110 protein-coding genes and 2 pseudogenes (1 of these 112 cut by a window edge) are annotated in these 111,811 nt (G+C 62.3%); 48 read left to right on the top strand and 64 right to left on the bottom strand.

The features are described from left to right. The first annotated feature begins 30 nt into the window (after positions 1 to 30). Entirely contained in the window at positions 31 to 585 is a 555-nt protein-coding gene (locus tag AC097R_RS02110) for an adenine phosphoribosyltransferase (protein WP_479595945.1), read from the top strand. A gap of 20 nt (positions 586 to 605) precedes the next feature. Here the strand turns inward: AC097R_RS02110 and AC097R_RS02105 are convergent, their stop codons facing one another. The 6 genes from AC097R_RS02105 to rpmH form a co-directional block, all read right to left on the bottom strand. After that, entirely contained in the window at positions 606 to 1,322 is a 717-nt protein-coding gene (locus tag AC097R_RS02105; protein WP_479595944.1) for a hypothetical protein, read from the bottom strand. A gap of 43 nt (positions 1,323 to 1,365) precedes the next feature. Further along, a complete protein-coding gene (gene mnmE, locus AC097R_RS02100) occupies positions 1,366 to 2,769 on the bottom strand; it encodes a tRNA uridine-5-carboxymethylaminomethyl(34) synthesis GTPase MnmE (RefSeq protein WP_479595943.1) in 1,404 nt (467 codons plus the stop codon). Positions 2,770 to 2,788: 19 nt separating this feature from the next. Beyond that, complete coding sequence (gene yidC, locus AC097R_RS02095) at positions 2,789 to 4,480, bottom strand: membrane protein insertase YidC (RefSeq protein WP_479595942.1); 1,692 nt, start codon at positions 4,478 to 4,480, stop codon at positions 2,789 to 2,791. Further along, positions 4,477 to 4,749: a membrane protein insertion efficiency factor YidD gene (gene yidD / locus AC097R_RS02090; protein ID WP_479595941.1), complete on the bottom strand. Its 273-nt coding sequence runs from the start codon at positions 4,747 to 4,749 to the stop codon at positions 4,477 to 4,479. The genes yidC and yidD overlap by 4 nt, the downstream gene beginning before the upstream one ends. Beyond that, positions 4,746 to 5,183, bottom strand: coding sequence for a ribonuclease P protein component (locus tag AC097R_RS02085; protein WP_479598080.1), 438 nt, complete (start codon positions 5,181 to 5,183; stop codon positions 4,746 to 4,748). Before AC097R_RS02085 ends, yidD begins: the two co-directional genes overlap by 4 nt. 75 nt (positions 5,184 to 5,258) lie before the next feature. Next, positions 5,259 to 5,393: a 50S ribosomal protein L34 gene (gene rpmH / locus AC097R_RS02080; RefSeq protein ID WP_006299042.1), complete on the bottom strand. Its 135-nt coding sequence runs from the start codon at positions 5,391 to 5,393 to the stop codon at positions 5,259 to 5,261. 262 nt (positions 5,394 to 5,655) lie between these two features. On the opposite strand from rpmH, the gene dnaA reads away from it, so the two are divergent. From dnaA to AC097R_RS02050, 6 genes and pseudogenes are all read left to right on the top strand, one after another. Continuing rightward, a complete protein-coding gene (dnaA, locus tag AC097R_RS02075; RefSeq protein ID WP_479595940.1) occupies positions 5,656 to 7,068 on the top strand; it encodes a chromosomal replication initiator protein DnaA in 1,413 nt (470 codons plus the stop codon). 122 nt (positions 7,069 to 7,190) lie between these two features. Next, the gene (dnaN, locus tag AC097R_RS02070) at positions 7,191 to 8,297 is read left to right on the top strand and encodes a DNA polymerase III subunit beta (RefSeq protein ID WP_310343590.1); all 1,107 of its coding nucleotides are present in this window, start codon (positions 7,191 to 7,193) and stop codon (positions 8,295 to 8,297) included. Between the two features lie 84 nt (positions 8,298 to 8,381). Continuing rightward, positions 8,382 to 10,985 (top strand): DNA topoisomerase (ATP-hydrolyzing) subunit B, encoded by a 2,604-nt coding sequence (gene gyrB / locus AC097R_RS02065; RefSeq protein WP_479595939.1) that lies wholly within the window; start codon positions 8,382 to 8,384, stop codon positions 10,983 to 10,985. 196 nt (positions 10,986 to 11,181) lie between these two features. Continuing rightward, positions 11,182 to 11,418: pseudogene (locus AC097R_RS02060) on the top strand (IS21 family transposase); the annotation flags it as partial. A gap of 76 nt (positions 11,419 to 11,494) precedes the next feature. Then, a complete protein-coding gene (locus tag AC097R_RS02055; RefSeq protein WP_479595938.1) occupies positions 11,495 to 12,301 on the top strand; it encodes a metallophosphoesterase in 807 nt (268 codons plus the stop codon). A 736-nt stretch (positions 12,302 to 13,037) separates the two neighbouring features. Next, positions 13,038 to 13,176: pseudogene (locus tag AC097R_RS02050) on the top strand (IS30 family transposase); the annotation flags it as partial. Between the two features lie 246 nt (positions 13,177 to 13,422). Here AC097R_RS02050 and AC097R_RS02045 read toward each other — a convergent pair. Then, positions 13,423 to 14,439 (bottom strand): LacI family DNA-binding transcriptional regulator, encoded by a 1,017-nt coding sequence (locus tag AC097R_RS02045; RefSeq protein ID WP_479595937.1) that lies wholly within the window; start codon positions 14,437 to 14,439, stop codon positions 13,423 to 13,425. 351 nt (positions 14,440 to 14,790) lie between these two features. Between AC097R_RS02045 and AC097R_RS02040 the strand changes: the two genes are divergently transcribed. The 6 genes from AC097R_RS02040 to AC097R_RS02015 all read left to right on the top strand — a co-directional run bounded on the left by AC097R_RS02040 (position 14,791) and on the right by AC097R_RS02015 (position 23,392). Continuing rightward, on the top strand, positions 14,791 to 16,065 hold the full coding sequence (locus AC097R_RS02040; RefSeq protein WP_479595936.1) for an ABC transporter substrate-binding protein: 1,275 nt from the start codon (positions 14,791 to 14,793) through the stop codon (positions 16,063 to 16,065). Positions 16,066 to 16,131: 66 nt separating this feature from the next. Continuing rightward, the gene (locus AC097R_RS02035) at positions 16,132 to 17,022 is read left to right on the top strand and encodes a carbohydrate ABC transporter permease (protein ID WP_479595935.1); all 891 of its coding nucleotides are present in this window, start codon (positions 16,132 to 16,134) and stop codon (positions 17,020 to 17,022) included. Continuing rightward, positions 17,022 to 17,840 (top strand): carbohydrate ABC transporter permease, encoded by an 819-nt coding sequence (locus AC097R_RS02030; protein WP_479595934.1) that lies wholly within the window; start codon positions 17,022 to 17,024, stop codon positions 17,838 to 17,840. Before AC097R_RS02035 ends, AC097R_RS02030 begins: the two co-directional genes overlap by 1 nt. Positions 17,841 to 17,851: 11 nt before the next feature. Beyond that, the gene (locus AC097R_RS02025) at positions 17,852 to 20,098 is read left to right on the top strand and encodes a glycoside hydrolase family 2 protein (RefSeq protein WP_479595933.1); all 2,247 of its coding nucleotides are present in this window, start codon (positions 17,852 to 17,854) and stop codon (positions 20,096 to 20,098) included. 16 nt (positions 20,099 to 20,114) lie between these two features. After that, complete coding sequence (locus AC097R_RS02020) at positions 20,115 to 21,215, top strand: ABC transporter ATP-binding protein (RefSeq protein ID WP_479595932.1); 1,101 nt, start codon at positions 20,115 to 20,117, stop codon at positions 21,213 to 21,215. A 2-nt stretch (positions 21,216 to 21,217) separates the two neighbouring features. After that, positions 21,218 to 23,392 (top strand): alpha-galactosidase, encoded by a 2,175-nt coding sequence (locus AC097R_RS02015; protein ID WP_479595931.1) that lies wholly within the window; start codon positions 21,218 to 21,220, stop codon positions 23,390 to 23,392. A 6-nt stretch (positions 23,393 to 23,398) separates the two neighbouring features. On the opposite strand, the gene AC097R_RS02010 is transcribed toward AC097R_RS02015, so the two are convergent. Next, complete coding sequence (locus tag AC097R_RS02010; RefSeq protein ID WP_479595930.1) at positions 23,399 to 23,980, bottom strand: TMEM175 family protein; 582 nt, start codon at positions 23,978 to 23,980, stop codon at positions 23,399 to 23,401. 82 nt (positions 23,981 to 24,062) lie between these two features. Here AC097R_RS02010 and AC097R_RS02005 point away from each other — a divergent pair, with 82 nt between their 5' ends. Then, positions 24,063 to 24,377 (top strand): rhodanese-like domain-containing protein, encoded by a 315-nt coding sequence (locus AC097R_RS02005; RefSeq protein WP_479595929.1) that lies wholly within the window; start codon positions 24,063 to 24,065, stop codon positions 24,375 to 24,377. Between the two features lie 6 nt (positions 24,378 to 24,383). After that, on the top strand, positions 24,384 to 24,890 hold the full coding sequence (locus AC097R_RS02000; RefSeq protein ID WP_479595928.1) for a DNA-deoxyinosine glycosylase: 507 nt from the start codon (positions 24,384 to 24,386) through the stop codon (positions 24,888 to 24,890). On the opposite strand, the gene AC097R_RS01995 is transcribed toward AC097R_RS02000, so the two are convergent. Beyond that, positions 24,887 to 25,729: an SDR family oxidoreductase gene (locus tag AC097R_RS01995; RefSeq protein WP_479595927.1), complete on the bottom strand. Its 843-nt coding sequence runs from the start codon at positions 25,727 to 25,729 to the stop codon at positions 24,887 to 24,889. The genes AC097R_RS02000 and AC097R_RS01995 overlap by 4 nt on opposite strands. A 126-nt stretch (positions 25,730 to 25,855) precedes the next feature. Here AC097R_RS01995 and AC097R_RS01990 point away from each other — a divergent pair, with 126 nt between their 5' ends. Then, the gene (locus tag AC097R_RS01990; RefSeq protein WP_479595926.1) at positions 25,856 to 26,314 is read left to right on the top strand and encodes a winged helix-turn-helix transcriptional regulator; all 459 of its coding nucleotides are present in this window, start codon (positions 25,856 to 25,858) and stop codon (positions 26,312 to 26,314) included. A gap of 15 nt (positions 26,315 to 26,329) precedes the next feature. Here AC097R_RS01990 and AC097R_RS01985 read toward each other — a convergent pair whose 3' ends face one another. From AC097R_RS01985 to hsdR, 6 genes are all read right to left on the bottom strand, one after another. Beyond that, positions 26,330 to 26,854, bottom strand: coding sequence for a retropepsin-like aspartic protease family protein (locus tag AC097R_RS01985; RefSeq protein WP_479595925.1), 525 nt, complete (start codon positions 26,852 to 26,854; stop codon positions 26,330 to 26,332). Between the two features lie 4 nt (positions 26,855 to 26,858). Then, positions 26,859 to 28,571: a restriction endonuclease subunit S gene (locus tag AC097R_RS01980; protein WP_479595924.1), complete on the bottom strand. Its 1,713-nt coding sequence runs from the start codon at positions 28,569 to 28,571 to the stop codon at positions 26,859 to 26,861. 18 nt (positions 28,572 to 28,589) lie between these two features. Beyond that, positions 28,590 to 29,042 carry a hypothetical protein gene (locus tag AC097R_RS01975; RefSeq protein WP_479595923.1) on the bottom strand — a complete coding sequence of 151 codons (453 nt, stop codon included), beginning with the start codon at positions 29,040 to 29,042 and terminating at the stop codon, positions 28,590 to 28,592. Then, positions 29,035 to 29,622, bottom strand: coding sequence for a nucleotidyltransferase domain-containing protein (locus tag AC097R_RS01970; RefSeq protein ID WP_479595922.1), 588 nt, complete (start codon positions 29,620 to 29,622; stop codon positions 29,035 to 29,037). The genes AC097R_RS01975 and AC097R_RS01970 overlap by 8 nt, the downstream gene beginning before the upstream one ends. Positions 29,623 to 29,705: 83 nt before the next feature. Then, entirely contained in the window at positions 29,706 to 31,175 is a 1,470-nt protein-coding gene (locus AC097R_RS01965) for a type I restriction-modification system subunit M (RefSeq protein WP_479595921.1), read from the bottom strand. Between the two features lie 80 nt (positions 31,176 to 31,255). Continuing rightward, a complete protein-coding gene (hsdR, locus tag AC097R_RS01960; protein ID WP_479595920.1) occupies positions 31,256 to 33,718 on the bottom strand; it encodes an EcoAI/FtnUII family type I restriction enzme subunit R in 2,463 nt (820 codons plus the stop codon). A 175-nt stretch (positions 33,719 to 33,893) separates the two neighbouring features. On the opposite strand from hsdR, the gene AC097R_RS01955 reads away from it, so the two are divergent. After that, entirely contained in the window at positions 33,894 to 34,988 is a 1,095-nt protein-coding gene (locus tag AC097R_RS01955; RefSeq protein WP_479595919.1) for a 3-deoxy-7-phosphoheptulonate synthase, read from the top strand. Positions 34,989 to 35,068: 80 nt separating this feature from the next. Here the strand turns inward: AC097R_RS01955 and AC097R_RS01950 are convergent, their stop codons facing one another. The 5 genes from AC097R_RS01950 to AC097R_RS01930 all read right to left on the bottom strand — a co-directional run bounded on the left by AC097R_RS01950 (position 35,069) and on the right by AC097R_RS01930 (position 41,401). Next, complete coding sequence (locus tag AC097R_RS01950) at positions 35,069 to 36,547, bottom strand: amino acid permease (RefSeq protein ID WP_479595918.1); 1,479 nt, start codon at positions 36,545 to 36,547, stop codon at positions 35,069 to 35,071. A gap of 102 nt (positions 36,548 to 36,649) precedes the next feature. Then, positions 36,650 to 38,023, bottom strand: coding sequence for an aldehyde dehydrogenase family protein (locus AC097R_RS01945; protein WP_479595917.1), 1,374 nt, complete (start codon positions 38,021 to 38,023; stop codon positions 36,650 to 36,652). 8 nt (positions 38,024 to 38,031) lie between these two features. Then, a complete protein-coding gene (locus AC097R_RS01940) occupies positions 38,032 to 38,844 on the bottom strand; it encodes a gamma-glutamyl-gamma-aminobutyrate hydrolase family protein (protein ID WP_479595916.1) in 813 nt (270 codons plus the stop codon). After that, complete coding sequence (locus AC097R_RS01935) at positions 38,844 to 39,977, bottom strand: iron-containing alcohol dehydrogenase (RefSeq protein ID WP_479595915.1); 1,134 nt, start codon at positions 39,975 to 39,977, stop codon at positions 38,844 to 38,846. Before AC097R_RS01935 ends, AC097R_RS01940 begins: the two co-directional genes overlap by 1 nt. An 8-nt stretch (positions 39,978 to 39,985) precedes the next feature. Beyond that, entirely contained in the window at positions 39,986 to 41,401 is a 1,416-nt protein-coding gene (locus AC097R_RS01930; RefSeq protein ID WP_479595914.1) for a glutamine synthetase family protein, read from the bottom strand. Positions 41,402 to 41,569: 168 nt separating this feature from the next. Here AC097R_RS01930 and AC097R_RS01925 point away from each other — a divergent pair, with 168 nt between their 5' ends. Continuing rightward, positions 41,570 to 42,559: a helix-turn-helix domain-containing protein gene (locus AC097R_RS01925; protein WP_479595913.1), complete on the top strand. Its 990-nt coding sequence runs from the start codon at positions 41,570 to 41,572 to the stop codon at positions 42,557 to 42,559. A 9-nt stretch (positions 42,560 to 42,568) separates the two neighbouring features. On the opposite strand, the gene chvE (AC097R_RS01920) is transcribed toward AC097R_RS01925, so the two are convergent. The 7 genes from chvE (AC097R_RS01920) to chvE (AC097R_RS01890) form a co-directional block, all read right to left on the bottom strand. Then, the gene (gene chvE / locus AC097R_RS01920) at positions 42,569 to 43,636 is read right to left on the bottom strand and encodes a multiple monosaccharide ABC transporter substrate-binding protein (protein WP_479595912.1); all 1,068 of its coding nucleotides are present in this window, start codon (positions 43,634 to 43,636) and stop codon (positions 42,569 to 42,571) included. A gap of 18 nt (positions 43,637 to 43,654) precedes the next feature. After that, positions 43,655 to 45,097 (bottom strand): aldehyde dehydrogenase family protein, encoded by a 1,443-nt coding sequence (locus AC097R_RS01915; protein WP_479595911.1) that lies wholly within the window; start codon positions 45,095 to 45,097, stop codon positions 43,655 to 43,657. A gap of 15 nt (positions 45,098 to 45,112) precedes the next feature. Continuing rightward, complete coding sequence (locus AC097R_RS01910) at positions 45,113 to 46,273, bottom strand: Gfo/Idh/MocA family protein (protein WP_479595910.1); 1,161 nt, start codon at positions 46,271 to 46,273, stop codon at positions 45,113 to 45,115. Between the two features lie 15 nt (positions 46,274 to 46,288). Then, positions 46,289 to 47,218 carry a dihydrodipicolinate synthase family protein gene (locus tag AC097R_RS01905; RefSeq protein ID WP_479595909.1) on the bottom strand — a complete coding sequence of 310 codons (930 nt, stop codon included), beginning with the start codon at positions 47,216 to 47,218 and terminating at the stop codon, positions 46,289 to 46,291. A gap of 10 nt (positions 47,219 to 47,228) precedes the next feature. Continuing rightward, positions 47,229 to 48,422, bottom strand: a complete 1,194-nt coding sequence (gene mmsB / locus AC097R_RS01900; protein WP_479595908.1) for a multiple monosaccharide ABC transporter permease — start codon at positions 48,420 to 48,422, stop codon at positions 47,229 to 47,231. Between the two features lies 1 nt (position 48,423). Continuing rightward, positions 48,424 to 49,956 carry a multiple monosaccharide ABC transporter ATP-binding protein gene (gene mmsA / locus AC097R_RS01895; RefSeq protein WP_479595907.1) on the bottom strand — a complete coding sequence of 511 codons (1,533 nt, stop codon included), beginning with the start codon at positions 49,954 to 49,956 and terminating at the stop codon, positions 48,424 to 48,426. Between the two features lie 90 nt (positions 49,957 to 50,046). Beyond that, positions 50,047 to 51,123, bottom strand: a complete 1,077-nt coding sequence (gene chvE, locus AC097R_RS01890; protein ID WP_479595906.1) for a multiple monosaccharide ABC transporter substrate-binding protein — start codon at positions 51,121 to 51,123, stop codon at positions 50,047 to 50,049. A gap of 149 nt (positions 51,124 to 51,272) precedes the next feature. Here chvE (AC097R_RS01890) and AC097R_RS01885 point away from each other — a divergent pair, with 149 nt between their 5' ends. Next, the gene (locus tag AC097R_RS01885; protein ID WP_479595905.1) at positions 51,273 to 52,241 is read left to right on the top strand and encodes a LysR substrate-binding domain-containing protein; all 969 of its coding nucleotides are present in this window, start codon (positions 51,273 to 51,275) and stop codon (positions 52,239 to 52,241) included. On the opposite strand, the gene AC097R_RS01880 is transcribed toward AC097R_RS01885, so the two are convergent. Then, positions 52,238 to 53,011: an SDR family NAD(P)-dependent oxidoreductase gene (locus AC097R_RS01880; protein ID WP_479595904.1), complete on the bottom strand. Its 774-nt coding sequence runs from the start codon at positions 53,009 to 53,011 to the stop codon at positions 52,238 to 52,240. The genes AC097R_RS01885 and AC097R_RS01880 overlap by 4 nt on opposite strands. 136 nt (positions 53,012 to 53,147) lie before the next feature. Between AC097R_RS01880 and AC097R_RS01875 the strand changes: the two genes are divergently transcribed. The 3 genes from AC097R_RS01875 to AC097R_RS01865 are packed head-to-tail and all read left to right on the top strand — an operon-like array spanning position 53,148 to position 57,475. Continuing rightward, positions 53,148 to 54,872 carry an IlvD/Edd family dehydratase gene (locus AC097R_RS01875; protein ID WP_479595903.1) on the top strand — a complete coding sequence of 575 codons (1,725 nt, stop codon included), beginning with the start codon at positions 53,148 to 53,150 and terminating at the stop codon, positions 54,870 to 54,872. Beyond that, positions 54,872 to 55,801, top strand: coding sequence for an SMP-30/gluconolactonase/LRE family protein (locus tag AC097R_RS01870; protein WP_479595902.1), 930 nt, complete (start codon positions 54,872 to 54,874; stop codon positions 55,799 to 55,801). Before AC097R_RS01875 ends, AC097R_RS01870 begins: the two co-directional genes overlap by 1 nt. Before the next feature lie 39 nt (positions 55,802 to 55,840). Continuing rightward, positions 55,841 to 57,475: a methyl-accepting chemotaxis protein gene (locus AC097R_RS01865; RefSeq protein WP_479595901.1), complete on the top strand. Its 1,635-nt coding sequence runs from the start codon at positions 55,841 to 55,843 to the stop codon at positions 57,473 to 57,475. 125 nt (positions 57,476 to 57,600) lie between these two features. Here AC097R_RS01865 and infA read toward each other — a convergent pair whose 3' ends face one another. Together infA and AC097R_RS01855 are read right to left on the bottom strand one after the other, a co-directional pair. Then, positions 57,601 to 57,849 carry a translation initiation factor IF-1 gene (gene infA / locus AC097R_RS01860; protein WP_087495722.1) on the bottom strand — a complete coding sequence of 83 codons (249 nt, stop codon included), beginning with the start codon at positions 57,847 to 57,849 and terminating at the stop codon, positions 57,601 to 57,603. A gap of 25 nt (positions 57,850 to 57,874) precedes the next feature. Then, positions 57,875 to 58,171 (bottom strand): hypothetical protein, encoded by a 297-nt coding sequence (locus AC097R_RS01855; RefSeq protein ID WP_479595900.1) that lies wholly within the window; start codon positions 58,169 to 58,171, stop codon positions 57,875 to 57,877. A 229-nt stretch (positions 58,172 to 58,400) separates the two neighbouring features. Here AC097R_RS01855 and AC097R_RS01850 point away from each other — a divergent pair, with 229 nt between their 5' ends. Then, a complete protein-coding gene (locus AC097R_RS01850; protein ID WP_479595899.1) occupies positions 58,401 to 59,123 on the top strand; it encodes a glutamine amidotransferase-related protein in 723 nt (240 codons plus the stop codon). Here the strand turns inward: AC097R_RS01850 and AC097R_RS01845 are convergent. Further along, entirely contained in the window at positions 59,120 to 59,620 is a 501-nt protein-coding gene (locus AC097R_RS01845) for a HugZ family pyridoxamine 5'-phosphate oxidase (RefSeq protein ID WP_479595898.1), read from the bottom strand. The two genes, AC097R_RS01850 and AC097R_RS01845, sit on opposite strands and share 4 nt — an antisense overlap. Before the next feature lie 315 nt (positions 59,621 to 59,935). On the opposite strand from AC097R_RS01845, the gene AC097R_RS01840 reads away from it, so the two are divergent. The 3 genes from AC097R_RS01840 to AC097R_RS01830 all read left to right on the top strand — a co-directional run bounded on the left by AC097R_RS01840 (position 59,936) and on the right by AC097R_RS01830 (position 62,417). Continuing rightward, entirely contained in the window at positions 59,936 to 60,409 is a 474-nt protein-coding gene (locus AC097R_RS01840) for an Lrp/AsnC family transcriptional regulator (RefSeq protein ID WP_310343925.1), read from the top strand. Positions 60,410 to 60,419: 10 nt separating this feature from the next. Continuing rightward, the gene (locus AC097R_RS01835) at positions 60,420 to 61,175 is read left to right on the top strand and encodes an NRDE family protein (RefSeq protein ID WP_479595897.1); all 756 of its coding nucleotides are present in this window, start codon (positions 60,420 to 60,422) and stop codon (positions 61,173 to 61,175) included. Positions 61,176 to 61,247: 72 nt separating this feature from the next. Further along, positions 61,248 to 62,417, top strand: a complete 1,170-nt coding sequence (locus AC097R_RS01830; RefSeq protein WP_479595896.1) for a metallophosphoesterase — start codon at positions 61,248 to 61,250, stop codon at positions 62,415 to 62,417. A 64-nt stretch (positions 62,418 to 62,481) separates the two neighbouring features. On the opposite strand, the gene minE is transcribed toward AC097R_RS01830, so the two are convergent. Genes minE through minC form a run of 3 tightly spaced genes read right to left on the bottom strand, consistent with a single transcriptional unit; the run spans position 62,482 to position 64,388 of the window. Further along, positions 62,482 to 62,745 carry a cell division topological specificity factor MinE gene (minE, locus tag AC097R_RS01825; protein ID WP_479595895.1) on the bottom strand — a complete coding sequence of 88 codons (264 nt, stop codon included), beginning with the start codon at positions 62,743 to 62,745 and terminating at the stop codon, positions 62,482 to 62,484. Between the two features lie 3 nt (positions 62,746 to 62,748). Then, a complete protein-coding gene (gene minD / locus AC097R_RS01820; protein WP_479595894.1) occupies positions 62,749 to 63,564 on the bottom strand; it encodes a septum site-determining protein MinD in 816 nt (271 codons plus the stop codon). Positions 63,565 to 63,602: 38 nt separating this feature from the next. Further along, positions 63,603 to 64,388, bottom strand: a complete 786-nt coding sequence (minC, locus tag AC097R_RS01815) for a septum site-determining protein MinC (RefSeq protein ID WP_479595893.1) — start codon at positions 64,386 to 64,388, stop codon at positions 63,603 to 63,605. Positions 64,389 to 64,806: 418 nt separating this feature from the next. Here minC and AC097R_RS01810 point away from each other — a divergent pair, with 418 nt between their 5' ends. The 3 genes from AC097R_RS01810 to AC097R_RS01800 are packed head-to-tail and all read left to right on the top strand — an operon-like array spanning position 64,807 to position 67,922. Continuing rightward, positions 64,807 to 65,754 (top strand): alpha/beta fold hydrolase, encoded by a 948-nt coding sequence (locus AC097R_RS01810; RefSeq protein ID WP_479595892.1) that lies wholly within the window; start codon positions 64,807 to 64,809, stop codon positions 65,752 to 65,754. 10 nt (positions 65,755 to 65,764) lie between these two features. Then, positions 65,765 to 67,315: a GGDEF domain-containing protein gene (locus AC097R_RS01805; RefSeq protein WP_479595891.1), complete on the top strand. Its 1,551-nt coding sequence runs from the start codon at positions 65,765 to 65,767 to the stop codon at positions 67,313 to 67,315. A gap of 28 nt (positions 67,316 to 67,343) precedes the next feature. Beyond that, positions 67,344 to 67,922, top strand: a complete 579-nt coding sequence (locus tag AC097R_RS01800) for an NnrU family protein (RefSeq protein WP_479595890.1) — start codon at positions 67,344 to 67,346, stop codon at positions 67,920 to 67,922. A 14-nt stretch (positions 67,923 to 67,936) separates the two neighbouring features. Here AC097R_RS01800 and AC097R_RS01795 read toward each other — a convergent pair whose 3' ends face one another. Together AC097R_RS01795 and AC097R_RS01790 are read right to left on the bottom strand one after the other, a co-directional pair. Continuing rightward, on the bottom strand, positions 67,937 to 68,146 hold the full coding sequence (locus AC097R_RS01795; protein WP_479595889.1) for a DUF2788 domain-containing protein: 210 nt from the start codon (positions 68,144 to 68,146) through the stop codon (positions 67,937 to 67,939). Next, positions 68,146 to 68,988 (bottom strand): DUF2189 domain-containing protein, encoded by an 843-nt coding sequence (locus AC097R_RS01790; RefSeq protein WP_479595888.1) that lies wholly within the window; start codon positions 68,986 to 68,988, stop codon positions 68,146 to 68,148. Before AC097R_RS01790 ends, AC097R_RS01795 begins: the two co-directional genes overlap by 1 nt. Positions 68,989 to 69,094: 106 nt before the next feature. On the opposite strand from AC097R_RS01790, the gene AC097R_RS01785 reads away from it, so the two are divergent. After that, the gene (locus AC097R_RS01785) at positions 69,095 to 69,460 is read left to right on the top strand and encodes a glutaredoxin (protein ID WP_477886454.1); all 366 of its coding nucleotides are present in this window, start codon (positions 69,095 to 69,097) and stop codon (positions 69,458 to 69,460) included. A 2-nt stretch (positions 69,461 to 69,462) separates the two neighbouring features. Here the strand turns inward: AC097R_RS01785 and AC097R_RS01780 are convergent, their stop codons facing one another. Next, positions 69,463 to 69,951 (bottom strand): Spy/CpxP family protein refolding chaperone, encoded by a 489-nt coding sequence (locus AC097R_RS01780; protein ID WP_479595887.1) that lies wholly within the window; start codon positions 69,949 to 69,951, stop codon positions 69,463 to 69,465. A gap of 146 nt (positions 69,952 to 70,097) precedes the next feature. Here AC097R_RS01780 and AC097R_RS01775 point away from each other — a divergent pair, with 146 nt between their 5' ends. Further along, positions 70,098 to 71,039: a recombination-associated protein RdgC gene (locus AC097R_RS01775; protein ID WP_479595886.1), complete on the top strand. Its 942-nt coding sequence runs from the start codon at positions 70,098 to 70,100 to the stop codon at positions 71,037 to 71,039. A 43-nt stretch (positions 71,040 to 71,082) separates the two neighbouring features. Then, positions 71,083 to 71,973 carry a dienelactone hydrolase family protein gene (locus tag AC097R_RS01770; RefSeq protein ID WP_479595885.1) on the top strand — a complete coding sequence of 297 codons (891 nt, stop codon included), beginning with the start codon at positions 71,083 to 71,085 and terminating at the stop codon, positions 71,971 to 71,973. Positions 71,974 to 71,988: 15 nt separating this feature from the next. Here AC097R_RS01770 and AC097R_RS01765 read toward each other — a convergent pair whose 3' ends face one another. The 7 genes from AC097R_RS01765 to AC097R_RS01735 all read right to left on the bottom strand — a co-directional run bounded on the left by AC097R_RS01765 (position 71,989) and on the right by AC097R_RS01735 (position 78,341). Beyond that, the gene (locus AC097R_RS01765; protein WP_479595884.1) at positions 71,989 to 72,555 is read right to left on the bottom strand and encodes a glycine zipper domain-containing protein; all 567 of its coding nucleotides are present in this window, start codon (positions 72,553 to 72,555) and stop codon (positions 71,989 to 71,991) included. A gap of 95 nt (positions 72,556 to 72,650) precedes the next feature. After that, positions 72,651 to 73,400 (bottom strand): aspartate/glutamate racemase family protein, encoded by a 750-nt coding sequence (locus AC097R_RS01760; RefSeq protein ID WP_479595883.1) that lies wholly within the window; start codon positions 73,398 to 73,400, stop codon positions 72,651 to 72,653. Between the two features lie 7 nt (positions 73,401 to 73,407). Further along, positions 73,408 to 74,121, bottom strand: a complete 714-nt coding sequence (locus AC097R_RS01755; protein WP_479595882.1) for a GntR family transcriptional regulator — start codon at positions 74,119 to 74,121, stop codon at positions 73,408 to 73,410. Beyond that, the gene (locus tag AC097R_RS01750; protein WP_479595881.1) at positions 74,118 to 75,005 is read right to left on the bottom strand and encodes an ABC transporter permease; all 888 of its coding nucleotides are present in this window, start codon (positions 75,003 to 75,005) and stop codon (positions 74,118 to 74,120) included. The genes AC097R_RS01755 and AC097R_RS01750 overlap by 4 nt, the downstream gene beginning before the upstream one ends. A 1-nt stretch (position 75,006) precedes the next feature. Continuing rightward, a complete protein-coding gene (locus AC097R_RS01745; protein WP_479595880.1) occupies positions 75,007 to 75,927 on the bottom strand; it encodes an ABC transporter permease in 921 nt (306 codons plus the stop codon). Between the two features lie 30 nt (positions 75,928 to 75,957). Continuing rightward, entirely contained in the window at positions 75,958 to 77,238 is a 1,281-nt protein-coding gene (locus AC097R_RS01740; protein WP_479595879.1) for an ABC transporter substrate-binding protein, read from the bottom strand. Between the two features lie 62 nt (positions 77,239 to 77,300). Next, entirely contained in the window at positions 77,301 to 78,341 is a 1,041-nt protein-coding gene (locus AC097R_RS01735) for an ABC transporter ATP-binding protein (RefSeq protein WP_479595878.1), read from the bottom strand. A 234-nt stretch (positions 78,342 to 78,575) separates the two neighbouring features. On the opposite strand from AC097R_RS01735, the gene AC097R_RS01730 reads away from it, so the two are divergent. Further along, complete coding sequence (locus tag AC097R_RS01730) at positions 78,576 to 78,896, top strand: low molecular weight protein tyrosine phosphatase family protein (RefSeq protein WP_479595877.1); 321 nt, start codon at positions 78,576 to 78,578, stop codon at positions 78,894 to 78,896. A gap of 57 nt (positions 78,897 to 78,953) precedes the next feature. Here AC097R_RS01730 and AC097R_RS01725 read toward each other — a convergent pair whose 3' ends face one another. Together AC097R_RS01725 and AC097R_RS01720 are read right to left on the bottom strand one after the other, a co-directional pair. Further along, positions 78,954 to 79,466: a nuclear transport factor 2 family protein gene (locus tag AC097R_RS01725; protein ID WP_479595876.1), complete on the bottom strand. Its 513-nt coding sequence runs from the start codon at positions 79,464 to 79,466 to the stop codon at positions 78,954 to 78,956. Between the two features lie 15 nt (positions 79,467 to 79,481). Further along, positions 79,482 to 79,859, bottom strand: coding sequence for a nuclear transport factor 2 family protein (locus AC097R_RS01720; protein WP_479595875.1), 378 nt, complete (start codon positions 79,857 to 79,859; stop codon positions 79,482 to 79,484). Between the two features lie 168 nt (positions 79,860 to 80,027). Here AC097R_RS01720 and AC097R_RS01715 point away from each other — a divergent pair, with 168 nt between their 5' ends. Next, the gene (locus AC097R_RS01715; protein ID WP_479595874.1) at positions 80,028 to 80,903 is read left to right on the top strand and encodes an AraC family transcriptional regulator; all 876 of its coding nucleotides are present in this window, start codon (positions 80,028 to 80,030) and stop codon (positions 80,901 to 80,903) included. A 109-nt stretch (positions 80,904 to 81,012) separates the two neighbouring features. Here the strand turns inward: AC097R_RS01715 and AC097R_RS01710 are convergent, their stop codons facing one another. Next, positions 81,013 to 81,612, bottom strand: a complete 600-nt coding sequence (locus AC097R_RS01710; RefSeq protein WP_479595873.1) for an FMN-dependent NADH-azoreductase — start codon at positions 81,610 to 81,612, stop codon at positions 81,013 to 81,015. A gap of 109 nt (positions 81,613 to 81,721) precedes the next feature. Here AC097R_RS01710 and AC097R_RS01705 point away from each other — a divergent pair, with 109 nt between their 5' ends. After that, positions 81,722 to 82,690, top strand: coding sequence for a LysR family transcriptional regulator (locus AC097R_RS01705; RefSeq protein WP_479595872.1), 969 nt, complete (start codon positions 81,722 to 81,724; stop codon positions 82,688 to 82,690). On the opposite strand, the gene AC097R_RS01700 is transcribed toward AC097R_RS01705, so the two are convergent. The 12 genes from AC097R_RS01700 to AC097R_RS01645 form a co-directional block, all read right to left on the bottom strand. Next, complete coding sequence (locus tag AC097R_RS01700; protein WP_479595871.1) at positions 82,687 to 83,949, bottom strand: biosynthetic peptidoglycan transglycosylase; 1,263 nt, start codon at positions 83,947 to 83,949, stop codon at positions 82,687 to 82,689. The genes AC097R_RS01705 and AC097R_RS01700 overlap by 4 nt on opposite strands. Before the next feature lie 41 nt (positions 83,950 to 83,990). After that, entirely contained in the window at positions 83,991 to 84,548 is a 558-nt protein-coding gene (locus AC097R_RS01695; protein ID WP_479595870.1) for a hypothetical protein, read from the bottom strand. Beyond that, positions 84,545 to 85,396, bottom strand: a complete 852-nt coding sequence (gene xrtQ, locus AC097R_RS01690; RefSeq protein WP_479595869.1) for an exosortase Q — start codon at positions 85,394 to 85,396, stop codon at positions 84,545 to 84,547. Before xrtQ ends, AC097R_RS01695 begins: the two co-directional genes overlap by 4 nt. 15 nt (positions 85,397 to 85,411) lie before the next feature. Then, entirely contained in the window at positions 85,412 to 87,517 is a 2,106-nt protein-coding gene (locus AC097R_RS01685) for a VIT and vWA domain-containing protein (protein WP_479595868.1), read from the bottom strand. 157 nt (positions 87,518 to 87,674) lie between these two features. Beyond that, entirely contained in the window at positions 87,675 to 88,406 is a 732-nt protein-coding gene (locus AC097R_RS01680; protein ID WP_479595867.1) for a hypothetical protein, read from the bottom strand. A gap of 129 nt (positions 88,407 to 88,535) precedes the next feature. Then, complete coding sequence (gene creC / locus AC097R_RS01675) at positions 88,536 to 90,002, bottom strand: two-component system sensor histidine kinase CreC (protein WP_479595866.1); 1,467 nt, start codon at positions 90,000 to 90,002, stop codon at positions 88,536 to 88,538. Beyond that, the gene (gene creB / locus AC097R_RS01670; protein WP_479595865.1) at positions 89,999 to 90,724 is read right to left on the bottom strand and encodes a two-component system response regulator CreB; all 726 of its coding nucleotides are present in this window, start codon (positions 90,722 to 90,724) and stop codon (positions 89,999 to 90,001) included. The genes creC and creB overlap by 4 nt, the downstream gene beginning before the upstream one ends. Positions 90,725 to 90,787: 63 nt before the next feature. Next, entirely contained in the window at positions 90,788 to 91,234 is a 447-nt protein-coding gene (gene cueR, locus AC097R_RS01665; protein ID WP_479595864.1) for a Cu(I)-responsive transcriptional regulator, read from the bottom strand. After that, entirely contained in the window at positions 91,218 to 91,415 is a 198-nt protein-coding gene (locus AC097R_RS01660; protein WP_479595863.1) for a heavy-metal-associated domain-containing protein, read from the bottom strand. The genes cueR and AC097R_RS01660 overlap by 17 nt, the downstream gene beginning before the upstream one ends. Before the next feature lie 91 nt (positions 91,416 to 91,506). Then, entirely contained in the window at positions 91,507 to 92,136 is a 630-nt protein-coding gene (locus tag AC097R_RS01655; protein ID WP_479595862.1) for a YbhB/YbcL family Raf kinase inhibitor-like protein, read from the bottom strand. A 70-nt stretch (positions 92,137 to 92,206) separates the two neighbouring features. After that, positions 92,207 to 93,064, bottom strand: a complete 858-nt coding sequence (locus AC097R_RS01650) for a helix-turn-helix transcriptional regulator (protein ID WP_479595861.1) — start codon at positions 93,062 to 93,064, stop codon at positions 92,207 to 92,209. Continuing rightward, positions 93,057 to 93,944: a LysR family transcriptional regulator gene (locus AC097R_RS01645; protein ID WP_479595860.1), complete on the bottom strand. Its 888-nt coding sequence runs from the start codon at positions 93,942 to 93,944 to the stop codon at positions 93,057 to 93,059. The genes AC097R_RS01650 and AC097R_RS01645 overlap by 8 nt, the downstream gene beginning before the upstream one ends. A 103-nt stretch (positions 93,945 to 94,047) precedes the next feature. Between AC097R_RS01645 and AC097R_RS01640 the strand changes: the two genes are divergently transcribed. From AC097R_RS01640 to AC097R_RS01630, 3 genes are all read left to right on the top strand, one after another. After that, entirely contained in the window at positions 94,048 to 95,463 is a 1,416-nt protein-coding gene (locus AC097R_RS01640; RefSeq protein WP_479595859.1) for an MFS transporter, read from the top strand. A 38-nt stretch (positions 95,464 to 95,501) separates the two neighbouring features. Then, entirely contained in the window at positions 95,502 to 97,730 is a 2,229-nt protein-coding gene (locus AC097R_RS01635; protein WP_479595858.1) for a heavy metal translocating P-type ATPase, read from the top strand. 88 nt (positions 97,731 to 97,818) lie between these two features. Further along, complete coding sequence (locus AC097R_RS01630; RefSeq protein ID WP_479595857.1) at positions 97,819 to 98,223, top strand: MerR family transcriptional regulator; 405 nt, start codon at positions 97,819 to 97,821, stop codon at positions 98,221 to 98,223. A 9-nt stretch (positions 98,224 to 98,232) separates the two neighbouring features. On the opposite strand, the gene AC097R_RS01625 is transcribed toward AC097R_RS01630, so the two are convergent. Continuing rightward, positions 98,233 to 98,481 (bottom strand): hypothetical protein, encoded by a 249-nt coding sequence (locus tag AC097R_RS01625; RefSeq protein WP_479595856.1) that lies wholly within the window; start codon positions 98,479 to 98,481, stop codon positions 98,233 to 98,235. Between the two features lie 90 nt (positions 98,482 to 98,571). Here AC097R_RS01625 and AC097R_RS01620 point away from each other — a divergent pair, with 90 nt between their 5' ends. After that, a complete protein-coding gene (locus AC097R_RS01620) occupies positions 98,572 to 98,910 on the top strand; it encodes a YnfA family protein (protein ID WP_479595855.1) in 339 nt (112 codons plus the stop codon). Between the two features lie 16 nt (positions 98,911 to 98,926). Here AC097R_RS01620 and AC097R_RS01615 read toward each other — a convergent pair whose 3' ends face one another. Further along, positions 98,927 to 99,481, bottom strand: a complete 555-nt coding sequence (locus AC097R_RS01615) for a DUF4124 domain-containing protein (protein ID WP_479595854.1) — start codon at positions 99,479 to 99,481, stop codon at positions 98,927 to 98,929. A gap of 117 nt (positions 99,482 to 99,598) precedes the next feature. Here AC097R_RS01615 and AC097R_RS01610 point away from each other — a divergent pair, with 117 nt between their 5' ends. The 3 genes from AC097R_RS01610 (at position 99,599) to AC097R_RS01600 (ending at position 102,856) form a co-directional block, all read left to right on the top strand. After that, entirely contained in the window at positions 99,599 to 101,167 is a 1,569-nt protein-coding gene (locus tag AC097R_RS01610; RefSeq protein ID WP_479595853.1) for a methyl-accepting chemotaxis protein, read from the top strand. Between the two features lie 37 nt (positions 101,168 to 101,204). Beyond that, positions 101,205 to 102,338 (top strand): YbfB/YjiJ family MFS transporter, encoded by a 1,134-nt coding sequence (locus AC097R_RS01605; protein ID WP_479598079.1) that lies wholly within the window; start codon positions 101,205 to 101,207, stop codon positions 102,336 to 102,338. A gap of 92 nt (positions 102,339 to 102,430) precedes the next feature. After that, a complete protein-coding gene (locus AC097R_RS01600) occupies positions 102,431 to 102,856 on the top strand; it encodes a hypothetical protein (protein ID WP_479595852.1) in 426 nt (141 codons plus the stop codon). A gap of 263 nt (positions 102,857 to 103,119) precedes the next feature. On the opposite strand, the gene AC097R_RS01595 is transcribed toward AC097R_RS01600, so the two are convergent. Both AC097R_RS01595 and AC097R_RS01590 read right to left on the bottom strand, forming a co-directional pair. After that, positions 103,120 to 104,739 carry a GMC family oxidoreductase gene (locus AC097R_RS01595; RefSeq protein ID WP_479595851.1) on the bottom strand — a complete coding sequence of 540 codons (1,620 nt, stop codon included), beginning with the start codon at positions 104,737 to 104,739 and terminating at the stop codon, positions 103,120 to 103,122. A gap of 5 nt (positions 104,740 to 104,744) precedes the next feature. Beyond that, positions 104,745 to 105,500 carry a class II aldolase/adducin family protein gene (locus tag AC097R_RS01590; protein WP_479595850.1) on the bottom strand — a complete coding sequence of 252 codons (756 nt, stop codon included), beginning with the start codon at positions 105,498 to 105,500 and terminating at the stop codon, positions 104,745 to 104,747. Between the two features lie 105 nt (positions 105,501 to 105,605). Between AC097R_RS01590 and AC097R_RS01585 the strand changes: the two genes are divergently transcribed. Continuing rightward, positions 105,606 to 106,301 (top strand): Crp/Fnr family transcriptional regulator, encoded by a 696-nt coding sequence (locus AC097R_RS01585; RefSeq protein ID WP_479595849.1) that lies wholly within the window; start codon positions 105,606 to 105,608, stop codon positions 106,299 to 106,301. 96 nt (positions 106,302 to 106,397) lie between these two features. On the opposite strand, the gene AC097R_RS01580 is transcribed toward AC097R_RS01585, so the two are convergent. Continuing rightward, positions 106,398 to 106,982, bottom strand: coding sequence for an NADPH-dependent FMN reductase (locus AC097R_RS01580; RefSeq protein WP_479595848.1), 585 nt, complete (start codon positions 106,980 to 106,982; stop codon positions 106,398 to 106,400). A 402-nt stretch (positions 106,983 to 107,384) separates the two neighbouring features. Here AC097R_RS01580 and mnmG point away from each other — a divergent pair, with 402 nt between their 5' ends. From mnmG to AC097R_RS01555, 5 genes are all read left to right on the top strand, one after another. Continuing rightward, positions 107,385 to 109,433: a tRNA uridine-5-carboxymethylaminomethyl(34) synthesis enzyme MnmG gene (mnmG, locus tag AC097R_RS01575; RefSeq protein ID WP_479595847.1), complete on the top strand. Its 2,049-nt coding sequence runs from the start codon at positions 107,385 to 107,387 to the stop codon at positions 109,431 to 109,433. A gap of 38 nt (positions 109,434 to 109,471) precedes the next feature. Further along, positions 109,472 to 110,128: a hypothetical protein gene (locus AC097R_RS01570; RefSeq protein ID WP_479595846.1), complete on the top strand. Its 657-nt coding sequence runs from the start codon at positions 109,472 to 109,474 to the stop codon at positions 110,126 to 110,128. A 5-nt stretch (positions 110,129 to 110,133) separates the two neighbouring features. Then, on the top strand, positions 110,134 to 110,673 hold the full coding sequence (locus tag AC097R_RS01565) for a DUF4124 domain-containing protein (protein ID WP_479595845.1): 540 nt from the start codon (positions 110,134 to 110,136) through the stop codon (positions 110,671 to 110,673). Then, on the top strand, positions 110,660 to 111,340 hold the full coding sequence (gene rsmG / locus AC097R_RS01560; RefSeq protein ID WP_479595844.1) for a 16S rRNA (guanine(527)-N(7))-methyltransferase RsmG: 681 nt from the start codon (positions 110,660 to 110,662) through the stop codon (positions 111,338 to 111,340). Before AC097R_RS01565 ends, rsmG begins: the two co-directional genes overlap by 14 nt. Before the next feature lie 342 nt (positions 111,341 to 111,682). Continuing rightward, a protein-coding gene (locus AC097R_RS01555; protein WP_479595843.1) for a LysE family transporter crosses the window boundary here: on the top strand, positions 111,683 to 111,811 show its start. 489 nt of this gene lie beyond the right edge of the window; the window shows 129 of its 618 coding nt (coding positions 1–129); its start codon is at positions 111,683 to 111,685; its stop codon lies beyond the right edge, outside the window.

Below are 111,811 nucleotides of genomic sequence, written 5' to 3'. Positions count from 1 at the left end.
CACCCCCGTGTGCCCTACCGCCCCGCGTCCATGCAACATCTCAGCGTCAACCAATACCTCCGCGACCACATCCGCACCGTGCCCGATTGGCCGGCACCCGGTGTGCAGTTCCGCGACATCACTCCACTGCTGCAGGATGCCAAGGTGTTCCGCGTGCTGATCGATGCGTTTGTACACCGCTATATGGACCCCAGCATGCGCCCTGACGTGGTGGCTGGGCTGGATGCGCGCGGCTTTATTCTGGGTGCGGTGGTGGCCTACGAACTCAATATTGGTTTTGTGCCAATCCGCAAAAAGGGCAAGCTGCCCTTCACCACGGTGGAAGAAACCTACGAACTGGAATACGGCAGTGCCACCGTGGAGCTGCACACCGATGCGGTGAAAGCTGGCGACCGCGTGTTGCTGATTGACGATCTGATTGCCACCGGTGGCACGATGATGGCCGGCAAGAAGTTGCTGGAGCGCTTGGGCGCCCACGTCATGGAAGGCGCGGCGATTGTGGACCTGCCCGAACTGGGTGGCTCCGCCCGCCTGAGGGAGTCAGGCCTGGCACTGTTCACCCTGCTGGACTTCGCAGGCCACTGACCTGCGGCCCCACGCGGGGCTTAGTTCAGGTCGCCGTACTGGGTGCCGCTCAGGGGCGACTGGCGGTCGTCTAGCTCGGTGTCCTGAAAGCTGGGAGGTGCCGGATTGCGACGACCCGAACGCACAATTTCCCCTGGGGCCGACAAGGCGGCGGGCGCGGGAATCGATGCCAAGGCCTGCTTGAATGCAGCCACTTCGTCGGCCTGCAAGGGTTCAAAACGTGGCGCCATCGGCGCGGCCGGCGCTCCCACGGCGGCAACCCGAGGAACAGGCGCAGGTACAGGGGCACTGCGTGCCAGACCAGCCGTCACATGCTCATTCACGCGCCAGTAGACCGCGGTCACCAAAATGTCGTGGCGGGTCTTGGCAATTTTGGCGATGTGGCTTTCCATATCGGCCAAGCGGGAGGTGTCGCCCACATTCTGGCGCGCCATGTCCATCATGATCAGGTACTGGCGTCCGCGTGAATCCAGCGAGAGCACCTTGAATTTGTAGCTGGTAGATAGCAGTCCGGCGCGGGTCATGGACTCGCGCACCACGGTGTACAACAGCTCGCGGCGCTCCAGGCGCTCGCTCTTGCGGTTGGCCGCGTTCCCTGGCACAGACACGGGTGCCTTCATGCGGCCTTTGCTACCGGGCAGGTAGGGTACGGTTGCATCTACATGGCCGAGACCGGAGCTTTCGGCCGCGGGCGCTTGCTCATGCGGCTTTCTGGAGAACCAACCAAACAGGGACATTCTTATTGCTTTCGGATTCGACGACTTGCCGAGTGTAGTGCAGCTATTTGCCAATGCAAAACTTGGAAAAGATCACACCCAACAGGTCGTCAGAGCTGAATTCTCCGGTGATGGCATTCAGGGCGTTTTGGCCCAGGCGCAGCTCTTCGGCCAGCAAGTCCAGCGTGCCGGCGCCCGCGCTCAGGTGGGCAAACGCCTCCATCAAATGCTGGTCCACCTGCTGCAGGGCATGCAGGTGGCGCTGCCGCGCGATGAACATGCCACCAGAGGGAGGTTGCCAGCCGGCGGCCTCCAGCAGGCGGCGGCGCAGGGCCTCCAAGCCCTGCCCGGTTTTGGCGGACAGCACCACACCGCCATGCGCCCCCTCTGCGGTCACCGCGTCCGCCTTGTTCCAGACGTCGATCACCGGGATATCTTTGGCAAGTTTTTGGGCCAGAGCCCCCGCAATCTCTGCGTCAGCAGCTATATATTCGATAGCATCGCTGCGCGTGAGGTCGTGCAAAAACAACACCGCATCAGCCCCCTCGATGGCCTGCCAGGCGCGTTCAATGCCCATCTTCTCCACCGTGTCGTCGCTGGCACGCAGGCCCGCGGTGTCCACGATGTGAATGGGCACGCCTTCGATCTGGATGGTTTCTTGCACCTTGTCCCGGGTGGTCCCCGCAATCGGGGTGACGATGGCCAGCTCTGCCCCCGCCAGCGCATTGAGCAGGGACGACTTGCCCGCATTGGGCTGGCCGGCAATCACCACCTGGATACCCTCGCGCAGCAGCGCACCTTGCGAGGCCCGCTGCAGCACTTGCTGCAAGGCCACCTGCAGGCGCTGCAGTTGCCCCAAGGCATCGGCCTTTTGCAGGAAGTCGATCTCTTCTTCGGGAAAGTCCAGGGTTGCCTCGACCAGCATGCGCAGGTGGATCAGCGCATCGCGCAGCGTGGCCACTTCTTTGGAAAAAGCACCCGATAGCGACTGGGTGGCACTGCGCGCCGCGGCCTCGGTGCTGGCGTCGATCAGGTCGGCAATCGCCTCGGCCTGCGCCAAATCGATCTTGTCATTCAGAAATGCGCGTTGGGTGAATTCACCAGGCTCGGCAATGCGCAGGCCTGGCAGAGGCGCGGACGCTCCGGGTTGCACGGGGCTGGCCAGCTCCAGGCAACGGGCCAGCAGCAGCTGCAAGACCACGGGGCCGCCATGGGCCTGGAGTTCCAGCACGTCTTCACCGGTGAAGGAATGTGGCCCCGGGAAATACAACGCCAGGCCCTGGTCCAGCGGCTGGCCCTGGGCATCGGGGAACGGAAGGTAAGTGGCTTCGCGCGGACGCAGGTCGCGCCCCAGCAGGGCTTGCACAAAGGCCCTCAGGTGCTTGCCGCTGACCCGGACTATGCCCACGGCGCCCCGGCCGGGGGCCGTGGCGATCGCGACGATGGGGTCCGAGTGGCGCGGCAGCATGGGGCCTGCTGCTAGAGGCTCAAGAGAACTTGGGCAGGTTGAACTGGGGCGGCACACCCATGCGGGTGTTGATGATCCACTGCTGCGCGATGGACAGGATGTTGTTGGTGATCCAGTACAACACCAGGCCAGCCGGGAACGCAAAGAACATCACGCTGAAGGCCAGCGGCATGATCCACATCATCTTGGCTTGCATGGGGTCTGGTGGCGCGGGGTTCAGCGCGGTTTGCAGCAAGGTGGTCATGGTCATCAGGACGGGCAGGATGTACATCGGGTCTTTGGACGACAGGTCATGGATCCAGAAAATCCAGGGTGCGTCGCGCATTTCAATGGTGGACAGCAACACGGTGTAGAGCGCAATGAACACCGGGATCTGAACCACGATGGGGAAGCAACCACCCAGTGGATTGACCTTTTCTTCCCGGTAAATCTTCATCATTTCCTGCTGCATTTGCTGCGGGCTGTCTTTCAGGCGCTCGCGCATTTCCATGATCTTGGGGTTGATCGCCTTCATCTTGGCCATGCTGGAGTAGGCCTTGGCGTTGAGCCAGTAAAACGCGATCTTGAGCAACAGCACCAGCGCCACGATGGACCAGCCCCAGTTCTGGATAAAGCTGTGCAGCTTGTCCAGCAACCAGTACAGCGGCTTGGCCAAAATGGTCAGACGGCCATAGTCTTTCAGCAGCTCCATGCCGGGAGCCAGCGACTCCAGCATCTTTTCTTCCAGCGGACCCACGAACAACTTTGCGTCCACCGTCTTGCTGGCGCCGGGCGCAATTGACTCCACGGGCGAGACCATGACCACGCGGTAGCAGCAGTCGGCCACGGGGGAATCCAGGGTCACGGGCACCATGGACAGGTTGCGCTTCACGCCATCGGGCAACAGCCAGGCGCTGGCAAAGTAGTGCTGCACCATGGCGATGTAGCCATTGCTGCTGGTCTTCTCAAAGTCTGCTTTGTCTTTTTTGATGTCCGAGAAGTCCACCTTCTGGAATTTCTTGGCATCGGTGTACACCGCAGGGCCGGTGAAGGTGGAATAGAAGGACGAACCTCCGGGAGGGCTGGTGCCATCGCGCTCCAGCTGCAGGTAGAGCTGGGGCGAAATGGCCGCGCTGGAGGTGTTCACCAGTTCATGCTTCACGGCAATGTCGTAGGCACCACGGCGCAGGGTATAGGTCTTCACCAGCTTGATGCCGCCCACATCGGGGGACGTGAACTTGATGGAGATTTCGTTCTCGCCTTCGGCCAGCACGCGCGGGCCAGACACGGACATCACAGTCTTGTGTGTGGGGAACGCACCACCCGCCTCACTCGCCACCACGCCGGTTTGGGCGCGGTAGACACGCTCTTTGCTGTCGTCCAGCAACACGATGTTTTTAGACTTATCGCCCGTTTCTGCGTATTTCAACAACTCGGAACGCACCAAGGAACCGCCTTCGGTATCCAGCGTCAGCTTGAGCACGTCGGTGCTCACTTCAAAGCGTTCCTTCGGTGTTGCGGGTTCTGCCGCCGCCGCCGCTGCTGCGGTGCTGGCAGTGGCAGCTGCCACTGGCGCAGCAGGCTTGGTACCGTCCGTGGCCACCGCTTTTTGTTGCGTCGGGCTGGGGAAGAAGGTGGCCTTCTTGCCGTTATGCACTTGCCATTGGTCCCAGAGCAACACCATGGAAAAACCAAAGATCACCCACAAAATGGTGCGGCGAATATCGTTCATGAAGGTTTCTTTTCAGAAGAAGGAGGAATCAGGCGGCCAAACAGCCGGGGACGTTGCACAGGCACGGGGTCATGACCACCCTCGCACCAAGGGTGGCAGCGCGCCAGACGCGCTACCGTAAGGTAAGAGCCCGCAGCCGCACCGTGGGTCTGCAAAGACTCCAGGGCATAGGCCGAACAGGTCGGCTCGAACCGGCAGGCCGAACCGAGCCAGGGACTCAGTAGCAAGCGGTAGGCCTTGACGGCGCCCACCAAGAAGGCTTGCATCATGGGAGCACCTCGGCATTCATCACTGCGGATGGCGCCTGAGCCGGGATAGGGGGAGCAATACGTGCGAACAATTGCAGCAGTTCTTGGCGAACGGCTTTTTTCAACGCGGTCGACGTGGCACTGACGTACTCCGCACGGTCAAACCCAGCACGCAGACGCACCAGATGCGCGCGCGCCTGCAGCGCCGGAGCGAACTCGGCGCCAATACTGTAGATCTGACGTTTGATGGCGTTGCGGGTCACAGCACGTTTGGCCCAGCGTTTGGGCACCATTCCACCTAGCCACACCGAAGCAACCGGGAATACCGCGTCCGCAGACGTGGCTGGGGAAGGGGGCGTCACTGGGCAGCAATGGAGCGCGAAGTGGGCTGTTTTGGAAACAGTAGCCCCACCCAACGCTGCCTGGAACTGCGCGCGCGTCTGAAGACGTCGCACTGCGGCCTTGCCAGTACCTTGCGAATGTGCAATGTCCAAAAGCTGTTCAGCCCTGGATTGCAGAATTCGCGCAGATTAGACGGCCAGACGCTTGCGGCCTTTGGCGCGGCGTGCGTTGATGACGGCGCGGCCACCGCGGGTCTTCATGCGAACCAGAAAACCGTGGGTACGTGCGCGGCGGATTTTGGAGGGTTGGTACGTGCGTTTCATGTGAAATTCCTAACAGGCTCAGTGGGTATCCGTACCCACTCCACAAGGAGAGCAAGGCACAGATGTCGGTCTAATCGCCCCGAACACAATCAGGGGAACCCGCGATTATCGCAAATTTTCTGAATGCCGGCAACACCTTAGGCCACACACAGTGTGCAACGCTGGAACTTTTCACTTACCCACAAAAAATGTGGATAAAGGTTTGATAAATTACAATCCAGCCCGCAGCAAACAATAACTATCCACAGAAGCTGACCACCTAATGACCCAGGGACACCCCCACTCTTCTTCCGATTCCAGCGGCCTCGAACTCGGCCAAAGCCTGTGGCAAAGCTGCGTCGATCAGCTCGCGCAGGAATTGCCGGAACAGCAGTTCAATACCTGGATCAAGCCGCTTACGGCACAGGTGCAGGACGACATCTCCAAGGTCACCATTTTTGTGGCCAACCGCTTCAAACTGGACTGGGTACGGGCACAGTACAGCGGCCGCATCGCAGGTTTGCTGGAGAAACTGTACGGCCAGGCCGTTCAGGTTGAGTTAGCGATTACTCCGCGGGAAGCCCCCGCAAAATCAACCTTTACCCCGCGCGCGGCCGAGCCGGCTGCCGTGATTGAAGAAGCCTATGTCGGTGAAGACCGCATGGCTGGTGGGCCGAAGAACCGACTGAACAGCTTGCTGACCTTTGAGAGCCTGGTGGAAGGGACTGCCAACCGCATGGCGCGTGCCGCGGCCATGCATGTGGCCACCATGCCGGGGCATTTGTACAACCCCCTGTTCATCTACGGTGGCGTGGGTTTGGGCAAGACCCATTTGATGCACGCGGTGGGCAACCGCCTGCTGGCGGACAAGCAGGGCGCCAAAGTTCTCTACATCCATGCAGAGCAGTTTGTTTCGGATGTGGTTAAGGCCTACCAACGCAAAACTTTCGACGAATTCAAGGAGCGCTACCACTCCCTGGATTTATTGTTGATTGACGATGTGCAGTTCTTTGCCAACAAAGACCGCACCCAGGAAGAGTTTTTCAACGCCTTCGAGGCGCTGCTGGCCAAGAAGTCGCACATCGTGATGACCAGCGACACCTACCCCAAGGGTTTGACCGACATCCATGAGCGCTTGGTCTCGCGGTTTGACTCGGGCCTGACGGTGGCCATTGAGCCGCCCGAGCTGGAAATGCGGGTGGCGATTCTGATCAACAAGGCGCGCGCCGAGGGCTCGGAAATGCCTGAAGAGGTGGCGTTTTTTGTCGCCAAAAACGTGCGCTCCAACGTGCGCGAACTCGAAGGCGCCCTGCGCAAGATCCTGGCGTATTCGCGCTTCAACCAGAAAGAGATCTCCATCCAGCTGGCCCGTGAGGCGTTGCGCGATCTGCTGTCCATCCAGAACCGGCAGATTTCTGTGGAAAACATCCAGAAGACCGTGGCTGACTATTACAAGATCAAGGTCGCGGACATGTATTCCAAGAAGCGGCCCGCCAGCATTGCCCGGCCACGCCAGATTGCCATGTACCTAGCCAAGGAGCTGACCCAAAAGAGCCTGCCCGAGATTGGCGAGCTGTTTGGCGGGCGGGACCACACCACGGTGCTGCACGCCGTACGAAAAATCGGGGGAGAGCGCCAGCAGCTGACCGAGCTGAACCAGCAGCTCCATGTACTGGAGCAAACGCTCAAGGGTTGATACAAAAACAAGTGCCGCCCCCCGCAAGTCACTGTCAAAAAAGGTGAAAATGGTGGGATTGTTCGTAAATGCCGTGCTTTTTTGGCATGGCATCCATGACTGAGTTTCAAAAAGAGGTTGACATGATCGTACTGAAGGCAACGCAAGACAAGGTTCTATCGGTTCTGCAATCCGTAGCCGGTATTGTCGAGCGCCGCCATACGCTGCCTATCCTGGCCAATGTGTTGCTCCGCAAAACGGGCACATCCATTCAGCTAACGACCAGCGACCTGGAAATCCAGATCCGCACCACGGCTGAGTTGGGTGGTGACACCGGTAACTTCACCACCACCATCGGTGCGCGCAAGCTGATCGACATCCTGCGCACCATGCCCGGTGACCAGACCGTGTCGCTGGAGTCCAGCCAGAGCAAGATCATCCTCAAGGGCGGCAAGAGCAAGTTCACGCTGCAGACCATGCAGGCCGAAGACTTCCCGCTGGTGCAAGAGAGCGCCAGCTTTGGCCCCGTCTTCAGCGTGCCGCAAAAAACCCTGAAGGACCTGCTGAGCCAAGTGTCCTTCGCGATGGCGGTGCACGACATCCGCTATTACCTGAACGGCATTTTGTTCGTGGCCGAAGGCAAGCAGCTCAGCCTGGTGGCGACCGACGGCCACCGCCTGGCATTTGCCTCTGCCACCCTGGACGTGGAAGTGCCCAAGCAGGAAGTGATCTTGCCGCGCAAGACCGTGATCGAACTGCAGCGCCTGCTGAGCGATGCCGAAGGCGCGATCGAAATGCAGTTTGCCAACAACCAAGCCAAGTTCACTTTTGATGGCATGGAGTTCGTCACCAAGCTGGTAGAGGGCAAGTTCCCTGACTACAACCGCGTCATCCCCAAGAACCACAAGAACGGCATCACGCTGGGCCGCACTGCCCTATTGGCCACGCTGCAGCGCACCGCGATTTTGACCAGCGACAAGTTCAAGGGCGTACGCCTGAACATAGACCCCGGTAGCCTGCGTGTGGCGTCCAACAACGCCGAACAGGAAGAGGCGGTGGACGAGCTGGACATCGACTACGGTGGTGACAGCATCGAGATCGGCTTCAACGTCACCTACCTGATCGACGCCCTGAGCAATATGAGCCAGGACATGGTGAAAGTGGAGCTGTCGGACGGCAACAGCTCGGCGCTGATCACTATTCCCGACAACGCGACCTTCAAGTACGTCGTGATGCCCATGAGGATCTGACGCTACAAAAACAGTAGCTGCCCGCACAACCAAACCCCCGGCCTTCGGGGGTTTGGTCATTAAAGAATCGTGAGAAAGTTAGCCATGACCGAAGAAAACAAGTCTGTTCCCGCCCCTGAAAACAACGATGGCCTCGTCCATACGGGCGATGCCGGCTCAGACAGCTCCAACTTCCAGCCCACCATCGACACCAACCAGGCCGGCGCGACCGAGGCCTATGGCGAAGGCTCCATCCAGATCCTGGAAGGCCTGGAAGCGGTGCGCAAGCGCCCCGGCATGTACATCGGTGACACGTCGGATGGCACGGGCCTGCACCACCTAGTGTTCGAAGTGGTGGACAACTCCATCGACGAGTCGCTGGCTGGCCATTGCGATGACATCCTGGTCACCATCCACTCCGACAACTCCATCAGCGTGGTGGACAACGGCCGTGGTATTCCCACCGGTATCAAGCTCGACGACAAGCACGAGCCCAAGCGCTCGGCGGCCGAAATCGCGCTGACCGAATTGCATGCCGGCGGCAAGTTCAACCAGAACAGCTACAAGGTGTCTGGTGGACTGCACGGCGTGGGCGTGTCCTGCGTGAACGCACTGTCCAAGATGCTGCGCCTGACGATCCGCCGCGACGGCAAAGTGCATGTGATGGAGTTCAGCAAAGGCTTTGTGCAGAACCGCATCGTCGAGACGCAAAACGGCATTGAAGTCTCGCCCATGAAGGTGATTGGTGACACCGAAAAACGTGGCACCGAAGTGCACTTTTTGCCTGACACCGACATCTTCAAAGAAAACAACGACTTCCACTACGAAATCCTGAGCAAGCGCCTGCGCGAGCTGTCCTTCCTGAACAACGGCGTGAAAATCCGCCTGAAGGACGAACGCAGTGGCAAGGAAGACGACTTCTCCGGTGCGGGTGGCGTCCAGGGCTTTGTGAACTTCATCAACAAGGGCAAGACGGTGTTGAACCCCAACATCTTCCACGCCATGGGCGACCGCCAGAGCGACCAGGGCACCAACATCGGAGTCGAAGTGGCCATGCAGTGGAACAGCGGCTTCAACGAGCAGGTGCTGTGCTTCACCAACAACATTCCCCAGCGCGACGGTGGCACCCACCTGACCGGTCTGCGCGCCGCGATGACCCGCGTCATCAACAAGTACATCGACGACACCGAGCTGGCCAAAAAAGCCAAGGTGGAAGTGACCGGCGATGACATGCGCGAAGGCCTGTGCTGCGTGCTGTCGGTCAAGGTGCCCGAACCCAAGTTCTCCAGCCAGACCAAGGACAAACTCGTATCAAGCGAAGTACGTGGCCCGGTAGAAGATATCGTCAGCAAACTGCTGGCCGACTACCTGCAGGAACGCCCGAACGACGCCAAGATCATCGTCGGCAAGATCATCGAAGCCGCCCGTGCTCGTGAAGCGGCGCGCAAGGCCCGCGACATGACCCGCCGCAAAGGTGTGCTGGATGGCATGGGCCTGCCCGGCAAGCTGGCCGACTGCCAGGAAAAAGACCCGGCGATGTGCGAAATCTACATCGTCGAGGGTGACTCCGCCGGCGGCTCCGCCAAACAGGGCCGCGACCGCAAGTTCCAGGCGATCCTGCCGTTGCGCGGCAAGATTCTGAACGTGGAAAAAGCACGCTACGAAAAGCTGCTGACCAGCAATGAAATCCTGACGCTGATCACTGCACTGGGCACCGGCATCGGCAAGGCCGGTGGCTCCACCGGCAATGACGACTTCAACGTCGCCAAACTACGCTACCACCGCATCATCATCATGACCGATGCCGACGTGGACGGTGCCCACATCCGCACCCTGCTGCTAACCTTCTTCTACCGCCAGATGCCCGAACTGGTCGAGCGCGGCCACATCTACATTGCGCAACCACCGCTGTACAAGGTCAAGGCCGGCAAGGAAGAGCTGTACCTGCAAGGCGCGGGCGATCTGGACAACTTCCTGCTGCGCATTGCGCTGGTCAACGCGTCGGTGTTCACCGGTGGCCCCAACGGCACCACGATTTCCGGCGAGACCTTGTCTGAACTGGCGCGCAAGCACCAAGTCGCACAGGCCGTGATCGCGCGCCTGAAGAACTTCATGGACGCTGAAGCCCTGCGCTCGGTGGCCGATGGTGTGGCGCTTAACCTAGACACCGTGGCCGACGCCGAAGTCTCTGCGGCCGCATTGCAAGCGCGACTGCCCGACGCCGAAGTGGCGGGGGAATTTGATACACGCACTGACAAACCGATTCTGCGCATCAGCCGCCGCCACCACGGCAACGTGAAGAGCAGCGTGCTGACCCAAGACTTTGTGCACGGCGCGGATTACGCGGCGTTGGCCGAAGCCGCCAACACCTTCAAGGGTTTGTTGTCCGAAGGCGCCCGTGTGATGCGTGGCGAAGGCGAGCGCCAGAAGGAAGAAAAGGTCAACGACTTCCGCGAAGCGATGGCCTGGCTGATCACACAAGCCGAGAACGGCACCAGCCGCCAGCGCTACAAGGGTCTGGGTGAAATGAACCCAAGCCAGTTGTGGGAAACCACGATGGACCCGACCGTACGCCGCCTGCTCAAGGTGCAGATCGACGACGCCATCGAAGCCGACCGCGTGTTCACCATGCTGATGGGTGACGAAGTGGAACCGCGCCGTGAATTCATTGAGACCAACGCGCTGCGAGCGGGGAATATTGACGTTTAGCGTTGTTGGGTTGTTGGGTTGTTGGGTTGTTGGGTTGTTGGGTTGTTGGGTTGTTGGGTTGTTGGGTTGTTGGGTTGTTGGGTTGTTGGGTTGTTGATTTTCGTTGAAAACTGATCCAGTTCGGGCAGTTATTTCCAGCCAAAATTGATCCGCGTTAGCCCTACCCTGCTAGTTTTTAAAGCAGAGGAGCTTAGGATTGATAAACGTGGCGGCATTGAATCTCATCAGGCGTTGGGCATTGCGAGAAAACATGTCCATCCGCGAGATTTCCAGGCATACAGGCATGGCTCGCAACACCGTGAAGAAGTATTTGCGATCCGACGTGGCTGAGCCCACCTACGCAAAGCGGGTGCGCTCAAGCAAGCTCGATCCGTATGCTGAGAAGCTGGCCACTTGGCTGGGGGTGGAGGCAACAAAGTCGCGGCAGCGGCAGTGCAATTTGATTTGATGAAAAGATTGAGACAGGCTTCAACGCAATTCAACATCGTTTGCTCATATCTACCTTACCCATGAAAATCCAACTCGCCTCTGACCTCCATCTGGATCGCCTGCATTCGCGTTGGCCAAATGAGCGATTGATCTCCCCAGCGCAAGATGCCGACGTTCTGGTTCTCGCTGGAGATATCCACAAGGGAGCTCTGGGTATGGACACTTTCGCGCAATGGAGCGCGGACAGAAATGTCCCCATCGTCTACGTAGCCGGCAACCATGAGTTCTATGAGGGGTCGCTAAGCGTCGTGGACCACCGCCTTCGGGAATTGTCGACCATCACTGGTATCCATTATCTTGAGCGAGATGTCGTTGTCATAAGCGGTGTTCGTTTTCTTGGATGCACGCTATGGACGGACTACTGCTTGCGGTCCATGTATTCGCAGGCTTACGTGATGGAAGAAATCCAACGGCGCGAGATGGATCACCACCGCACTCACCCAGATTCAGGACTCTTTACGCCACAGGATGCCTTGCAACAGCATATGGTGTCACGTCAATGGTTGGCCGAAGAGTTAGGTAAGCCATTTGAAGGAAAGACTGTGGTTGTTTCCCACCATGGGCCTCATCCTTTGTCTCTCCATCCCCGGTATCTGGGGCACAAACTCAATGCGGCATACGTGAGCGATTTGTCTCAACTGATGCCCAGTGTTGACCTCTGGCTGCACGGCCATGTGCACGATTCCTTTGATTACCGGATAGGCAGATGCCGCGTTGTAGCAAATCCGGCGGGCTACGTCCGCAACCGAACATTGGTGACTTCCAAAGAGGACTTCGTGTTCGAGAACCCATCCTTCGACAAAGGACTGGTGATTTCCGTAAGCTGATGTAGAACAAAGTCGGCACTTCATACAGTTTGCTGGATGCAACGGAAGTGATATTGCCACGCACACAATTGATTTTCAGTTGGTACTGATTACTGTTGGTTTTCTGATTTGGATCCCGACTCGCCGGCCATCTTGGATGCGCGCAATCGAAAGATTGTGGGTCAAACGATCTCTAGTCGCGTTCATACCCCACGAGCGCTGGCGGCGCTACATTCGACTCAGAAGAGCCGACATCCACCACCGAGTTCAATTTGCCACACGGATCGCGGCAGCCAGTATGCAAGCGAGACCTATTGGCATGCCTTGCATCAGGCCGGACTATGGGGTTCTATGAATTCGTCTAGTATCCCGCATAGCAATGTGCAGGCTGAGCGGTTTGTGAGGATACTAAAGGTCCATGCGGTGGACTTAGCTAGCTGCGAGACATTCATCGAAAACGCCTACAACACCAAGTGCTGGCCTCGCTCGCATGGCTAAGACCCTCGCGGACAAATCGCGATCTTTTGATCGTTCTCTGGCAACCGCCCGAGATGGACGAGCGCCAGTTTCCGGAGCACTAAGAAGGCGACTCAATCAGAGGCGCGAGCGACTTTTTTGCGTCATGCCCCCTGGTGAAGCGCAGCGAAAGGCTTTTGATGTTGATCAAGCTACCTCAGCCAAACCCAGCCACTGCGGCCCACTTGCTGTAAGCGTTTACGGACAGCTAAATGGTATGGGCAAACCAATGCGTCAAATACTGACCTATGACCGGGGACGGGACGTGGCAAACGACCGCCAACATCTGGGTTATCGTTTACTTTTTTGATCCACGCAGTCCATGGCGATATTCAGGCACCTACGAAAATGCCGATGGCCTAGTGCGCCAGTTCCTGCCAAACCGAGAAGGCCTTGTTGGGCTACAGTCAGGAGCAGCTATACGGGATCGTTGGTTTGATGAATGTGAGGCCACCCAGGCATTGGGCTGATTGACTCCATTGGCGTTCTGCGGCCAATGGCTAGCCAAGCTTGACCTCTCTCCTGACACCATCCTGTAAGCTCTGCTTGTGTTTCACTTGGTCTTTTGAGTCCGCCCCGCGTGGATTATGCGCCAGAAGCTTCTATTTTGATAGCAAACTTCCCGGCTAAGCGCTCCTGACCGGGCCCGTCGAAGCCCGCGCCACCAGCAACGGATCCGGCACCTTCACGCTTCGTGGCTGGTGGTCCGGGTTTTCGATCAGGTCCAGCATCAGGTTGATGGCCATGGTGGCCATGATCTCTGTATGCAGCGCCACGGTTGTCAGGCCAGGGCGCATGTCGCGTGCCAGCTGAATGTCGGTGATACCAATCAGCGACATGGATTGCGGCACCGCAATGCCGCGCTCCACCAGCACCTGCGCGGCGCCGTAGGCCATCAAATCGTTGGTGGCGAAAATGGCAGTGATGTTCGGGTTGGCGTCCAGCAGCGATTCGGCGGCAGCGCGCCCACCGGCGATGGTGTCGGGCGTGTCACGCGTGTTCTCTTCCAGCAGCGTCAGCCCCGCGGCGTGCAGCGCACTCTCGAACCCGCCGAGCCGCACAATCTGCCGCCCGGCCAGGCCACAGCCCACGATGGCACCCATGCAGGTGTGGCCCAACTCCACCAGGTGTTGGCCAGCAATCTCGCCGGCGCGGTGTAAATCCAACACCACGTGGGGCACCTGGTCGCTGTAGTGAATGGCTTCGTTCGACGCCAGCACAATGGGCGCGCGCCGGTTGCTGATTTGCTCCACGTCTTCGGGCGTGATGCCGGTGTCCAGCACCAGCACGCCACCGGCCAGGGTGCCGGTGATCTGCTTGAGGTAGGCGCGGCCGATGTCGGGCCGCTCGGGCGTGTTGCACACCATGAGGAAGTAGTTGCGGTCGCGCGCCACGCGCTCGGCCACGGCCACAAACTCGGGGTAGAACGGGTTGGTGATGTCGGGCACCACCAGCGCCACCATGGACGACTTGCCCTCGGCCAGCGCGCGCGCCATCAGGTTGGGCCGGTAACCGGTTGCGGCAATGGCCTCCTGCACCTTCAATACGGTGGCAGGTTTCACCTTTTGGGTGTTGCGCAACACGTTGGACACCGTGGCGGTGGTCACCCCCGCCAGGCGTGCGACATCACTGAGCGTGGCCATGGGGGATGCTGGTTACCTGCGTTTGAGATAAGAAAAACGGCATTAAGGACTTACCCTTGGTCGTGGTCTTTTTCGGAACAGCTGTAGGTATACTACAAAAATTGCTGAATTTAACCGCTTAAATTTAATTTAGCGGCTATCCCACCAGGACCTGATAGAAACGCCAGGCCCTGGAAATGCAGCACATGGATGCCTGGGGTCGGGCTAAAAATTTAACCGCTTAAATTTACGAAAGGATGCCAGTCGAGACGGAGTCATCACACCAATCTTGGAGACAACAAGCCCACAACGCCAGTGATCCACTGCAAACGGCTTGACCACATTTACAGACGTAGACAGGAAAACCAAACCATGAATTTCACCAAACGCACCACGCTGACCGCCATGGCCGGCATTGTTCTCGGCAGCTCAGGCCTGATGGCCACCACCACGGCCTCCGCCAAGGAAGTCACCATCTGGGCCTGGGACCCCAACTTCAACATCGCCATCATGCAAGAGGCGGGCAAGCGCTACACCGCCAAGCACCCGGACACCACGTTCAAGATCGTGGACATGGCCAAGGCCGATCTGGAGCAAAAGCTGCAGACCACACTGGCCTCTGGCGTGACCAAGTCCCTGCCCGATATCGTGCTGGTGGAAGACTACAACGCACCCAAGTACCTGCGCGCCTTCCCCGGCGCTTTCGAATCCATGTCCGGGAAGGTGGACTACAAGGGCTTCGCCAAATACAAGGTCGACCTAATGACCCTGGACGGCAAGGTCTACGGCCTGCCCTTCGACTCGGGTGTCACCGGCATGTACTACCGCAAGGATTTGTTGGCCAAGGCCGGTTTTGCTGAAAAAGACATGCAAAACATCACCTGGGACCGATACATCGAAATCGGCAAAAAGGTCGAAGCCGCTACCGGCAAGAAGATGCTCGGCATTGACCCCAATGACAACGGCCTGGTCCGCGTGATGATGCAATCCGGCGGCCGCTGGTACTTCGACAAAGACGGCAAGCTCGACATCAAGGGCAACCCCGCCCTGAAAGCCGCGCTGGAAATCCAGGCCAAGCTGTTCAAGTCCGGCATCGTCAAGCCCACCACCGGCTGGGCTGAATACGTGGGCGCAGTGAACAGCGGCGACGTGGCCTCTATCACCACCGGCGTGTGGATCACCGGTTCGGTGAAGTCCGAGAAGAGCCAGTCCGGCCTGTGGGCTGTGGCCCCTACGCCGTCCCTGGGCATTCCCGGCGCGTCCAATGCGTCCAACCTGGGCGGCTCCAGCTGGTACGTGCTCTCCAGTGGCAAGGAAAAGGCTGCTGCGGTGGACTTCCTCAACGAGGTGTATGCCAAGGACGTGGACTTCTACCAAACCATCCTGCAATCCCGCGGTGCCGTGGGCACGCTGCTGGCTTCGCGCAACGGCAAGGAATACTCCGCGCCTGATGCCTTCTTTGGCGGCGCCAAGGTCTGGCAACAGTTCAGCGATTACCTGGGCAAGGTGCCTAGCGTGAACTACGGCATCTACACCTACGAAGGTGACGCCGCTGTGGCTGCCCAGTTGCCCGGTCTGATCTCCGGCACACCTGTGGACAAGATCCTGGACAACATCCAGCAGCAACTCGCCGCACAGATCAAGTAAGGTCTTGTTGGCAGGGGCGGGACGCGGTGCGTTCCGCCCTTTTTTGGATTGCCTGAGGAAATTTTCATGCGGCACCCCCCCGCGCCCAACTACCGGCGCTTTTACGACATCAATGGCTGGGCCTTCATCAGTGCAGCCTTGCTGCTGATGGCAGCCTTCACGGTTTACCCCATTCTCAGATCGCTGTGGATGTCCACGCATGCGGGGCAAGGCACCATGGTGCACTTTGTGGGCATTGACAACGTGGTGCGCCTGTGGAGCGACCCGATATTCCTGCGGGCACTTACGAACACCTTCATCTTCCTGGTCATTCAGGTGCCCATCATGATCGTGCTCGCGCTGGTCATGGCTTCGTGCCTGAACATGCCGAACCTGAAGTTTCGCGGCCTGTTGCGCACCGCCGTGTTTCTGCCCTGTGTAACCTCGCTGGTGGCGTACTCGGTACTGTTCAAAAGCATGTTTTCGTACGACGGCATTGTCAACGCGACGCTGCTGCACATTGGCCTGCTCGACACCCCCATTCCGTGGATGACCGACCCCTTCTGGTCGCGCACCGTCATCATCTCCGCGCTCACCTGGCGCTGGACCGGTTACAACATGGTGTTCTATCTCGCGGCCATGCAAAACATCGACAAGTCGATCTACGAGGCCGCCCGTATTGATGGCATTTCGGCGTTCCGCCGCTTTGTGTCCATCACCATCCCCATGCTCAAGCCGGTGATTTTGTTCACCACGGTGACGTCGACCATCGGCACCTTGCAGCTGTTCGATGAGGTGATGAACATCACCCAAGGCGGCCCCGCCGACAGCACGCTGTCGCTGTCGCTGTATATCTACAACCTGTCTTTCCGCTACGTGCCCAACTTTGGTTACGCGGCTACGGTGTCCTATGTCATTGTGGCTCTCGTAGCGGTCATGGCGGTGGCACAGTTTTACCTTGCCCGGGAGCGTGATTAATGAACACCGTGCTCGACAAACTCCGTGGGATGGTGGTCTACGTCTTCTTGGGCGTCATGGCCCTGATGTCGATCTTCCCCTTCATCTGGATGGCGATCAGCGCCACCAACGTTAGCCGCGATGTCACCAAAGGCAAGATCACCTTCGGCAGTGCCTTGTTCGACAACTACGCCAAGTTCGCCTCGCTGTATGACGTGCCCTTGGTGTTCTGGAATTCTGCCAAGATTGCCATTGTTGGCACGGTGCTGACACTGGCGGTCTCGTCGATTGCAGGTTACGGCTTTGAAGTGTTCCGCTCGGCATCGCGTGAGCGCATCTACAAAGTCGTGTTGCTGTCGATGATGGTGCCCTTTGCGGCGCTCATGATTCCGCTGTTCACCTTGATGGCCCAGTTCGACATGCTGGACACGCACATGGCGGTCATCTTGCCAGTGGTCGCTTCTGCGTACCTGATCTTCTACTTCCGCCAAAGCAGCAAAGCCTTCCCCTCGGAACTGCGCGAGGCCGCCCGTCTGGATGGCCTCAAGGAATGGCAGATCTTCCTGTTTGTCTATGTGCCGGTGATGCGTTCGACCTACGCAGCGGCTTTCATCATCGCCTTCATGGCGTCGTGGAATGCCTTCCTGTGGCCACTCATCGCCTTGCAATCCAACGAACTCAAAACCATCACCCTGGTGCTGTCCTCTCTCGGCTCGGCCTACACACCGGACTTCGGCGTCACCATGGTTGCCACGGTGCTGGCCACCATTCCCACTCTCCTCGTTTTCTTCGCAATGCAACGGCAGTTCGTACAGGGCATGCTGGGCTCCGTCAAATAAGGTTTTTTCACATGCGTTCTATTACCAAGCTCCACACGGGCTGGACTTTCCACACCTCGTTCTCTTCCAACCTCATCACCCAAGCCGCCCCCGGCGCCACCGTGCGCCTGCCGCACAACGCAGTGGACCTGGAGATGACCTACCTGGATGAGCGCAGCTACCAAAAGGAATTTGGCTACCAGCGCACGCTGGCCTGGCAGCCCGAATTTGCGGGCCGCGAAATCTCGCTCGAATTTGACGGCGCCATGGCCAACAGCGTGGTCTGGGTCAACGGCCAACAGGTCGCCGCCCACAAGGACGGCTATACGCCGTTTAGCGCGCGCCTCACCGGCCTGCTGAAGGAAGGTGACAACCTCATCACCGTCAAGATTGACGGCACCGAGAACCCCGAGATTCCGCCCTTTGGTGGCCAGATCGACTACCTGACCTACGCCGGCATTTACCGCGACGTGTGGCTGAAGCTGGCCGATGCCGTGTCCATCGCCAACCTCAAGGTGGAAACCTCGGGCGAGCTGACGGATGCCAAGGGCGTGCGCGTGACTGGCTTCATCGCCAACCCCACCCAAGCAGCATTCACCGGCACTGCGCTGGTGGAGCTGTGCCAGGTGGACGGCACGGTGCTGCAGCAGCAAAGCACCGACGTGTCGGGCAACACCTTCAGCGTGGCGTTTGACAAACTCGTCGGCCTGCAGCGGTGGGAGCTGGACGCCCCCCAGCTCTACCTGGTGCGCGTGACCACCACCACATCGGCCGGCAAAGACCAGCTCAGCACCCGCTTTGGCTTCCGCACCGCCACCTTCACCACCGAAGGTTTTTTCTTGAACGGCCAACCGCTCAAGATCCGTGGCCTGAACCGCCACCAGAGCTACCCCTACGTGGGCTACGCCATGGGCCAGCGCGCGCAGGAGAAAGATGCCGACATCCTGAAAAACGAGCTCAAGTGCAACCTGGCGCGCACCTCGCACTACCCGCAGTCCACCTACTTTCTGGACCGCTGTGACGAGATTGGCCTCCTGGTACTGGAAGAAATCCCCGGCTGGCAGCACATTGGCGGCCAGGCCTGGCAGGACGAGTCGGTGGAGAACACGCGCCGCATGATCGAGCGCGATTGGAACCACCCCTCCATCATTTGCTGGGGCGTGCGCATTAACGAGTCAGCCGACAACCACGACTTCTATGTGCGCACCAACGCCATGGCGCGCTCGCTGGACACCTCTCGCCCCATCGGCGGCATCCGCTGCATTGACAACAGCGAGCTGCTGGAAGACGTGTACACCATGAACGACTTCTTCAACGGCGCAGGCCCCGAGTGGCTGGCCGGGCGTGACCCCGTGCCGCTGCGTGCACCGCGCGCTGTGACCGGCCTGGACCACGAGGTGCCCTACCTGGTGACCGAGCACACCGGCCACATGTACCCCACCAAGCGCATCGACCCCGAAGACCGCCAGGCCCAACACGTCACCCGCCACCTGCAGGTGCTGGACGTGGCCTATGGCAACCCGGTCATCAGCGGCGCCATTGGTTGGTGCATGTTTGACTACAACACGCACAAAGACTTTGGCGCGGGCGACCGCATCTGCCACCACGGCGTGATGGACATCTTCCGCGAACCCAAGTTTGCCGCCAGTGTGTACGCCAGCCAGTGCAGCCCCGCCGAACAGATCGTGCTGGAGCCCGTAACCTACTGGGCCCGTGGCGAGAAGGACCGCTGCGAGGTGCTGCCCCTCATCGTGCTGACCAACTGCGACTATGTGGAACTGAAGGTGGGCGACTTCCCTGCCAAGCGCGCTGAACCCGACCGCGCGCTCTACCCGCACCTGCCGCATGCGCCCGTCATTTTTGACGGCCGCCATGTGAACATGAACGACCTGGGCGCCTGGGGCATGCTGTGGCGCGACGCCACGTTCACGGGCTACATCAACGGCAAGGCCGTGGCCACGGTGGCCGTGTCCGGCAACCCACTGCCCACCACGCTTCAGGTGCAGGTGGACGACACCACGCTGCGTGCGGGTGAGAAAGACGCCACCCGCGTGATCGTGCGCGCGCTGGACCAGACAGGCCGCGTGCTGCCCTTCCTGGACGACATTGCCACCGTGGAAGTGAGCGGTGCCGCCAAGCTGCTGGGCCCTGACAGCCTGCCCATCAAGGGCGGCGTGACCGGTTTCTGGATCGAGACCACCGGCGCCGTAGGCGACATTGCGGTGCGCATCCGCACCCGCCGCCTGGGCGAACAGCGCCTGGCGCTGCGCGCGGAATGAACGAGGAGAACACAGCATGGCAGACGTAAAACTCACCCAGGTCCGCAAGTCGTTTGGCAACATCGACGTCATCCGCGGCGTGGACCTGGACATCAAGCACGGCGAGTTCGTGGTCTTTGTCGGCCCCTCGGGCTGCGGCAAGTCCACCCTCCTGCGCGCCATCTCGGGCCTGGAAGACATCACCAGTGGCGAGCTGCGCATTGGCGACCAGGTGATGAACAACGTGGACCCGTCCAAGCGCGGGATCGCCATGGTGTTCCAGAGCTACGCGCTCTACCCGCACATGACGGTGCGCGAGAACATGGGCTTTGCGCTCAAACACGCCGGTGTGGCCAAAGCCGAGGTGGCCACCAAGGTGGACGCGGCCGCTAACATCCTGGGCCTGGGCCCGCTGATGGACCGCAAACCCAAGGCCCTGTCGGGCGGGCAGCGCCAGCGCGTGGCCATTGGCCGTGCCATCGTGCGCGACCCGCAGGTATTTTTGTTTGACGAACCGCTCTCCAACCTGGACGCCGAGCTGCGCGTGCACATGCGCATCGAGATTGCGCGCCTGCACCGCGAGCTGGGCAGCACGATCATCTACGTGACGCACGACCAGGTGGAAGCCATGACGCTGGCCGACAAAATCGTGGTGTTGCGCGCCGGTGTGGTGGAGCAGGTGGGCGCACCGCTGGAGCTGTATGACAACCCGGCCAACACCTTTGTGGCGGGCTTCATCGGCTCGCCCCGCATGAACTTTTTTGACGGCACGGTGACCGGCCACACGCGCAGCAACGGCACCAACGCCTGCCAGGTCGCCCTGGCGGGCTTTGACCATGCGGTGGTGACCCTGCCACTGGACGGCAACCTGCCCGCCGTCGGCACCGAGGTGTCGGTGGGCGTGCGGCCCGAGCATTTCCAGGAAGACGGCAGCGCCACGCTGCCCGTCACCATCGACATGCTGGAGCACCTGGGCGGCGAAACCTTTGCCTACGCCCGCTCCAGCAGTGGCGTAATGGTGGTCATCGAGACCAAGCACGGCCGCAGCCTGCGTTCGGGCCAGGTGCTGGAGGCGCGCTTTGACGCGGCCAAGGCCCTGCTGTTCGACAAGAGCGGCCAACGTATTTACTGCAACTGAACATGCCCACCCACGCGCCCGAGGCCTCCGCCGCATTCACCGTTTTGCACGGCACCCACAGCACCGTGGTGCTGGAAGTGCGCCCCCATGAGGCGCCGCTGTGGCGCTACTGGGGTCCGCGCCTGCCGGACCACTGCGTGCCCCTGGCGCCGTTGCGCGATGGCCGCCCGATACCGCCTAGCAGCATGGAGTTTGACCAGCCGCTGACCGTGGCGCCCACCTTTGGCGTGGGCTGGTACGGCCAGAGCGCGTTGCTGGCGCACCGCGGTGGGCAGCAGTTTGCGCAGCAGTTCACGGCCTGCCGCATCGAGACGCTGGTGGCTGGTCAAAGCATCGCCGTCCATCTGACAGACAGCGTGGCCCAGCTGCGCCTGGTACTGCACATGGCACTGGACGCGCACGATGTGCTGCAGCTGCGCAGTGAGTTGTTCAACGACGGCAGTGATGTGCTGGACGTGCACTGGCTGGCCGCGGGCACCGTGCCGCTGCCCGGCGACGCCCAGGCCGTGCGTTCGTACGCGGGCCAATGGGCCAATGAATTCCAGCTCCAGGTGGACACGCTCTCGCGCAGCGTGTGGCAGCGCGAGAACCGGCGTGGCCGCACCTCGCACGACAGCTTTCCGGGCGCCGTGGTCACCACGCTGGGCGCCACGCAACACACGGGCACCGTGTATGGCGCGCACCTGGCCTGGTCCGGCAACCACAAGCAGGCGATTGAGTGGCTGCATGACGGCCAGTACCTATGGCAGATGGGCGAATGGCTGGCGCCAAGCGAAGTGCGCCTGGCCGCGGGCGAATCTCTGCAGACGCCCACGCTGTTTGCCAGCTGCGCCGCCACGGGCCTGAACGGTCTGGCCGCCAACTTCCACGCCACCGTGCGCAACCGCCTGCCCTGGCCCGGTGGCCGCATGCGCCCGCGCCCCGTGCACCTGAACACCTGGGAGGCGGTCTACTTTGACCACCGCACCGAAGACATTCGCGCGCTGGCCACCGCCGCAGCCAGCGTGGGCGTAGAGCGTTTTGTACTGGACGACGGCTGGTTCCAGGGCCGCCACAACGACCAGGCCGCACTGGGCGACTGGTGGCCAGACGCTGGCAAGTACCCGCACGGCCTGCAGCCGCTGGCCAACTACGTGAACGAACTCGGCATGGAGTTTGGCCTGTGGGTGGAGCCCGAGATGGTGAACCCCGACAGCCAGCTCTTCCGCAGCCACCCCGACTGGGCGCTGCAGCTCGAAGGCCGGCCCCTGCTCACCATGCGCAACCAGTTGGTGCTGGACGTGGCCCGCCCCGAGGTGGCCGACTACCTGTTCACCAAGCTGGACACCCTGCTGCAGAACGTTCCCATTGCCTACCTGAAGTGGGACATGAACCGCGACCTGACCACCGCAGGCAACGCGCTGGGCCGCCCGGCCTACAGAGGCTTCGTGCATGCGCTGTACGCGCTGCTGGACCGCGTGCGCGCCGCCCACCCGCAGCTGGAGATTGAAAGCTGCGCCTCCGGCGGCGCCCGGCTGGACATGGGTGTGCTGGCCCACACCCACCGCGTGTGGACCAGCGACTGCAACGATGCACTGTCGCGCGTCGCCATCCAGCGCGGTGCGCTGCAGTTTTTGCCCCCCGAGATTCTGGGCGCCCACATTGGCCCCGCGCCCGCACACACCACGGGCCGCAGCCAGAGCCTGAACTTTCGCGCCGGCGTGGCGCTAAGCGGCCACCTGGGTATAGAGGCCGATGTGCGCCATATGCGCGACGACGAGCGCATGGCACTGGGCCGCTGGGTGGGCCTGTACAAGCAGCTGCGCAACCGCCTGCACACCGGCCAGGTGTGGCTGGGCGAGGCGGGCGACGGCGTGCTGTGGCAAGCCCATGGCGACGCCAATGCCAGCGAGGTGCTGCTGCTGGTCTACCGCACCACGCCCACCGGCCACCGCAACACACCGCCACTGCGCCTGCCCATGCTGCGCCCGGCCGCCCACTACACCATCGAACGGCTGGACCCCACGCCCCCCGAGTGGACCAGCAGCCCGCTCAACGACGCCGCCCTGGCCGCCGGTGCGCAGCAGGCCCTGCCGCCCACGGCGCACGGCGCCTGGCTGGCCGCGGTGGGCTTGCCGCTGCCGCGCATGAATGCGGAGAGTGCGCTGATCTACCGGTTGCGGTTTATTCCGCAGTAGCTCGGCTTACTCGCCCACCAGCTTCTTCTCAATCCGCCGGTCAGGAATGAACCAGATGCAGGCCACGGCGGCCAGCAGGATGCCGGACAACCAGGGGTAGCCCAGCAGCGCCAGCGGGATGGACAGCACGTAGCTGGCCACCGATATCTTTCCTTTGCGGTCGTTACCCACGGCCACATGTAGCAAGGAATCCGCGCCCTGCGACTTGATGATCTGCGCCTGCAGCAGCGTGTAGCTGATGGCGCACATCAGCAGGTCTACCGCATACACCGCCACGGGTGCGGCGCCAAAGTGGTTCTCGCCCATCCAGGCGGTGGCAAACGGCATCAGCGACATCCAGAACAGCAGGTTCAGGTTGGCCCAGAGGATGGCGCCGTTCACCTGCTTGACCGCGTGCAGCATGTGGTGGTGGTTGTTCCAGTAGATGCCCACGTTGGCGAAGCTCAGCACATAGCTCAGGAAGATGGGCCACAGCGGCAGCAGGTCAGCAAACTCCTGGCCATGCGGCACCTTGAACTCCAGCACCATGATGGTGATGATGATCGCGATCACGCCATCGCTAAAGGCTTCGAGTCGGGTTTTGTTCATCGAGGGGCTCCGGGCTGCAGGGGTTTTGGCAATTGTCCACAATGGCGGTTTGCCGTTGGCACATTTTGAAGAAAGACACCGTATGAAAACACTGCTTGCCGGTTGCATGCTGGCCCTGCTCAGCCTGGGCGCCCAGGCCAAAGACGTGGTGATCGACGTGCGCACGCCCCAGGAATACGCGGCGGGCCATGTGGATGGCGCCATCAACATCGAACACGGCAACATCGCCCAGGGTGTGGCCAAGGCCGGCATTGGCAAGGACGACACCATCAAGCTGTACTGCCAGTCGGGCGTGTTGAGTGGCCGGGCGCTGACCACGCTGAAGGACCTGGGCTACAGCAAGGCCGAGAACGCGGGCGGCATCGAGCAGGCGCGCAAGGCCTTGGCCAAGAAGTAAGGCGCCGTGGCCACTGCACTGCTGACCGGGTTGGCACCCGTGGTGTCATCCGCCACACGGGTGCTAATTTTGGGCAGTTTCCCGGGCGTGCGTTCGCTGGAAACCCAGCAGTACTACGCCCACCCGCAGAACCAGTTCTGGAAGATATTGCAAGCCATTTGGCCCTCTAGCCCCCATGTAACGGGCGCGAACAGCTATGAAAAACGTAGCGCATGGTTGCTGGAGCGCGGCCTGGGCGTGTGGGATGTGTACGCCAGCTGCCAGCGCGAAGGCAGCCTGGACACCGCCATCCGCGATGCCGTGGTCAACGACATTGCCGGCCTGCAACTACCGCAGCTGCAGGCCATTGCCCACAACGGCGGCGAGAGCTACAAGCACGCGCGCCACACCCAGACCCTGGGCGTGCCGGTCTACAAGCTGCCCAGCACCAGCCCGGCCAACGCCAGCTGGACGTTTGAGCGCAAGCTGGCCGCCTGGCGCGAGGTGATGGAGCGGCACGGGCTGGTGCGTTAAGGCGCCAGCAAAGCCGCCCGGTTGTCCTGCGCATAGGTGCGCAGGGAGCGCGGAGCACGGCCGGTGAGGGTTTGCACCGCATCGGTGGGCGCCGCCGTCCAGCCTTCACGCACAGGGTAGAAGATGGACGCCAGGAAGCTGGCATAGCCCCGCGGCACGCCCGCACCAGCGAGCATCTCCACAAAAGGCGCATCCTCCATCGGCGTGTAGGCCACGGGCTTGCCCAGCACCTCGGTCAGCAGCGTGGCGGCTTCGGCATAGCCCAGCGCTTCCGGCCCGGTCAGGTTGAAGGCGCGGTTGTCAAACTGGGAAGAAGTGAGGGCAGCGGCCGCGCTGTCGGCAATATCGCGCGCGTCAACAAAGCTGGACTTGCCTTGTGCGGCGGGCACGGCGATCTGGCCATGGGCCACGCCGGCTTTCCAGTAGGTGTGGAAGTTGTCCGAGAACCAGTTGGGCCGCAGGATGACGAAGGGCACGCCCGCGCGCTCCACGGCCAGCTCCACCTGGCGGTAGGGAATGGAGTCGTCCGCGTCCACCCCAATGGCGCTCTGGAACACGATCTTGATCTTGCGCGCGGCTAAAGCGTCCACCACAGGCAGCAGCAGCTGGGTCGCCTCCAGGTAGCCGGCGGGTAACAGTAGGTAGGCGCGGTCTACGCCTTCCAGCGCCGGGGCGACGGTGGCGAAGTTGGCAAAGTCAAACACCACGCCCTCGGCGCCCTCGACTGATGCGCCACTGCGGCTGGCCGCCCGCACCACTTCGCCGCGCGCCCGCAGGGCCTTGACCAAGGGGCGGCCCACATTGCCGCCCGCGCCGATTACCAAAATTTTTCCGCTCATGATGCAAACTCCTTAGGTATTTAAAAGAAACCAGGTATATTTTTGCCATGCGTTGGAATTTGCGAAAGAACGCACTTCAACGTAACCAGGTTTCCTTGTGGAAACCACCCCCAGCCAGGAGCCCCCATGTCCATGAACCCGAACAACATGTCTTTGGATGTGTACGAAGACCGCTGCCCCACCCGGCTGGTGCTGGAGCGCCTGGCGGACAAATGGGCCTTGCTCATCCTGGACCGGCTGAAGGGCGGCCCCTTGCGCTTCAATGCCCTCAAGCGCGACGTCAAGCGCATCACCCAAAAGGTGCTGACGCAAACGCTGCGCAAGCTGGAGCGCGACGGCCTGGTGGCGCGCCAGGTCTTCCAGACCAGCCCCGTGACCGTGGAGTACACGCTGACGCCGCTGGGCAGCACGCTGACCCAAACCGTGTCGGTGCTGGCCCATTGGGCCGAGAGCAATATGGATGCAGTGTGGGCCGCCCAGGCCGCCTATGACACTGCGGCGCAGAAGGACGCTGAGCCGCAAGCCGGCGTGTACCGGCTCAGCCAGCGGCCGGCGCCCAGCACGGCCAAGGCATCGCCCGCCTAGCCCACGCCAGCCGGGCTACTGCGCCTTGGGCTTGAGTGTCATCTGGCGGTCGGCCAGCGTGATCTCGAATTTGTTCAGAAAGCTTTGGCCCAGCAGCGCCTCATCCGGCTCACCGCCCACCAGCCCTACGCCAACGCGCACCCCGGACACTTGCGCGGGGCCGAGCGACACCGGCACATCGGCCAGCACCCGCCCCTGCAAATCGCCATTGGCTGTTTTGAACACCGTGGGCGTGCCACCCGCCAACCCCGCCTGCTGCGCAAACGCCTCGCTCACCGTCACCAGGGACGCGCCTGTGTCCACCAAAAACCGCGCCGGCTTGCCGCCCACCGTGCCCGTCGCATAGAAGTGTCCATCGGGCGCCATCGGAATTACCAACACCCCACCCGGCAACACCGCCACTGCCTTGGGCTTGAGGTACTGCGCTGAGAGCAGGTACAGCGCCCCCATGACGGCCAGCCACACGGCCACGATGGCCAGCGGGCCCCATTTGAGGTTGGTGGGGAGGTCGTTGGGATTTGGATGTTCGTTGGTGCTCATGGCGTCAGGCCACCTCCTGCACCAGCGCCTCGGCCAGGTGGGCTTGGGTGGATTGGCTGGCGGCCAGGCGCTGGCGCAGGTCGGCGCACAGGCGGCGCAGCAGGGCTACGCGGGTGACGATGCGGGATTGTTCGGCGAGGGGTGGGAGGGGAAACTTTGCATCGCCAAGTTTTGAAAGAGTGACCCGAGTAATTGCAACACCCGACATACCGTCTCGCATAGCTTGGTAGAAAAATGGCGACCGCAAAACTAGAGCTAAGTATTCGGAAGTCAATCCGCAGCTTGGCTTGATTACTCCAACGCTTGACAACAAGCTGAAGGGGCCGCGAATCGTGTTGATAGCAAGAACGCCTGTAGTCGCTCCATCTTTTATATAGAGAATGTCGCCAAACTCCGGGTCACACCGTGCATAGATTTCGTTGTGCACAGCCTTTGGAATGTACGTAGCACTGGAAAGATCAATGCCCCATGGCTTGATGTTTTTGGCAGACAAGTACATGAAGTCGCCAGTGGGGAAATTCGCTGGGGAATGATGTGTCCCATCCGTAATTTTCTTGGCTGCGGCCCCAAGCCGCACCCACCCCCACCCCTGCGGCAACGCAAACGGCTGTTCATCCTCAGCAATCGGTGGCAAGGGTTTGTCGCGTTTGATCTTGCCCTCAGCGATGAGCTTGTCTTTCTCGGCGCGGATTTTCTTCAGTAGTTCGCTTGCGGGTTCGTCTTGCGGGTCTTGGGGGACGAGCAGGCCGCGCACGGCGAGTTGGAGGATGGTTTGCTCCAGGGCATCAACGGCTTCGGGGCGGTCCAGCAGCAGGTCGAAGTGGGTGGCGATGCGGTGCCAGTTCTCCGTCAGTTGCGCGAGCGTATCGCTCTCAGTGAGCGTGCTCAGCAGGGTGCTGACGAGTTGGGCGTGTTGCGTGGCTTCGAGCTGGCCTTTGGCTTCGAGCGCGTCGCACAGGCGCATGAGTTCTTCGACGCGGGTGACGATGCGGGATTGCTCGGCCAATGGTGGGAGGGGCACAAGCATGCGTAGCACCACCTCCCGCGACACGTTCTTCATGGAACTGCTCGTGCCAGAAGCATTGACTGCGTAGTGCATCCTCGAATGGCTCGCGTTGTTGCAGAGGTTCAAAAACAAACGGCTCATGTGGCTGGAAACGTCCAGCCGAATGATCTTGTCACTCAACATCAGCTTTGGTTCAGCCTTGCCAACCACTACTGAGCGTGCCACCAATTCCTCGGTGTTGGCCCGTGACAATAGAAAGTCGCCGTCCTTCACTTCGTACTCGGGTCGAGGTGAAAGCTCCGACGGCAGTTCCTTATTTGCCGAGGCATCGAATCGCCCCCACGATACAGCGCTGACCTTGAGTACGCCCCAGTGGCCTTTGCGTCGTGGTGACCCAATGCAGGTCGGACTCCAGCCCGCCTCGCTGGCGTTGACCAAATCGCCCAAACGCACCCACTCCCATCCCTTCGGCAATCCAAACGGCTTTTCCTCCTCCGCAATCTCCGCCAGCAGCTTATCTCGCTTGATCTGGCCCTCGGCAATCAGCCGGTCCTTCTCCGCCCGAATCTTCTTCAGCAGCGCATTCGCCGGTTCATCCCCCGGGTCTTGCGGCACCAGCTTGCCTTGCACGGCCAGCGTCAAAATCAGCTCGCGCAGACGCGCTACGCCGCCGGAGGCGGTGGCCAATAGGTTCAAATTTGATAGCAGCATGCGCAGATTCCACGGGGGCTAGAGGGTGTTTTTATTCATAAGTGGCTGCAACTGCTGCTCGGCTAACTGGACCAGGGCTGCGGCTTGCTGCAGGCATTCGTGCAGGGCTTGGTCGGTGACGAGTTCGCCGTCGTAATCGCTCAGGTTGCGTTGTTTGCGCAGGGCGTCGAGCACGCGCACGGTGGCGGGGCTCACGCCCAGGGTGTGCACTAGGCAACCGATGGTGGTTTGGTGGTGGCCGGGCTTGCTGGTGGCGGTACGCCAACCCTGAGCGAGCAGTGCGGCATCGGCCACGGCGCGTATGGCGGTGTAGGCGCAGTCGAAGCGGGTCTCCAGGCTGTTGTCCGTGCGCTGTGCGTCTTGCAGTCGGGTGCGGGCAGTGGCCAGCATTTTGCGCAACAGGGCGGCAGAAAAAGGTACTTTGTCGAGCTGGCCGATGCGCGCGAGGTTGTTGAGTTCTTGTTCAGGCATTCAGCGTTCCGATCAGCAGTATTTGGGGTTTGGCCAGCAGCTCTTGCACAAAAGGGTTGCCCTCCAACTGTTTGGTGGCCCATTCGGCGGCGGTCATGACCTTGGGATTGATTTCGCGCCCCAGTTGGGTCTGGGCGGCGTAGGTGGCTTCCACCACCTGGGCGAAGCTGGCGCTGCCCACCACCAGCAAGTCCACATCGCTGCCCGCGTGGGCGCTGCCGCTGGCCATGGAGCCGAACACCAGGGCCAGTGTCACCTGGTCGCCCAGCGGCTGCAAGGCTTGCCGCAGCACATCGGCCAGCCCCGTGGTTTTGCGCACCAGCGCCTGCAGTTCGGCAAAGATGGGGTGGGCCTGGTTGGCCTGAAACTGCACTTGGTTACCCACCCGCTCGCTGGTGAGCAGGCCCACAAAGCACAACGCGTCCAGCTCTTTTTTCAAGGTGCCAGGAGCGGCATGCGTCTGGCGGGCCAGCTCGCGCAGGTGCATTTTCTGGTCCGGCTGCATGAGCAACAGGGCCAGCACCTTGCGCCGGTACTGGTTGGGAAACAGCAGTTCAGAAAGAGAGATATTTGTTTTCAAAATAGAAACGAACGTTTTGTATTTGAAAACGAATTATGCAGAAAAGCCCCGCTCTTGGCTACGGGATGAGGTGATGCGCAGATTCAACGGGGGCTAGACAGTGATTTGGCCAATATTTCTCGCAGCTCATTGCGCAGAGCCTGGGCTTCGCCTTGCAGGCGGGTGTAGTTGGCTAGCAGGTGATCCGGGTCGTGGTCCACCACGTCGTCCACGTGGGGGTTCTTCTGGTCCAGGTTGTAGCCCGCTGCCTTGATCTGGTCGATGCTCACCTTCCAGGCCCGCTCGTTCTCCACGCGCCCTGCAAAACCATCGGCCTCGCTGCCCCACCAGGCTTTCTCGGCATCGAACTCTTCGATGCGGATGGGCTTGGTTTTGTTGTAGTTCTTCACGCCCGCCGGATACGGGTGTTCGTAGTACCAGACGTGTTTGGTGGGCGTGCCCTTGGTGAAGAACAGCAGGTTGGTCTTGATGCCGGTGTAAGGCGCGAACACGCCGTTGGGCAGGCGCACGATGGTGTGCAGGTTGCACTCATTCAGCAGTTGCTCTTTGATGCGGGTTTTGACGCCTTCGCCAAACAGGGTGCCGTCTGGCAAAACAAGCGCAGCGCGGCCCTTGGTTTTGAGGATGTGTTTGATGAGCACCAGAAACAGGTCCGCCGTTTCCTTGGTGCGCACATCAGCGGGGTAGCCCTGTTCAATGCCTGGCTCTTCCACGCCGCCAAAAGGCGGGTTGGTGAGCACCACGTCCACCCGCTCGGCGGGGGTGTAGTCGCGCAGCGGGCGGGCCAGCGTGTTGCCGTGCACCACCTGGCTGGGCACCTCGATGCCGTGCAGCATCAGGTTGGTGACACACAGCATGTGGGGCAACTGCTTCTTTTCCACGCCGCCAATGCAGGTTTGCAGCACGGCCTCTTGCTCGGTGTTTTTGACCTGCTTGCGCATGTGCTCGATGGCGCACACCAAGAAGCCACCCGTGCCGGTGGCCGGGTCCAGCACCTTTTCGCCCAGCTGGGGGTTGACCATGTCCACCATGAACTGGGTGACGGCGCGGGGGGTGTAGAACTCGCCCGCGTTGCCGGCGCTTTGCAGGTCTTTGAGGATTTTTTCGTACAGGTCGTTGAACTGGTGGCGCTCGGCTTGGCGGTTGAAGTCGATGGCGTTGAGCTTGTTGATCACCTGGCGCAGCAGATGGCCGCTTTTCATGTAGTTGTAAGCGTCTTCAAACACGCCACGCACCACAAACCCGCGCGGGTTGCGCTGGGCATCGCCGCTGAGGTTTTTCAGCGCGGTGAAGAGTTCGTTGTTCACAAAGGCCAACAGGGTGTCGCCGGTGATGCCCTCCGCATCTGCGGCCCAGTTACGCCAGCGCAGGGGTTCGGGGATGGGGCTGGTGTAGCTGTCGCGGGTAAGTTCCAGCTCTTCCTCCAGCGCGTCAAATACTTTGAGGAACAAAAGCCAGGTGAGCTGGGAAATGCGTTGTGCGTCGCCATCGACGCCGCTGTCTTGGCGCATCACGTCCTGGATGGACTTGATGACGCTGGAGAGATTGGACATGCTGTTGTTGGTTTTATGAATGAAATAGGGCTCTAGCCCTCATGGACTGTGCGCAAGCAGCTACCAATTTAGTAGCGTTTTTACGCCTCTGGCCCGAAAGTGTATAGCTCGCGCTCCAGGGTTTGCAGGGCGGTTTTGTACTGGGGGCGGCCGCCGAAGCTCTTGATGATCTCGGCGGGGCGACCAATGTCGGTGAAGGGCTGGACGTTGAAGACGGTATCGGCCTCGATGGTGGCGATGCCTTCGTCGGCGTATTTGTCCAGCAGGGCGTCGATGACCTGACGCGCCACGGGGCCGTAATGGGTGAACACGTTGCGCTTTTTGACGCGGCGGGCGCGCTCGCGCCGGGTGAGGGGCGGCATGTTGTACGCCACGTGGAGCAGCAGGTCGAAGGGGTCGAGGTCTTTGCCTACCTCCTCACCCAGGGCCTCGATCATCACGCCGCGCGACTCTAGCTCTTCCAACAGGGCGGCTTTGCGGTCGGCGTCGTTCCAGGCTTGCAAAAACTTGTCCAGCGAGTCGTATTGCTTGGTGAGGTTGATGCGGGTGTAGTCGCGCAGGCTCTCGGTAATGAGTTTGCCCTGGGCGTTGAGGTATTGCACGCGCTCGCGGGCTACAGCGACAGTGACCTGGTTGCCCAGTACATATTTGATGACGGGCCCGCTTCCGCCACCAAAGGGGCCCAGCGGGCCTTGGGGCTGCCCGTCGATAGGCTCAGTGTGGGCGGTGGGGTTGGCAGGGTCGAACGATTCGGGCAGCACGTCGGGCGGGGCGATCGGGGCGTTGCACTTGGGCTCGTAGATCTGCACGGGTTCGCCGTCAAAGTCTTTGTCGGCAAACAGCTCGGTGGCGCGCTTGAAATCAAGGATGGTGAACCAGGTTTTGTCGAAGTACTCGTTTATGCGAGTACCGCGGCCAATGATCTGCTTGAACAGCGTCATGGACTTGATGTTTTGGTCCAACACGATGAGCTTGCAGGTTTGCGCGTCCACCCCGGTGCTCATCAGCTTGGAGGTGGTGGCGATGACGGGGTAGGACTTCTCGGGGTCGATGAAGTTGTCGAGCTCGCGTTTGCCTTCGGGGTTGTCACCGGTGATTTGCACCACGTAGTTGGGCTGGGTGGCGCAAATGTCGGCATTGGCATTGCTCAGGGCCTGGCGCATGCGGGCGGCGTGGTCGATGTCTTCACAAAACACAATGGTTTTGGCCATGCGGTCGGTGGCGCGCAGGTAGGCGGTGATGCGCTCAGCCACCACGGCGTCGCGCGGCTCCATGACCAGCTTGCGGTTCATGTCGCGGCCGGTGTAGACGCGGTCTTCGATGAGCTGGCCTTTGTTGTCAATCATGCCCGCCGTAGGGCGCCAACCAAAGGTGTCCTTGTCCAGGTCCACTCGGATGACTTTGTAGGGCGCCAAAAAGCCGTCTTCAATGCCTTGCTTCAGGCTGTAGGTGTAGATGGGCTCGCCAAAGTAGAAGGTGTTGGAGATGTCCTTGGTTTCTTTGGGCGTAGCGGTCAGGCCCACGTGGGTGGCGCTAGAGAAATAGGTGAGGATGTCGCGCCAGGCGGAGTCTTCATTGGCGCTGCCGCGATGGCACTCGTCCACCACGATCAGGTCGAAGAAGTCGGGGCTGAACTGTTTGTAGATATTGGCCTCGTCCTCCGCGCCGGTGACGGCCTGGTAGAGCGAGAGGTAGATTTCATAGCTCTTGTTAACGGCCTTGGTAGTCTTGTCCACCGCCAGGTCCACGTCGTCCATCTCCAATTGGCCCTGGGCATTGACGCGTTCCACGCCTTTGGCGTTGGGCGACAGTTTGGCCATGGCACCTTTGAAGGGACGGAAGTCATTGACCATGGTCTGGTCGACGAGGATGTTGCGGTCGGCCAGGAACAGGATGCGTTTTTTGGCACCGCTTTTCCACAGACGCCAAATGATCTGGAAGGCGGTGTAAGTCTTGCCGGTGCCAGTGGCCATGACCAGCAGCGCGCGGTTTTGCCCAGCGGCAATGGCTTCTACCGTGCGGTTGATGGCATTGAGCTGGTAGTAGCGCGGGGTTTTGCTGGGCGAGTAGTCAAAGGCGGCGACGCGTTGCACCTCGGGAGACCAGCCTTTCCAAGCGCAGTAGCGGGCCCACAGCTCTTGTGGGCTGGGGAATTGGTCAAGCGTGAGGTTTTGCTCGAGCTCGCCGGAGGAAAGGGTGGCGTCGCGGAAGACAAAGCCATCGCCGTTGCTGGAAAACACAAAAGGCACGTCCAGCAACTGGGCGTATTGAATGGCTTGCTGCATGCCGGCTTGGGGAGACAAGCTGGCCTTTTTGACCTCAACGACGGCCAACGGAATGTTGGGCTTGAGAAACAGGGCGAAGTCGGCTTTGAGGACGGTGTCTTTGTCGCGGTGGGATTTGTTGCCCCGCACGACAACGCGGCCTGCGCGCAAAGGGAACTGGGCATAGATCTGGTCCAGCGTGTGCCAACCAGCCTGCACCATGGCAGGGCGGACGTATTTGTCGCTGATGTCGCTTTCCGAAAGCTTGTGTTTGTCCATGCTCTTGCGCGCTCCCTGCCAATTCTTTTGGTTCGCGGCTGCTGGCTGTGGCAAGACCGCAAAGCATTCTGCCACTTGCGAGAGAGGACTCCCTAGTGCTCGACCACCTAAAATACGAGCCAAATCACCACCTAGCCCCCGTCCAATCTGCGCAAGCAGCTATTTATTTCATAGCATGACCAGTTCCACCGCCGCCCACCTCACCACCCACGACACGACCCGCATTGACGATGTGCGCATTGGAGCGGTGCGCCCGCTGATCACGCCGGCGCTGCTGGAAGAAAAGCTGCCCGTACCCGACGCGGCACAGGCGCTGGTGGAGAGCAGCCGGGCCGCCATCTCGCGCGTGCTGCATGGGCAGGACGACAGGCTCATCGTCGTCGTGGGGCCCTGCTCCATCCACGACCATGACCAGGCCATGGAGTACGCGCGACAACTCAAGGTGCAGGCCGACGCGCTGCAGGACGACCTACTGGTGGTGATGCGTGTGTACTTCGAGAAGCCACGCACCACCGTGGGCTGGAAGGGCTACATCAACGACCCACACCTGGACGACAGCTTTGCCATCAACGAAGGGCTGGAGATGGCGCGCCGCCTGCTGCTGGATGTGCTGGCGTTGGGCCTGCCCGCAGGCACCGAGTTTCTGGACCTGCTGTCGCCGCAGTTCATCAGCGAGCTGGTGAGCTGGGGTGCCATTGGCGCGCGCACCACCGAGAGCCAGAGCCACCGCCAGCTGGCCAGTGGCCTGAGCTGCCCCGTGGGTTTCAAGAACGGGACCGACGGCGGCATCAAGGTGGCGACCGATGCCATCCAGGCCGCGCAGGGCGCGCACGCCTTCATGGGCATGACCAAAATGGGCCAGGCCGCGATTTTTGAAACGCGTGGCAATGACGACTGCCATGTGATCCTGCGCGGCGGCAAGCAGCCCAACTACTCTGCAGCCGATGTGGATGCCGCCTGCGCGCTGCTCAAGGCCGCGGGCCTGCGTGAGCAGGTGATGGTGGACGTGAGCCATGCCAACAGCAGCAAGCAGCACGCGCGCCAGATCGTGGTGGCGGCCGATGTGGCGCAGCAGATTGCGGCAGGCGATGCGCGCATCACCGGCATCATGATCGAGAGCCATTTGAACGAAGGCCGCCAGGACATCGTGGTTGGCCAGACACTGAAGCACGGCGTGTCGGTGACGGACGCCTGCATCAGCATGGTGCAAACCGTGCCGGTGCTGCAGGAGTTGGCTGCGGCCGTGCGGGCACGGCGCGCTGCGGCCTGAGCGCAGCAGGGCTGAAACGAATGAAGCGCGCTAAGCCTTACGGCCTAGCGCGCTTCACCGGTGACAGCAAACGCGAATAGTTACTTCACAGCGGGCGGGCCCTTGAAGCGATTGCGCTCGCCAAAGCCCCACCAGAACACAGCCAAAAACACCACCAACGCGATGATCAGGTAGAGCACCTTTTCATTCGGTGGCTGGATGCCCACGAAGATCAGCACCAGGCCGCCCAACACGGCCAACACGGCGATGGGCTTGGACAGGCCACCGAGGTTGAACGGGCCTTTGCGGGTCCAGGTTTTGCCTTCGGCCAAGATGCCAGCGGCAGTGGGCATGACGTACGAGATGTACAGGAACACCGCGCAAGCGGTGGACAGCACAGCAAACGCATCGGCATACAGCGTGGCGATGACGGAGGCCACGCACGACACCCAGATCGCGACGCCAGGGGTCTTGTTCACGGGATCAATGGACTTCAGCGCGTTGGACAGGGGCAGGCCGCCGTCCCGTGCGAAGGCATACATCATGCGTGAGGTGGACATCAGGCAGGCCAGGGCACACAGGTAATTGGCCACAAAAATGCCGATGCCCAGAATCGCCTTCAGCGCGGGGGGCAGGCTGTCCAGCAGTGCGGAGAAAAAGCCCATGCCTTGCTTCACGGCTTCGGGGAGGCTGGGCATCACCAGCACGAAGGTGCAGATCATGGCGAAGCCAAACAGTGCGGACCACAGCACGCTGGAGACAATGCCCTTGGGCACGTTCTCGGCCGCGTTGTGGGTTTCTTCAGACGTGTGGGCCGAGGCGTCAAAACCGGTGATGGTGTAGACGGTGAGCAGCAGGCCGGCCAGGAACACCATCACGGAGCTGCCGGACTGGGGCCACATGCTGCCTTCTTGTCCGGTGAAGTTGGTGAAGGTGGTCAGGCGCGAGAAGTCGATGGGGGTCTTGTTGAAGATCCACAGCGACAAGGTCAGCACGGTGGCGATCACGAAGATCAGGTAGCCGGAGATGTCGAGCAGCTTGGTGGTCAGGCCCGCAGCCTTGTGGTTCAAGATGGCTTGGGTCACGGTGAACAAGGTGATGAAACCCACTTGCTCGGTCAGGCCCCAGTTGGTCGTGTCCAGCCCCAACAGCGGAGCGATCAGCGTCTTGAAGAAGGGGTCGTACACGCCGAAGTTCACGGATGCCACGACGAGCACCAGGCCCAACAGGTTGAACCAGGCGGTGACCCAGCCATAGCCCTTGTTGCCCAGGATGGAGCCCCAGTGGTACAGGCCACCCGCGGTGGGGTAGGCCGATGCGATTTGTGCCATGGCCAGGGCCACCACGGTGGCGAAGGCCGCGCCTACGATCCAGCCCAGGCTGATGGACAAGCCACCGCCTGCACCCAGTGCGCTGGGGAAGGCGGTGATGCCGCCGGCCAGGATACAAATGATGGAGAAAGAAACCGCGAAGTTCGAAAACTTGCTCATCCGTCGGTGCAGATCCTGCTTGTAGCCCATGCTTTCCAGCAGTATTGCATCCGCGTCGTGCGGCTCGCGCGTAACGCTTTGAGTGCTCATTGGTCTGTCCTTTACGTTGAAAACTGTCGTGAAAGTCCACTTGCATACCGCGGCATCGTGCGCAGCCCGAATTGGTGCTGCCGCGCGAATTCGCTGTATCGGTTACGCCTTACGCAAATGCCATGCCTTGGGCCGCGTGAAGGTTTGAATGCCGTAGGTTGAGAGGGTCAGGCCCACCCCCGAATCGCCATAGCCGCTCCAGGGCAGGCGCGGGCTCACACGGTCGCAGCAGTTCCAGTACACGGTGCCTGCGTGCACCTGCTCCAGCACCGCTTTGGCGCGTGCCTCGTTGGGGGTGAACACACCCGCGGTCAGGCCGTAGCGCGTGTCGTTCATCAGCTTCACGGCCTCCGCGTCGCTGCCCACTTTTTGAATGCCGATGATGGGACCGAAGCTTTCTTCGCGCATCAGCTCCATGCTGTGGTTCACGTTGGAGAACACTGTGGGCTGGAACCAGTTGCCTTCGCCCGCGCCACGTGCACCGCCGGTGAGCAGCGTGGCGCCCTTGGCTTGTGCATCGGCCACCTGGGCCTCCAGCACCTCCAGCTGCGGAGCGCGGGTCAGTGCACCGATATAGGTGTCTTCGGCCACAGGATCACCGGCCTTGAAGGTTTTGACCGTGTTGACGAAGGCTTGCACGAACTGGTCGTACACCTTCTCATGCACATACACACGCTCCACCGAGCAGCAGCTTTGGCCGGTGTTGTACATGGCGCCATCGGCCAGGCTCTCGGCGGCCACTTGCACATTGGCGTCGTCGCACACATAGGTGGGGTCTTTGCCACCCAGCTCCAGCTGCAGCTTCACCAGCTTGGTGCCCACGGCCTGCGCGATGCGTGCACCGGTGGCGTACGAACCGGTAAAGAACACACCGTCCACCTTTTGCTCCAGCAGCGCTGCGCCCACCGCGCCCGCACCCACCAGGCAAATCATCACGTTCTCGGGCACACCGGCCTTGTGCAGCAGGCGGGTGATTTCCAGGCCAGTCAGCGTGGCGTATTCCGACGGCTTGTAGACCACGGTATTGCCCGTAAGCAGCGCGGGCAGGATGACGTTGCAACCCACAAACCAGGGGTAGTTCCAGGCCGAGATATTGGCCACCACGCCCAGCGGCGTGTGCTGGATTTGCTCGGTCATGCCGCCTTCCGCAAACACGGTTTCGGTGGCCAGCGTGGCGTCGGCCTCGGCCAGAAAGAAGTCGATGCGGCCCAGCAGGCCATTGAGCTCGTTGCGCGACATCTTGATGGGCTTGCTCGTCTCGCGCGTCATGGTGAAGGCCAGCGATTCCAGGTCATGCACCACCCCGGCGCGGAACGCGCTGACGCAGGCCTTGCGCTCGGCCAGCGATGTGGCGGCCCATGCGGGCTGGGCGCGCCGGGCCAGTGCCACTTTGGCTTCGACCGAAGCCGCATCGTCCGAGGGCAGGGTGGTGATCAGGTGGCCGTTGGCCGGGTTGTGGATGGCGAGTTGGCTCATGGTCGTACTCAAAGTTCAGGAGAAAGGGTGTGGCTGGCCGCCGCACGCACCGCGTGCGCCTGGGCCAAAAAGTCGTGCAGCAGCGGCGTGTCGTCCAGCGTGCCGTGCTCGGGCTTGTGGAACTCGGGGTGCCACTGCACCGCGGCTATCCAGTCGGCGCCGGTGGCGCGTATGGCTTCGATGGTGCCGTCGTCCGGGCAGCGGGCTTCCACCGCAAAGCCGGGTGCCAGGTCTTTGATGCACTGGTGGTGAACGCTATTGATTTTGTAGCTGCTTGCGCCCTTTAATAGGGCGCTGAGCCGCGTTTGAGGCACCAACTCCAGTCTGTGGAAGTTCTGGTCGTAGCGCTCGGCGTCGCGGTGCTGCACGGCTTCGGGGCGCTGCGTGGGGATGTCTTGCACCAGCGTGCCGCCAAAGGCAGCGTTGATGAGCTGCAGGCCTCGGCAGATGCCGAACACTGGCTTGCCCGCGGCCACAAAAGCCTTCACCAGCGCGATCTCATACGCATCGCGCAGCTTGTCGCCCTGCCAGCGCGCGTCAATCGGCGCCTCGCCATAACTGCCGGGCCACAGGTCGGCACCACCATGCAGCACCAGGCCGTCCAGCCATGCAGCGTAGTCATCCAGCGTGATGCCGCCACGCGCAGTGTCACCGGTGACGGAAGGCACCATGACCGGCAGCGCGCCGCCCGACATGAGCCAGTGCGGCACCGACAGCTCCACGTAGTTCAGCGTCTTCTTGGCAAACGCAGCGCGCGCCGGGTCCGGGTGCATGAAGCATGCACTGACGGCGATCTTGAGGCGTTCCCCGGCGTTGTGCATCACATGGCGGCCTTGAAGAGGCGCTCAAAGTCGGCTGCCGTGCAGGGACGTGGGTTGGTCTGGTGGCAGATGTCGGCCGTGGCCACTTCGACCAAGCGCGCCAGGTGCTCGGGCTTCACGCCGTGGCTGGACAGCGTGCCCGTGATGCCCACCAGCGCCTTGATGCCCTGCAGCCAGGCCACAAAGCCCTTGCCACCGCCCTGCACACCGCACACATGGGCTAGCTCATCAAACTTGGCGGGCACAGCCTCCAGGTTCCAGGCCATCACGGTGTCAATCATCAACGCGTTGGCCAGGCCGTGGTGCAGGTCGCACACGGCACCCAGTGCGTGCGCACAGGAGTGCACGGCGCCCAGGTCTTTCTGGAACGCGATGGCACCCATCATGGACGACATCATCATGTCGGAACGTGCCTGCAGGTTGCCTGGGTCTTTGACCGCAGTCACCAGCGCGGCCGCGGCAATGCGCGTGCCCTCTAGCGCAATGCCGTCGCACAGCGGGTGGTAAGCGGGCGAGAGGTAGCTCTCCACGTTGTGCGTGAGCGCGTCCATGCCGGTGGCAGCCGTTACATGGGGCGGCAGGCCCAACGTGAGTTCGGGGTCGGCAAACACGGTCTTGGCCAAAATCTTGGGACTGAAGACCACGCGCTTCAGGTGCGTGTCGTTCTCACTCACCACACTGGAGCGGCCCACTTCCGAGCCGGTGCCTGAGGTGGTGGGCAGTGCAACGAAATACGGCAGTTCGTTGACGATAGGGCGCACTTGCGGGTGGTCCCACACGTATTCTAGGATGTCCCCCTCGTGCGTGGCGGCCAGGCCCACGACTTTGGCCACATCGAGTGCAGCACCGCCACCAAAGCCGATCACGCAGTCAGCGCGGTGCGCCTTGTAGGCCGCCGCGCCGTCCATCACCTGGCTGCAGGTGGGGTTGCCAAACACACCGGAGAACACAGCCACGTCCAGCCCCGCCAGATGGGTTTGGAACTCGGCCAGCACGGGCAGGGCACCCAAGGCCTTGTCGGTGACGACGAGGGGGCGCTTGAAGCCCAGCTCCAGCAGGTGCTGGGCCACGAGCTTGCGGGCGCCGGCGCCGAACTTGATGGGGGTGGGGAAGGAGAAGGAAGTAATGCTCATGGTGTGTGTCAGATGATTTCGAAGTAGCGTTTCATTTCCCAGTCGGTCACTGCGTCCAGCCACTGGCGCCATTCCCATTCGCGGGTGGCGGCAAAGTGGTCAACGAAGGTGTCACCCAGCCAGTCGCGCGCCACGGCGGACTGCTGGAAGTTGCGTGTGGTTTCGATCAGCGTGCGTGGGGCACGGGGAATGTGGTCGGCGCCCTGGTTGGTGCCGGTGATGGGCGGGGCGGTGAGCTTGAGGCCCTTCTCCACGCCGTCCAGGCCCGCCGCGATGACCGCGGCCATGGCCAGGTAGGGGTTCACATCGGCACCCGGGCAGCGCGTCTCCAGCCGCGTGGCCTTGGGGCTGCCGGCAATCACGCGGAAGCTGGCCGTGCGGTTGTCCATGCCCCAGGTGGGCTTGACCGGTGCCCAGAAGCCATCGACCAGGCGCTTGTAGCTGTTGATGGTGGGCCAAATCAGCGCGCCAAATTCCATCAGGCAATTGACCTGTCCGGCCAGGTAGCTCTCGAACACCTTGCTCATCTTGCGTGGCGATTTGGCATCGAAGAACAGGTTGTTCTTGCCATCGCTCAGGCTTTGGTGAATGTGGCCGCTGCAGCCCGGCAGTGGCTGGTGCGGCTTGGCCATGAAGCTGGGCATGATGCCAAAGCGCGCGCCGATCTCCTTGGCGCCGGTCTTGAACAGCACAGCGCGGTCGGCCTGCTCCAGCGCCTCCGAGAAGCCAATCGCGGCCTCGAACACACCGGGACCGGTCTCGGTATGCAGGCCCTCAATAGGCACCTTGAAGGCCAGCATGTCGTCCATGATGGCGTTGAAGAACTCGCGGTTCTGGTTGGCGCGCAAGAGCGAATAGCCAAACATCCCGGGCGTGAGTGGCGTAGCACCCACGCCTTTTTTGTCGGCCCAGCTTTGGGGGGTTTCCAGAAAGTTGTACCACTCGAACTCCATGCCCGTCATGACTTGGAAGCCCATCTTCTCGGCGCGCTTGAGCACGCGCTTGAGCGTCTGGCGCGGGCACAGGGCGTGGGGCGTGCCGTCGCCATTGACGAATTCACCGAGGAAGAAGGGGACGCCGTTGTCCCAGGGCACATGGCGCGCCGTGTTCAGGTCCAGCCGCGCCAGCGCGTCCGGAAAGCCATGCTGCCAGCCGGTGACCGTGGTGTTGTCGTAGCAGGTGTCCATCATGTCCCAGCCCAGCACCACGTCGCAGAAGCCAAAGCCCCCCGCGGGGTAGGGCTCGGCGGCTCCGAGGAACTTGTCACGGTGCAGGTACTTGCCACGCAGCACGCCGTCGATGTCGGTGACGGCGACCTTGACCTTGGGCGCACCAGACTGGCGCAGGGCTGCTACAGCGACATGCTCTTTCGGGTTTGCCGGGGGTTTGCGCACGGTTGTGGGCGCTTGCTTGCGTGATGCCATCGATGCCTCTCGGTATGTCTCGTTATGGGTTGACTGTCACTTCTGCATTCATTCTGCGGACGCATTCCCCTTGGGGCTATCCCATTTCGGCACCCCGGTGGCCTGCCTGGGGGCTCCGCGTAAACACCTAGCAAACCCATGGCATGTTTTTTGCAAAATCTTTGGCTTATGTCCCAACATCCCATTTCGGCAATTGCGGCGCTTGCCAGCCCCCTGGCGGCGGTGCCCCCTGGGTTTGCCAATGCGGTGTTTTCTGATGTGGATGAACAGGCTGCAGCGCTGACCGGGTGGAACCAGTCCTACCTGCAGCTATCGGGCGGTGGGTTTCATGGCGCCATCCAGCGTGTGGACCTGGGAGCCGCGCGCCTCTTCATGGAGGGCCTGGGGTCCACCGTGTACCAGACAGGCTACCTGCAGCCCGGCGTACTGGCACTGGGCGTGCCCCTGCGCTGCGATGGCAGCAGCGTGTTTTGCGGCACGGCGTCGCACCGCGATGCGCTGCACGTGTTCTCGGGCCGCTCAGGCTTTGAATTTCGCACCGGCAGCGACCACGTGATGATGGGTATCGAGCTGGAACCCGAACTGGCCAACACCCTCTACCCCTGGGGCAATGGGGCCTTGCTGGGTCAAGAGTCCGGTTTGTTGTCGACCGACCAGCAGGCGCTGGATAACCTGCGCCAGGTCATGCTGATGCTGTTTGAGACCGCGCACACCACACCCGCCCTGTTTGAGTTGCCCGCACTGCGCGCCGGCATGGTCGATACGCTGGTTGAAAAGGTGACGGCGCTGAACATTGCGGCCTCACCCTCCGAAGCGCCGCACGATGTGCACTGGCACCTGGTGCAGCAAACGCGCGGCTTGGTGCAAAGCCAGCTGCAGCAACCGCCCACCGTAGGGGAGCTCTGCACCCACCTGGGGGTGAGCCGGCGCACCTTGCAAAACGCGTTTCAGCGCATTCTGGGCATCAGCCCCTTGGCCTACCTGCGGGCCATCCGCCTGGGCGCGGTGCGCCAAGCCCTGAAGACCGCGCCATCGGTAACCGATGCGGCCACCGACCTGGGCTTCTGGCACTTTGGCCATTTCGCCAAGGACTACCAGGCCATGTTTGGCGAGCTGCCCTCGCAAACCCACAAGCGCTACGCGCCACCGTTGCAATAGCGGGCGCGCTCAGCGGAACTGGTCGGCCTTGTAGTAGCCCGAGGTGACCAGTGTGGCGCGCCAGTTGCTCACATCCACGATGACGGGCTTGAGCAGGAACGATGGCACCACTTTTTGCCCGTTGTTGTAGGTCTTCTCGTCGTTGATGACGGGCTTTTTACCCGACAGGATGGCGTCCACCATGGTGGTGACGACCTGGGCCAGTTCGCGGTTGTCCTTGAAGACCGTGGAGGTCTGTTCACCGCGAATGATGGAACGCACGGAGGGCATCTCTGCATCCTGCCCCGTGATCACGGGCAGGGGCTGGCCACCCTGGCCGTAGTTGGCCTTTTTCATGGCCGTGAGCAGTTCCATGCTGATGCCGTCGTAAGGCGACAGCAGGGCGTCCAACCGCTGCTTGCTGTAATGCTTGTCGAGAATCTGCGTCAGGCGCGCACGCGCCACCGACCCGCTCCAGCGCAAGGTGGACACCTTGTCCATGCCCATCTGGCCCGAACCCACGACGAGCTTGCCCTTGTCGATGTAGGGCTTGAGCACCGACATGGCGCCGTCGTAGAAGAAGAACGCGTTGTTGTCGTCGGCAGAGCCGCCAAACAACTCGATGTTGAAGGGGCCCTTGCCTTTGTCCAGCCCCAGGTGCTCGATGATGTAGGTACCCTGGAGCACGCCCACCTGGAAGTTGTCGAAGGTGGCGTAGTAGTCGACGTTGGGTGTATCGCGAATCAGGCGGTCATAGGCAATGACCTTGATCTTGCGCTCCGCCGCTTTCTGCAACACGGGGGCCAGCTTGCTGCCATCGATGGCACCAATGATCAGCACCTTCATGTCAGGGCTCTTGAGCATTTCCTCGGTCTGCGCAATCTGCGTCGCGATGTCGTCATTCGCGTACTTCAAATCGGGGCGGTAACCCAGCTTGTCCAGGGCACGCACCATGGCCAGCCCGTCCACCACCCAGCGCTGGGACGTGACCGTGGGCATGAGGACACCCACGCCACCCTTGCTGTCGTTTTGCGCGTGGGCCCACGGCAGGGACACCAACAACACAGTACTGAGAAAGATTCGTCGAATGGTGCGCATGGTGTGGGCCTTGAAGGTTTATGCCAGGGTGTAGGCCGTCTTCACCGTGGTGAAGAATTCGGCCGCGTATTTGCCTTGCTCGCGGGAGCCATAGCTGGAGCCCTTGCGGCCTCCGAACGGCACATGGTAGTCGACCCCTGCGGTGGGCAGGTTCACCATCACCATGCCAGCTTGCGAATGGCGTTTGAAGTGGGTAGCGTACTTGAGCGAGGTGGTGGCGATACCTGCTGACAAACCAAACGGCGTATCGTTGGCGACAGCCAAAGCCTCGTCGTAGTCCTTCACGCGGATCACGCTGGCCACGGGGCCAAAGATTTCTTCGCGGTTGATGCGCATGGCGGCCGTGCTGTCCACCAGCAGGGCCGGGGCCATGTAGAAACCGTCGGTCGCGCGCGACAGGCGCTCACCACCGGTGAGCAGCGTGGCGCCTTCGGCCTTGCCGATTTCCACATACGACAAATCTTGCTCCAGCTGCGCCTGCGAGGACACGGGGCCGATGTCGATGCCGGCTTCCAGCGCGTCGCCTACCTTGATGGCGGCCATGCGCTTTTGCATGGCTTCGATGAAGGCGGGGTAAATTTTGTCGGTCACGATGAGGCGGCTGGACGCGGTGCAACGCTGGCCGGTGGAGTAGAACGCGCTTTGCACGCTGAGTTCGACCGCCACATTGAGGTCCGCATCGTCCAGCACGACTTGCGGGTTCTTGCCACCCATTTCCAGCTGCACTTTCTTCATGTGGCCAGCACAGGCCGCCGCAATGCGCTGGCCCACGCCCACCGAACCGGTGAAGCTGATGGCGGTGATGCCAGGGTGGTTCACCAAAGCATCGCCAATCACGCGGCCCGAACCCATGACCAGGTTGAACACGCCCGCGGGAATGCCGCTGCGGTGGATAATGTCGGCCAGCGCCCAAGCGCAGCCGGGTACCAGGTCGGCGGGCTTGATCACCACGCAGTTGCCATAGGCCAAAGCGGGCGCAATCTTCCAGGCGGGAATGGCGATGGGGAAGTTCCAGGGCGTGATCAGGCCGATCACGCCGAGTGGCTCGCGCGTGACGTCCACACCGATGCCGGGGCGCACTGAGGGCAGGGTTTCACCAGCCAGGCGCAGGCACTCACCGGCAAAGAACTTGAAGATGTTGCCGGCACGGGCGGCTTCGCCAATGCCTTCAGCGCGGGTTTTGCCCTCTTCACGGGCCAGCAATGTGCCCAGCTCTTCCCTGCGTGCCAGGATTTCGTTGCCGATCTTGTCCAGGGCGTCGGCACGTGCCTGAATGCCACCGGTCGACCAGGCGGGAAAGGCTTTTTGCGCAGCGGCGACAGCGGTGTTGAGTTGGGCCAGGTCCGCTTGGGCGTACTCGCCAACCACGTCTGCCAGGTTAGAGGGGTTGAGGTTAGGGGCGTAGGTGGCCGCGGCCACCCATTCGCCGTTGATCAGGTTGTTGTGTTGAGAAGTAGTCATGGTGGTGTGCAAAAGTTAGAGGGACGTCCAGGCACCTTGCTGGTTGCTGGAGGCCACAGCGGCGGCCACAAAGCGGATGCCTTGCAGGCCATCGGTGGCGTTGGGAAAATGGAGCGACAGCGGATCTGCTGCCTGGCCGGAGCGGCGTGCGGCAATCGCATCGGCCGCGTCGGTGTAGAGGTTGGCAAAGGCTTCGTGGAACCCTTCGGGATGGCCAGCCACGATGCGCGAGGCACGCGCCGCAAGGGGCAGGGTGCCAGGGCCATTGGGTGTGCGCACCTGGGCTGGCGCGTCCAGCGGCTTGAACTGCAGCACCTGCGGGTGCTCCTGGTGCCATTCGATGCTGCCCAGCGAACCACTGACGCGAATGCGCAAACCGTTTTCGACGCCGGCGGCGGCCTGCGTAACCCAAAAGCTGCCACGCGCACCATTGCCCAGGCGCAGCATGGCACCGGCGTAGTCGTGGGTGATGCGGTCGGGCACGATGCTGCCCACCTCGGCGGCCACCTGGGCGACTTCCAGCCCGGTGATGAAGCGCAGCAGGTTGTGGGCATGGGTGCCAATGTCACCCAGCACCAACGAAGGGCCGCCACGCGCAGGGTCTTCTTTCCAAGCCTTGCGGCCGGGGCCGGACTTGGCGCGACCGCCCTGCACGTACTCCACCTGCACCAGGCGAATCTCGCCCAGCTGACCGCCCATCACCATGGCCTTGGCTTGGCGCACCATGGGGTAGCCGGTGTAGTTGTGGGTCAGGCAGAACACCAGCCCGGTAGCCTGTACGCGCGCGTGCAGCGCCTCGGCCTCGGGCAGGGTGTTGGTCATAGGTTTGTCGCAAATCACGTCCAGCCCTCGCTCCAGTGCCTGCATGGCGAACTGGTAGTGGCTGTCATTGGGCGTCATGATGGCGACCACCTCCGCCCCGTCCGGGCGCTGGGCTTCGGCATCAATGAGGGCCTGGCCGCTGGGGTAGCAACGGTCTTGCGCCACGCCAATGCCCTGGCCGGTGATGCGGGAACGCTCGGGGTCCGACGACAACGCCGCTGCTACCAGTTCATAGCGGTCGTCCAGGCGCGCGGCCTGGCGGTGCATGGCGCCAATAAAGGAGCCAGGACCACCACCAATGACGGCCAACCGCAGGCGGCGACCCAGGAGCTTGAATACGGTGTTGTCGGACATGCGTGCTTCCTTGGCTTACTTGCCCCAGCGCAGGACCAGGGGGTCCAGGCGTTTGGCGGTTTCGATGAGACCAGCCCGGGTATCGGGATGCATGGGCGGGAAAGGATGGCGACCTGCTTCGCAAGCAATGACGCCACCTTCTTTCATCAAGGCCTTGGCGGTCAAGATGCCGCCTTGGCGGTTTTCATAGTTGATGAGGGGTAACCATTGCTGGTACAACGCGACCGCTTCTTCACGGCGGCCTGCGGCATACGCGTCCACAATCTTGCGAATGCCATCGGGGAAGCCCCCTCCGGTCATGGCACCGGTGGCGCCGGCATCCAGATCTGGCAACAACGTAATGGCTTCTTCACCATCCCACGGGCCTTCGATTGCGGCACCGCCGACGCGGATCAGCTCACGCAACTTCGAAGCCGCACCGGCGGTCTCGATCTTGAAATAGGAGACCTGCTTGATTTCCTGCGCCATGCGCACGAGGAATGGCACGGACAGGGGGGTACCACTGACCGGCGCATCCTGGATCATGATGGGGATGTCGAGTGCGTCCGACAGGCGCACGAAGTACTCGTAAATCTGCGCTTCTGGCACGCGAAAGGTGGCGCCGTGGTAGGGCGGCATCACCATGACCATGGAGGCACCCCACTGCTGCGCTTGCAGGCTGCGCGCGATGGTGATCTGGGTGCTGAAGTGGGTGGTGGTCACGATCACGGGCACACGGCCCTTGACGTGCTCCAGAATGGTCTTGGTCAGGGTCTCGCGCTCGGCGTCCGACAGGACAAACTGCTCGGAGAAGTTGGCCAGGATGCACAGACCCGTGGAGCCCGCGTCGATCATGAAATCGATGCAGCGTTTTTGGCTCTCCAGATCCAGTGCACCGGTCTCGGTGAAGGCCGTAGGGACGACCGGAAACACGCCCTTGTAGCGGGCGGTAGCAACTGCGCTCATGAAATTTTCCTTACTTGTTTTTGTTGTAGACGTCGAAGCAGACGGCGGCCAACAGCACAAGGCCCTTGATGACCTGCTGGTAATCGATGCCGATGCCCATGATGGACATGCCGTTGTTCATCACGCCCATGATGAAAGCGCCAATCACAGCACCCAGAACCTTGCCCACACCACCGGAGGCCGAAGCGCCACCGATGAAACAGGCGGCAATCACGTCCAGCTCAAAACCCAGACCCGCTTTGGGGGTGGCAGTGTTCAAACGCGCAGCAAAGATCAACCCGGCCAGTGCGGCCAACACACCCATGTTGATGAAGGTGTAGAAGGTCAGACGTTCCGTGCGGATACCCGATAGGCGGGCGGCTTTCTCGTTGCCGCCCAGGGCATAGATACGACGGCCAATGGTGGTCTTGGAGGCCACAAAGTCATACACCAGCATCAGCAGCAGCATGACCACGAGCACGTTGGGCAAACCCTTGTACGACGACAACAGGTAGCTGAACGCGATGATCATGCCCACGAAAATCAGATTCGTCACCGCAAAGAAGGCCACGGGTTCGTTTTCCATGCCGTGCCTGGCGCGGTCTGCACGGCCACGAATTTTCGTGATCAGCATGACCAGCGCAATCAACAGGCCAATCACCAGCGATGCAACGCGCAGGGTTTCACCTGCAAATGGGTCCGGAATAAAGCCGGTGCTGAGCAACTGGAACTCGGGGGGGAAAGGACCCACAGAGGCGCCCGCCAACACCGCCAGCGCCAAGCCCTTGAAAACCAGCATGCCAGCCAGCGTCACGATGAAGGACGGGATCTTGTAGAACGCCACCCAGTAACCCTGGGCTGCACCGATGACGCCACCCAAAATCAGGCAGACGATGGCCGCAGGTACGTAGTGCCAGTGGTACTCCACCATCAGCACCGCAGCAACCGCACCGATAAAACCGCAAACCGAGCCCACCGAGAGGTCGATGTGGCCCGCCACAATGACCAACAGCATGCCCAGCGCCATCACAATGATGTAGCTGTTTTGCAGAATCAGGTTGGTCAGGTTCAGCGGCTGGAACAAGGTGCCATTGGTTTGCACCTGAAAGAACACCATGATGATGATCAGCGACATCAACAGGCCGTACTCGCGCAGATTGCTCTTCAAAAAAGCCAGGCCGCTACCGGTTTTGGGGGCTGTCACTTCCGGGGTTGGGGTTGCCATATCAATTCACTCCTGATGTCACGATAGAACGCATAATTTTTTCCTGGGTAGCCTCGGCAGCGGGAAACTCCGCCACAAACGCCCCCTCATTCAGCACACAGATTCGGTCGCACATGCCCAGCAACTCGGGCATCTCGCTCGAAATCATGAGCACGCACTTCCCCTCTGCGGCCAGCTGGGCAATGATGGTGTAAATCTCGTACTTGGCGCCCACGTCGATGCCGCGGGTGGGCTCATCGAGGATGAGCACCTCGGGTTCCGAGAACAGCCATTTGCTCAGCACCACTTTTTGCTGGTTGCCGCCGGACAGGTTCACGGTGCGGGCGAACACGTTGGGGCTGCGGATATTGAGTTTCTTGCGAAAGTCTTGCGCCACACCAAACTCACGGCCTTCATTCAACACCGCATGCTTTGACACGGCCGAGAGATTGGCCAAGGTGGTGTTCCAGGCAATGGTCTCTTCCAAAACCAGGCCGTAGCCCTTGCGGTCTTCGGTCACATAGGCAATGCCATGGTCGATGGCTTTTTGCACGGTGCTGGTGTCGACCTCTTTGCCATGCAAAAAGACCTTGCCGCTGATGTTCTGGCCATAAGTACGGCCAAAAATGCTCATTGCCAGCTCGGTGCGGCCCGCACCCATCAGCCCGGCAATACCCACGATTTCTCCGCGCTTGACATGCAGGTCGACACCCTTAACGACCTTGCGCTCGGGGTGGATGGCGTGGTGCACGGTCCAGTTTTTGACCTCAAACACCGTGTCCCCCACATTGGGAGTGCGCTTGGGATAACGGTCAGCCATCTCGCGGCCCACCATATGGCGAATGATCAGGTCTTCGCTCACAGCTTCTGCGCGGCAGTCCAGCGATGCCACGGTGGCGCCATCGCGCAGCACGGTGATGGCATCAGCCACCTTGGAAATCTCATTGAGCTTGTGCGAAATCAGAATGCAGGCAATGCCATGGTTCTTGAGTTCGAGCAGCAGTTCCAACAGCGCATCGCTGTCGGTTTCGTTCAGGCTGGCAGTGGGCTCGTCCAGAATCAGTAGCTTGACCTCTTTGGACAGCGCCTTGGCAATTTCAATCAACTGCTGTTTGCCCACGCCCAGGTTGGTGATCAAGGTATTCGGGGATTCCTTCAACCCGACCTTGGTCAGCAGCGCCTGTGTTTTGACGTAAGACGCGTTCCAGTCAATCACGCCGGCTTTGGCCTGCTCGTTGCCCAGAAAAATGTTTTCAGTGATGGACAGCAGCGGCACCAGGGCCAGCTCTTGGTGAATGATGATGATGCCCAAGGACTCACTGTCGTGGATGCCCTTGAACTTGCACTCTTGTCCCTGGTAGCGAATTTCGCCTTCGTAATCTCCGTGGGGGTACACACCACTGAGCACTTTCATCAGGGTGGACTTGCCCGCACCGTTCTCGCCGACGATGGCATGGATCTGACCCGGCAACACTGTCAGGTTGACGTTGCTGAGTGCGGTCACTCCGTGGAATGACTTTTTCATCCCACGCATTTCTAAAATTGGTTCGGCCATGGTGCCTCAACGATCGTTCTTGTGAACCCGAAAGAATGGAAAAAGCCCTGTGCTTTTGGGGCACAGGGCCTCTTCAGCGCATAGCGAAGATTACTTCAATTGCTCTTCTTTGATGTAGCCGCTGCCAATCAAGACTTGCTTGTAGTTGGACAGGTCCACAGCAACGGGCTTCAGCAGGTAAGAAGGAACGACCTTGACCTTGTTGTTGTAGGTCTTGGTGTCGTTGATTTCAGGTGCCTTGCCACCCATCACGGCGTCAACCATGCCAGCAGTCACTTTGGCCAGTTCGCGGGTGTCCTTGAAGATGGTGGAGTACTGTTCCTTGCGGATGATGGACTTGACGGAAGGAACTTCAGCGTCTTGACCAGTCACGAAAGGCATGGGTTGTTCAGCTGTACCGTAGCCCACACCCTTCAGTGCAGACAGGATACCGATGCTGATGCCATCGTACGGAGACAGGACAGCGTGAACCTTGGCCTTGCCGTAGTAAGCGCTCAACAAGTTTTCCATACGGGCTTGTGCCACTTGGCCATCCCAACGCAGGGTTTGGACCACTTTCATGCCGGTTTGCTTGCTTTGAACAACCAACTTGCCGCTCTTGATGTACGGATCCAGCACCGACATGGCGCCGTCATAGAAGAAGAACGCGTTGTTGTCGTCAGCAGAGCCGCCGAACAATTCGATGTTGAAAGGACCCTTGCCTTCTTTCAGACCGAGGGCTTTTTCCAGGGTTTGTGCTTGCAACACGCCCACTTGGAAGTTGTCGAACGTTGCGTAGTAGTCCACGTTCTTGGAGCCCACGATCAGGCGGTCATAGGAAATGACTTTGATGCCCTTGTCAGCGGCTTTTTGCAGCACGTTGGTCAGGGTGGTTCCGTCGATCGCGGCAATCACCAGGACCTTGGCACCCTTGGTGATCATGTTTTCGATCTGAGCCAACTGGTTAGGGATGTCGTCTTCTGCAAATTGCAGGTCGGCCTTGTAGCCCTTGGCAGCCAAAGCGGCCACCATGCTGTTGCCGTCGCTGATCCAACGGGTAGAGCTCTTGGTAGGCATAGCCACGCCAACCAGACCTTTGTCTTGGGCGTTGGCCACTGTGCTGCCAAATGCCAGGCCGAGGGCCAAGCTGGCGACCAGCGCCTTCAGAGTCGTTCTACGTGCATTCATGGGTTGTCTCCTGTTTAATGAACTTCAATCACACTAAGGTCTTTGCCGGGGTCGGCGCAGGCTTTGAATGATAAAGACGTGAGCGATTAATTTCTAATATAGTTTGTTGCGAATTTGATATTCAATTACGGATTGGTAATAACCCTAACATGACTAACTACACCCATTGGTTTCTCCGCGCAAGGCTGAAAACCCGACAACTTCTGTTGCTGGTCGCCTTGTCGGAGGAGGGCAACATCCACCGGGCGGCCCAAGTGCTCAACATGACGCAGCCCGCGGCCTCCAAGCTCCTGAAGGACCTGGAGGATGTGCTGGGGGTGTCGTTGTTTGAACGCCTGCCGCGTGGCATGCGGCCTACCTGGTACGGGGACACCATGATCCGCCACGCCCGCGCGGCCCTGGCCAGCCTGAACCAGGCGCATGAGGAGCTGCAGGCCGCCAAGAACGGGCAATTCGGCCAGGTCAACCTGGGCTCCATCACCGCGCCGGGCCTGGCGCTGCTGCCGCCCACGGTGGCCGCTGTGAAGCAGGCCCACCCCAATCTGCACATCACCATCCAGATCGAGCCCAGCAACGTGCTGATAGAACGCCTGAACCGCGGCACGCTGGACATTTTGGTCGGCCGCCTGTCCCCCGAGCACGACAAGGCCGCCCTGCGCTATGAAGAAGTGAGCGATGAACCCATATGCGCCGTGGCCCGCCCGGGTCATCCCCTGCTGACGGCCATCAAGCCCAGCCTCGAGGATGTGTTCCAGTACGGCTGGATCGTGCCCCCGAATGGCAGCATGCTGCGCCACCGCTTCGATTTGATGATCCAGGAATTGGGCCTGCAGCAGCCTTCGAACAGCGTGGAGACCAGCGCCATGCTGTTCATCAGCAAGATGATGCAGCAAAGCGACATGGTGAGCGTGATGGCTGTAGACGTAGCGCGTTACTACTCCAACCACGGGCTGATGTCCATCCTGCCCGTGGCGCTGCCCTGTGAGCTGGAGCCGTTTGGCTTCATCACTCGCCGCGACCGTCTGCTCTCGCCTGCTGGCGAGGTGGTGTTGCGCGCCCTCAAGGCCTCGGCCATGACGGTCTACGGCAAGGAATTTGCCTCAACCGAAGCGGCTTAAGCCCAGCCCGCGTCCACCTTGAACTCTTGCGCGGTGCACATGGCACCGTCGTCAGAGGCCAAAAACAGCACCATGCGGGCCACATCCGAGGGCTTGAGCTTGTCGGGCAGGCACTGGTTGCGCTGGATGTCGGCTTCGCCGGCGGCGTCCAGCCACATGGCGATCTGGCGCTCGGTCATCACCCAGCCCGGTGACACGGTGTTGATGCGGATGCGGTCGGCGCCCAGGCTGTCCGCCAAGCCCCGGGTCAGGCCGTTCACAGACGACTTGGCCACGGCGTAGCAGGGGTAGCCACTGCCCTTGGTCTGCCAGCCGGTGGAGCCCAGGTTGATCACCGCACCACCGCCCAGGCGGCGCATGCTGGGTGCGATCGCCTGGATGGCAAAGAACGCGGGGCGCTGGTTGACAGCCATGCGCTCGTCCCAGTACTCAGGGGTGACCGATTCCAGGGTGTGTCGGTCGTCGCGGGCCACGTTGTTGACCAGGGTGGAAAAGTCTCCCAGCTCGGTCTGCGCCTGGGCAATGGCGTGCTGCAGTGCGGCAACGTCCCGCACGTCGCAGGTTTGCCACCAGACAGTGCCACCCTGTGCTCTCAGTTGCTCCGCCAAGGCCGCGCTCTCTTGCGCCGCCACGTCGACAAACGCCACCCTGGCGCCTTGCTCAACAAATGCGCTGACCATGGCCGCGCCAATCCCGGTCCCTCCCCCCGTAATGAACACGTTTTTGTCACGCAAACTGAGGTACTGAGCCAACTGTGAAACGACCGACATGCTTTTTCCTTATAAACATTGCAAATTAGGTATATGAATCGCTACTAAATTCATTTTCTATTATCACTGTGCATTGTTACCATGCCTGTTGTCAAGAACCGGAGGCCCTCCTCCAACCAAAACGAGGCACACATTCATGGATTCCCCCAAACCCCCATTCCGCCGCAGCCAAGCCTGGTTCGGCCGCCAAGACCGTGATGGTTTTGTTCACCGCAGCTGGCTCAAAAACCAGGGTTACCCGCATGACCTGCTGGATGGGCGTCCCGTCATCGGCATCTGCAACACCTGGAGCGAACTGACACCCTGCAACGGCCACTTCCGTGAGCTGGCCGAATTCGTGAAGCGCGGTGTGTACGAAGCCGGTGGCTTCCCGCTCGAATTCCCCGTCATGTCACTGGGCGAAACCCAGCTGCGCCCCACCGCCATGCTGTTCCGCAATCTCGCATCGATGGATGTGGAAGAAAGCATCCGTGGCAACCCGATCGACGGCGTCGTGCTGCTCATGGGCTGCGACAAGACCACCCCCTCCTTGATGATGGGTGCGGCCAGCTGCGACTTGCCCACCATTGGCCTGTCCGGTGGCCCCATGCTCAACGGCAAGTTCCGCGGCAAAGACGTGGGTTCTGGCACTGGCGTGTGGCAAATGTCCGAAATGGTGCGCGCTGGCGAAATGACCATGCAAGAGTTTTCGTCCTGCGAAAGCGATATGCACCGCTCCACCGGCACGTGTATGACCATGGGCACCGCCTCCACCATGGCCAGCATGGTGGAAGCCTTGGGCATTTCCCTGCCCGAAAACGCGGCCATCCCCGCCGCTGACACACGCCGCAAGCGCCTGGCCCAGTTGACTGGCCGCCGCATTGTGGAAATGGTCAAGCAGGACATCAAGATGTCGCAGATCGTGACGCGCAAGGCGTTTGAGAACGCCATCCGTACCAACGCGGCCATTGGTGGCTCCACCAACGCGGTGATCCACCTCTTGGCCATTGCCGGTCGCTTGGGCGTGGAGCTGAAGCTCGAAGACTTCGACAAGTTGGGTTCGGAAGTGAACAACATCCTGAACCTGCAACCCTCGGGCAAGTACCTGATGGAAGACTTCTGCTACGCCGGTGGCCTGCCCGCGGTGATGCGTGAAATTCTGCCTTTGCTGCACAGCGACTGCCTGACGGTGAACGGCAAGACCATCCGCGAAAATGTGGAAAACGCCCCTTGCTACAACCGCGATGTGATCAAGACCGTGGCTGAGCCCTTCATGCCCGCCGCCGGTATTGCCGTGGTCCGTGGCAACTTGGCGCCCAATGGCGCGGTGATCAAGCCCTCTGCGGCCTCCAAGCACCTGCTGCACCACCGCGGCCCGGCGGTGGTGTTCGAGTCGATTGAAGACTTCCACGCCCGCATTGATGATCCGGATCTGGACATCGACGAAAACAGCGTCATGGTGCTGAAGAACTGCGGCCCGCGCGGCTACCCCGGCATGGCGGAAGTGGGCAATATGCCCCTGCCTCCCAAGGTGCTGCAAAAGGGCATTACCGACATGGTGCGCATCTCGGATGCCCGCATGAGCGGTACCGCCTACGGCACCACGGTGCTGCACACCTCGCCAGAAGCCGCCGCCGGCGGCCCCCTGGCTGTGGTGCAAAACGGCGACATCATTGAACTCAATGTGCCCGAGCGCAAGCTGCACCTGGAGATCTCGGACGAAGAGCTGGCGCGCCGCCTGGCGGCCTGGCAAGCCCCCGAAAAACCCAAGCGCGGCTGGTACAAGCTGTACGTGGAAACCGTGCAGCAGGCCCACCTGGGCGCCGACCTGGACTTCCTGGTCGGTGGCAGTGGAGCTGGGGTGCCGCGCGACTCCCACTGATGTCCGCGTTAGCCATGGCGCTGCCGACCTCCTGTCCACTGCCTGTGGTGCGGGGGGAGGCGCGCAGCGTCTGGAGTGCCCAAGCCCTGCTGGGCGAGGGCACCGTCTGGTCGGTGCGGGAGCAGGCGCTGTACTGGGTGGACATCTTGGGCCACCAGCTGCACCGGTTCAGCCCCGCCCAGAAGGTGCGGGACAGCTGGGAATTTTCCGAAGAAATCACCGCAGTTGCCGAGCGCGCCAATGGCCCTGGCCTGTTGGTCACGCTGCGGCGTGACTTGGCGTTTTTTGACACCGACACCGGGCGCCTGGAGCGTCTGCACCAGCCAGAACCGGCCCAACCCGGTAACCGCTTCAACGACGGCAAGTGCGATGTGCGGGGCCGCTTTTGGGTCGGCACCATGGATATGGCGTGCCGGGCTCCCAACGGTGCCTGGTACCGCTACATGGGCGGCTCCCAGTGCGCCCGCATGCACACGGGCGTGAGTGTCACCAACGGGCCTACCTGGTCGCTGGACCAGCGCACGCTGTACGCCAATGACACGGTGCGCGGGCGCGTCATGGCTTACCCGTTTGACCCGATCGCAGGAACACTCGGCACCGGTACCGTCTGGCTGCAAATGGGGCCCGACGATGGCCTGCCCGATGGCATGACCACCGACGCAGCTGGGCGCATCTGGATCGCCCACTGGGGCGGTGCTTGTGTCACCTGCCATGATCCGGACACGGCGCTGGAACTGCTGCGCATCCCATTGCCCGCCAGCCAGATCACCAACTGCGCATTTGGCGGCAAGGACTTGAAAACCCTGTTCATTTCCAGCGCTTGTACAGGCCTGAGTGAGCCACAATTGCTGCAGCAACCGTTGGCAGGTGCCCTTTTTTCTGTGGAGGTCGACAGCCCTGGATTGCCAGCGCACCTGTTTGCAGGTTAAATGAAGTTGCCCTATTAAAAATACGAGGAGACGCGGGCTATGGAATTGAAGAATCTCAAGATCTCAACACGCTTGATCAGCGCGATGGGTTTGTTGACGGCATTGCTGGTGGGGGTGGTGGTCGTTGCTATCCTGCAAATGCAGGCCATGCGCGCCAACACGCAACAGATCACCGGCGACTGGCTGCCCAGCATTGAGCTGGTGGGTACCCTGCAGTCCGGCATTGCCGAACTGCGGACCCTTGAAAGCCAGCACGTGCAAAACAGCGATGAAGTCGCAATGGAACGCATCAACAAGGTAATGGTCGAGGCGATAGCCTCGATTGAAAAAGTGCGTGGCGATTACGCCAAGTTCATTGACAGCCCCGAGGAGAGGGCGATTTACGCCACCTTCGAGGCCGACTGGAAAAAATACCTGGAGCAGCATACGCAGTTGGTGGACATGTCCACCAAACGCGATAAGTTCCCCGCACGCAAGATGCTGGAGAGTGAATCCAAGGCCACTTACGACGGCCTCAAGGCCGGCGTCAAAAAGCTCACTGACCTGAATCACGACGGCGCGGTGACTGCGAGCAACAACAGCGACAACAGCTTCACCACGGCGCGCACCGTCATGCTGGTGGCACTGCTGGTGGCGGTGGTGGCCGCGGCCGCGGCCGCTCTGTGGCTGATCCGCTCCATCACCAGTCCTATCAACACAGTGGTGGGCGTGGCCAGCCGGATTGCCGAAGGCGATCTGTCCCAGCCCATCCACGTGCATTCCACCAACGAAACCGGCCAGTTGCTGATGGCGCTGGAGCGCATGCAGACCAACCTGGCCAGCGTGGTGGGCCAGGTGCGCCAAGGTAGTGAATCAGTAGCCACCGCCAGCGCCGAGATCGCCCAAGGCAACCACGACCTCTCCGCCCGCACCGAACAACAAGCCAGCGCCCTGGAAGAAACCGCCGCCTCCATGGAAGAACTCGGCTCCACCGTCAAACAAAACGCCGACTCCGCCCGCCAGGCCAATCAGCTAGCCATGAATGCCTCTACGGTCGCCATCCAAGGCGGAGAAGTCGTCGGCCAAGTCGTGGAAACCATGAAAGGCATCAACGAGTCCAGTCGAAAGATCGCCGACATCATCAGCGTCATCGACGGAATCGCCTTCCAGACCAACATCCTGGCCCTGAACGCAGCCGTAGAAGCGGCAAGAGCCGGGGAACAGGGAAGAGGCTTTGCCGTCGTTGCCTCTGAAGTCCGATCCTTGGCCGGAAGATCCGCAGAAGCTGCCAAAGAAATCAAAACCTTGATTGGCACCAGCGTAGAGCGGGTGGAACAGGGAACCGCCCTGGTCGACAAAGCCGGCTCCACCATGACCGAAGTCGTCACCAGCATCAAACGGGTGACCGACATCATGGGAGAAATCAGTGCAGCCAGCAGTGAACAAAGCAGTGGAGTGGCGCAGGTAGGAGAAGCCGTCACCCAGATGGACCAGGCCACCCAACAGAACGCAGCGCTAGTCGAACAAATGGCCGCAGCTGCCAGCAGCCTGAAGGCCCAGGCGCAGGACCTGGTGCAGGTGGTGGCGGTGTTCAAGTTGGGGCAGGGCGGTGATGCCGAGGGTCAGCCAGGGGCTCCGACGTACCAGGCTACGCAGCTGTCGCACGGACAGTCGTTGCAGCTGGGTAGACAATGATTTAACAACCACACAGGGTCTTTGGGGCGCTAGCCCGCATAGACGCTGCGCTGGCAGCTACGATTTATCTAGCAAATAGAAACGCAAAACGGGGGCATAGCCCCCGTTTTTTTATCCGTCTCGCTTTAGCGGCGAGGAGTCATCGGGCCGCGGCCTTCGATGTGACGGAAATTGATGCGACCCTTGGACAGGTCATAAGGCGACAGCTCCAGCGACACGCGGTCACCCGCCAGGATGCGGATGTGGTTCTTGCGCATCTTGCCGGCGGAGTAGGCAATCAGTTGGTGACCGTTGTCCAGCGTCACGCGAAAACGGGTGTCGGGCAACACTTCGTTGACAACGCCCATCATTTCAATCAGATCTTCTTTGGCCATGGTGGTTTCCTTTGGGGGATACAGTTTACTGGGGGCGGGTGGTAGCGTGCACCCAGTGGATACCTTGCGCAATGGCATAACAGGCCGCTGCGTCGGGGGTCGAAAAGTCGTCGGTAAAGCTCAAAACTCGGTCGGTCGAGGCACTACCCCGGCCGCTGGCGATAGAAACTTGTGCGCCAAAGCGGCCAGTGATAAGCGGCTTGGAGCACGCGGCAATACGGTATTTGCCGATGGTGACTGGTGTCGAAGAAACAATATTGTTGTGGTTATGAATCATTAAAAATACAAACGCACTGGCCGCGGCAGAGGCTGACGTGCTCAAAAGGAAAAACTGCGGTGCCGTGGGAAGGCGGGTTGCAGATCGCTGCGAAATGGCCGGAATCGGCGGCCCCACTGCCGGGGGCGGATGTGTTGCGGCATGCATACCAGAACACGGCCGATCGCCAAAAAGCGACTCCCTAATGTAGCACGGACGTGAAAAACACGGGTAACTTTGGCACGCAAGACCCTAAAGCTGTCGTTTTATGGGTGAAACTGCGAAAATTCGGGGTATGAAGATCTGCATTCTGGACAACGACACGATTGACCCCGCGCTGGTGCCCACCTATGGCAACTACGCCGCGATGATGGAGCGCGTGCTGCGCGACGCTGGCGCCACCGACTGGACCATGGAGCGCTTCAGCACCCCCGAATTCCAGTACCCCGACTCTTTCGATGGCTACGACGCCGTGTTGCTGACCGGCAGCAAAGCCGATTCATTCTCCGACGAACCCTGGGTGGTGGAACTGCGCCGCCGCGTGACCGCGCTGCTGGACACCGACACCAAACTGCTGGGCGTGTGTTTTGGCCACCAGCTGATTGCCCTGTGCATGGGCGCCAAGGTAGGCCGTGCGCCCCAGGGCTGGGTGACCGGGCGCAACACCTACACCTGGCACGCCTCCGACATGGCGGCCAGCGATAACCGCGGCAGTTTTGCCCTCTTGGCGAGCCACCAAGACCAGGTGCTGGAGCTGCCGCCCGGCGCCACGCTGCTGGCCAGCAGCGACCGTTGCCCGATTTCCGCCTATGCCAGGGGCCAGGAGGTGCTGTGCATCCAGCCCCACCCCGAGTTTGTGGAGGACTACAGCGCCCACCTGCTGCACAAGCGCCGCCATGTGCTGGGAGACGCACACTACAGCGCCAGCTTGCAAAGCCTGGAGCAAGGGCACGAGGGCACCGATTTTGCCAAAGTGATGGTGGCCTTCGTCGAAGGCCGCACCGCCGCCAGCGTCTAGGCCGCGGAACGCAGCACCTGCTGCAGGTCCGCTGCGTCCAGCGTGCGGGCCGCGCCAAAGCCCGCCACCTGGCGGGCGGCGTGAATGGCAATCCCTACAAACCGGAAATCGCCCAGCTGGGTCATGGGCTCCGCCTCGGGAAACCGCGCCAAATAGGCTGCGCGGCCACGGGCCCAAGCGGCTTCTTGTGGATCCAGCACCGTGGCCACACCCTCCAGGCTCACGCGGGGCAGGGCGTGCACGGGTTCACCCGCCACCTCGGCTTGCATGATGAGCACCGACACTTGGGGCGTGCGCAGCAGGTTACTGGTGTGCGGTGCCAATCCACTGACGTGCACCACGAGATGCCCGGTAATCTGATCAACGGCAAACGGCACCATGGAGACAAAGGGCAGGCCTTGCCCATCCAGCGTGCCCAAGGCCGCCACGCGCTGGCCAGCCAGCAACTGGCGCAAGGCCTGGGTCAAACGAGGCTCATGGGGGGATTCGTGGGGCATGGCTCGCATGCTAACTGATATGCCAAACAGGCCGCTAGACCCTGTAAAACATGCGCTGGCAGCTATGAATTTGGTAGCATTTTGGAGATCAAACAACGCCCCGGGCGGTGAATTCGCCCGGGGTGGGGTTTTGCAATACGAGCCCTTGTGGGGCTAGGCTGCGCAACGTTGGCGGGTGGCCGGTGCTGCTTGGGGCTGTGGGTAACAGAGGACTCCAATGTAGGCCGGGGGTGCGGGCAGATGATTGCGTTATTGCGCCTATATGCTGAATGTTTGGCATACTCTGCTTATATTAGTATGAAATAGGGCAGAAGTATGAAACTAGACCGCTATGACCAGCAAATCCTCGAAGTTTTGCAGACCGACGGCCGTATCAACAACCAGGACTTGGCCGACCGCATCGGCCTGTCCCCCTCGCCGTGCCTGCGCCGCGTGCGGGCGCTGGAGGAATCCGGCCTGATTGTGGGCTACCGCGCGCTGCTGGACGCCAAAAAGCTGGGGCTCTCGCTGATGGCGCTGGTACACATCTCCATGGACCGCCACACGCCCGAGCGCTTTGCCAACTTTGAGGCCAGCGTGGCCGTGCTGCCGGAGGTGCTGGAGTGCCTGCTCATCACCGGGCAAGACGCCGACTACCAGATCAAGGTGGCCGTACGCGATATGGACCATTACCAGGCGCTGTTGCTCAACAAGCTGACACGCATTGAGGGTGTGACCGGCGTGCACAGCAGCTTTGTGCTGCGCCGCGTGGTGGACAGGACGGCGCTGTCCGTCACTTCCGCACCCTGAGCGCCCAGCCATGTGCCTGATCGCCTGGAACTGGCAGCCCGGCAGCACCACGCCGCTGCTGTTGCTGGGCAACCGCGACGAGTTCTACGCCCGCGCTGCCGAGCCGCTGCACCACTGGCCAGATGCCCCTATCTTGGCGGGACGTGATCTGCAAGCCGGTGGTACCTGGCTGGGTGTGGGCCCTGGCGGCCGCGTAGCGGCCCTCACCAATTACCGCAGTGCGGCGCCTGCGCGCGCCGACGCGCCTTCGCGCGGGGCGCTGGTGGCCGATTTTTTGCGAAGCCCACTCAGCGCCCAGGCTTACCTGGAAGCTTTGCAACCCGAAGCCAGCGCTTACAACCCCTTCAACCTGCTGGTGTTTGACGGCCAGACCCTGCTGGGCCTGGAAAGCCGCGGTGCTCGCATCGTGGCACTGCAACCCGGCCTGGGCGCCGTGTCCAATGCCGACTTCCACACGCCCTGGCCCAAGCTGCGCCAGCTCAGCGGCGGCTTGGCGGCTTGTATCGCGCGGGGTGACACAGACGATGAACACCTGTGGCCGCTGCTGCAATCGCGCGCGCTGGCGGCCGATGCTGAACTGCCCCGCACCGGGGTACCGCTGTTGCTGGAGCGCGCCCTGTCGGCCATTTTTATCGCCACACCCGGCTATGGAACGCGGGCTTGCAGTGTGGTGCGTGTGAACGTTGGTGAAACGCACTTCAGCGAGCAGCGCTTTGGTGCAAGCGGCGCCGCAGGCCACACCAGCCTGACCCACCCCAGCCCTTGAACCCCAGGATTCACGCACCATCTACCAAGCTTTCCACTCTGCCGCCGTCCTTCACGCGACGTGGCGCACACCATGGCTTTTGCCCCGGTTACCCTGATTTCCCTCTTGTTCCATGGGCTGATTGCCTGGCGGTTGCTGCCTGATCTGCCCTCCGACGTCAGCCTGCTGCTAGGGGGTGTGTTGGTGGTATCCGCCCTGCTGGTACCCCGCGGCCTGATGGGCCGCGGTGCCAAGCGGGGCCCTTGGAGTACCGCCATGGTGTGGATTGGGCTGCTGTGCATGGGGCTGTTTTCCTCGCTCTTGGTGCTCACGCTGTTGCGCGATGTGCTGTTGTTGGCTGCCTGGGCCGCACAAGCCGTGGGATTGACGCTGGACAAGGCGGTGCTGCGCCACGCCAGTGCTGAGGCCGTGCCGCTTTTGGCGCTGCTGATGACCGTGCTGGGCTTCTGGAACGCGCGCCGCACTGCGGCTGTGGTACGGGTGGATGTGCCCATTGCCAACCTGCCGCAGGCCCTGCATGGCTTCACCATGGCGCAGATCAGTGACATCCACGTGGGCCCCACCATCAAGACGCATTACCTGCAACGCATCGTGGACCGGGTGAACAGCCTGGGTGCGCACATGGTGGCCATCACCGGCGACCTGGTGGACGGCAGCGTGAAAGAACTGGGCCAGCACATTGCGCCGCTGGCGCAACTGCAATCCACCCACGGCACCTTTTTTGTGACGGGCAACCACGAGTACTACTCAGGCGCACACAGCTGGATTGATGCGTTGCGGGCACTCGGCGTGCAAGTGCTGATGAACGAGCATGTGGTGATTCACCACAGCAACGACACGCAAGACCCGGAACGCGCCATGGTGGTGGTGGCCGGTGTGGCCGACTACAGTGCCCACCACTTTGATGAAAGCCACCGCAGCGACCCGCAGGCGGCGATGGCGCAAGCCCCTGAACAAGCCTTGTTCAAACTGCTGTTGGCACACCAACCACGCAGTGCAGCGGCGGCGGAACAGGCGGGGTTTGATTTGCAGCTATCGGGCCACACCCACGGGGGGCAGTTCTGGCCCTGGGGCTACTTTGTGCGCTTTCAGCAGCCGTTCACCGCGGGCCTGCACAAGCTGGGCGCGCTGTGGGTCTACACCAGCCGGGGCACCGGCTACTGGGGACCCCCCAAGCGCTTTGGCGCGCCCTCTGAAATCACGCTGCTACGCCTGATGCCAGCGCGATCAGAAGCCAAATAGGCCTGTAGCCCCCGTCAAAATTGCGCAGGAAGCTATGAATACCATAGCAAATATCTGCGCTGGGTTAACGGGCGTCTGGCAACTCGATCTTGACTTCCAGGGTTTCCAGGTTGTCCTGGCGGCCCTGGATGACCTTGATGTCGGCGGGATTGATCTTCACGTACTTGCTGATCACGGCGACCAGCTCGCGCTGTAGTTCGGGCAGGTAGTCGGGTTCGGACGCACTGCGGCCGGCGCGCTCGTGGGCCAGAAGAATGGACAGGCGCTCTTTCGCAACGCTGGCCGTGGTCTTCTTCTCACCAAGAAAAAAGGACAGAAGGGAGGCCATGGTTTATTTCCCTCCGAACAGGCGCTTGAGCAGGCCTTGTTTTGGTGCTTCGGTAAAGCGCATGGGTTTGTCGGTACCGAGGAAGCGGTCGATCACGTCCTTGTAGGCCTCGGACACGTCGCTGCCCTGCATGTGCACGGCGGGCACGCCCTGGTTGGACGCTTGCAGCACGGATTCGCTCTCGGGAATCACACCAATGAGCTTGATGCGCAGGATGTCCTGGATGTCTTCCAGCGACAGCATCTGGCCCTGGTCTACACGGGCCGGGTTGTAGCGCGTGATCAGCAGGTGTTCCTTGATCGGGTCGCTACCGTCCATGGCGCGCTTGGTCTTGCTGGCCAGCATGCCCAGGATGCGGTCGGAGTCGCGCACGCTGGACACTTCGGGGTTGGTCACCACCAGGGCCTCATCGGCAAAATGCATGGCCATCAGCGCACCGGTTTCAATGCCAGCGGGCGAATCGCAGACGATGAACTCAAAGTCCATCGCGCCCAGGTCTTTCAGTACTTTTTCGACGCCGTCTTGGGTGAGCGCGTCCTTGTCGCGGGTTTGCGAGGCGGCCAACACGTAGAGGTTGTCGCACTGCTTGTCCTTGATGAGGGCCTGGTTCAGGTTGGCCTCACCCTGGATCACGTTGATCAGGTCGTAGACCACGCGGCGTTCGCAACCCATGATCAGGTCCAGGTTGCGCAGGCCCACGTCAAAGTCGATCACGGCCGTCTTGTGACCACGCAGGGCCAGACCGGTTGCGAAGCTGGCACTGGTCGTCGTCTTGCCCACACCACCTTTGCCGGAGGTAACCACAATGATTCTTGCCATGGGTGAAATGTCTTTCGAAATAAAAAATATCAGTCGATTCAGGCCTTGAGCGGCTCTATGAGCAGCTTTTCCTGGCCATCGGTACTCAGTCGCACTTGGGCGGCCTTGCCCTGCACATCCTTGGGCAAGGGATTTTCGCTGGTGCGGTAGACACCGGCGATGGAAATCAATTCTGGCTCCAGACAGAGCGAAAAAATGCGTGCGTTGGTGTTGCCACGCGCACCGGCCATGGCCTTGCCACGAAGAGGTGCATAGACATGGATGTTGCCATCGGCCACCACCTCAGCACCCTGGTTGACCATGGCCAGCACGACCAGATCGGCATTGCGCGCATAGACCTTTTGGCCGGAGCGCAAGGGCTTGTCGATCACCATGGTGGCGGGGCCGGGCACTTCGCGCACCACCTCTTTGACCACTTCCTGCACCACGGTTTTAGCGGGTGTGGGAGCTTCCGCCGTCTTGCTGCGCACGATTTCTGGTGGCGCTTCCACCAGGCCCACGGCCAGTGCCGCGGCCATCCATTGCGGGCTGGCGCCCCGTACCGCTACGGGCACCAGGTTGCAGGTGCGCAGCACCTTGAGCAGCGGCACCATGTCCTGCACTGGCGTATCCACCGGCAGATGCGAAAAATCGATGACCAACGCGTCGTGGTCAAAAAAGTCTGCGCTGTCGCTTTCACTGCCGAATTGCGTCGTCAGTTCTTCGGCCAAGAGCGTCCAGTCGGTGGTTTTGAGCAGCAAGGCCACCAGCGGGAGCTGGGCGCTTTTGATTTCAAAACTTGCAGGGCTGTGGCCTGGGGCAGAACCCGCAGAAGAAACTGGCATGGAGGAAATGTGCAAAGGGCGGTTGTGTGAAGCGGGCAAATCTTACTTGATGGATGGTCCCAAACACGGACTTGGCGATGGCTTCTTTGCAGATGTACACATCTTTTTTTATTGCTTCAAAAAAGTGGAACAACGAAGGGAAGTTATGCGCTTTGCTATTTACTTAAGTTACTTATTTAAAGATAGTAGTAGTAGATAAGGGAAGCCCTTCGGTGTGGACAAGCCTCTTTTATTGAACAGAATCAAAGACTTAGACAAGCTTAACCCTTGTGGGTGACTGTGCTTTGGTTTTGCTTCGTGAAATGGGATAACTTTGGGTTTTGGCATCCGCCTGTGGATAACTACTGGCTTATGCGAAATCTATGCACAGGTTTATTCTTTGACACGGTGGGGGTGGAGACAGGTAGAGTTCAGCCCCATGAAACTTGTTGTCCGTATTTTGGGTGTGTCGCTGATCGCGATGCTGGTGTTTGGGTTCGCGGGCGTCATTGCCACCTGGGCACCAGACCGGTCGGTGGCGCAATTGTCCGCCCGGTGGGCGCAGGCGCCGTCACAGTTTGTGTCGGTAGCCGGCATGCAGGTGCACTTGCGTGACGAAGGGCCGCGCAATGACCCCAACCCCATTGTGTTGCTGCATGGTACGGCGGCCAGCCTCCACACCTGGGATGGGTGGGCACAGAACCTCACGGCCACGCGGCGCGTGATCCGCTTTGATTTGCCGGCCTTTGGTTTGACCGGCCCGCACCCACAGAATGACTATTCGATGGCTGCCTATGTGCAGTTTGTGCAGCAGGTGCTGGACAGCCTGGGTCTGCAGCACGTGGTGCTGGGCGGCAATTCCCTAGGTGGGCAGATTGCCTGGGAGTTTGCTGTGGCCCAACCTCAGCGCGTAACGCAGCTGATCTTGGTAGATGCAGGCGGTTATCCCATGCAATCGGAATCGGTGCCTTTGGGGTTTCGGCTGGCACGCGCTCCTGTCGTAGGCAGACTCATGGAATACACGCTGCCACGCGGTGTGATCCAAAGCAGCGTACGCAATGTCTATGGCGACCCTAGCAAGGTGACGCCAGAGTTGGTGGACCGCTATTACGAGCTGACCCTGCGGGCGGGCAACCGCACGGCACTGGTTCAGCGCTTTGGGCAAATGCGCTGGGACCATGTGGAACACATTAAAACGCTGAAGTTGCCCACCTTGATCCTTTGGGGCGCGCAGGACAGGCTGATTCCATTGGACAATGGCAGGCACTTTGCAGCAGATATTGCGGGTGCGCGGCTGGTGGTGTTTGAGCCACTGGGGCATGTGCCCCAGGAAGAGGATGCCCAAAGCACTGTGCGCGCAGTCAAAGAGTTCCTGAAAATTACCTGAAACGGTGTTTATGGCCGATAAAAAAGCATTTGAAATTGCCCGGGAAACGCTCAAGCAACTGACTGCCCGCAAGCTCACGCCCACGCCAGCCAACTACTTGGCGCTCTACAACGAAATTGCGGGTATCCCGCATGTGCCGCACTTCCCTGCCGACATGCTGCGGGACATTTCACAGGGACTGCCGGCCAAGACACCGGGCCAGCAAAAGCAGAAAGGCCTGTTGGACTATGCGATTGACCGGCTGAACTGGGACGGTGTGAAGTCGGCACTCATTGCCTATGGCGGCTTTGTTCCGATGAATGGAGCCGATGCTGCGGCAGCGCCCGTTTCCAATGGGGTTGTGAATGCTGTTCCCTCGGCACCGAGCGCCATTTCTGCCGAATTTCTGGGCCAGATGGGGCGCTTGATTGAATATGCCTTGCCTGCCCTGGGTTCGGACGATGCTCGCTTCAACGAACAGACCGACAACCTGCTCAAGGCCATGCGCCAACCCGGCGCCGATGTGGCTGCCGTGAAGCTGATGCTGGTGAACTACAGCCACCGTCTCTCGTTTGCCGCGGAAGACCAGGCCGAGATTCGGGTGACGTTGCTGAAGCTCTTGCACCTGGTGTTTGAAAACGTCGCCGAGCTCAGCCTGGACGAGCAATGGCTCAAGGGCCAGATGGACGCACTGATGGAAGCCGCCACGCCGCCGTTGACGCTACGCCGCCTAGATGACGTGGAACGCCGCTTAAAAGACGTTATTTTTAAACAAAAAGACGCTAAACAGCGTGCCCTGCAAACGCAGGAAGAAATGCGCACCATGGTGGCGACCTTTATTGACCGCCTGTCCCAGATGAGCCAGTCCACGGGGACCTTTCAACAGAAGCTGGAAGAAAGTGCCCGTTTGATCGAACAAGCCAAGACCTTGGCCGACATTGCGCCTGTCTTGAAAGAGGTGGTCAGCACAACCCGCAACATGGCGCATGAGAGCCAAGCCTCGCGTGAAGAGTTGGAAGTGTTGCGCGGGCGCGCTGTGCAGTCAGAAGGAGAGCTGGTCCGGCTGCACCAGGAACTGGACCGTGTCAGCTCGCAGGCACGGCACGACCCGTTGACGGGTGCCCTGAACCGCAAGGGTTTGGACGAGGCCTTGAACCGCGAGGTGTCCCATGTACGCCGCAAGGAATTGCCGCTCAGCGTGGCTTTGCTGGATATCGACAACTTCAAAAAGCTCAACGACACCCTGGGCCATGCCACGGGCGATGCCGCGCTGAGCCATTTGGCGGCGGTGGCACGCGAATGCATGCGCCCCCAAGACACACTGGCCCGCTACGGTGGTGAAGAGTTTGTGATTCTGCTGCCCGATACCCCGCTGGACAAGGGCATTGAAGCCATGACCCGCTTGCAGCGTGAACTCACCAAGCGCTTTTTTCTGGCCGGTACCGAGAAGCTGTTGATCACCTTCAGTGCCGGTGTGGCGCAGCTGGCGGCGGACGAAGAACCTGGGAACGCGATACGCCGTGCGGACCAGGCCATGTACCTGGCCAAGCGCGCAGGCAAAAACCGGGTGCTGGGCGCCTAGGGCGCGGTGGCGTAACCAAGGGGTTGTGATGGGCTATTTGCTGCTGGGTTTGCTGGTGTTTTTGGGTGTGCACTCGGTGCGCATGGTGTCAGACACATGGCGCACGCAGGCACTGGCCCGTTGGGGCGAGGGCGCTTACAAAGGCGTGTATTCGCTGTTGGCTGCCACAGGCCTGGCGCTTATCGTGTGGGGGTTTGGCGTGGCACGCGAGACCCCGGTGGTGCTGTGGACCCCACCCACGGGCATGCGGCATCTGGCTGCCTTGCTCACGCTGCTGGCCTTTGTCTTGTTGGCCGCGGCCTATGTGCCGGGCAATGCCATCAAGGCGCGTTTTCACCACCCCATGGTGCTCGCAGTCAAAAGCTGGGCCCTGGCGCATTTGCTGGCCAATGGCAACCTGGCCCACGTCGTGTTGTTTGGTGCCTTCCTGCTGTGGGCCGTGGCCAATTTCATTGCTTGCCGCCGGCGTGACCGGGCCTTGGGCACAGCGTATCCGGCAGGTACTGCATGGGGCACGGGTATCACCGTGGCGGTGGGTGTGGCAGCCTGGGCGCTGTTCGCCTTTGTGCTGCATGGTCTGCTGATCGGCATTCGTCCCCTGGGCTGACCCGCTGCGCGGTTCTAGCGGGTCAGCACCCACTGGATGATGAACTTGGCGGCAAAGCCCACCATGCCAAAGGCTAGCCCCAAAAACAGCACAAACGTGCCGAATTTGCCCGCCTTGGATTCCCACGCCAGCTGCCCAATGATGAATAGCATGTAGAGCATGAAGCCGCCCACCCCAAAGGTGAGGCCAAAGCTGGCTATTTGCTCTTCGGTAAAGCCAAACATCAGCGTGGTCCGGGGCGGACATAGGGAGCGGAGTAGCCTTCTCTGGCAGGCAAGGCAGAGGCGTCTACCAGCTCGCGGTAGGCATGCCAGCTGGCGTGGCCCAGCATGGGTATCACCGGAATCAAACCCAGCAGCAACGACCCCAAGCCCAGCAACGTGAACCCCATGATGAGCGCCGCCCACAGGGCCATGGGTACGGGGTTGGCCAGGATGGTCCGCCAGCTGGTCAGCACTGCCTGCATCAATGTGACACGGCGGTCCAGCAGCAGGGGCATGGAGACCACGCTGGAGGCAAACAGGGGTGCTGCCAGCACGCCACCCAGCGCCAGCCACAGCTCAAACAGCCAGCTGTCGGGCGCCAGCACAACGTGGCGCACAAACTCCAGGGGGGTGTTCACCGGCATGGGGGCCAGCAGGGTGATGAGTGCGGCAGAGGTGAGCACCCAGCCGGTGGCGGCGATGGCCAGCAGGGCACCAAACTGCACCATGCACCAGTAGTCGTTGCCCCATTTGTTGAAATGGCTGTGTTGCCAGTTCAGCCAGGTCTTGGCCACCACCCGCCAGTCGGCGGTTTCCTTGCGCTCCAGCGCGCGGCTCAGGGCGTACAGGCTGGTCGCGAGTACAGGCGCCACCACCAGAAAGCCCGATAGCGCACCAGCCAGCAGCCAGAAGCGGTGGTGTGCCACCGCCACGATGGCGGCTCCAAACGCCGCCAGCACGAAGCCGTGCGCAAAGCTCACCCAACCCGCGCGCAGCATGTCGTGCCAAGCCAGCCCCAACCACGCCAAGGGGCGCATCAGGGTGATGGTGCGGATGGGTGGGGGTAAAAATGGAGTGGTCATGGTGCTAAGCCCATGCTACCCAGTCTAGGCCGACAGCAGCCCCTAAATTTTGATGGAGATCAAGGGCCCACCGCATAATAAAAAGCTAACCCTTTGAGGACTGCTTATGCCCCGCCCCGTTCTGGATGAATCCCACATCCACCCCGCCATCCGTGAACGCATTGCCGGGCACCACCAGGACATTGTTCAAGAAGTACAGGCCGCAGTCGCCGCGCATGCGGTGGTGGTGGTTGGCATGGGGTTGAACCCTATGCCCAAGAAGGCGCGTGCGGCGCTGGACGCCGCGGGCGTGGCCTACACCTACCTGGAATACGGCAACTACCTCAACACCTGGCGCCGCCGCACGGCGCTGAAACTGTGGACCGGCTGGCCCACGTTTCCCATGGTGTTCGTCAAGGGCACGCTGGTGGGTGGTGCCACCGACGTGCAGGCCCTGATTGCCAGCGGCGAGCTCAAGACGCTGCTGGCCTGAGTTTATTTGCGCTCGCCACCCCGGTGGCCACCCATGCGGGCGTGTTCTTCGTCAAACAGTTTTTTCTGCTCGGGGCTTAGCACGGCGTAGAACGTCTTGGTCGCTTCGTCGCGCTTGTCCATCTGTGCTTGCATGTCGGCCATGTGCTGGGTGCGCAGCGCGCGGACTTTGTCCAAGCGCTCCGGCGTGCTCAGCTTGTCCAGCTCGGCGCGGTCAGGGCGTTGCTTGGCGTCACGGGCAGGCGGCTTCATGGCGGCAGTGAAGGTGGTCCAGGCGCCTTCCTGGGCGGCGGTAATCTTCAGTTTGGTTTTGAGTTCTGCCACGCGCTTGGCATGCATTGCTTCCATCTTGGCGGGGTCCATGCGCTGGTGGTGTTCCATGCGGGGCTTGCCTTCGGCCGCAGCATCGGGGGCGGGCTTTTGCGCCATCACGGAAAAACCTGCACCTGCCAACAGACTGGCCACGACAAGAGATTTGAAAACGGGTTTCATGGAGTATTCCTTTGGTCATCTACCTGCAGCGGGTATCGCATCAGGTTGAAAGCAAGTGTGCGAGGCCTGTGTATCCGTCCCATTGCGCCGCCATGTGGGTTTGTAAAGTTGCGTGAAAATGCAGGGTCTATAGAAATGGGTCAAAAGTGTTCAAAAACATGATGGTGTACCGCCTGGTGTCGGCATGGTCGACAACGCAGGCGCAGTTGGAAGAGGCGCTGGATGGCGCGCGGTTTGTGGAATGTGGCGCCAGCCAGGAGAAATCGGTGGGCTGGACCGAACCCCGGGGTCAGGCCCACGGCCCCTTGGTGGAGATCGTGGGCGGCCAGTGGCTGCTCAAGCTCATGATCGAGGTCAAAAGCGTGCCCGGCTCGGTGGTCAAGCGCAAGGTGCAGGAACAGCTGCAACAGATTGAGGCCACCACCGGCCGCAAGCCCGGCAAGAAAGAGGCGCGTGAGATCCGTGACGATGCCCGCCTGGCCCTGTTGCCCATGGCGTTTACCAAGCAGTCCAGCGTGCAGGTGTGGATAGACCCCAAGGCCGGGCGTTTGGTGCTGGACGCAGGCAGCCAGGCCAAGGCCGACGAAGTCATGACAGCGCTGATCAAGGCGGTGGATGGCTTGGCCGTGCAACTGATCAACACCCAGCTGGCGCCGGCCACGGCCATGGCGCATTGGCTGGGCACGCAAGAGGCGCCCCCGGACTTCAGTGTGGATCGCGAATGCGAACTCAAGGCTGCGGACGAATCCAAGGCCGTGGTGCGCTACACGCGCCATGCGCTGGACACGGATGAGGTGGCCCAGCACATTGCACTGGGCAAGATGCCCACGCGCCTGGCCATGACCTGGAACGACCGTGTGTCGTTTGTGCTGACCGAGGCCTTGCAGCTCAAAAAAATTGCGTTTCTGGACACCGTGTTTGAAGAAGCCGCCAAGGCCGCGGGGGATGGCAAGGACGACAACTTTGATGCCGACGTGGCCATTGCCACGGGTGAGCTGGTACAGCTGATCCCGGATCTGCTGGAGGCGCTGGGCGGCGAAGTGGCCCTGGGTGAAAGCCCTGTTACGAGCGCAGTCACAGCGGCGTAACGGCTTTCCCGCTAAGCTGGCCTCTTTTTTGGGAGGCTAGCCCATGCAACGCAAAACCGCGCAGGACTTTGACCAGGAACTGCTGATTCTGTTTGATGCCTATGTGCACGGCACCGTGGACCGCCGGGGGTTTCTGGAGCGCGCCCAGAAGTTTGCGGTGGGTGGCGTGACGGCCGCAGGGCTGCTGGCGGCGCTGAGCCCCAACTTTGCGGCCGCCCAAGTGGTGCCCAAAGATGATGCGCGCATCAGCACGCGCACCGTAGACATTCCTTCACCTGCCGGCTACGGCAGCATCAAGGGCTATCTGGCGCGTCCTGCGCAAACTGCGGGCAAGCTGCCCACCATTCTGGTGGTGCATGAAAACCGCGGACTCAACCCCCACATCGAGGACATTGCCCGCCGCCTGGCGCTGGCGGGCTACTTGGTGTTGGCGCCCGATGCGCTGACACCCTTGGGCGGCTACCCCGGCGATGAAGACAAGGCTCGCGAGCTGTTCCCCAAGCTGGACCAGACCAAGACGCAGGAAGACTTTGTGGCGGCGTCCCGGTATTTGCTGACGCATGCCGAGGGCACGGGCAAGCTGGGTGCGGTGGGCTTTTGCTACGGTGGGGGCATGGCCCACATCCTGTCGGTGCGCCTGCCGGAGCTGGCAGCTGCCGTGCCGTTTTATGGCAACCTGCCGGCCCCCGCAGATGCGGCCAAAGTGAAGGCGCCGCTATTGGCGCACTTTGCCGCGGTGGACGAGCGCATCAACGCGGCCTGGCCCGTATACGAAGCAGCATTGAAGGCCGCGGGTGTGCGCTATACGGCCTATCAGTACGCGGGCACGCAGCACGGGTTCAACAACGACACCACACCGCGCTTTGATGCGGCCGCCGCGCAATTGGCGTGGGACCGCACCCTGGCCTTTTTTGCCCAGACCCTGCGCGGCTGACGCGTTGCGCCGGGCTTAGTCGTCGTAGCGGTCACGGTCGTGGCCATGACCATGGTGGCGGTGGTGCTTGTCCCAACCGCGGTGGTCGTGGTGGCCAAAGTCATGGCGGTAGTCGTCGCGGCGGTAGCTGGCTTGTTCGTAGTGTCCGCCACGGTCATAGCCACGCGCCTGGTACTGGCGCTGGGTCACGCTGCGGCCTACGCCAGCGCCCGCAGCACCGCCTAAACCGGCACCCACCACTGCACCACTGCGCCCGCCTACCGATTGCCCCACCGCGGCACCCGCAGCACCGCCCACGGCGCTGCCAATCACCGCACCATTGCGGCCTGATCCATGCGTCGTCACTGCGGCACCGGCGGCACCGCCCAGCGCGCCACCGACCACGGCACCGCTTTTGCCACCCACGGACTGACCCAGTACCGCGCCAGCTGCAGCACCGACGCCACCACCCAATAGTGGGGTCCAGTCGTTCGCATGGGCCGTGTGTACCAGGGCCAGCAGCCCCAGGGCGGCTGTGCCCGCACGCAGCGTGCGGACCAGGCCGGTAGAAAACCGTGTGGAATGGGAAGAAGCGTGCTTCATACGGTGAAAGGGGCCAGAGCCCGTACCGCCAGAGGTGGCGGCTTATGCGCTTTCAACGCCGTGCGCGCTGGGGCGATGACCCGGATTACAAGGCCTTACACCTGCTGCAGCTTGTTACGACTGCCCAGTGCCATCAATTCGGGGGCCAGGTTGTACCAAGGCACGTCAAACCCGTTCTCGGGGTTGGGGCTGGTGGGCAAGGCCAGCGCGTGGCGGGTGCCGGCCAGCACGCTGTCGATGACCGGAATGTGCACATGGGGTTGGATCAGCGCGGCCAGCCCTGCCAGCCCAGCACCGCCAAGCACGATGGACTGGGCATTCCATTGCGTGGCGGCCTCCTGGCAGGCCTTGGTCAGCAGGGCCACTGCAGCTTGCGGGTCGCTGGCCAGTTCGGCGCCGCTGGGTGCCACGGTGTGGATGCCGGCCAGTGCGGGTGCGTGACCCAGTGCGTAAGCCAGGCGCTCCAGCATGGGCTTCCAGCGCTCACCGCCGGTCACGACGGCGAAGCGACCGATTGCCGCGGCCTCTGCAAACGCGGCTTCGGCCAGCCCGGTGACGGGTGCGGCACTGCCTTGGCGCAAGGCCAGCAGGCCGGGGTCGCCAAAGCAGCCAATCAGGATGGCATTGGGCGCCTGCGGGCTGTCTTGCAACGCTGCGGCCCAGCGGTCCAGCAGCGCGTGGCTGGCAACGGCGTAACTGGCCTCGCAGGCAATGTAGGGGGCGCCAAAGCGCGCTGTCACGGTCTTCACCTGCACCTGCGGGCCAGCGGCGGCCTGCGCATGGGTTTGCAGCAGCGCGCTGACGCTGTGCGAGGTGTTGGGGTTGATGACCAGCAGCTGGCGCATGGGGCGCTCAGGAGCCCGTGGGCGCACCACCAAACAGCGACGCCAGGTCGGGTGCCACTTCCTCGGCGGCGGTGAACTGCAGCTGGGTCTCCAGCTGCGCCAGGTGATCGCGCATCAGGCGTGCGGCCTCACGCGGGTCGCGCAGGCGAATGGCGTCCAGCAGCGCGCGGTGTTCGTCGCAGCCGCAGGAGGTGGCTTCCACCCGCGCCTGCGTGTGGTTGTTGCTGTAGGTCATGAGGATCAGCGAGGTGCGCGACACCAGCTCCCGCAGGATGCGGCCCAGCGTCTGGTGGTCCGACGCATTGGCAATGTGCAGATGAAAATCACCCGAGAGGCGGATGGCGCGGCGCATGTCGCCGGCGGCGCGTGCGGCTTCCTCATCGTTGATGCACTGGGTCAGTACGGCAATGTCGTCAGCCGTGGCGCTGGCGATGAAGCATTCGATCAGCGTGGGCTCAATCATGCGGCGCACTTCAAACACCTCGCGCGCCTCTTTCTCGGTGGGCTGGGCGACGGTGGCGCCGCGGTTGGGCGTGAGCGTGACGATCTGCTCGTTCGCCAGGCGCACCAGCACGGGCCGCACACGGGTGCGTGACACGCCGAAGGCACTGGCCAGTTTTTCCTCAATGAGCTTGGTGCCTGGGGGCAGGCGGTGGTCCAGGATGGTGGCCACCATGCGCTCGTAAATCTCGTTTTCTGTCAGTGCGACAAAATCAGTCATGCAGTCCGCCGGTTGGCTGGTTTTCTCGCCAGCAGTTTGGACAGGCCCACGGCCAGCCCCATCACCAGAAACGATACCACCATGGTCACGGTGCCCAGCGCATAGATGGAGGGCGTGGTCACCGTGGTGGTGAGGCCTTGCAGTTCCAGCGGGAGCGTGTTCACATCACCAATGGCCTGCGAGGTGCGGGCAATCTCATCCCAGCTCAGCGTGAAGCCGAACATACCAATACCCACCACAGAGGGCGCAATCAGCGGCAGCACCACGTGGCGAAAGCCTTGCCAGGGCGTGGCACCCAGATCACGCGCGGCTTCTTCGTACGCGGGGTTGAAGCGGTTGAAGATGGCAAACATGATGAGCAGGCCAAAGGGCAGCGTCCATGTCAGGTGGGCGCCCAGGGCGGAGGTGTAAATGCCCAGGGCGGTGCCGTAGTTCTCCAGCACGCCGTCCATGCCAAAGGCTTCCATCACTTTCTTGATGCTGCCATCGAGCAAGCGGAACTCCAGCCCAATGCCCAGCGACACGATGATGGACGGCATGATGAGGCTGGCCACCACCGTGAAGAACAGCAGGTGACCACCGCGCAGCTTCTTGCGAAACGCCAGGCCCGCCAGCACCGAGAACACGATGGTGAAGGCCATGACGGTGAGGCCCAGGCCCAGCGAGCGGTAGAGTGCAGCGCCAATGTCCACCACGCCCAGGCCCTCGGCGAGTTTGTGGAACCAGTGCAGCGAGAGGCCGCGCATGGGGAAGGTCAGGCCGCCCTCGGGACCCTGAAAACTCAGCACCACAATGACCAGCATGGGCCCGTAGAGGAACAGCACGTAGGCCGCAAAGAACAGGGCCAAGAACCAGAAAGCGGCGGAGCGGTTTTCTTTGTGCATCTCAGAGCTCCTTGCGGATGTCGACCATGCGCGTGAGCGCCCAGATGATCATGAGCACCAGGCTCAAGAGCACCACTGCATTGGCCGCAGCCAGCGGGAACTGCAGGTAGGACGTCTGCACCTGGATGATCTTGCCCACCGAGGCAATTTGCTGCCCGCCCATGACGCCGATGGTGACGAAGTCGCCCATCACGATGGTGATGACGAAGATGGAGCCGATGATGATGCCGGTGCGGCACAGCGGCACGATGACGTTCCACAGCGTTTGCCAGGCGGTGGCACCGCTGTCGCTGGCGGCCTCGATCAGGCTGCGGTCGATGCGCATCATGCTGTTGAAGATGGGCACGATCATGAAGGTGGTGAACAGGTGCACAAAGGCCAGCACCACCGAGAAGTCGGAGAACAGCAGCCACTCCACGGGCTTGTTCACCATGCCCATGGTCATGAGTGCATCGTTGACCAGGCCATTGCGCCCCAACAGCGGCACCCAGGCAATCATGCGGATCACGTTGGACGTCCAGAACGGGATGGTGCACAGCACAAACAGCACCACCTGCACACCGCTGGACTTGACGTGGAAGGCCAGGAAGTAGGACACCGTGAAGCCAATGACCAGCGTGAGCAGCCACACCAGCAGGCTGAACTTGAAGGTGGACAGATAGGTCTTGACGGTGACGCACAGGTCACCCGTCTCGTTGCGCGACAGGCAGCCGTCGAAGATGGCCACGTAGTTCTTGAACGTGAAGCCGGGCAGCATCTCGTACTGGTTGTAGTCCCAGAAACTCACCATCAGCACCAGGGCCAATGGAATCAAAAAGAAGAGCGCAAACACCGTGGTGAGCGGCAGAGCCTGCCACCAGGCCGCGAGGGTGCGGCCCGGGGCAGATGCCGCCGGAAGTGAGGGTGCTGAAGGTGCGCTCATGGTGTTTTCACTTCCTTGGCTGGCAGGTAGTTATGCTGCGACGAACTCGTTCCATTTCTGGACCATGTAGGCGTTTTCGTCCATCACGGCATTCCAGCAGGCGATGCCACCCATGCGGGCTTCGTAGCTGCCGCCGTCGCGGCTTTCGCCCTTCTTGGCCAGCACATCGCCGTTGGGGCTCTTGATGTCTTGCGTGGCGGGTTTGCCTTCCATCCAGTAGGCCCACTCGTAGGCTTCCATCTTGGCCTTGGCGGTGTCCAGCACGGCGCTGTAGTAGCCCTGGCGGTTGAGGTAGGCACCGGCCCAGCCGTCCAGGAACCAGTTGATGAACTCGTAGGCACCGTCCAGCTTTTTGCCCGACAGGGTGGCGGGTAGGCCGAAGCCGGATGCCCAGGCGCGATAACCCTCTTTGAGTGGCTGGAAGTTGCAGGCAATGCCTTTGGTGCGCACGGCGGTGACGGCAGGGGACCACATCGACTGGATCACCACTTCGCCGGAGGCCATCAGGTTGACGGACTCGTTGAAGTCTTTCCACAGGCTGCGGAACTGGCCTTGCTTCTTGGCGTCGATCAGGGTCTTGATCGTCAGGTCAATTTCCTTCTTCGTCATGTTGCCCTTGTCGGGGTACTTGTAGATGCCCATGGCTTCCACCACCATGGCCGCGTCCATGATGCCGATGGAGGGGATGTTCAGGATGGCGGCCTTGCCCTTGAATTCGGGATTCAGCAGCTCGGCCCAGGAAGAGATGGGGCGCTTGATCAGGTCGGGGCGAATGCCCAGTGTGTCGGCGTTGTACACGGTGGGGATCAGGCTCATGTACTGGGTGGGGCTCTTGGCGAAGACCTTGCTCTTTTCGCCTTCGAGGTAGATCACCTTTTTAGGAGCGGTGCCTTGGTCGCCCACGGCCTTGCCGCCCACCATGCCGGTGGTGAACAGGCTGGTGATCTTGTCAGCGTTCTTGATGCGCTTGGTGTCGATGCCCTTGAGGTTGCCCGTGGGCACGATGTTCTTGAGCGAGAAGTACTCGGAGTCAATCAGGTCGAAGCTGTTGGGTGCGGTGACGGCGCGCTTGGTCACGTCGTCGGTGGTCACGGCCACGTACTGGATCTTGATGCCGGTGTCTTTTTCAAACTTTTCCGCAATCGCCTTGTCCTGGTTCACCGCGGTGCCCAGGTAGCGCAGCACGATGGGTTCGGCTGAATGCACGGCGGGGAACACGCCCGCGGCCAGGATACCGGCGGTGCCTTTGAGCAGGCTGCGGCGTTGCATGGGCGCGGCAGTGGAGAGGGTGTCTTTCAGATCGTCAGCCATGGGAAAACTCCTTAGAGAGGGTCGGGAGGGGGTTAAAAACTTCTTGCGAAGACAGGGAGAACTCAGTACGCCAGCGGGTGTGCAGCGCCGGGTGCCCAGCTCAGCTGCACGGTCTCGCCCACGGCGTAGGGCCGCTGGGCAAAGGTGGCCTCGGACACCATCACCGAGATCTCGGCCGTGGTGTGCGCGGTGTGGGCTACGCCGGGGTTTTGTAGGCCCAGCAGCACATAGGTGCCCTGGTACTCCACATCGGTGATGACGGCGCGCTTGGTGTGCGGGGCATCGGTGTTGGCGCTGGTGGCGGGGGTGACCTGCATCTGGTCGGTGCGCACCCCAATCTTGCCGCCCGGGGTTTCCAGCACGTTGTGGCCGCCCATGAAGCGCGCGACAAACTCACTGGCGGGCTTGTTGTAGACCTCGTGCGGGCTGCCCACCTGCTCGATCACACCGTGGTTCATCACCACCATGGTGTCGGCCAGGGCCATGGCCTCTTCCTGGCTGTGGGTGACGTGGATGAAGGTCAGCCCCAGCTCCTTTTGCCAGCGGCGCAGCTCGGCACGCATCTGGATGCGCAGGAAGGGGTCGAGCGCGGAGAGCGGTTCGTCCAGCAGCAGCACGCGCGGCTGGGTGATCAGGGCACGCGCCAGGGCCACGCGCTGCTGCTGGCCGCCCGACAGTTCGGCCGGTTTGCGGTCTGCCAGGTGGCCCATGGCCACGCGCTGCAGCAGGTCCTGCGCCTTGGCCTGGCGTTCCAGCTTGTCCACGCCCTTCATCTTCAGGCTGAAGGCCACGTTGTCCAGCGCCGTCAGGTGGGGAAACAGCGCAAAGCTCTGGAACATCATGGCCGTGCCGCGCTCGGCAGCGGGCAGGTCGGTGATGTTGCGGTTCTCCAGCAGGATGTCACCGCCGGTGGCTGACTCGTGCCCCGCAATCATGCGCAGCGTGGTGCTCTTGCCGCAGCCCGAGGGGCCCAGCAGGCAGCAGTAGCTGCCGCTGGCAATGCGCAGGTTGATGTTGTCCACGGCAGGCTTGCCCTGGGCGTAGCGTTTGCTCAGTCCTACGACCTCGATGGCCGCGGCCTGCAGTGTGGTGGTGGCGTTCATGCCAACACTTACGCAAAGCCTGTGCCAACTTTGTACACAATGTTTTTGCAGAATTGTGTACAAAATGCACCGGATTTGTGCGTTGCAACATTCGCCGGAGCGGATTCAGTGTTTGATTTGGTGCAGCGCGGGGTTGCTCCTTGGTGCAGGTTGCTACTAGTTTGATAGCTGCTCGCGCACATTCCACGGGGGCTAGAGGCCTAAAATGCCCCTAACTCCGAGCCACAGCCTCCCATGAACCTACTTTTTGTCTGCAGCCGCAACCAGTGGCGTAGCCCCACCGCCGAACAGGTCTGGCGCAAGCACCCAGGCCTGTCGGTGCGCTCCGGCGGCACCAGCCGCAATGCCCGCCACCCGGTGTCCGAGGCGGACATCCTGTGGGCAGACGCGGTGTGCGTGATGGAGGACAAGCACGTCGCCCAGCTCAAGGCCAGCTTTCGGGAGCTGCTGCAGGGCAAGCCCATCCACGTGTTGGATATTCCGGACGACTACCGCTACATGGACCCTGAGCTGGTGGAACTGGTGCGTGAAGGCGTGGCCGCCCTGCTCCCCTAGTACTTCATCTTGCAGGTACTGAACTCGCAGATGGCATGAGGGGCGGCACCATGCGGGTCACTGGCCCCAGAAAGCGTCCTCTTGCGCTTGGTCGCTGGAGAACAGCTTGACTTCGACGATCTTGCCGCCCTCGATGCGAATCAAATCCACCCCCGCTTGCTTCATCTTGAGGCCATTGGCCTCGCCCGCAAATTCGATGGTTATGGCGACCCAGTCGCCGTTGGCCATGTAGTGATCGGCGCGGGTGATGGCGAACGTGCCTTTGGACACTTCCATCATCGCCCCCAGCATCGGGCCGACAGACGCCATGCCCCGATGGGTGCCGGAAAACCGGTTCTTGCCCGGCTGGTGCCAGATCACGTCGGGCGAAATGATGCTGCCCAGCGTGGCTTGGTCGTTAGTTTGTACGGCCTTGATATAGGTCTTGGCGATGTCGATGGTGTTCATGGTGCGTTCCTTGGGAGATGCGGTTGTGGAAGAAAGTTGTGCCAGTGCTGGAGTGGTGCCCCCGGCAAGGCTGGTGGCGAGAAAGAGAATGCCGAGCAGGCTGCGGCAGGTGGTGGTTTTCATGGGCAGAACGGCCAGTTAGAACATCGGGTTGTTATTGCCCCGCACATCGGGCATAGCCATCATGGCGTCCCAGTGCTCGGCTAACTTTCCATTCGCTATGCGATAGATGTCGATAAAGCGCCACTCCTTTCCCGCCATTTCGTAACGGGAATGCAGGAAAACAATGTCGCCTTCAGCGACTACGTGCCTGAACGTGCATTTTTGTTTTGGAACGCCTTGGGCGATCAGCATTTGAACCAGTGCCTTGACGCCTTCTGGACCATCCGCCGTCGTTGGGTTGTGTTGAATGAAGTCCGCACTCAAATGCGCGTCCACACCCGTGATGTCCAAGTCCCCAAAAATTCTTTGGTAAGCCGTGGTCACTATGAGTTTGTTTGTTTCTGCTTGCGTCATATTTATTCGTTGATTCGGTTGAGAGCTGTTTTGTTTGTCGGTGGGTAATTATTGGACAATGCAGGGGATTTATAGCGGTATTTATGCGACTATCTCTGATACTTATGGGACATTTTGTTAGGACAATGGAATTGAGGATTTACAGTCCGAGTACAGGAAATAACCAAGATGAACACGGATATTCAACGCCTGGGCTATCGACCACAAACGCCCAATCAACTCGACCTGGAAGTCTTTTCGATGGCCGATCTCAGACATCGGGCCAAGGAACAATTGCGCGTCACCCATCGGTACGATTTCCACACAGTGGTGTGTGTCACGCAGGGCACCAGCACCCAGCTGGTGGACTTCAAGTCGATTGCCTGTGCGCCGGGGTCGCTGCTGGTGGTGCGAGCGGGCCAAGCCCACAACTACGGACAAGATCAGGATTGGGACGGCTGGAACCTGCTGTTCCGCCCTGAATTTGTCTTGCCGGTTTCAACCACCTCGCACGATCTCAAGCTCGCGCTGGATTTGGAGAGGCTGCCCGAACACATGGTCCTCAGTGACCAAGAGCTGCGCAAGGCAACGGACTTGTTTCAGCAGATGCGCGAGGACACGCTGATCGACGCGCCGCAGGAAGACGTGCACACCTTGCTGCGCCATCAGCTCCATACGCTCTTGACGCGCTTGAGTATTCTGCAAGGCAGACGACAGACGCAGGAGCAGCTGGTATCACCTGCATCGCAACGTTTCCAGCGGTTTCAGCAGCTGGTGGACACGCGTTTCGCGCAATGGCACCAGGTGGCCGACTATGCCAGCCAGCTCGGCTACACCGAAAAGAGCCTGGCGCGCGCAGTGGCCGCGGCGGCAGGCACAACAGCCAAAGCCTTCATCGCCGCGCGTATCAATCTGGAGGCAAAGCGCCTGCTAGTGCATTTGGACATGCCCGTCGCCACGATTGCCGAGAAACTAGGTTTCGACGAGCCCACCAACTTCAGCAAGTTCTTCAAGCGCGAAGTTGGCTGTACCCCGGCAGAATTTCGCAAGCGGCAAAGGGCTTAACGCAATAGTTGAGTCCACCCCGCGTGGAATATGCGCGAGCAGCTATTGTTTTGATAGTGATACTGTGCGGCCCTGGCGATGCTGCCGCGCCTGATCTCTCGCAACAAGCTCAGACCAGCACAGCCTCGATCTGCACCGCCGCCGAGGCCAGGGCCTTTTTCTCCGCCTCCGGGCCCATGTTCAGGCCTTCGGCGTAGATGAACTGCACGTCGGTCATGCCCAGGAAGCCGAGCACGGTTGTGAGGAACGGTACTTGCGTGTCGGCCGGCGTGTCACGGTACAGGCCGCCGCGGGCCAGCGCCACGTAGACTCTCTTGCCCTGCACTAGGCCGACCGGGCCCTTCTCGGTGTACGTGAAGGTGACGCCGGTGCGGGCGATCCCGTCGATCCAGTTTTTCAGCGCGGCGGGCACGCCAAAGTTGTACATCGGTACGCCCAGCACCAGCACGTCGGCAGCCAGCAGCTCGGCAATCAGCGCGTCGCCCTGCGCCACCAGCGCGTCTTGCGCGGGGCTGCGCTGGTCGGCGGGGGTGAACAGGGCTTGCAGCACGGCTTCGTCAAACACCGGGTGCGGGGTGCGGCCCAGGTCGCGCAGCGTGCGGGTGGCGCCGGGGTGGCTGGCTAGCAGACGCTGGGCGATGTCGTTGGCCAGCTGGGTGGAGTGGGAGCCGGTGCTGCGCGCGCTGGAGTTGATTTGCAGGATGTTCATGGTGGATTCCTTCCGGTGGGTGGTGATGGCCGCACTGTAGTTATCCCGAAATCAATCCGGAAGGCATTGAAATGGATAACATTGTTCCACTGCAGAAACGGTGGCCGCCATGAACCAGATCGAACCCAACGACTTGCTGCTCTTTGCCCGGGTGGTGGAAGAGGGCAGCTTCAGCCGCGCTGGCGAGCGGCTGGGCCTGCCCAAATCGACCGTGTCGCGCAGATTGGCGGCCCTGGAAACCCAGCTGGGCGAGCGCATGCTGCACCGGACCACCCGCAAACTGGTGCTCACCGATTTCGGCCACAGCATGCTGACCCATGCGCGGCAGGTGGCCGACGAGGTGGACGCGGCGGTGCAGCTGGCGCAACACCGGCAGGTGGAGCCGAGCGGGCGGCTACGGGTGTCACTGCCGGGCGACTTCGCCACCATGCTGCTCAGTGGGGTGCTGGCGGAGTTCGCCCTGTGCTACCCGGCCATCTCGCTGGAGCTGGATTTGTCGCCGCGCAAGGTGGACCTGATCGGTGAGAACTTTGACGTCACCGTGCGCATGGGCGACCTGGCCGATGACGCTTCGCTGGCCGCGCGCCGCATCGCCGTGTTCTCGCACCGCTTGTATGCGTCCCCCAGCTACCTAGCAAAACACGGTGCGCCGACCGAGCCCGAAGCGCTGATGGAGCACGACACCCTGCAACTGCTCTGCGGCGTTGATCCGCTGCCCTGGGTGCTGACCCGGGGCGAATCACGCTGGGAGGGCGTGCCGCCGGCGCGGGCCCGGGCCAACTCGCCAGAACTGCTGACCCGCCTGGCACGCGGCGGGGTCGGCATCGCCTCGGTCAACGAGCACTTTGCTGCGCCCTATGTGGCAAGCGGCGCGCTGGTGCCGGTGCTGGCGGATTGGACGCAACCCAGCTACCCCGTGTGGGCGGTGTTCCCCGGGCGGCGGCTGATGCCGGCCCGCACACGCGTGTTCCTGGATGCGCTGGTTGCCGAGTTCAACCCCACGCTTCGACAAGTCGCTCCTGTTTTGATAGCTGCTGGCGCAGATGTGACGGGGGCTAGAGTCCTGAAACACGCTTAATTGCGCACCCACACCAATGTTGGCAGTGCTTCCGCCAACGCCGCCCGGTCGCGCTTGGGCAGGGGCCGCAGGCTGGCGGCTACCCACTGGGCGCGCTCCAGGTTGATGCTGCCACGCGCCTTCCAGCGCTGGGCTTCCAGCGCCGGGTTGTGCAGCATGGCAGCCAGCCACACGGCCTGGGCAGCAGTGAGCTGGTCGGCGCGTTTGCCAAAGTAGGTATGGGCCGCGGCCTGCGCGCCGCACACGGTGGCACCCCAGGGCGCGTGGTCCAGGTACAGGCGCAGGATGCGGGCCTTGCCCAGGGTTTGCTCCATCTCCACTGCGTAGAGCAGCTCACGCAGTTTGCGCACGGGCGAACGCTCGCCGCCCGTGACCAGCAGCTTGGCCACCTGCTGCGACAGGGTGCTGGCGCCGCGCAGGGTGGCGTCTTCGGCCTGGTTGCTGCGCAGGGCCTTGTTCATCTCCACCAGGTCGTAGCCGGGGTGTTCGTAAAAGCGCTGGTCTTCAGCAGCCAGCACGGCGCGGGCCAGCAGGCTGTCGGCGCGCAGCGTGGCCTTCGCCATGGCCACGGGCAGGCCCTGGCTGCATTGGCTTTGCGCCTGCCCCCAGGCCTCGGTGCCCAGGCCTTGCACGGCCATGCCGTCCAGGCGCGGCTGCACGGTCAGCGCCTTGCCGGGCAACTCCAGCGTGGCCTTCAGCGAAAACGTGCCATCGATCTGCGCGGTGGTGACCTCGGGGATGGCGTTGGCAAACAGCGCGTAACCATCGACCACCGGTGTACTGGGCACATCGATGTGCAACGTGATGCCCGTGGGACGCAGTGTGCCATGCCAGGTGGCGGTAACGGCGCCGCTTTGCAGCGTGCCACGCAGCTCGGTGGCGTTGCGGCGCACGGTCATGCGTACGTCTTGCAGGCGCAGTGGCTCGCCGCCCCAGCTGCTGCTGCGCAGCGTGCAGGGTTGGCAGTGCAGGCTGAGTTGCTGGGTGGCCTCGTCCCACGCCAGGTGCACATCGCCCAGGCGCGTAGGCAGCGTGCGGCCGTGTAGCTGCTTGGCAATCCAGGGCGTGCTGCCCCACTGCACGAGCGCGGCCACACCCACGTTCATGGTCAGCGGGCCGACGCGCAGCGTAGTAGCCCAGTCCCCCGGCGCCGGGCGCACGATGGCGCGCGCCGTGAACAGCAGGGCGCTCAGGCCCAGCATGGCCAGCACTGCGGTAAACACCAAAATCCGGGCCGTGGCCCACAACAGTTTGCGCACAACATCATCCTTGCAAGAACACAGTAGGCTTAAAAACAGGTTTAAAGCGGGGTGGCCACGGTGATGGCCTTCCACGGCCCCGTGGACTGGCCCGCGGCCGAGGCCCAGTACCAGGCGGAGGCATCGGTAAAGCCCTGGCCCTGCGCGTCTTCAATGCGTTCACACACGCGCACGGCACGGCCGCCGCGGTCGGCCACAAAGCAGCGCCAGCGGGTCTTGTCCGCTTGTTCTTCCAGCTGCTCGTTGCGGATGCGGTAGCCCAGGCCGCGGTAGCAGTCGGTGGCGGGGTGCAGCATGCGTGTGGGCTGGTTCACGGTGCGCAGCACCAGCACCTGGCGGCCATCCGTCATGCGCGCCAGCGTGCCGGGGAAGTGGCGCGCAAAGCGTAGCTCCACTTCGCTAAGGGCCAGCGGGCGCAGCGGTGTGCCTTGCCATTCGGTGGGCAGTTCGACGCTCTGCGTGGCTGTGTTCGTGTCGTGTGGCGTGGAGCGTTCAGCCACGGCTTGGCCAATGCCCCACAGTGCGCACACGGGCAGCAGCGCGGCCCACAGCGTCTTGTGCAGCACACGGTTCAGAAAACGGTTTTCCAACAGGTTCATGATGTCGCGCGCTCCAAAGATCCTGTGCGGCCCATGGCCCACGCAATGCCACCGCACACGGCGGCCAGCACCAGCAGGCCCACGGCGTCATGGCCCCAGCCGGGCAGGTGCGCGCCCGATGCTTGGGTAGCCACCAGCACGGTGTTGCGCAACACATTGCCCAGCAACACGAGTGCACCCACGACGGGCAGGCGCAGCAGAAAGGTTTTGTTGGGTTTGCCTGTAGCCAAGGCCACCACGCAGGCCGTGAAGTAACCCAGCCACGCCATCTGCACGCCCGAACACGGTGCGTCCACGATGATGAGCTGGCCATCCACCACCAGGCTGCTGCCCGTGCGCTCCACCGTATGGGCGATGGACAGCAGCCAGCGGCTCATCTCCGCCGTCACCACGCGCAGCGGAAAGCCCGCGTAAAACTGCAGCGAGGCGAGCAGCGGCAGCGACAACACCGACAGGCCCAGCACTGGTGCGGTGGCTACCCGTGCGGGCAGAAAGGCGATGAGCCCCGCAGCCACCGACAGCAGGCCGATGAGCGCCACCACCAGGTCCGGCAGCTGCTGATGCAGCGCCGTGGTGAGCACGGCACCGGCCAGCGCGGTCACCTGAAAGCCCAGGCGCGGCGCGGCGCGCAGGTGCGTGCGGTGCTGCCACAGCGCGCCGCCCAGGGCCGCCAGGGCCAGCAGCCCCAGCGGGTCGTCCGAGCCGTCCACCATGCGCTGGCCCATCCACCACCAGGTGGGCCACAGCGCCAGGGCCAGCAGGGCCAGCCAACGCCATTCGGGCGCGGTGTCCAGCGCGATGCCAAAGCGCACAAAGCGGGGCATGTGCAAGAGGCGGGGCAGTGCCATGGCCGAGTCTCCTGCTTAGCTGGTGTAGTGGTGGGCGCGCAGGGCGGCGCGGCGGCGGCGGTGTGCCAGCATGGCCAGCACCGAAAGCGTCACCAAGATCGCACCCCAGGTGGCAGGCTCGGGTGTGCTGGGCACTTCGGCGCCCAGGGCCGAGTTCTCCACACCCTGTGGCAGCGGCGAGGGCTGGTTCACGCTGGGGCTGTCGGCGGACGCCTTGTTGCGCACCACTTGGTCCACGGCCAGAAAGCTGGTGTACTGGGTTAGCAGGCTGTACTTCAGGCCCAGGTCGGTGATGGCGTCTTTCGCGGCGCTGCCGCCTTCCAGGGCTTCCTGATCGCTGAGTGCCGCAATGCGGTGGCGGGCCCACAGGTGGCGCAGGGCGGCGGTGTCAGTGGCATTGCCGGCATTGATGGGCATGCTGAAGTGCAGCGGGCCGCTGGCGGAGTTGCCGTCCACGATCAACGTGCCCTTGGCATCACCTTTCCACTTGCCAAACACGATGAGCGGGCGCTGGGCCAGCAGGTCGGGCAGCTGTCGGGGTTCCACGTCGTACACATCCAGGCCTTCAAAACGCACTTTCACGTTGGTGAGCACGGGGGAGTCGATCATTTTGCGGAAGCGGGCGGCTTGTTCGGCGGCCTCGGCGGGTTGGGTGATGATGAAGGGTTCGCCCATGCCCGCACGGGCCAGGCCTTCCATGAGGTGGCGGTTCACGCTGGAGCCGATGCCGAACGAAAACACGTTGGCGCTGAAGAGGTTGTTGCGCACCAGCTCAAAGGCTTCGCGCTCCACGGTCACATAGCCGTCGGTCACCACCACCACAGTGCGCGACACATCGGCGTTCTTGGGCTGGGCATACACACGCTTGAGCGCGGGAATCAGCTCGGTGCTGCCACCGCCGCCTTCCTTGTCGATGGTGCGGATAGCCTGGTCGATATTCGCCTTGGTGGCGGGCACCGATTGCGGGCTCAGGAAGTTGTTGCTGCCCGAAAACAGCAGCACGTTGAAGGTGTCGCTGGGACGCAGGCCGCCAATCAGCTCGCGCAGCACCACTTTGGCCGTGTCCAGCGGAAAGCCGTGCATGGAGCCCGAGATGTCCACCACAAAGATGTACTCGCGCGGCGTGATGGCCGTGGCGGCCGGGGCCTTGGGTGGCTCCACCATGGCGAGGAAGAAGTTCTCGTCCTGGCCCTTGTAGAGCATCACGCCGGTCTCGATCTTGTCGCCCGCCAGGCGGTAGTTCAAGATGAAGTCGCGGTTGTTGGTCGGCTCGGCCGTGGGGTTCAGGCCCACCACGGTGGCGCCACCCTGCTCGGTGTAGCTGCTGATGGTGTGCGAGCTGGAGCGCACTTCCTTCATACCAATGGGCGTGTTCAGCGTGATGTGGATATCAAACGCGGGTGCTGCGGCACTGGTGGGTGTGTTCTGGCCCTGGGGCAGGATGGGCTGGGCCACCCATGTGGCGTTGGCTTGCGAGCTCTGCGGGCTGTTGTAGCGCGGGCCCACCACGGTGGGGAAAACGAACTGGTAGTTGCCATCGGTGGGCAACAGCAGTTCGGTGTAGCGCAGCTCCACCTTCACATCGTCGCCGGGCATGATGTTGGCCACATTCATCTGGAACACATTGGGCAGGTGCTGCTCCAGCAGCGCGGCGGTCTTGCCTTCCTGCTTGGCCGCGTCGTATTCGATCTTGGCCTGCTGCTTCTCGCGGATCTTGGCGGTGATCAAGCGGTCCGCAAGGCGCACGTTCATGCCGTGCACTGCCGCACGCGTGGAGCCGGGGAACACGTACTTGGCCTCAATGGCACGCTGGCCTTCGTTCTTGTAGGTCTGCACCACGGTCACATCGGCAATCGCGCCGCTGACCTTCACATTCACTTGCGTGGATTTGAGCGGCAACTGGTCCACGCCAGGGTTGTCGCTTTTGACGAAAAAGTAAGGGCTCTCGGTTTTGAGGCGCGGTGCTGCGTCGCGGTCTTGCGCGTGGGCCGGGGGGCTGATGGCCAGCGCTACAAAGCAGGCTGCGGAGAGTGTGGTGGTGGCTAGCCAGAGCCAGCGCGACAGACGGGCGGGGGGCTCAGCGGCGGCATCGGGGGCCGGGTGGGTAGCAACAAGTGCCATGGGGCTTCTCCAGTCGGCGTGCGGTATTGCACGGTGGAGAGAGCATCCCGCCGGGGAGAGAAGTCAGTTTGAAGGGGTTAGGGGCTTGTGTGAAGTCTGTGTGAAAGCTGGGTGAAGAAGCGCTTGGACGACGTAGATTGCCTCAGCAGTTGACGCATCAAAGCTCCCAATTGACTTCGCAGGCTAAGTACTCGCCGATGACAATCTTGATTCGCACTATTCCGCTGTCATCTATTGCTTGGAACCTATAGCGCCCTTCTTGAACATCCACCCAATTGTTCAGAATCAAGTGCACAACTTTTTGTTCGCTACTGGGGCCTTCCAACTTGACTTCTGTCACACACAATCGTTGCATGCCACGTGATCCTATTTCCCCATATGTTTGGATTGCATGGTGAGAATTGAATTCCGCCAAAAAGGTATCCGTGAGCACATCAATTGGTTGCCACCATATCGATGTTGGCTCATCGCGGCATTCCTGTTTTAACTCGTAGGCCGCATGACAGCGCGCTAGTTTTAGAAGAACTCGCCGTATCCTCTCGTGTTCGACTTGGAAGACAATTTTGTCGCCGTCGACGGTCTTGGCAGCTTCGATGCGAGCCCGCAGAATTGGCGATCTTTCCAGCAGGGCAGCGACGGTGGGACGTCGTATTTTTCCAGGCGTTGTAGTTCCCGCAATAACTGACTCAACCAGGCAGGCGATGTACTCTTCATCTTTTGAAAATCCGTTGTTGCAAGCATGACAGGCTCCAACAACTGGCAAATTCTCTGGATACGGTTTGTCTAGTAATACACGTGAAGGAATATGTTCGCGCGTGTTGTCTTGTGCTCCGCAGTAGATACAACCAATAAGCAAACGCTCGTCGGAGTAGTCTCTGAACTGTTCCATGGTTTCGTTAGTGTTCGAAGTTTTCTAGCGGGCCGTAGATTGCAGAAAAGATTAACGCATCTGAACGCCGCGAAATGAATATGACATCAGCTTGATTGTTCCCGCTGCATTGCAGAAGGTCGTCACACTTCAATCAGCCCTCTTTGGCAACCACAGCACAGCATTTGCCCCCGTGCCTTCCGCTTCCTGTCGGTTCCCCAGTTCCACCCTGCCTCGGTGCAGCGAAGCAATCTCCTTCACAAAGCTCAACCCCAGCCCCGTGCTCTTTTTCTTGGAATGCGGCCGTGCGAGTGAGTAGAACTTCTCGAACACCTTGTCCTGTGCGTAGCCGGGGATGCCGGGGCCTTGGTCGCGGACGGTGATCTGGGCCCAGCGGCCTTGGACTTGCAGGCCCAGTTCGATGTGGCCGCCCTCGGGAGAGAAGTCCAGCGCGTTGTCCAGCAGGTTGCTGACGGCGCGGCGCAGCAGGAAGGGGTCGGCCTCCACCGTCACGTCTTCGCTGGCGGCCACGGTGATGCGACAGCCGCGTTGGGTGGCCACGCTGTGGGAGGCGTGGGCCAGCTCGTCCAGCAGGGGCAGCAGGGCCACGGGTTGGGCGTTGTCGAGCACGCGGCGGGTCTCCAGCGCGGTGAGTTCCATCATGCGGTCCACCATCTCCTGGATGCGCTGGGTCTCGCGCTGGATGTTGGTGAGGAAGCGCTGGCGCTGGGCCTCTTCCATGGGCTCTTGCAGCAGCTCGGCTGCGCCGCGGATGGCGGACAACGGGCTCTTCACTTCGTGCGTGAGGGTTTGCACGTAGTCGGCCACGTAGTTGCGCCCGGCCAGCGCGTCGCGCATCTCATCGTAGGCGGCGCGCATCAGGTCCCAGGCGCGGCGCAGCAGGCGGCCGGGGTGGAAGCCCTGTTGCGCCTTGATGTAGCGCGCGTAATCGGCAATCAGGCCAAACGGCCGCACCAGCCACATAGATACCATGACGGCCAGTACCAGCACGGCCAGTACCGAGATCAGCCCCGCGTAGAGCGTACGGCTGCGGGCCGCCGCGACAAACTGGCCAAAGGTTTGCACCGGCTTGCCCACGGTGACGGCGCCAATGATTTCGCCGCTGCCTGCGCCCTGTGGGTTGTTGGTCCAGCGCACGGGGGCAGCCATGTACATGACGGCGGAGTTGGGGTCGCCCGGAATGTCCAGCGTGGTGCGGGCACCGTATTCGCCCTTGAGCGTGAGCTGCACATCGCGCCACTGCGAAAAGTCTTTGCCTTGCGACTGGCCCGTGGAGTCAAACACCACGGTGCCGTTGCGGTCGGTGACGTAGGCGCGCAGCTCCACCTTGGTTTTGGTGACGGTGAAGATCTGGGCGCTGAACTCGCGCGCGTAGGCGGCCTTGAACAGGCTGTCCAGCCGCGCGGTGTCGATGGCGCCATCGCGCACGTCTTGCTCGATGAGCGTGGCCAGCAGCTGCGAGGTTTCCACCAGGGACTCTTCGGCGGACTCGCGGTAACGCGGGTCCAGGTCGCTGACCACGCGGTAGAGCACAGCGGCCATGCCGATCGCGTAGATCAGCAGCAGCCCGAAGAAGATGCGACTGCGCTTGCTCAAGGCGTGGCCGGCAGTTCTTCGCTCAGCGCGTAGCCACTGCCGCGCAGGGTGCGGATGGGGTCGTGGCCGGGGGCCACGAGTTTGAGTTTGGCGCGCAGGGTCTTGATGTGGGCGTCTACCGTGCGGTCAAAGCTGTCGTTGTCGCCACCCCAGACTTGCAGTAGCAGCTCGTCGCGCGTGAAGACGCGGCCGGGCTTTTGCACCAGCAGGCGCAGCACGCCGTATTCGTAGCGCGACAGTTCCAGCGCCTTGCCGTAGAAGCGGATCTGGTGGCGCTCTTCGTCCAGCGCCCAGATAGTGGGGGCGGTTGTTGGGGCTGCCGATGCGACGGTGGTACCCGGCCGCGCACTGCGGCGCAGGATGGTGCGCACGCGGGCCACCAGCTCGCGCGGTGAGAAGGGTTTGGCAATGTAGTCGTCGGCGCCCAGCTCCAGACCGACCACGCGGTCGATCTCGTCGCTGCGCGCGGTCAGAAACAGCATGGGCACCTGGTTGCCGCCTGGCAGGGCCTGCAGGCGGCGGAAGAGTTCGAAGCCGTTCAGGTCGGGCAGGCCCACGTCCAACACGGCGAGCGCGGGCAACTCGGCGCTGAACAGGCGAATGGCGTCTTCCGCAGTGCTGGCCCACACGGGCGCAAAGCCGTCGGTGGATAAAACGTACTGCAGCGTGTCGGCAATGCCGGACTCGTCTTCAACAATGAGGATGCGCGGTTTCAGGGCCATGGGGCGCATTGTGGCGCAAAAATGGCCTCTAGCCCCCGTGGATTATGCGCAAGCAGCTATCAATTACGTAGCGGCTGCCTGGGTGCCCGCCAGGTCATCCAGGATGGGACAGTCAGGCCGCTCGTCGCCATGGCAGCAGTCCACCAGGCCGCTCAGTGTGCGTTGCATGCTTTGCATGGCTTCGATGCGCTGGGTCAGTTCTGCCATGTGCTTTTGCGCAATGGTCTTCACGCTGCTGCTGGTACGGCGGCGGTTTTGCCACAGGCCGACCAGCTCGGCAATCTCCGCCATGGAGAAGCCCAGGTCGCGGCAGCGCTTGATGAAGCGCAGCGTGTGCACATCGGCCGAGCTGTAGAGGCGGTAGCCGCTTTCGGTGCGGTTCACCGTACCCAGCAGGCCCAGCGATTCGTAGTGGCGCAGCATCTTGGCCGAGACACCGCTCTGGCGCGCCGCCTCGCCAATATTGACCGGCTCGCCGGACATCGCCGCGGGCTTAGGCTGCAACGGCATAACCTTCTTCGGCAATGGCGTGGGCCAAGGTCTCGCGCGGCTGGGTGGATTCCACGTCCACCTTGTTCTGCGTGCGGTCGATGGTGACCTGGGCTTGCGGGTCGGCGTCTTGAATCGCGCGGGTGACGGCTTTCTCGCAGTGGCCGCAGGTCATGCCGGTGACGGTGAAGGTTTGGTGCATCACAACTCCTGTGTTCAGTGAATGCAGGAATTGTGAACCTTGCTACGGTGGGAAGGTCAAGCGCAGGAGCTTGACCCTGCCATCGCTTGGGTCAGCGACCGTAAGTGGCCGTGAAGCTGGCCTTGCCCAGCAGGTGCGCGCCCAGACCCTTGTTCAGGATGAAGCCGTGCAGGCCCGCGGTACCAGTCTTGGGGATGCCGCCAGCGGCCTGCAGGTCGTCCACATCGTAGGCAAACACCGTGAAGATGTAGCGGTGCGGCTTGTCGCCCACGGGTGGGCAAGGGCCGCCGTAGTTGCCATTGCCGCCTGTGGCGCCGGTGTCGTGGAAGTCGGTGCTGCCGCCAAACGCCGGGGCGGGCAGGGTGGCTGCGGCATTGCCCGCGCCGCGTGCCAGGCCGTTGGCGCTGGCGGGGATGTTGTAGACCGTCCAGTGCCAGAAGCCGCTGCCGGTGGGGGCGTCGGGGTCGTACACGCTGAGGGCCAGCTTCTTGGTGCCGGCGGGCAGGTTGTCCCACTGCAGGGCGGGCGACACATTGCCGCCCGTGCAGCCAAAGCCGTTGAGCACGAACTGGTTGTCAAACGAACCCGAGGCCAAGTCCGGGCTGCTGAGGGTGAAGGGCTTGGTTTGGGCCCAGGCGGCGCCGGTGGCGAGTGCCAGGCTGCCGGCCACCAGGGCGGCTGCGCCCAGGGTGGCGATGGATTTGCGTACTGCGAATGTCATAACTGCTTTCCTTCCAAAAGACTGCGCTCATTGCGCGAAGTCCATTGTTCGGCCGCAAGCAGGGAGGGCGTTAGCCGCTAACGCTGGTTTCTTGTGCCAAAGCGCTTTTTTTGGGGCGTGCCAGGGCAGTGTCTGCGGTGCGGACGGATGACGGGCTCAGGCCAAAGCGGTTGCGAAACGCGGCGGTGAACCGGCTGTGCGACTCGTAGCCGCAGCGTTGCGAGATCTGGCCCACCGGGATGTCGGTGGACTGCAGCAGGCTCAGGCCCAGCTCCAGGCGCACCTCGCGCAGGCAGGCGGTGACGTTGCTGTTTTCGTCCTGCAGCCGTTGGCGCAGGGTGCTGCCGCTGAGCAGAAAGTGCTGGGCCAGCGCGTCTACCGACCAGTCGGCATGCGGGCGCTGGGCGATCAGGTTGGTGACCCGATCGGTCCACGACAGGGGCACGCGGCTGGGAAACACCAGGCGCCGTTCGGCCAGGGTCAGCAGCAGCTCTACACCGCGGTGCACCGCACTGGCAGTGAGGCCCTGGGCCGCGGCCCGTTGGGCGCGTTCCCAAGTCTGTGCCCAGTCGTCGGGCGCGGTGGCGGTGGCAAAGCCGTTCAGCGGCGGCTGGCTGGCCAGCGCGGGGTACTGGTTGGCAAAGGCATCCGCCACCACATCAGGGATGGACCACACGCTGGCGGTGTAGCGCCCGCTGGGGCCGATGTGGTTGGACACATCCCACTGGTGGCCGGCCGACAGCAGGCACAGCCCGCCCGCTTGCACCTGCAGCAGGCCCTCCGCCCGCTGGGGTGTGAAGATGCTTTTGGCACCCGCGCGCACCCAGACGATGTTGGGGTTGCGAATGCGCACGATTTTCAGGCTGTGGCTGACGGCTACCGAAATGTCGAAGAAATGCGTGTCCATGCCCGAGTTTGGCTTATTCACAAATCTCCCGCACGCACCCGCGCAACCAGCGGTGCGCCGGGTCGGCATGCTGGCGCGGGTGCCAGAGTAGGGACACGGTGAATTCGGGCGCGGCAAAGGGCAGCGCAAAGCTGTGCATGCCGGCGCGCAGCACGCCCGTGTGGCGCTCGGGCACGCTGGCAATCAGGTCGGACGCGCGGGCCAGCGCCACGGCGACGGAAAAGCCATCGACGATGGTGCGCACCTGCCGCTCCAGCCCCAGGGCCTGCAGCGCCTCATCCAGCTGGCCTTTGTCCAGCCCGCGGCGCGAAACGTTGACATGCTGCCCCGCCGCGTAACGTGCAGGGGTGACCTCGCCAACGCTGAGCGGGTGGCCGGCGCGCACCACGCCAATGTGGCTGTCGCGGAACAGGGCCTGGGCGCGCAGCTCGGGCCCCATGCTGTTTTCCACCACACCGGTTTCCAGGTCTACCGTGCCGTCGCGCAGCGGGCCGCTGTCTTTGTCGGGCTTTTGCACAAAGCGCAGGCGCACGCCGGGCGCCTCGGTGGCCACGCGGGCAATGAGCGCGGGGCCAAAGTTCTCTACAAAGCCTTCGCTGGTGCGCAGCGTGAAGGTGCGCACCAGCTGCAGCAGGTCGATGTGTTCGGTGGGGCGCAGGGCAGCCTCGGCGTCTTGGACCAGCTGGCTGACCCGCTCGCGCAGCTCCAGCGCGCGCGGTGTCGGCACCAGGCCGCGCCCGGCCCGCACCAGCAGCGGGTCGCCCGTGGTCTCGCGCAGGCGGGCCAGCGCTCGGCTCATGGCCGAGGGGCTCAGGCGCAGCCGCCGCGCGGCGCCGGCCACGCTGCCCTCTTGCAGCAGCACATCCAGCGTGACCAGCAGGTTGAAGTCGGGGGTGGACATGGCCCCACCATAGCGCAAATGGCTGTGACATGGCGCCTAGCGCATGAATACAGTGCAAACGCTGCGTCTTCCGCCATGCCGGTGAAAAACCTACGCTGCAGGCATGCAAACCTCACCCGCTCCCCTTCCCGCTGCCGCCCGTTGGGCCTTGGCCAGTTTGTCGCTGTCGCTGCTGCTGTCCTCGCTGGGCACCAGCATTGCCAATGTGGGCCTGCCCACGCTGGCGCAGGCCTTTGGCGCATCGTTCCAGCAGGTGCAGTGGGTGGTGCTGGCCTACCTGCTGGCCATCACCACGCTTATCGTTAGCGTGGGGCGGTTGGGCGATTTGGTGGGGCGCAGGCGTCTGCTGCTGGGTGGCATTGCGTTGTTCACGGTGGCATCCGGTCTGTGCGGGCTGGCGCCCACGCTGCCGTTGTTGATCGCGGCCCGCGCACTGCAGGGCCTGGGGGCCGCGGTGATGATGGCCATCACCATGGCGTTTGTCGGTGAGATTGTTCCCAAGGCGCGCACAGGCAGCGCCATGGGCTTGCTGGGCACCATGTCGGCCGTGGGCACGGCGCTGGGACCCTCACTGGGCGGTGTGCTGCTGGCCACGCTGGGCTGGCGTGCGCTGTTTCTGGTGAACCTGCCGCTGGGCCTCCTGGCCGTGTTGCTGGCTTACCGTTGCTTGCCTGCAGACCGAAAGGCGGCACAGCATACGGCGATGCGTTTTGACTATGCGGGCACGTTGCTGCTGGCTTGGACACTGGGGGCGTATGCGCTGGCGATGACCCTGGGGCGTGGCCACTTCGGCCTGTTGAATATGGCGCTGCTGGCTGCTGCGGTGTTAGGGGTGGGCTTGTTTGTGCTCACCGAGGCCCGCGCCGCGGCGCCCCTGGTGCACCTGGCCATGTTCCGCGACGCTGGCCTGAGCGCGGGCCTGGCCATGAACGCGCTGGTGTCTACGGTGATGATGGCGACGCTGGTGGTGGGGCCGTTTTACCTGGCACGTGGGCTGGGGCTGGATGCGGCCTGGGTGGGCGGCGTGATGGCGGTGGGCCCGGCGGTCTCTGCATTCAGCGGTGTGTTTGCTGGCCGCATGGTGGACCGCTGGGGTGCTACACGCATGGTGGTGGCGGGGCTGACTGCCATGGGTGTGGGCGCCGTGGGGCTGTCAGTGTTGCCGGCTGTGTTCGGCGTGGCGGGTTACATCGTGGCCATTGCGGTGCTGACCCCGGGCTACCAACTGTTCCAGGCGGCCAACAACACCGCGGCGATGCAAGACATTCGCGCGGACCAGCGCGGTGTGACTTCCGGCATGTTGAACCTGTCGCGCAACCTGGGGCTGGTGACGGGGGCATCGCTGATGGGCGCAGTGTTTGCCTGGGCCGTGTCGGCGGTGGATGTGGGTACGGCGCCCCCCGCAGACGTAGCCACCGGCTTGCAGACCACCTTTGCCGTGGCAGCCGCGTTGGTGGTGGCCGCGCTGGCCCTGGCGCTCAGAGGTCGCGCGCTGGCAAAGTCTGCAATAACCCTTTAGCTTGACCTTCCCCCCATGGCAAGGCCTAAGCTTCTGCCATGACTACCGAAACCCCAACTTCCTCAAGCATCGATATCGGCATTGGCGGCATGACCTGCGCATCGTGTGTGATGCGCGTGGAAAAGGCCCTGAAGAAGGTGCCTGGCGTGGAGAGCGCCACGGTGAACCTGGCGACCGAGTCGGCGCGTGTGCAGGTGAGCGACCCCACCATGGAAGCCCGCCTGCGCCGAGCGGTGCGCGATGCGGGCTACGAACCGCTGGCACCCAGCGCTGCGATTGACGCGGTGGACGTCTCAACGTGGGCAGGCTTTGGGCCGGTGGGCATAGGCCTGGCTCTGTGTGCGCCACTGGTGCTGCCCATGGTGGGGGACTTGTTTGGCAAGGACTGGATGCTGCCCGCGCTGTGGCAGTTTTTGCTGGCTACACCGGTGCAGTTCATCTTGGGCGCACGCTTCTACAAGGCCGGGTGGCATGCGCTCTTGGCGCGCACCGGCAATATGGATTTGCTGGTGGCGTTGGGCACCTCTGCGGGCTGGGCACTGTCGATGTGGTTATGGCTCACGGCGCCGGACCATTCGGCGCACGGCGGGTCCGCGATGGCGCCGCACCTGTACTTTGAGAGCAGCGCCGTGGTGGTGACGCTGGTGCTGCTGGGCAAGTGGCTGGAGGCACGCACCAAGCGACAGACCACGGCTGCCATCCGCGCACTGCACAGCCTGCGGCCTGACACGGCGCATTTGCTGGGGCGCGAGGGCGAAGTGGATGTGCCCGTGGCCGAGGTGCTGGTGGGCGACAAGATTGTGGTGAAACCGGGCGAACGTTTCCCCGTGGACGGCACGCTGTTGGAAGGCCGCACACAGGTGGACGAATCCATGCTGACCGGCGAACCCCTGCCTGTGACCAAAGAGGTGGGCGCCAAGCTCACCGGCGGCAGCATCAACGGCGAGGGCCGCGTGGTGCTGCAGGTGCGCGCGGTGGGGGTGGACACGGTGCTGTCCCACATCATCCGCTTGGTGGAAGACGCCCAGGCGGCCAAAGCGCCGATCCAGCGGCTGGTGGACCAGGTGAGTGCGGTGTTTGTGCCCGTGGTGTTGGTGATTGCGCTGGGGACGCTGCTGGCCTGGTGGTTCACGGGCCACAGCTTTGAAGTGGCGCTGATCCACGCGGTTGCGGTGCTGGTGATTGCCTGCCCCTGCGCGCTGGGATTGGCCACACCGGCGGCCATCATGGCGGGCACGGGCGTGGCGGCGAAGTTCGGCATCCTGATCAAGGACGCACAGGCGCTGGAGGTGGCGCACACCGTGAACGTGGTGGCCTTTGACAAGACCGGCACGCTGACCGTGGGCCAGCCACGCCTGACCGCGCTTCTTCCCGTGGGCTTGCCGGAAGACGAAGCCTTGCGCTTGGCCGCCAGCCTGCAGAGCGGCAGTGAACATCCGCTGGCCCATGCCGTGGTGACGGCTGCCAAAGCCAAGACGGTGGACGTGCAAGCCCCCACCGATGTACAAGCCGTGCCTGGCCGTGGCACCCAGGGCGCGGTAGCGGGGCGCACGCTTTTGCTGGGCAGCCTGCGCTGGATGGCCGAGCTGGGCGTGGCGCTGGAGGCGGTGACGAAACAGGCCACACAACTGCAGGCGGAAGGTGCGACCGTGTCCGCCATGGCCGAGCAAACCGGGAGCGGTGTGACACTGCTTGCGCTGCTGGCCTTTGCCGATGAACCCAAGCCCGGTGCCAAAGAAGCGCTAGCCACCTTGAAGGCCCGCGGCATCCAGACCGTGATGATTTCCGGTGACAACCGGGGGGCGGCCGAAGCCATGGCCAAACGCCTGGGGCTGGACGCCAAAGACGTATTGGCCGAAGTGTTGCCAGGTGACAAGGCCGCGAAGGTGGCGGAGCTGAAAGCTGGCGGCAAAGTGGTGGCCATGGTCGGCGATGGCGTGAACGACGCGCCCGCTTTGGCCGCTGCCGATGTCGGCATGGCCATGGCCAACCCCAATGGCGGGGGCACCGATGTGGCCATGCACGCGGCTGGCATCACGCTGATGCGCGGCGACCCGCTCTTAGTAGCCGGCGCGCTGGACATCAGCCGCCGCACGGTAGCCAAGATCCGGCAAAACCTGTTCTGGGCCTTTGCCTACAACGCGGCCGGTATTCCGCTGGCCGCGCTGGGCTACCTGAGCCCCATGGTGGCCGGCGCGGCCATGGCGCTGAGTTCAGTGAGTGTGATGACCAATGCGCTGCTGCTCAAGCGCTGGAAGCCGGATTAATGGTCAAATGGGCTTCTAGCCCCCGCAAAATATGCGCAACTAGCTCCTAAATTGAGAGCAAACAGAAACCCCCAACCGGAGCCCTGCCATGTGGATCGGTGAGTTGTCGGAACGCAGCGGTGTGTCGCGGGACACCATCCGCTTCTACGAAAAGCGCGGCCTGCTGCAGGCCAGCCACCGTGAGGCGGGCAGCGACTACCGCGTCTATGGCGCCAGCAGCCTGCAGCGTCTGGCGCACATTCAGCAACTCAAGGACGTGGGCTTCACCTTGCAGGACATTGCCAATCTGTTGGTCGGTGCAGACAACGCGCCATCGTGCGCCGCGCTGCCGGCGCGCCTGGCGCAAAAGGTGCTGCAGGTCGAAACCCAGATGGCGCAGTTGAAAGCACAGCACCAGGCCTTGCTGGCGGTGCAGCGCGCTTGCGATGGTGATTGCGCCGTGGTGGACGGTATGCCCAGCTGCGTGCCGGGCAGCCTAGCTTGCGCCGCTTAGCGCAAATGATTACGGGGCGTCTCGGCCCTTGCAGTCCAGGTTGCAGGCCGGTGCCTGGCGCTTGATCCACCATCGCCAGGCTAGCAAGGCCGCGGTGGCGATGGCCAGTGCGGTCGCCAGGGGCTCCAGAAAGAAGGCCAAACCGGTCAGCGCCGTGGAACCCAATGCCAGCGCCAGCATGGGCAGCGTGCAGCAGGCCACACAGGCAGCCCCTGTGAACCAGGCCAAAACGCGGGGGGAGATGAAAAAACGTGCCATGGGACAACTTTCGTGAATGAAACAAGCCCCTACGCTAGGCCCTGGAGTGCACTCCAAGGTCAATAATCCCCTCGTTTCAAAGGAGATCCCATGCGTCCGCTGCTCGTCATCACCGGCCTGTTTGTGCTCACCGCGGTGGCCGAGATCGTGGGCTGCTACCTGCCTTGGTTGTGGCTGCAACAGCGCGCGCCGGTGTGGGTGCTGCTGCCGGCGGCTTTGTCACTGGCCCTGTTTGTCTGGTTGCTGACGCTGCACCCGGCGGCCAGCGGGCGGGTGTATGCGGCTTATGGCGGCGTGTACGTGGTGACCGCGCTGGCCTGGCTGTGGCTGGTGGACGGGGTGCGCCCGCAGCTGTGGGATTGGGTGGGGGCCGGCCTGGCGCTGGCTGGCATGGCGGTCATGGTGCTGGCACCCCGCGCACCGGCCTAGCGCGCGCAGAGCCTGCTTACTTGGTGCAGGCCGAGAAGTGGTTGTTGCCGTTGGACATGCACTGGTAGAAGCTGCGGTCCTTGCCGCTGGAGAACTGGCAGTGGGCCAAGGTCGTCTGGGCCTTGGCGCGGCGCAGGTTGGCAGCGTTGTTGTCGTAATCGGCCTGGGTGATGTAGCCGTCTTTCAGGTTCTTGGCGCTCACTTCCAAGGCTGTATCCGCTTGGTCTTGCGCATTCTTCACCGCGCTCATGCAGTCCAGCGGCACCTCTTTGCTGTCCTTGGTTTTCAGCGCTTTTTCCATGCCCTTGGCAAAGTCCTGCACGTCTTTGGGAATCTTCTTGGTGCCGTCGGCGTTGTACTCGGGGGTGCCACCGGCTTTGCCGTTGTTGTCGCCACCAAAGCCGCTGTTGCTGCGCAGCTTCAGGGCTTCGGCGCCTTTGTCGGTCGCGGGGGGCTGCGAGCCGTAGTGGGTCTTGCCTTCGGCATCCACCCATTTGTAGACGCCCTGGGCGTGGCCTAACGCGGTGCAGAGCAGCAGTGCCAAGGACAGGAGAACGGGATAGTGGCGCATGGTGGGGCGGGGCAGGATGGGTTTGGAACGAAATTCTATGCGGGCGGTGTGTCGGCAGCTGTAAGCTTGCCGCGGTGCGGGCAAGCTCTTAGACTGCAACAAAAAAGGAAGACAAGCATGACCACCATGTCCCTGATGCGGCTTTTCACAATACGGCTGCGCATGTTGGGCGCCATTGCCATGGTGCTGGCGCTGCTGGCCGTGGTGGGGGCCGGGGGGCTGTGGGGCATGGCGCAGATCCAGGCCGAGAGCGATGCCTTTCTGGACAACTCCTTCGCGCGGGTGCAGCACCTGGGCCGCCTGCAGGCCGCCATCAGCTCGGTGCGCCAGGCCGAGAAGGACATGATCATCGAGTACGAGCGTCCGGCCGAGGTGGAGAAGGCCTACGCGCGCTGGAAGACCAACCTGACCACGGTGGACGACATCACGGGCCACCTGCTGGAGGATGCCGACAATCCGGTGATCCGCGGCATGCAGGCCAACCTGAAGACCTATACCAAGATGTTTGAGCCGGTGACCAACCAGCTCAAGACCAGCGGCTACGAGTCTGCCACCACCGCCAACCGCATGAGCCAGAAGGCGCTGGCCGAGGTGGAAAAGGTGCAGCTGCAAACGCGCGAGCTGGAAGAGCTGCTGCAGAACGAAGCGAACGAGGCCATCCGCAAGCAGCAGAACGTGGGCAAGACCATCAAGTGGCTGTTCATCGCGGCCCTGGCGGGTGCCGTGGTGGTGGTGGTGCCGCTCACCATCCTGAACATGCTGTCTATCTGCCGCCCGCTGGAGCAGGCGCGCCAGCTGGCCCAGGCGATTGCCGGGGGTGACCTGTCGCAACACGTAGACGTGGTGGGCAAGGACGAGGTGGCCGACCTGCAGCGCGCGCAAAAATCCATGCAAGAGGGCCTGGGCGCGTTGGTGGCGCAGGTGCGCGAGGCCAGCGAAAGCGTGGCCCTGGCCAGCCAGGAGATTGCCTCGGGCAACCAGGATCTGTCGCACCGCACCGAGCAGTCCGCCAGCAGCGTGCAGGAGACGGTGGCCTCGCTGTCGGACCTGACCACCAATGTGCAGCAAACCGCCAGCGCGGCGCAAACCGCGCGCCAGTTGTCCGATTCCGCCTCCACCCTGGCGGCCCGCGGTGGCAAGGTCGTGACGCAGGCGGTGGGCAGCATGCATGAGATCGCCGCGTCCAGCCGCAAGATCAACGACATCATTGGCCTGATCGACGCGATTGCCTTCCAGACCAACATCCTGGCGCTGAACGCGGCAGTCGAAGCCGCCCGCGCGGGCGAGCAGGGCCGCGGCTTTGCCGTGGTGGCCTCTGAGGTGCGCAGCCTGGCCAAGCGCTCGGCCGACGCGGCGCAGGAGATCAAGGTGCTGGTGAGCACCAGTGTGACCGCGGTGGACGGTGGCGTGAAGCTGGTGGAAGAGGCCGGTGCCGCCATGCAGGAGATGGTGGACGGCGTGCAGCGCGTGGGCGCCATCATTGGCGAAATCACTGCTGCGGCGACCGAGCAGTCCACTGGCATTGCGCAGGTGAACCAGTCGGTGGGCAGCATTGATCAGGCGACGCAGCAAAACGCTGCGCTGGTGGAAGAGTCCGCCGCAGCCGCCGAGTCCCTGCGCGAGCAGGCAGGGCGGCTGGCCGAGGTGGTGCGCCAGTTCCGTCTGCAGAGCAGTGCGCTGGTCTGAGGACCGGCAGGCCTGGGCGCTCGCCCTGGCCCTGTCGATGGGGGCCGCCATCTCCCTGGGCATCACCCGCTTTGCCTACGGCCTGCTGCTGCCGGCCATGCGCACCGACCTGGGCTGGAGCTACACGTTGGCCGGCGCCATGAACACCGCCAATGCCCTGGGCTACTTTGTGGGCGCGCTGGCCACGCCGTGGTTGATGCGGCGCCTGGGCCCGTCCACCCTGCTGTGGGGCGGGGCGGTGCTGGCCAGCGTCTTCATGGGGCTCAGCGGGTTCTTTACCGAAGCACAACCCTTGCTGCTGCAACGCCTGTTGGCCGGCATCGCGAGTGCGCTGGTGTTCATCGCTGGCGGCTTGTTGGCAGCCCGGTTGGGTGCGCGCTACCCCCGCCACAGCGGGTTGTTGCTTGGCCTGTACTACGGTGGTACGGGGCTGGGCATTGTGGCCTCGGCGCTGCTGGTGCCTTGGGTGCTGGAGGCCATACACATGCAAACCCATGGCTGGCGCTGGGCCTGGTGGATGTTAGCGCTGGCTTGCATGGCGGCCAGTGCGGTGCTGGTGTGGCCCGCACGGGTGATGGCGCGCTGGGATCTGCCCACGGCCACCGGCGGTGTGCAGGGGCATTTCCGCTGGCGGCAGTTCGGCTACGGGCTGGCCGGCTACACGCTGTTTGGCGTGGGTTACATCGGCTACATGACCTTTGTAGTGGCGCTGCTGCGTGCGCAGGGCAGCACTGCCCTGGCGGTGACCGTGTTCTATGCGCTGTTGGGTGTGGCGGTGCTGGCGTCCAGCCGCATCTGGGCTGGCCTGCTGGACCGGTACAAGACCGGCCGCCCGCTGGCCACGCTGAATGCCCTGGTCGGTGTGGCCACGGTGCTGCCGGCGCTCACCCAGTGGTGGCCGCTGGTGCTGGCCTCGGGCCTGTTGTTTGGCGGGGTGTTTTTGTCGGTGGTGGCGTCCACTACGGCGCTGGTGCGGCACAACCTGCCACCCGCCGCCTGGGCCGCGGGCATCAGCGCCTTCACCACAGTGTTTGCCGCGGGCCAGATCATCGGCCCTACGGTGGTGGGCTGGATTGCCGATGGTCCGGGCGGGTTGGCACGGGGGCTGGTGTTCTCGGCCGGTGCCCTGTGGCTGGGTGCGTTGCTGGCACTACGCCAAAAGGCACTCTAGCCCCCGTATTCATTGCGCAAGCAGCTCCTGTTTTTATAGTAATTTTTGAACTAATCTGAGATGACGACTGTGGCCATTTCTTTATTGAAACTATGAAATTACTGATTTTGTTGAGCTGGGTCGTCCTCTTGATGACCGCTTGCACGCGTTCCGATCCCGGCATCAGTGATCAATTGACTAGGCAATTTGAGGCCAGCAGTTCCGCACCCATAGATCTGGCCAAGCTCGGCCCGGACTCCTGGGAGCGAGTTTGTGTTTTGGGTCCATACGTATCAAACGAAGGAGCGGAAAGAACGCTCGGTTTCAAATGGAATGTGGAAAGGCACAGTTCCATCTACAAGAACGATGGAATCAATTTACTGGTCTTCGTCAAAGGCCAAGAAGTCGTCGCCAATACGGAACACCGAAGAGACAAAGGCGATTTTTCTCAACTTCAGCCGCGCTGCCTCTCTAGATCGAGTGCGACATTGATGCGCCAGGCATGGCCAGGTGGATGGGTTTTACTGGTGACTGAATGAACAATCACACCTCAATCGCATGTTTGAACTAGTGTTCCACGATATCGGTGCGGCATTTCTGCTTCTCGTCTTCCTCATGGTGCACTTGCTGCGACCGATACGGGTGAAAGGGAAAGTGCTTGATTCAGGTGGCCTGAGCGTCGTTTTCACCATCATCTTGGTTGTGTATGTGGTGATCAGGGTTTATGTGTCAATTTAGCCCCTAGCCCTCGTAGAAGCTGCGCTAACGGCTCCTGTTTTTTATAGCGTCAAGGCGAAACCTGTCACGCCGCGGCGCGTATCAACAGCGCGGCCTTTTCCGCAATCATGATGGTGGGGGCGTTGGTGTTGCCGGTGACCAGGTGCGGCATGATGGACGCGTCCACCACACGCAGGCCGCGCACGCCGTGCACGCGCAGCTCGGGGTCGACCACGGCCATGGGGTCGTTGGCCGGGCCCATCTTGCAGGTGCCGCTGGGGTGGTATTCTGTATCCGAGTGGTCGCGCAGGAACTGCTCGATCTGCGCCGTGTTGTTCCGGTCTATGGGGTAGAGCATCTTGCCGCGGTAGGCGTCCAGCGGCTGGGCCTGCATGATGTCAAAGCCCATCTGCGTGCCCTTGACCAGCGTGGCCATGTCTTCGGGGTCGCTCAGGTAGGCGGGGTCGATGCGGGGCGCGTCGGTGGGCTTGGCGCTTTGCAGCGTCACACTGCCGCGGCTCTTGGGGCGCATCAGCGTCACGTGCAGGGTGTAGCCATGGCCCAGGTGGGTCTTGCGGGTGTGGTCGTCCACGATGCCGGTGCACAGCGCGAGCTGGATGTCCGGCGCGTCGGCCTCGGGTGAGGTTTTCAAGAACGCTTGGGACTCGGCCACGTTGGTGGTGACCCAGCCGGTGCGCTGCTTGCGCCATTCGAGCACTGACTTTGCCACCGCCCAGGCGCCCTTGGCGGACAGGCCCAGCGCGGCATCAACATGCTGGGTGCGGTAGATCAGCACGGTGGTTACGTGGTCCTGCAGGTTCTGGCCCACGCCGGGCAGGGCGTGGCGCACGGGGATGCCGTGCTCGCGCAGGTGCGCGGCTGGGCCCACGCCCGACAGCATGAGCAGCTGGGGCGAACCGAAAGCGCCGCCGGACAGCACCACCTCGCGCCGGGCGCGGACTTCTTGCACCTGGCCTTTGTGCTGGACCTGCACGCCCACGGCGCGCTGGCTGTCACCGCTGCCTTCAAACAGCACCTTGTTGGTGTGCGCGTGGGTGAGGACGGTGAGGTTGGGCCGGCCCAGGTGGGGCGTGATGTAGGCGCGTGCGGCGCTCCAGCGTTCGCCGTCTTTCTGGGTGACCTGGGCGGGCGCACAGCCCAGCTGGTGGGCGCCGTTGTAGTCGGGCGTGCGGGGCAGGCCCTGGGTCTCGCAGGCCTGCAAAAACGCGTCGTTGAGCTTGCTGGGGCTGCGCAGGTAGCTCACGTTGAGCGGGCCGCCCACGCCGCGGTAGGCGTTCTCACCGTGGCACTGGTTGTTCTCGGACTGCTTGAACAGCGGCAGCACGTCGGCATAGCTCCAGCCGGGGTTGCCCTGGGCGGCCCAGCGGTCGTAGTCGTAGGGGTTGCCGCGCGTGTAGACCATGGCGTTGAGCGAGCTGCTGCCGCCCATGACCTTGCCGCGCGGCGCAAAACCGCGTCGCCCGCCCAGGCCGGGCTGGGGCACGCTCTCGTAGTTCCAGTTGAACACGCCCACGCGGGCCGTGGCCGCAAAGCCCAGCGGCGCGTGGATGAAGGCGCTGCTGTCGGGGCCACCGGCTTCGATCAGGCAGACCGACACGGCCGGGTCTTCGCTCAGGCGGCTGGCCACCACACAACCGGCGGAACCGCCGCCAACGACGATGTAATCAAATTCTTGCAAGGGCATGGGGGTCAATCTTGGTAACTGGGGTCGGTGCGGTTGAGTTTGCGGATGAGTGCGGGCCAGACAAAGGCACCACCCAGTCCGCCGGTTTGCACGCGCATGGCCTCGGCCACGCCTTTCACAATCTGCGGGTTCACGTGGGTGAGCTCGCCACCGGCCTGCGCGCCGATCTGGATCTGGCAGGTGGCCTCCAGCGTGTACATGCTCAAGAACGCATCGGCAATGGTCTTGCCTACGGTCAGCAGGCCGTGGTTGCGCAGCACCAGAAAGTTGGCCTGGCCGAGGTCGGCCTGCAGCCGGGGCTTCTCGTCGTCGCGGAAGGCCACGCCTTCGTAGTCGTGGTACGCCAGCGAGGCCAGCACAAAGGTGGACTGCTGGCTTAAGGGGAGGATGCCGGCCTTTTGCGCGCTGACGGCCACGCCCGCGCGGGTGTGGGTGTGCATCACGCAGCCCGCGTCTTCGCGCACCTCGTGCACGGCGCTGTGGATCACAAAGCCGGCCGGGTTCACGGGGTAGGGCGAGTCGATCAGCTTATTGCACTGCTGGTCCACTTTGACCAGACTGCTGGCAGTGATTTCGTCAAACATCAGCCCATAGGGGTTGATGAGGAAGTGGTGCTCGGGCCCCGGAATGCGCGCGCTGATGTGGGTGAAGACCAGATCGCTCCAGCCATACAGCGCTACCAACCGGTAGCAGGCGGCCAGGTCCACGCGCAGCTTCCATTCTTCGGGGCTGACTTGCGATTGCACGGACGAAATAGCCATATGGATATCTCCAGATATTTGTAGGGACTTGGCCACGTTAACCGGACGCCAAGCTCTAAACTGTTAAAAAATTGACAATCAAGGGTAATCACCGGGGGGAAATGGATGGGGTTCTCAAAAGCCGAGCTGCTGCACAAGCTCTCGCTGAATGCGTGGTTTGGCAGCTTGCCGCTGGCCGACCGCAAGGCCATGCTGTCGGCCGCGGCGCTGGTGCCGGTGCGTGCCGGTGATGTGCTGTACCACAAGGGCGAAATGACCGGCGGTTTCTACGGCGTGGTGGAGGGCGCTTTCAAGGTGTCCAGCCTGGGCGAGGATGGCCGCGAGGGCATTCTGTCCATCATGGAAGAGGGCAACTGGTTTGGCGAGACCACGCTCTTGGACGGCCTGCCCCGGCCCCACGATGTCACCGCGCTGCACGAGGGTGTGGTGGCGGTCATCCTGCCCGGCGACTTCCAGACCCTGCTGCAACGCGCGGGCTTTGCCCAGGGCATCGGCGCGCTGTTGTGCACCCGGGTGCGTGCGCTGTATGGCTTGGTGGAAGACGCCATGCTGCGCTCCACCCGTGCCCGCGTGGCGCGCCGTCTGCTGGCGCTGGCGCGGGGCGACACCACCATGGCACCGCAGGCGCGGACCGTGATCACTGTGTCGCACGAGGCGCTGGCCATGATGCTGGGCGTGACGCGCCAGACGCTGGCCAAGGAGCTCAAGTTTCTGGTGAGCGAAGGCGTGCTGGCGCTGGGCTATGGGCACATCGACATCTTGTCGCCCGAGGCCCTGTTGCGGGAGGCGGCGCTGACCTGACCTGTGTGGACAGGGACTCTAGCAGCGCAGCGCCTTTGCTATTAATATAGGAGCTGCTAGCGCAATGTTGATGCGGGCTAGAGCCCTGTTTGGCACTTAAGCCGTGCTCAAACGGGGTGCCGCCCACAACACTTGGTCCACCACGGTCTGCACGCCGCGGCGCTGGCGTTCTTCGATCAGCTGGCCTTGTTCATCAAACGCCTTGCCGGCTGAACCCAACGCAAACTGTTTGGGCGCGAGCCAGCAGTGCAGGGCGAGCAGCAGCGGTTGCAAATGGCTCAGCGAACGCAAGCCGCCGAGTGCGCCGGGCGATGCGCTCAGCAGGCCCACCACCTTGTCGGCAAACGGTTTCTCGGCATCGGCCCAGACCGGGTGGCCTTTGACGGGACTGCTGGCCCAGTCCAGCGTGTTCTTCAGCAGGGCGGTGTAGCCACCGTTGTACTCGGGCGAGACGATGATCCAGGCCGGGTGCGCATGCATGATTTCCTTGAGGCGAATCACATCGGGCGGTGTGCCCTGGCCCTCCAGGTCGGCGTTGTAGAGCGGAATGTCGAAGTCGCTGAGCTCGAGGTGGGTAACCTCGGCGCCGGCCTCGCGGGCCAGGGCTGCGGCCACATGGGCCAGGCGGCGGTTGAAGGAGTGTTGGCGGGTGCTGCCCGCGAAGATCAGGAGTTTGGTCATGGTTTGGATTGTCGCTAAGTCAGGGATTTTTTGTTCGCCCGCGGTGGGGGTGGGGTATGCGTTTTGCTCCGTGTCCCCCGCCCGCTGCGCGGGCTCCTCCTTGACCTACGCAAAACGCATACCCCACCCCCGCCGCTGGAAGCGAGCGCACTCCGGCGTTCGAGAGCGAACACGGTTGTGGGGATCAAGTGGGGTGGGTGCTCTGCAAAGTGAGGTCAAGGAGGAGGGCCCTCACGGCCCGGGGGACACGAACGGCGCAGAGTACCCGCCCCGCTTGATCCAGAAGTAGCGCAGGCCAAAAAAAGCCGACGTGCCAAAAAATCAGGCACCCGTTAAAATCCTACCCTTCCCCCTCACTTGGCGCGCACCCTCCCTGTCTTTGGCGCGCCCGAATAGAACACCATGTTGTACCCACAAGATTTCGATGTCATCGTCGTTGGCGGCGGCCATGCCGGCACCGAGGCTGCGCTTGCTGCCGCCCGCATGGGCAGCAAGACGCTGCTGCTCTCCCACAACATCGAAACCCTGGGCCAGATGAGTTGCAACCCCAGCATCGGCGGCATTGGCAAGGGCCACCTGGTCAAAGAGGTAGACGCCATGGGTGGCGCGATGGCGCTGGCCACGGACGAGTCGGGCATCCAGTTTCGCATTCTCAACAGCAGCAAGGGCCCAGCTGTGCGTGCCACCCGCGCCCAGGCCGACCGCGTGCTCTACAAAGCCGCCATTCGTCGCATGCTGGAGAACCAACCCAACCTGTGGCTGTTCCAGCAGGCCGTGGACGACTTGATGATCGAGGGTGACCGCGTGGTCGGCGCTGTGACGCAGGTGGGCATCCAGTTCCGCGCCAAGACCGTGGTGCTGACGGCGGGGACCTTCCTGGACGGCAAGATCCACGTGGGCCTGAATAACTATGCCGCCGGCCGGGCAGGGGATCCGCCCGCCGTATCCCTATCCGCCCGCCTGAAAGAACTCAAGCTGCCGCAGGGGCGGCTGAAGACGGGTACCCCACCGCGTCTGGATGGCCGCAGCATCGACTTCAGCAAGTGCATCATCCAGCCCGGCGACGGCGTGCCCGGTGGCATGAGCGATGTGATGCCGGTGGCCAGCTTCATGGGCAATGTGGCCATGCACCCGCGGCAAGTGCCGTGCTGGATCACCCACACCAACGAGCGCACGCACGACATCATCCGCTCCGGCTTTGACCGCAGCCCCATGTTCACCGGCAAGATCGAGGGCGTGGGCCCACGCTATTGCCCCAGCGTGGAAGACAAGATCAACCGCTTTGCCGACAAAGACAGCCACCAGATCTTTCTGGAACCCGAAGGCCTGACCACGCACGAGTACTACCCCAACGGCATCAGCACCAGCCTGCCGTTTGATATCCAGTACGAACTGGTGCGCAGCATGGCCGGGCTGGAGAACGCCCACATCCTGCGCCCGGGCTACGCCATCGAGTACGACTACTTTGACCCGCGCAGCCTGAAGAGCAGTTTCGAGACGCGCCAGATTGCCGGCCTGTTCTTTGCCGGCCAGATCAATGGCACCACCGGTTACGAAGAGGCGGCGGCCCAAGGCATGTTCGCCGGCATCAACGCCGCGCTGCAGGTGCGCAGCCTGGGCGGCGGCAATGCCGCCGCCAGTGCGGCGGGCGCCATCAGCTTTGCGGGCGACAGCTGGTTGCCCGGCCGCGACCAGGCCTACCTGGGCGTGCTGGTGGACGACCTGATCACCAAGGGCGTGACCGAGCCCTACCGCATGTTCACCAGCCGGGCCGAGTTCCGCCTGCAGCTGCGTGAAGACAATGCCGACGACCGCCTGACCGAAGTCGGCCGCCAGCTGGGTCTGGTGGACGATGCGCGCTGGGATGCGTTCAGCCGCAAGCGCGACGCTGTTTCACGTGAAACAGAACGCCTCAAGGCCATTTGGGTGAATCCCCGCAATCTGCCGGCCGAAGAATCCGAGCGCGTGCTGGGAAAGTCCATCGAGCACGAATACAACCTGGCCGACTTGCTGCGCCGACCCAACATCGCCTACGCCGCGCTGATGTCGCTGGACCATGGCAAGTACGCCAACCGCGATCTGGCGCCACCTGTTTCACGTGAAACCACGGATGCGCCACTTAGCGTGGAAGCGGCAGCGCAAGACGCTTTTGTGGCCGCGGTGGTGGAGCAGGTGGAGATTGCCGCCAAGTACTCTGGCTACATCGACCGCCAGAAGGACGAAGTGGAGCGCGCTGCCCACTACGAGAACCTGCGCCTGCCGGCCGAGCTGGACTACATGCAGGTCGGTGCCCTGAGCATCGAGGCTCGCCAGCGTCTGAACAAGTACCGGCCCGAAACCCTGGGTCAGGCCTCGCGCCTGTCGGGCATTACGCCGGCCACCATCTCGCTGCTGCTGATCCACCTGAAGAAGGGCAACTTCCGCGGCTTTGCCGAAAAAGTGGCAGCGTAAACTAGCCCCTTTTTCCAACGGGCCGGGGAGGGCTGTGCATGCCGCGTGCGATTGTTCTGGTGCTGACCTTGATCGGGATCTTGGTCATTCCCCTGGCGTTGAAGAAGTGCACATCGCCCAAGACGCCGCCCGTGGCGGTGGCTCCCTCGGGTGTGCCGCTGACACCCGCAGCCAGTACCTCGGAGCCCGCGGGCAACAAACCCATCGGCTACGGCATGACCTTTGGCCTGGCCGCGCTGGAAGACAAGGACCCCAAGGACGTGGCCAGCCTGGAATGTGACGCCGGCGACTCCACGTTGGACCGCCCCTACAAAGGCGGCTGCAACCCCACGGTGGGCGACACCAGCTGCCGCATCGTGCTGCCCCTGCTGTGCATCAAGAAGGGCGACCTGCCCCGACCCGGTGGTTTGAGCGGCCACGGCTGGACGCGCGGCGAGCTGGCCGCCACCCAGGCGGTGATGGGTGCGACCGTGGATTCCGAGATGAAAGCCAATGTGATGTGCGAGCGCGAGCTGGGCTCCGGCTGGCGCATGGCCACCTTCGCCGATGGTGGCAACTACATGGACGACCAGAACTATGACCACGAAGCCCGCGGCGACGTCTGGGGTTTGCAGGGCCGCTTGGGCTCGGGTATCGGTGGCAATGGCCGCTACTGGGTGAACTCGCCCGGCCAATCCGCCAACTGCTGGAACTGAATTCAATGCAACTTTCGCACGCATTCATGGTGGCTGTGGGGCTGGTGGTGCTCGGCACATCGGCGCAGGCCGAGGTCTTCAAGTGCAAGGGCGCCGATGGCAAGGTGGTGTTCAGCGACCACGCCTGCGCCGCCGACCAGACGAGTTCGTCGGTGCCGGGCATTACCAAATCCGCCACCAAGCCAACGCCACCCATGGAGCCGGCGACGGCCCAGGAGCAAGCCAAGCGCCAGCAAGTGCAGGCAGGGCTGAGCCCTGAATGCCAGGCGCTGGGCGACAAGGCCTCCCAGCTCTTGCGCTCCGAGGCCGGGCTGGAAGAGATCAAGCGGGCAGTGTCCGACTTCGAAGGGCGCTGTGGCGACCAAGTGGAAAAAGCCTGGCGTGCCTCCGGGCAGGCCCGCCCCACTGGCAAACCCGATGCCGCCAGCTGCCGCGTGCTGCGCCAGGTGCGCGACGATGCCAAGGCCCGGCTGTCCAAAATGACTGACAAGGAAAAGATGGAATACGTCAAACTGCAGAACGAGGTGTCCGTTGCCTGCCCCTAACCTGAACCACCGCGAGGTGTTGGCCCAAGCGTTGCCGACCCTGGGCCTGTCGCTGGATGACGCGCAGATCACTGCACTGCTGGACTACCTGACCATGATCCAGAAGTGGACCAAGGTCTACAACCTGACCGCGGTGCGCGACCCCGACGAGATGCTGACCCACCACCTGCTGGACAGTCTGGCGGTCATCGTGCCTTTGCAAAAGCAGTTGGCTGCGCTGATGGGGCAGAGCGTAGTGGGCGAGAAGCCGCGTTTGCTCGATGTAGGTTCAGGCGCCGGGTTGCCCGGCATCGTGATTGCCATTTGTTGCCCGCACATCACCGTGCACTGTGTGGACACGGTGGCCAAGAAGGCCGCCTTTATCCAGCAGGTGGCCGTGACGTTGAAGCTGCCGAATCTGCGGGGCATCCATGCGCGGGTGGAAAGTTTGACCGAGCCGTATGACGTGGTGAGTTCACGGGCCTTTGCGTCGTTGGTGGACTTCACCACTTGGTCGGAAAAGGCGCTCGCGGGGCAGGGTGTGTGGATGGGGATGAAGGGCAAACACCCGGCGGAGGAGATGGCTGCGTTGCCCTCGTCCGTTGAAGTGTTTCACGTGGAACAACTGGTGGTGCCGGGGTTGGATGCGGAGCGGTGCATTATTTGGATGCGGAAGAAGGCGGTTTAAGTCCCTCGCGTTCCGCTTTGTGTGAGGCCGGGTAGGGGTTGGCGTTTTGCTTCGTGTCCCCCGGCCTTCGGCCTCCTCCTTTACCTACGCAAAACGCCAACCCCTACCCAGCCAACGGCAAGGGTGGTGTGCCCACGGTGGAAAACCCATTTTTTGTTCGTAGCTGAGTGGCAGGGGTGCACCCCAAAGTGAGGTCAAGGAGGAGGGCCGAAGGCCCGGGGGACACGAACGGTGGGGTGTACCCCTGGCGCGCAGCGAGCCCAGAACAACAGGCAAGAACGTCGAAAAGCTGCACCAGAATTTCCAACGTAAACTCAACCCTTCCCCTGAAAGAAAACCACCATGCTCGGCGTCACCGATTACGGCACTTTTGTCATCACCATCATCGTGTTTCTGGCCATTCCCGGCCCGGGCAATCTGGCGTTGGTGACGTCCACGAGCAAGGGCGGCATTGCGGGTGGACTGGCCGCT

The organism is Rhodoferax sp. ZS1R25 (assembly GCF_056521335.1).
This window is presented reverse-complemented; position numbering and strand designations above follow the sequence as displayed.

Coding starts and splice junctions, on each gene's coding strand:
- AC097R_RS02010 (WP_479595930.1), bottom strand. CDS start 23,980: ATGAACAAAACCCGACTCGAAGCCTTTAGCGATGGCGTGATCGCGATC.
- AC097R_RS01790 (WP_479595888.1), bottom strand. CDS start 68,988: ATGACCACTCCATTTTTACCCCCACCCATCCGCACCATCACCCTGATG.
- AC097R_RS02110 (WP_479595945.1), top strand. CDS start 31: ATGCAACATCTCAGCGTCAACCAATACCTCCGCGACCACATCCGCACC.
- AC097R_RS01600 (WP_479595852.1), top strand. CDS start 102,431: ATGAAATTACTGATTTTGTTGAGCTGGGTCGTCCTCTTGATGACCGCT.
- AC097R_RS01715 (WP_479595874.1), top strand. CDS start 80,028: ATGAACACGGATATTCAACGCCTGGGCTATCGACCACAAACGCCCAAT.
- AC097R_RS01980 (WP_479595924.1), bottom strand. CDS start 28,571: ATGCTGCTATCAAATTTGAACCTATTGGCCACCGCCTCCGGCGGCGTA.
- AC097R_RS01750 (WP_479595881.1), bottom strand. CDS start 75,005: ATGCACAAAGAAAACCGCTCCGCCGCTTTCTGGTTCTTGGCCCTGTTC.
- mmsB (WP_479595908.1), bottom strand. CDS start 48,422: ATGGCAACCCCAACCCCGGAAGTGACAGCCCCCAAAACCGGTAGCGGC.
- AC097R_RS01840 (WP_310343925.1), top strand. CDS start 59,936: ATGAAACTAGACCGCTATGACCAGCAAATCCTCGAAGTTTTGCAGACC.
- AC097R_RS02055 (WP_479595938.1), top strand. CDS start 11,495: ATGAAAATCCAACTCGCCTCTGACCTCCATCTGGATCGCCTGCATTCG.
- AC097R_RS02040 (WP_479595936.1), top strand. CDS start 14,791: ATGAATTTCACCAAACGCACCACGCTGACCGCCATGGCCGGCATTGTT.
- AC097R_RS01995 (WP_479595927.1), bottom strand. CDS start 25,729: ATGAGCGGAAAAATTTTGGTAATCGGCGCGGGCGGCAATGTGGGCCGC.
- AC097R_RS02035 (WP_479595935.1), top strand. CDS start 16,132: ATGCGGCACCCCCCCGCGCCCAACTACCGGCGCTTTTACGACATCAAT.
- AC097R_RS01720 (WP_479595875.1), bottom strand. CDS start 79,859: ATGACGCAAGCAGAAACAAACAAACTCATAGTGACCACGGCTTACCAA.
- xrtQ (WP_479595869.1), bottom strand. CDS start 85,396: ATGGCACTGCCCCGCCTCTTGCACATGCCCCGCTTTGTGCGCTTTGGC.
- rpmH (WP_006299042.1), bottom strand. CDS start 5,393: ATGAAACGCACGTACCAACCCTCCAAAATCCGCCGCGCACGTACCCAC.
- AC097R_RS01685 (WP_479595868.1), bottom strand. CDS start 87,517: ATGGCACTTGTTGCTACCCACCCGGCCCCCGATGCCGCCGCTGAGCCC.
- AC097R_RS01805 (WP_479595891.1), top strand. CDS start 65,765: ATGGCCGATAAAAAAGCATTTGAAATTGCCCGGGAAACGCTCAAGCAA.
- AC097R_RS01870 (WP_479595902.1), top strand. CDS start 54,872: ATGTCCGCGTTAGCCATGGCGCTGCCGACCTCCTGTCCACTGCCTGTG.
- dnaN (WP_310343590.1), top strand. CDS start 7,191: ATGATCGTACTGAAGGCAACGCAAGACAAGGTTCTATCGGTTCTGCAA.
- minD (WP_479595894.1), bottom strand. CDS start 63,564: ATGGCAAGAATCATTGTGGTTACCTCCGGCAAAGGTGGTGTGGGCAAG.
- AC097R_RS01565 (WP_479595845.1), top strand. CDS start 110,134: ATGCAACTTTCGCACGCATTCATGGTGGCTGTGGGGCTGGTGGTGCTC.
- AC097R_RS01955 (WP_479595919.1), top strand. CDS start 33,894: ATGACCAGTTCCACCGCCGCCCACCTCACCACCCACGACACGACCCGC.
- AC097R_RS01705 (WP_479595872.1), top strand. CDS start 81,722: ATGAACCAGATCGAACCCAACGACTTGCTGCTCTTTGCCCGGGTGGTG.
- yidC (WP_479595942.1), bottom strand. CDS start 4,480: ATGAACGATATTCGCCGCACCATTTTGTGGGTGATCTTTGGTTTTTCC.
- hsdR (WP_479595920.1), bottom strand. CDS start 33,718: ATGGACAAACACAAGCTTTCGGAAAGCGACATCAGCGACAAATACGTC.
- dnaA (WP_479595940.1), top strand. CDS start 5,656: ATGACCCAGGGACACCCCCACTCTTCTTCCGATTCCAGCGGCCTCGAA.
- AC097R_RS02045 (WP_479595937.1), bottom strand. CDS start 14,439: ATGGCCACGCTCAGTGATGTCGCACGCCTGGCGGGGGTGACCACCGCC.
- AC097R_RS01910 (WP_479595910.1), bottom strand. CDS start 46,273: ATGTCCGACAACACCGTATTCAAGCTCCTGGGTCGCCGCCTGCGGTTG.
- chvE (WP_479595912.1), bottom strand. CDS start 43,636: ATGCGCACCATTCGACGAATCTTTCTCAGTACTGTGTTGTTGGTGTCC.
- AC097R_RS02015 (WP_479595931.1), top strand. CDS start 21,218: ATGCCCACCCACGCGCCCGAGGCCTCCGCCGCATTCACCGTTTTGCAC.
- AC097R_RS01830 (WP_479595896.1), top strand. CDS start 61,248: ATGGCTTTTGCCCCGGTTACCCTGATTTCCCTCTTGTTCCATGGGCTG.
- AC097R_RS01845 (WP_479595898.1), bottom strand. CDS start 59,620: ATGCCCCACGAATCCCCCCATGAGCCTCGTTTGACCCAGGCCTTGCGC.
- minE (WP_479595895.1), bottom strand. CDS start 62,745: ATGGCCTCCCTTCTGTCCTTTTTTCTTGGTGAGAAGAAGACCACGGCC.
- AC097R_RS01935 (WP_479595915.1), bottom strand. CDS start 39,977: ATGAGCATTACTTCCTTCTCCTTCCCCACCCCCATCAAGTTCGGCGCC.
- chvE (WP_479595906.1), bottom strand. CDS start 51,123: ATGAATGCACGTAGAACGACTCTGAAGGCGCTGGTCGCCAGCTTGGCC.
- AC097R_RS01710 (WP_479595873.1), bottom strand. CDS start 81,612: ATGAACATCCTGCAAATCAACTCCAGCGCGCGCAGCACCGGCTCCCAC.
- mmsA (WP_479595907.1), bottom strand. CDS start 49,956: ATGGCCGAACCAATTTTAGAAATGCGTGGGATGAAAAAGTCATTCCAC.
- AC097R_RS01985 (WP_479595925.1), bottom strand. CDS start 26,854: ATGAGCACCAACGAACATCCAAATCCCAACGACCTCCCCACCAACCTC.
- AC097R_RS01945 (WP_479595917.1), bottom strand. CDS start 38,023: ATGAGCCAACTCGCCATCCACAACCCGGCCAACGGCCACCTGATCACC.
- AC097R_RS01755 (WP_479595882.1), bottom strand. CDS start 74,121: ATGACTGATTTTGTCGCACTGACAGAAAACGAGATTTACGAGCGCATG.
- AC097R_RS01810 (WP_479595892.1), top strand. CDS start 64,807: ATGAAACTTGTTGTCCGTATTTTGGGTGTGTCGCTGATCGCGATGCTG.
- AC097R_RS01990 (WP_479595926.1), top strand. CDS start 25,856: ATGTCCATGAACCCGAACAACATGTCTTTGGATGTGTACGAAGACCGC.
- AC097R_RS01605 (WP_479598079.1), top strand. CDS start 101,205: ATGGGGGCCGCCATCTCCCTGGGCATCACCCGCTTTGCCTACGGCCTG.
- AC097R_RS01735 (WP_479595878.1), bottom strand. CDS start 78,341: ATGAACGCCACCACCACACTGCAGGCCGCGGCCATCGAGGTCGTAGGA.
- AC097R_RS01770 (WP_479595885.1), top strand. CDS start 71,083: ATGCAACGCAAAACCGCGCAGGACTTTGACCAGGAACTGCTGATTCTG.
- AC097R_RS01885 (WP_479595905.1), top strand. CDS start 51,273: ATGACTAACTACACCCATTGGTTTCTCCGCGCAAGGCTGAAAACCCGA.
- AC097R_RS01765 (WP_479595884.1), bottom strand. CDS start 72,555: ATGAAGCACGCTTCTTCCCATTCCACACGGTTTTCTACCGGCCTGGTC.
- AC097R_RS01950 (WP_479595918.1), bottom strand. CDS start 36,547: ATGAGCACTCAAAGCGTTACGCGCGAGCCGCACGACGCGGATGCAATA.
- AC097R_RS01880 (WP_479595904.1), bottom strand. CDS start 53,011: ATGTCGGTCGTTTCACAGTTGGCTCAGTACCTCAGTTTGCGTGACAAA.
- AC097R_RS01580 (WP_479595848.1), bottom strand. CDS start 106,982: ATGACCAAACTCCTGATCTTCGCGGGCAGCACCCGCCAACACTCCTTC.
- AC097R_RS01640 (WP_479595859.1), top strand. CDS start 94,048: ATGCAAACCTCACCCGCTCCCCTTCCCGCTGCCGCCCGTTGGGCCTTG.
- AC097R_RS01630 (WP_479595857.1), top strand. CDS start 97,819: ATGTGGATCGGTGAGTTGTCGGAACGCAGCGGTGTGTCGCGGGACACC.
- AC097R_RS01865 (WP_479595901.1), top strand. CDS start 55,841: ATGGAATTGAAGAATCTCAAGATCTCAACACGCTTGATCAGCGCGATG.
- AC097R_RS01965 (WP_479595921.1), bottom strand. CDS start 31,175: ATGTCCAATCTCTCCAGCGTCATCAAGTCCATCCAGGACGTGATGCGC.
- AC097R_RS02105 (WP_479595944.1), bottom strand. CDS start 1,322: ATGTCCCTGTTTGGTTGGTTCTCCAGAAAGCCGCATGAGCAAGCGCCC.
- AC097R_RS01875 (WP_479595903.1), top strand. CDS start 53,148: ATGGATTCCCCCAAACCCCCATTCCGCCGCAGCCAAGCCTGGTTCGGC.
- AC097R_RS02020 (WP_479595932.1), top strand. CDS start 20,115: ATGGCAGACGTAAAACTCACCCAGGTCCGCAAGTCGTTTGGCAACATC.
- AC097R_RS01730 (WP_479595877.1), top strand. CDS start 78,576: ATGAACCTACTTTTTGTCTGCAGCCGCAACCAGTGGCGTAGCCCCACC.
- AC097R_RS01595 (WP_479595851.1), bottom strand. CDS start 104,739: ATGCCCTTGCAAGAATTTGATTACATCGTCGTTGGCGGCGGTTCCGCC.
- mnmG (WP_479595847.1), top strand. CDS start 107,385: ATGTTGTACCCACAAGATTTCGATGTCATCGTCGTTGGCGGCGGCCAT.
- gyrB (WP_479595939.1), top strand. CDS start 8,382: ATGACCGAAGAAAACAAGTCTGTTCCCGCCCCTGAAAACAACGATGGC.
- AC097R_RS01625 (WP_479595856.1), bottom strand. CDS start 98,481: ATGGCACGTTTTTTCATCTCCCCCCGCGTTTTGGCCTGGTTCACAGGG.
- AC097R_RS01940 (WP_479595916.1), bottom strand. CDS start 38,844: ATGCACAACGCCGGGGAACGCCTCAAGATCGCCGTCAGTGCATGCTTC.
- AC097R_RS01795 (WP_479595889.1), bottom strand. CDS start 68,146: ATGTTTGGCTTTACCGAAGAGCAAATAGCCAGCTTTGGCCTCACCTTT.
- AC097R_RS01785 (WP_477886454.1), top strand. CDS start 69,095: ATGCCCCGCCCCGTTCTGGATGAATCCCACATCCACCCCGCCATCCGT.
- AC097R_RS01590 (WP_479595850.1), bottom strand. CDS start 105,500: ATGGCTATTTCGTCCGTGCAATCGCAAGTCAGCCCCGAAGAATGGAAG.
- AC097R_RS01645 (WP_479595860.1), bottom strand. CDS start 93,944: ATGTCCACCCCCGACTTCAACCTGCTGGTCACGCTGGATGTGCTGCTG.
- AC097R_RS01695 (WP_479595870.1), bottom strand. CDS start 84,548: ATGAACCTGTTGGAAAACCGTTTTCTGAACCGTGTGCTGCACAAGACG.
- minC (WP_479595893.1), bottom strand. CDS start 64,388: ATGCCAGTTTCTTCTGCGGGTTCTGCCCCAGGCCACAGCCCTGCAAGT.
- AC097R_RS01615 (WP_479595854.1), bottom strand. CDS start 99,481: ATGCGCCACTATCCCGTTCTCCTGTCCTTGGCACTGCTGCTCTGCACC.
- AC097R_RS01635 (WP_479595858.1), top strand. CDS start 95,502: ATGACTACCGAAACCCCAACTTCCTCAAGCATCGATATCGGCATTGGC.
- AC097R_RS01930 (WP_479595914.1), bottom strand. CDS start 41,401: ATGGCATCACGCAAGCAAGCGCCCACAACCGTGCGCAAACCCCCGGCA.
- infA (WP_087495722.1), bottom strand. CDS start 57,849: ATGGCCAAAGAAGATCTGATTGAAATGATGGGCGTTGTCAACGAAGTG.
- AC097R_RS01780 (WP_479595887.1), bottom strand. CDS start 69,951: ATGAAACCCGTTTTCAAATCTCTTGTCGTGGCCAGTCTGTTGGCAGGT.
- AC097R_RS01725 (WP_479595876.1), bottom strand. CDS start 79,466: ATGAAAACCACCACCTGCCGCAGCCTGCTCGGCATTCTCTTTCTCGCC.
- AC097R_RS01925 (WP_479595913.1), top strand. CDS start 41,570: ATGTCCCAACATCCCATTTCGGCAATTGCGGCGCTTGCCAGCCCCCTG.
- cueR (WP_479595864.1), bottom strand. CDS start 91,234: ATGCCGTTGCAGCCTAAGCCCGCGGCGATGTCCGGCGAGCCGGTCAAT.
- AC097R_RS01610 (WP_479595853.1), top strand. CDS start 99,599: ATGACCACCATGTCCCTGATGCGGCTTTTCACAATACGGCTGCGCATG.
- creB (WP_479595865.1), bottom strand. CDS start 90,724: ATGGCCCTGAAACCGCGCATCCTCATTGTTGAAGACGAGTCCGGCATT.
- AC097R_RS01835 (WP_479595897.1), top strand. CDS start 60,420: ATGTGCCTGATCGCCTGGAACTGGCAGCCCGGCAGCACCACGCCGCTG.
- AC097R_RS02005 (WP_479595929.1), top strand. CDS start 24,063: ATGAAAACACTGCTTGCCGGTTGCATGCTGGCCCTGCTCAGCCTGGGC.
- AC097R_RS01660 (WP_479595863.1), bottom strand. CDS start 91,415: ATGCACCAAACCTTCACCGTCACCGGCATGACCTGCGGCCACTGCGAG.
- AC097R_RS01745 (WP_479595880.1), bottom strand. CDS start 75,927: ATGAGCGCACCTTCAGCACCCTCACTTCCGGCGGCATCTGCCCCGGGC.
- mnmE (WP_479595943.1), bottom strand. CDS start 2,769: ATGCTGCCGCGCCACTCGGACCCCATCGTCGCGATCGCCACGGCCCCC.
- AC097R_RS02025 (WP_479595933.1), top strand. CDS start 17,852: ATGCGTTCTATTACCAAGCTCCACACGGGCTGGACTTTCCACACCTCG.
- AC097R_RS01620 (WP_479595855.1), top strand. CDS start 98,572: ATGCGTCCGCTGCTCGTCATCACCGGCCTGTTTGTGCTCACCGCGGTG.
- AC097R_RS01655 (WP_479595862.1), bottom strand. CDS start 92,136: ATGACATTCGCAGTACGCAAATCCATCGCCACCCTGGGCGCAGCCGCC.
- AC097R_RS01975 (WP_479595923.1), bottom strand. CDS start 29,042: ATGCCTGAACAAGAACTCAACAACCTCGCGCGCATCGGCCAGCTCGAC.
- AC097R_RS02030 (WP_479595934.1), top strand. CDS start 17,022: ATGAACACCGTGCTCGACAAACTCCGTGGGATGGTGGTCTACGTCTTC.
- yidD (WP_479595941.1), bottom strand. CDS start 4,749: ATGATGCAAGCCTTCTTGGTGGGCGCCGTCAAGGCCTACCGCTTGCTA.
- AC097R_RS01585 (WP_479595849.1), top strand. CDS start 105,606: ATGGGGTTCTCAAAAGCCGAGCTGCTGCACAAGCTCTCGCTGAATGCG.
- AC097R_RS01800 (WP_479595890.1), top strand. CDS start 67,344: ATGGGCTATTTGCTGCTGGGTTTGCTGGTGTTTTTGGGTGTGCACTCG.
- AC097R_RS01680 (WP_479595867.1), bottom strand. CDS start 88,406: ATGGAACAGTTCAGAGACTACTCCGACGAGCGTTTGCTTATTGGTTGT.
- AC097R_RS01760 (WP_479595883.1), bottom strand. CDS start 73,400: ATGCGCCAGCTGCTGGTCATCAACCCCAACACCTCGCACAGCGTCAGC.
- AC097R_RS01905 (WP_479595909.1), bottom strand. CDS start 47,218: ATGAGCGCAGTTGCTACCGCCCGCTACAAGGGCGTGTTTCCGGTCGTC.
- AC097R_RS01570 (WP_479595846.1), top strand. CDS start 109,472: ATGCCGCGTGCGATTGTTCTGGTGCTGACCTTGATCGGGATCTTGGTC.
- AC097R_RS01740 (WP_479595879.1), bottom strand. CDS start 77,238: ATGGCTGACGATCTGAAAGACACCCTCTCCACTGCCGCGCCCATGCAA.
- AC097R_RS01850 (WP_479595899.1), top strand. CDS start 58,401: ATGAAGATCTGCATTCTGGACAACGACACGATTGACCCCGCGCTGGTG.
- AC097R_RS01915 (WP_479595911.1), bottom strand. CDS start 45,097: ATGACTACTTCTCAACACAACAACCTGATCAACGGCGAATGGGTGGCC.